The organism is Stieleria mannarensis (genome assembly GCF_014154935.1).
GTDB lineage: Bacteria > Planctomycetota > Planctomycetia > Pirellulales > Pirellulaceae > Stieleria > Stieleria mannarensis.
Genome location: NZ_JACEHH010000039.1, coordinates 1 through 81,284, shown reverse-complemented (window position 1 = coordinate 81,284; position 81,284 = coordinate 1). Strand labels below are relative to the sequence as shown.

The 81,284-nt window shown below is 59.8% G+C and carries 58 protein-coding genes; 23 read left to right on the top strand and 35 right to left on the bottom strand.

The window, feature by feature from the left end:
* The 5 genes from H1B37_RS23440 to H1B37_RS23420 form a co-directional block, all read right to left on the bottom strand.
* A partial coding sequence (locus H1B37_RS23440) for a serine/threonine-protein kinase (RefSeq protein ID WP_182869367.1) occupies positions 1-2,183 on the bottom strand: 2,183 nt, incomplete at its 3' end.
* A 518-nt stretch (positions 2,184-2,701) separates the two neighbouring features.
* Positions 2,702-5,707 carry a WD40 domain-containing protein gene (locus tag H1B37_RS23435; RefSeq protein WP_182869365.1) on the bottom strand — a complete coding sequence of 1,002 codons (3,006 nt, stop codon included), beginning with the start codon at positions 5,705-5,707 and terminating at the stop codon, positions 2,702-2,704.
* A gap of 22 nt (positions 5,708-5,729) precedes the next feature.
* Positions 5,730-7,325, bottom strand: a complete 1,596-nt coding sequence (locus H1B37_RS23430; RefSeq protein ID WP_353620906.1) for a serine protease — start codon at positions 7,323-7,325, stop codon at positions 5,730-5,732.
* A gap of 287 nt (positions 7,326-7,612) precedes the next feature.
* On the bottom strand, positions 7,613-8,953 hold the full coding sequence (locus H1B37_RS23425; protein ID WP_182869363.1) for a DUF1501 domain-containing protein: 1,341 nt from the start codon (positions 8,951-8,953) through the stop codon (positions 7,613-7,615).
* A 12-nt stretch (positions 8,954-8,965) separates the two neighbouring features.
* On the bottom strand, positions 8,966-11,170 hold the full coding sequence (locus tag H1B37_RS23420) for a DUF1549 and DUF1553 domain-containing protein (protein ID WP_182869361.1): 2,205 nt from the start codon (positions 11,168-11,170) through the stop codon (positions 8,966-8,968).
* A 620-nt stretch (positions 11,171-11,790) separates the two neighbouring features.
* On the opposite strand from H1B37_RS23420, the gene H1B37_RS23415 reads away from it, so the two are divergent.
* Positions 11,791-13,278: an arylsulfatase gene (locus tag H1B37_RS23415; RefSeq protein ID WP_182869359.1), complete on the top strand. Its 1,488-nt coding sequence runs from the start codon at positions 11,791-11,793 to the stop codon at positions 13,276-13,278.
* Positions 13,279-13,504: 226 nt separating this feature from the next.
* Here H1B37_RS23415 and H1B37_RS23410 read toward each other — a convergent pair whose 3' ends face one another.
* From H1B37_RS23410 to H1B37_RS23395, 4 genes are all read right to left on the bottom strand, one after another.
* Positions 13,505-15,214, bottom strand: coding sequence for a cation:proton antiporter domain-containing protein (locus H1B37_RS23410; RefSeq protein WP_182869357.1), 1,710 nt, complete (start codon positions 15,212-15,214; stop codon positions 13,505-13,507).
* 219 nt (positions 15,215-15,433) lie between these two features.
* Positions 15,434-16,876: a protein kinase domain-containing protein gene (locus H1B37_RS23405; RefSeq protein ID WP_182869354.1), complete on the bottom strand. Its 1,443-nt coding sequence runs from the start codon at positions 16,874-16,876 to the stop codon at positions 15,434-15,436.
* Positions 16,877-17,453: 577 nt separating this feature from the next.
* Entirely contained in the window at positions 17,454-20,402 is a 2,949-nt protein-coding gene (locus H1B37_RS23400; RefSeq protein ID WP_182869351.1) for a hybrid sensor histidine kinase/response regulator, read from the bottom strand.
* A 27-nt stretch (positions 20,403-20,429) separates the two neighbouring features.
* A complete protein-coding gene (locus tag H1B37_RS23395) occupies positions 20,430-21,326 on the bottom strand; it encodes an ATP-binding response regulator (protein WP_182869348.1) in 897 nt (298 codons plus the stop codon).
* Between the two features lie 707 nt (positions 21,327-22,033).
* Here H1B37_RS23395 and H1B37_RS23390 point away from each other — a divergent pair.
* The 5 genes from H1B37_RS23390 (at position 22,034) to H1B37_RS23370 (ending at position 27,194) form a co-directional block, all read left to right on the top strand.
* Positions 22,034-23,644: an efflux RND transporter periplasmic adaptor subunit gene (locus tag H1B37_RS23390; RefSeq protein ID WP_182869345.1), complete on the top strand. Its 1,611-nt coding sequence runs from the start codon at positions 22,034-22,036 to the stop codon at positions 23,642-23,644.
* Positions 23,644-24,969, top strand: a complete 1,326-nt coding sequence (locus H1B37_RS23385; RefSeq protein WP_182869342.1) for an ABC transporter permease — start codon at positions 23,644-23,646, stop codon at positions 24,967-24,969. Before H1B37_RS23390 ends, H1B37_RS23385 begins: the two co-directional genes overlap by 1 nt.
* A gap of 376 nt (positions 24,970-25,345) precedes the next feature.
* Entirely contained in the window at positions 25,346-25,660 is a 315-nt protein-coding gene (locus H1B37_RS23380; RefSeq protein ID WP_182869340.1) for a PD-(D/E)XK nuclease family transposase, read from the top strand.
* On the top strand, positions 25,657-26,031 hold the full coding sequence (locus H1B37_RS23375; RefSeq protein ID WP_182869381.1) for a hypothetical protein: 375 nt from the start codon (positions 25,657-25,659) through the stop codon (positions 26,029-26,031). The genes H1B37_RS23380 and H1B37_RS23375 overlap by 4 nt, the downstream gene beginning before the upstream one ends.
* Positions 26,032-26,630: 599 nt before the next feature.
* A complete protein-coding gene (locus tag H1B37_RS23370; protein ID WP_182869337.1) occupies positions 26,631-27,194 on the top strand; it encodes a hypothetical protein in 564 nt (187 codons plus the stop codon).
* Positions 27,195-27,334: 140 nt separating this feature from the next.
* Here the strand turns inward: H1B37_RS23370 and H1B37_RS23365 are convergent, their stop codons facing one another.
* Positions 27,335-28,870, bottom strand: a complete 1,536-nt coding sequence (locus H1B37_RS23365; protein ID WP_182869335.1) for an ammonia-forming cytochrome c nitrite reductase subunit c552 — start codon at positions 28,868-28,870, stop codon at positions 27,335-27,337.
* A gap of 57 nt (positions 28,871-28,927) precedes the next feature.
* Positions 28,928-29,455: a cytochrome c nitrite reductase small subunit gene (gene nrfH / locus H1B37_RS23360; protein WP_182869333.1), complete on the bottom strand. Its 528-nt coding sequence runs from the start codon at positions 29,453-29,455 to the stop codon at positions 28,928-28,930.
* Between the two features lie 304 nt (positions 29,456-29,759).
* Between nrfH and H1B37_RS23355 the strand changes: the two genes are divergently transcribed.
* The 4 genes from H1B37_RS23355 to H1B37_RS23340 all read left to right on the top strand — a co-directional run bounded on the left by H1B37_RS23355 (position 29,760) and on the right by H1B37_RS23340 (position 38,579).
* Entirely contained in the window at positions 29,760-30,503 is a 744-nt protein-coding gene (locus H1B37_RS23355) for an alpha/beta hydrolase (RefSeq protein WP_220498336.1), read from the top strand.
* A gap of 162 nt (positions 30,504-30,665) precedes the next feature.
* Positions 30,666-33,851, top strand: a complete 3,186-nt coding sequence (locus tag H1B37_RS23350; protein WP_182869331.1) for a TolC family protein — start codon at positions 30,666-30,668, stop codon at positions 33,849-33,851.
* Positions 33,852-34,037: 186 nt separating this feature from the next.
* The gene (locus H1B37_RS23345) at positions 34,038-37,046 is read left to right on the top strand and encodes an ASPIC/UnbV domain-containing protein (RefSeq protein WP_182869329.1); all 3,009 of its coding nucleotides are present in this window, start codon (positions 34,038-34,040) and stop codon (positions 37,044-37,046) included.
* A gap of 246 nt (positions 37,047-37,292) precedes the next feature.
* Entirely contained in the window at positions 37,293-38,579 is a 1,287-nt protein-coding gene (locus H1B37_RS23340; protein WP_182869327.1) for a DUF1559 domain-containing protein, read from the top strand.
* Between the two features lie 160 nt (positions 38,580-38,739).
* Here H1B37_RS23340 and H1B37_RS23335 read toward each other — a convergent pair whose 3' ends face one another.
* Complete coding sequence (locus H1B37_RS23335; RefSeq protein WP_182869325.1) at positions 38,740-38,919, bottom strand: hypothetical protein; 180 nt, start codon at positions 38,917-38,919, stop codon at positions 38,740-38,742.
* Between the two features lie 386 nt (positions 38,920-39,305).
* On the opposite strand from H1B37_RS23335, the gene H1B37_RS23330 reads away from it, so the two are divergent.
* Positions 39,306-40,631 carry a PQQ-binding-like beta-propeller repeat protein gene (locus tag H1B37_RS23330; protein WP_286178074.1) on the top strand — a complete coding sequence of 442 codons (1,326 nt, stop codon included), beginning with the start codon at positions 39,306-39,308 and terminating at the stop codon, positions 40,629-40,631.
* Between the two features lie 221 nt (positions 40,632-40,852).
* Here the strand turns inward: H1B37_RS23330 and H1B37_RS23325 are convergent, their stop codons facing one another.
* The 6 genes from H1B37_RS23325 to H1B37_RS23300 form a co-directional block, all read right to left on the bottom strand.
* Positions 40,853-42,091, bottom strand: coding sequence for a S1C family serine protease (locus H1B37_RS23325; RefSeq protein WP_182869323.1), 1,239 nt, complete (start codon positions 42,089-42,091; stop codon positions 40,853-40,855).
* A gap of 516 nt (positions 42,092-42,607) precedes the next feature.
* Complete coding sequence (locus H1B37_RS23320; protein ID WP_353620905.1) at positions 42,608-43,855, bottom strand: tetratricopeptide repeat protein; 1,248 nt, start codon at positions 43,853-43,855, stop codon at positions 42,608-42,610.
* A 258-nt stretch (positions 43,856-44,113) separates the two neighbouring features.
* Entirely contained in the window at positions 44,114-44,692 is a 579-nt protein-coding gene (locus H1B37_RS23315; RefSeq protein ID WP_182869321.1) for a hypothetical protein, read from the bottom strand.
* A 346-nt stretch (positions 44,693-45,038) separates the two neighbouring features.
* Complete coding sequence (locus H1B37_RS23310; RefSeq protein WP_182869319.1) at positions 45,039-45,998, bottom strand: DMT family transporter; 960 nt, start codon at positions 45,996-45,998, stop codon at positions 45,039-45,041.
* Between the two features lie 118 nt (positions 45,999-46,116).
* Positions 46,117-47,058, bottom strand: coding sequence for a PP2C family protein-serine/threonine phosphatase (locus H1B37_RS23305; RefSeq protein ID WP_182869317.1), 942 nt, complete (start codon positions 47,056-47,058; stop codon positions 46,117-46,119).
* A gap of 119 nt (positions 47,059-47,177) precedes the next feature.
* On the bottom strand, positions 47,178-47,924 hold the full coding sequence (locus H1B37_RS23300; RefSeq protein ID WP_182869314.1) for an SDR family oxidoreductase: 747 nt from the start codon (positions 47,922-47,924) through the stop codon (positions 47,178-47,180).
* A gap of 474 nt (positions 47,925-48,398) precedes the next feature.
* Between H1B37_RS23300 and H1B37_RS23295 the strand changes: the two genes are divergently transcribed.
* Positions 48,399-48,908, top strand: coding sequence for an SET domain-containing protein (locus tag H1B37_RS23295; protein WP_182869310.1), 510 nt, complete (start codon positions 48,399-48,401; stop codon positions 48,906-48,908).
* Between the two features lie 7 nt (positions 48,909-48,915).
* Here H1B37_RS23295 and priA read toward each other — a convergent pair whose 3' ends face one another.
* Complete coding sequence (gene priA / locus H1B37_RS23290) at positions 48,916-51,393, bottom strand: replication restart helicase PriA (protein WP_182869308.1); 2,478 nt, start codon at positions 51,391-51,393, stop codon at positions 48,916-48,918.
* A 230-nt stretch (positions 51,394-51,623) separates the two neighbouring features.
* On the opposite strand from priA, the gene nadD reads away from it, so the two are divergent.
* Positions 51,624-52,238 carry a nicotinate (nicotinamide) nucleotide adenylyltransferase gene (nadD, locus tag H1B37_RS23285; RefSeq protein ID WP_182869305.1) on the top strand — a complete coding sequence of 205 codons (615 nt, stop codon included), beginning with the start codon at positions 51,624-51,626 and terminating at the stop codon, positions 52,236-52,238.
* Positions 52,239-52,333: 95 nt separating this feature from the next.
* Here the strand turns inward: nadD and H1B37_RS23280 are convergent, their stop codons facing one another.
* The 3 genes from H1B37_RS23280 to H1B37_RS23270 all read right to left on the bottom strand — a co-directional run bounded on the left by H1B37_RS23280 (position 52,334) and on the right by H1B37_RS23270 (position 54,037).
* Positions 52,334-52,861, bottom strand: a complete 528-nt coding sequence (locus tag H1B37_RS23280) for an NADPH-dependent FMN reductase (protein WP_182869304.1) — start codon at positions 52,859-52,861, stop codon at positions 52,334-52,336.
* Positions 52,862-52,948: 87 nt separating this feature from the next.
* Positions 52,949-53,653, bottom strand: a complete 705-nt coding sequence (locus H1B37_RS23275) for a hypothetical protein (protein ID WP_182869302.1) — start codon at positions 53,651-53,653, stop codon at positions 52,949-52,951.
* A gap of 222 nt (positions 53,654-53,875) precedes the next feature.
* Positions 53,876-54,037 carry a hypothetical protein gene (locus H1B37_RS23270; protein ID WP_182869300.1) on the bottom strand — a complete coding sequence of 54 codons (162 nt, stop codon included), beginning with the start codon at positions 54,035-54,037 and terminating at the stop codon, positions 53,876-53,878.
* Here H1B37_RS23270 and H1B37_RS23265 point away from each other — a divergent pair.
* Positions 54,036-55,772 carry a transglutaminase domain-containing protein gene (locus tag H1B37_RS23265; protein ID WP_182869298.1) on the top strand — a complete coding sequence of 579 codons (1,737 nt, stop codon included), beginning with the start codon at positions 54,036-54,038 and terminating at the stop codon, positions 55,770-55,772. The genes H1B37_RS23270 and H1B37_RS23265 overlap by 2 nt on opposite strands.
* Here H1B37_RS23265 and H1B37_RS23260 read toward each other — a convergent pair.
* Positions 55,757-56,215 (bottom strand): bis(5'-nucleosyl)-tetraphosphatase, encoded by a 459-nt coding sequence (locus tag H1B37_RS23260; RefSeq protein ID WP_182869296.1) that lies wholly within the window; start codon positions 56,213-56,215, stop codon positions 55,757-55,759. The genes H1B37_RS23265 and H1B37_RS23260 overlap by 16 nt on opposite strands.
* A 136-nt stretch (positions 56,216-56,351) precedes the next feature.
* On the opposite strand from H1B37_RS23260, the gene H1B37_RS23255 reads away from it, so the two are divergent.
* The 7 genes from H1B37_RS23255 (at position 56,352) to H1B37_RS23225 (ending at position 63,690) form a co-directional block, all read left to right on the top strand.
* Complete coding sequence (locus H1B37_RS23255) at positions 56,352-56,906, top strand: cob(I)yrinic acid a,c-diamide adenosyltransferase (protein ID WP_182869294.1); 555 nt, start codon at positions 56,352-56,354, stop codon at positions 56,904-56,906.
* Between the two features lie 217 nt (positions 56,907-57,123).
* Positions 57,124-57,462, top strand: coding sequence for a P-II family nitrogen regulator (locus H1B37_RS23250; RefSeq protein ID WP_145391120.1), 339 nt, complete (start codon positions 57,124-57,126; stop codon positions 57,460-57,462).
* 298 nt (positions 57,463-57,760) lie between these two features.
* Entirely contained in the window at positions 57,761-60,403 is a 2,643-nt protein-coding gene (gene glnD / locus H1B37_RS23245; RefSeq protein WP_182869292.1) for a [protein-PII] uridylyltransferase, read from the top strand.
* Between the two features lie 470 nt (positions 60,404-60,873).
* Complete coding sequence (locus H1B37_RS23240) at positions 60,874-61,587, top strand: hypothetical protein (RefSeq protein WP_182869290.1); 714 nt, start codon at positions 60,874-60,876, stop codon at positions 61,585-61,587.
* Between the two features lie 532 nt (positions 61,588-62,119).
* The gene (locus H1B37_RS23235) at positions 62,120-62,770 is read left to right on the top strand and encodes an iron-containing alcohol dehydrogenase (protein WP_182869287.1); all 651 of its coding nucleotides are present in this window, start codon (positions 62,120-62,122) and stop codon (positions 62,768-62,770) included.
* Positions 62,755-63,273: a hypothetical protein gene (locus tag H1B37_RS23230; protein ID WP_182869285.1), complete on the top strand. Its 519-nt coding sequence runs from the start codon at positions 62,755-62,757 to the stop codon at positions 63,271-63,273. Before H1B37_RS23235 ends, H1B37_RS23230 begins: the two co-directional genes overlap by 16 nt.
* 51 nt (positions 63,274-63,324) lie before the next feature.
* On the top strand, positions 63,325-63,690 hold the full coding sequence (locus H1B37_RS23225; protein ID WP_182869283.1) for a hypothetical protein: 366 nt from the start codon (positions 63,325-63,327) through the stop codon (positions 63,688-63,690).
* Positions 63,691-64,052: 362 nt separating this feature from the next.
* Here H1B37_RS23225 and H1B37_RS23220 read toward each other — a convergent pair whose 3' ends face one another.
* The 6 genes from H1B37_RS23220 to H1B37_RS23195 form a co-directional block, all read right to left on the bottom strand.
* On the bottom strand, positions 64,053-64,784 hold the full coding sequence (locus tag H1B37_RS23220; protein ID WP_182869281.1) for a hypothetical protein: 732 nt from the start codon (positions 64,782-64,784) through the stop codon (positions 64,053-64,055).
* Between the two features lie 148 nt (positions 64,785-64,932).
* On the bottom strand, positions 64,933-66,711 hold the full coding sequence (locus H1B37_RS23215; RefSeq protein WP_182869279.1) for a HEAT repeat domain-containing protein: 1,779 nt from the start codon (positions 66,709-66,711) through the stop codon (positions 64,933-64,935).
* Positions 66,708-67,118 carry a hypothetical protein gene (locus H1B37_RS23210; RefSeq protein WP_182869276.1) on the bottom strand — a complete coding sequence of 137 codons (411 nt, stop codon included), beginning with the start codon at positions 67,116-67,118 and terminating at the stop codon, positions 66,708-66,710. The genes H1B37_RS23215 and H1B37_RS23210 overlap by 4 nt, the downstream gene beginning before the upstream one ends.
* An 84-nt stretch (positions 67,119-67,202) precedes the next feature.
* Complete coding sequence (locus H1B37_RS23205) at positions 67,203-67,718, bottom strand: hypothetical protein (protein WP_182869274.1); 516 nt, start codon at positions 67,716-67,718, stop codon at positions 67,203-67,205.
* A gap of 211 nt (positions 67,719-67,929) precedes the next feature.
* The gene (locus H1B37_RS23200; protein WP_182869272.1) at positions 67,930-70,119 is read right to left on the bottom strand and encodes a protein kinase domain-containing protein; all 2,190 of its coding nucleotides are present in this window, start codon (positions 70,117-70,119) and stop codon (positions 67,930-67,932) included.
* 70 nt (positions 70,120-70,189) lie between these two features.
* A complete protein-coding gene (locus H1B37_RS23195) occupies positions 70,190-70,990 on the bottom strand; it encodes an RNA polymerase sigma factor (RefSeq protein WP_220498335.1) in 801 nt (266 codons plus the stop codon).
* 168 nt (positions 70,991-71,158) lie between these two features.
* Between H1B37_RS23195 and H1B37_RS23190 the strand changes: the two genes are divergently transcribed.
* Entirely contained in the window at positions 71,159-71,572 is a 414-nt protein-coding gene (locus tag H1B37_RS23190) for an MgtC/SapB family protein (RefSeq protein ID WP_436298744.1), read from the top strand.
* 844 nt (positions 71,573-72,416) lie between these two features.
* Here H1B37_RS23190 and H1B37_RS23185 read toward each other — a convergent pair.
* The 5 genes from H1B37_RS23185 to H1B37_RS23165 all read right to left on the bottom strand — a co-directional run bounded on the left by H1B37_RS23185 (position 72,417) and on the right by H1B37_RS23165 (position 78,594).
* Entirely contained in the window at positions 72,417-73,721 is a 1,305-nt protein-coding gene (locus tag H1B37_RS23185) for a DUF1501 domain-containing protein (RefSeq protein ID WP_182869270.1), read from the bottom strand.
* Positions 73,722-73,782: 61 nt separating this feature from the next.
* Positions 73,783-76,656 (bottom strand): DUF1549 and DUF1553 domain-containing protein, encoded by a 2,874-nt coding sequence (locus H1B37_RS23180; protein WP_182869268.1) that lies wholly within the window; start codon positions 76,654-76,656, stop codon positions 73,783-73,785.
* Between the two features lie 48 nt (positions 76,657-76,704).
* Positions 76,705-77,331, bottom strand: a complete 627-nt coding sequence (locus H1B37_RS23175; RefSeq protein ID WP_182869266.1) for a hypothetical protein — start codon at positions 77,329-77,331, stop codon at positions 76,705-76,707.
* The gene (locus H1B37_RS23170) at positions 77,321-77,926 is read right to left on the bottom strand and encodes a hypothetical protein (RefSeq protein WP_182869263.1); all 606 of its coding nucleotides are present in this window, start codon (positions 77,924-77,926) and stop codon (positions 77,321-77,323) included. Before H1B37_RS23170 ends, H1B37_RS23175 begins: the two co-directional genes overlap by 11 nt.
* Before the next feature lie 53 nt (positions 77,927-77,979).
* On the bottom strand, positions 77,980-78,594 hold the full coding sequence (locus tag H1B37_RS23165; RefSeq protein WP_182869262.1) for an RNA polymerase sigma factor: 615 nt from the start codon (positions 78,592-78,594) through the stop codon (positions 77,980-77,982).
* A 170-nt stretch (positions 78,595-78,764) separates the two neighbouring features.
* On the opposite strand from H1B37_RS23165, the gene H1B37_RS23160 reads away from it, so the two are divergent.
* Positions 78,765-79,745 (top strand): ROK family protein, encoded by a 981-nt coding sequence (locus tag H1B37_RS23160; RefSeq protein ID WP_182869260.1) that lies wholly within the window; start codon positions 78,765-78,767, stop codon positions 79,743-79,745.
* Here the strand turns inward: H1B37_RS23160 and xylA are convergent, their stop codons facing one another.
* Positions 79,746-81,065, bottom strand: coding sequence for a xylose isomerase (gene xylA, locus H1B37_RS23155; protein WP_182869257.1), 1,320 nt, complete (start codon positions 81,063-81,065; stop codon positions 79,746-79,748).
* Positions 81,066-81,284: the final 219 nt, after the last annotated feature.

Genomic DNA, 81,284 nt, shown 5'->3' with positions numbered 1-81,284 from the left:
CGGTCATCGTGCGCCCGCAGAGTCATCTCCTTGGTCCCGGTTTCGATGTTCCAAATCTTGATCGCGCGATCCATGCTCACCGTCGCGATCTTCCCATCCGTCGACACATCGAGGGAGTAAATCTTTTGATCATGAATTTCAGAAATCTGATTGTGGATTTTTCCTTCGCTCAAATCATGGATGGTCATATTCCTCTTCGCCTCACAGACGACCAAGAACCGATTGTCGGGAGATAGACCGATCACAGATCCCTTGTCGGTCGACAGAATTTTGGGTTCACCCATCGGGCTCGACTGGTCATTGATTTGCCAGAGGACCGTGGCCTCGTTACCGGTCGCTGCAACAATCGATCCATCTTGGGAAACACAGATATCCCCGATATCGATGAGAGATGGGTGGGACAGATGTGTCGAGTCACCCGTTTTCCAATCCGTGAGAACCGCAGCCTGCCTGTCCTCGCTCATGTGGAGCACGACAAAATCGGAATTGCAGAATAGGATCCGATTGGTCCACGCCTGATAGGAATTCGGAAGTTCGTCGAATTGACGTGTTACCAGGTCGACAATCTTCGCCGGGGCGCCGCGAAACGACAATGCAACATACCGTCCGCTGGGCGACACGCTTGCTGCAGTGACATAGTCATCGCAAGGGATCGTTTCGGCTTCCCTCATCGGTCGGCCGAGGTTCCACGTCAAGTACCATTCAACTCCTCGATAATCATGTTCCTTCGCCCCGTCTGGTGGAATATTTCGCAGCAGCAGCTGATCGGCGATGAGCGTGCTGTTCTCTTCAAGTGCCGCCGCTGCGGCGAACGTATCTGATGCACATCTTTCTGCAGCCCGCTGCTCCGCTAATTGTTCCGCGGCAATCGCGTTGTTTTCGGCGACGACTCGATAATGATTCGCCACGACGGCTGCAATGACGGCGCCGACGGAAGCAAACGCCACGAGACAAAAAACACAGATGACGGTGACAAGCGTGGCCTTGTGTCGGACCGCAAATTTTCTAAACAGATATCCGCGCGAAGGGGGGCGCGCGTTGACCGGCAGTAGCTGCAAAAAGTTTGTAACGTCTGCTGATAGTTCATTCGCAGTGGCGTAGCGTCGGCTACGGTCCTTGTCGAGCGTCTTCATCACGATCCAATCGAGCTCTCCGGAGATGTTTTTGCAAAGTGAAATTGCATCGGTGCCGCGATGTTTCGCAACGATAGTCAAGCTCGCCCCCATCGTGCTCAACCGGAGGCTCGGTTTGGGCGGTTCTTCTTCGCGAAGAATGCGTTGAATCTCTGCATAAGCAGTCGCCCGTAAACGTTCTCCCGGAATGGGTGTCTCACCGGTCAGTAATTCGTACAGCACAACGCCCAGCGAGTAGATGTCACTTCTCGTATCGATATCAATTGCGCTCATCTCGGCCTGCTCCGGGCTCATATACTGAAGTGTGCCGATCATTTGTCCGAATTGAGTGAAGCAGGTTTTCTCTGTCAACTCATGATTCAAGGCCTTGGCGACACCGAAATCGATGACTTTGGGTAACGGCTTGCCGTCATGGAGTGTCACCAAGATGTTCGAGGGCTTGAGATCTCGGTGAATGATTCCTTTCTGATGAGCATGGTTTACCGCGTGACAAACGGAAATAAAGAGCTCAAGGCGTTGTTCGGTCGTCAATCTGTTTGCATTGCAGAATTCGGTGATTGGAACACCTTTGACTAAGTCCATCACAAAATAGGGTCGTCCGGAATCGGTCACCCCGCCGTCCAAGATTCGCGCGATGTTCGGGTGATCCATCATGGCCAACGCTTGTCGTTCCGCCTCGAATCGGGCGACGACCGCTTTCGAATCCATTCCGGGCTTAATGACCTTCAGCGCCACTCTTTGACGCATGGGCTGCTTCCGTTCGGCCATGTAGACGAGGCCAAACCCACCTTCGCCGATCTTCTGCAGAATCCTGTACGGGCCGATTTGACGCTCGGCCTCTTTCGATTCGAAAGTGAGTTCCTCGGTGAGATCACCATCGAAGCTGATGGACTGGTCGAGCAGACTGTCCGGTTCTTTTCTGGCCGAAAGCAGCGCTTCCAATCGGTGACGAAGTTTGCGATCACCCTTACAGGCATCATTCAAAAACCGTTGACGCTCGTCCGCGTCTTCGATCTCGATTGCTTTCGCAAAAATTGATTCTTCCGTCATAAGCCCGTTCCAGAGTTTTGCCGTAATCTCGCTATACTAACGTGCGTGAAATCGGCAGCCTTTTTCTCACGAAATTTGAAACTTCGCACTGAATCGGCATGCACGGACAAGCCAACGAGTCGATAGACCGCCAAAAGAGGACGTGACGTTTCTCATTTGTCGAGGCCAACATCGATCGGAAAATGATGTATCCACCAGCCTCGGTCTGCTCCGCCGAGCCCGAATAGGGCTCAACACCGCGTTTTTCGGAGATCGGCGGATGGATTTTCGTCGGACACGACGACGCCGTTCGAGCACTGGATATTAACGGTAGAGAAGTCGCCGTAAAACAAACCCACTCGGTCGCTCTCTACACGCAGCGGTTGGACCCACCGCCGGCTCGAAGCAACTTTCCTCCGGCGCAGCGGTGGCGGACACCGCCGCGGCTTGAGCGTTGGGGGCGATGGGTTTCTGACACCGGTGATCCAATCTTCTCTCACACAGGCTGCGCCACTTCGCCGCCTAGGGATCTGCGTGATTCACCGCATCGGTTGACCCGCGACAAGTTCCTGCAACTGCTTTCCGGACTTGTCGACTCGGGTGGCGACGCCTTCGGCGCCGCCGACGATGAACTGCGTTCCGTCGCGGTTGCTGTCCAGGGCGTACAGGTATCCGCCGGGCAGTTTGGCGTTGGTTTCGCGCCCACCGTTGTCGGTCCGGTAGACACGGAAGTAGCCGTCGCCGCAGGTGATGCCGATGCGGTCGTCGCGGCCCACATAGACCAACCGAGTGACCTCGGATTTCAGTCCGCTGATCGTCCGAGTTGCTTTCCCCGATTCGATGTTCCAAATCTTGACCGTTTCGTCGGCCGAACCGCTTGCCAACTCGCTGCGGTTCACGTTCCACGCTAGCGCGCTGACGTGATGCGTGTGGCCTTCGAGCGTCTTGATCAGCGTTCCCGTCTCCACGTCCCACAGTTTGATCATCCGATCGGCGCCTCCGCTGGCCAACGTTTTCCCGTCAGGCGAAAAACGAACGCACAACACCGTGTCGCTGTGCGGCGACTCGATGCGACGCACTAGTGAACCATCGGATGTGTTCCAGATCATCAACTCTCCGCTGCGAGACGGTTCGCCTCCGCCGGTGGCAAGAAATCGCCCCGATGGATCGACATCCACACTCAACACGCGGTCGGCAAAGGGGCTTTCCCCGGTGGCCGAACCGATCGATTGCTGAAGTTGCCAAAGGTGCTGGGAGGGTTCAAGTGCGTGCAGTTGTCCGTCGGCATCTTGGATCAAGACACAGTCGTCGCCCGCGGCGACCCATTGACCACCGACCGGCATTTGGGGGAATCCGCCCAACCAGTCGCCCGCGGCGGACCAGAGATTCCATTGGCCGCTCGGCTTTGAACGTGTCAGAAACCGAGATCCGCCGGCGATCAGGGCGATGGGCAGGTCAGTCGCTTGTGATTGCTCGGCGGCCGTCTTTGACTTCGCGACTTGAGCCTTTCGAGCTTCCTGTTCCGCCTTGGTCTTTTCCAACCGTTGTTGACGACGTTGCACTTCCGCCTCCAGTCCCTCAAGCCGTCGCTTACCACGGGCCTCGGTTTCTTCGGCCGACTTCAATTCGGCTCGTTCGCTGGTGAGTTGTTTGTCTTTTGCTTCGAGATCTTTCGCCGCTTTCTGCGAGGTTTCGGTCAGCGACTTGACCGTCTCGGCAAGTTTCTTCGGATCAGGAACGGCGGCGAGCTTTTGTTCGGCGTCCGTCTTTTGCTTTTTCAGTGCATCGAGTTGTTCGGCGAGTTCCGTGATCTTCTTGTCCAGTTGCGTCACGGTTGCGGTCAATTCCGTTCGCATCTTGGTTGCCGATGCTTCGTCGGTTTTGGCTTGGGCCAGTTTGGTTTTGGCGTCGTCGGCGGCTTTCTTTGCGGCGGCGACCTGCGTTTCTTTTTCGCTGATCGCGGTCTTTTTGGCGGTGATGTCGCCGGCGATCTTTTCCAGACTTTTCTTTTCTGCGTCCACGTTGGTTTGGGCCTGCTTGACCGCTTTGTCATCGGCGGCGATCAGTTTTTCGCCCACCGACGACTCCCATTCGTCCGAGGCATGTGTCGCAGCGGCCTGGGGATCGGATTTGGCGACCTCGGTGTATTTCTTGTCCGCCAGATCAAAGGTCCCGACCGCTCCGGAAGGCGTTGTTACCCACAGCTTTTTTTGATTCGCGGCCAACGCGACCGAGGCCGCGGGCGAGGGCAGTTTGCCGAATTCGACGAACTTGTTTTGAGAAACATCCAGTCGTGCGACCTTGCCTGCGGCGTCCACTGCGACCAACGCCGCGTCGTCGCCGGACGCGGAGGCCAGGAACGTGATCGGCTGATCCGAAACGGACCACGGATTGCTCGACCAAGTCTCGTTTTCGCGGCGATGGCGGCTGACGTTGCCCGACGTCTGGCCGGTGACCAGGTTGTTTTGGTCCAGCCAAATCATGGATGTGGTTGGAGCGGACGTACGGATCGTTTCCGGTTCGATTCCGTCGATGCGGACCGTTTTGTCCCAAGCGATCGCGACGCGCTGGCCGTCGGGCCCGACGGCGATGCGAACATGCTGGGGCGATGCGGAGGACGCCGCGGATTGAATTTCCGTTGGCAGGTCGAAACCCTTCATCCACTGCCATCGATTCTTGCCGACTTCGCCCACACTCAATTCACCCCGCCGAGACAGCGCCGCGACGTGGCGTCCGCTTTCGCTGATCGCGATTGCCAAGGTGTCGTCGCGATCGATCGTGGGGATCGTCGTGGAGTCGAACGGGGCCAAATACCAGAGTTTGACGTTCCGATATCCCGTGGAGATGATTCGCCCACCAGCGGAATCGAATCGCAGGTCTTGAACAAAGTCGTCATGGGGAGGTCGGCCTTGGCCGTCCTGGACACGCTGCAATGAATCGATCGGCTGGGACGATATTGATCCGAACACTTGGATCTGGTTTCCGAATCCGACCGCGGCCAGTCGCCCATCGGATGTGATGGCGGATCCGAAAACGGTTTGCAGGGAATTCGGCAGCGGTTGCCACTGGCGCGGCGTCGGGCTGCTTGCCGCCTGGTCGACCGCGGCGCCGGAGTCGATCCAGCGGCGCAGCAGGGCGAGTTCGATGGGGTTAAGTGCTGCGGCCGAGACGTCGTTGTCCTCCGGCGGCATCAGCGGATCTTCGGCGTGAGATGCCAAAAGAAACAAACGGCTTTTCGACGCATCGCCGGGCACCAAAACGTCGTCCACGTCGGACGCTTTCATCTTGGCGACGGATTCCAGGTTGACGCCGCCTTCTTCGCTGCTGGCGTTGTGACACGCGACACAATTCTTCTTCAGCACCGGCGCGACGTCACGGCTGAACACGACCTCACGGTCTTCGGGCAACTCTGCGATCTCGCGGGGATTGGCCGACACCGACGACATCCACACCGGCGAGAGCGACAGCAGGAACAGCGACGACAGGAACGTGGCTGAAACACCAAGGCGCAAATTCAGACGGGAGTAAGTAGCAGGATGGATCATGGCGTAGCCGGTGGGGCGAAACTTAATCGGATGATTTGCCGTCGGTCGGTGCCGGCGGGATCGTCAACCAGACTTCGGAGGGCGCGGTGGAGGGACGCAGCGGGAACGTTGCGGTGACGGTTCGGTCGGTCGGTTTGCCGTCGGAATCCAGCGACGTGCCGATGATTTGGATCCTGGCGTTTCCGGCGGCACCTTCCCCAACGGTCAACTTTAATTTGACCGACTTCGACGTGTCGCCTTTGGGCTGCGAAATCACGTTTTCGACGACCACTCCGGGTGGCAGTCCCGATGCCGTGATTTGCAGTTTGTCGCTAAAACCCGATGACCGCTCGACCGTGACAGGGATCTCCAGCGGTTTGTCGCGGGGCAGCACGAAGTGGTCTTCGGCGAGTGTGAGTCGACATTCGGGCCGGCTTTCACGAATGGTCAATTGATAGAAATGCCGCGGTCCGTATCCGTCGATCATGTCGGACACCGTCACGTCGATGATGCCGTCTTCTTTGGCGGTGAAGTCGGCGCCGGAATCGACGTTGCCCCGCGAAAGGTCATCGTTGCTGGCCAACACGCTGCCGGACTTTTGCTCCGTGACGGTCAGCTTTGCATCCAGCAGGTACCCGTCCGCTTTCGAACGCACTTCGGCACGGTATTTGGTTCCTTTGACGCCTGGAAATGACACCGTGTGTGATTGCTTCGGCTCGGCGATGTGCCCGGTCAGGACGGCAGGGAGTGTTCCATCAAAATCGTCGTGATGGAGTTGAATCTCTGTCTCAGCAGGACGCGAATCCCAGGCCCAGCCGAGTCCACCGGGGATCGATCCGCTGGCCGGTGCGATTCGCGTGGCCGGTAAGACGTCGACGGTACACGGTTCGGGCAGGTTGTAGCCGAAGGGCAGGGTGCTCGCGCCGCTGATGACCAGATGATCCAGGAACGGCCCCGTGGTGAGTTCGCACAGGTAAACATAGCTGCTCGATCCGCTAAATCCGATCGTGCTGTTGGGTGTTTCGGGAAAGGCAAAGATGCGGACCAGGGCGTCTTGATCGGTCTCGCTGCGGTAGACCAGTTGTGGGTCAAGACCGCGGACATCGTCGACCTGCGCCAGCACGTTGCCGCGCAGGTCCGTCAGTTGCAGCACCGCATCCATCGGGGACGCAAGCAGCTGGTTGGCGGTGACCGAAGCGACCAGTTGCTGGCCGGCCTTGAGCGAGACGCGATAGGCATCGCTATCGCCGCCCTTGGCCAATCGCCCGACGACGACGGCCGGCATCGACACCGCATTGGCCGCATCACGATTGTCGTTCGGTTCGGTTTCGGTAGTGACCGGGACCGTCGCGATGACCAGCGGGTAGAGCTGGCTGGCCGATTGGTCATCGTAGAAACGGACCCAGGCGACGCCCGGCGGAGACGTTTCGGGGATCTTGACGGTGAACTTGCCGGAATCCTTTGCCGCCGTGATTTCAACGTCCGCTCGATCGCAGTCGACCGATGCAGGCCACTTCGGGAATTTTCCCTCCGCGCTGATTTCGGATTCGCCTCCCGCCGCAACCGTCGGCGGGAACAGTCGATCGAGCTTGAGTTGTGCTTGAGCGTTTTGCGATGCCCCGACGCAAAACACAGCCACCACCCCTGCCAGCGGGACGCGTAAGCGAGCGGCCCGAGTCACCACCGCCGGCGGGACGCGTAATGGCCTGTCGATGCAAGCTCGCACACGCACGCACGTGGCAACGCAATGCCCCTCGCTCACGCTTCGGGCTGGCAGGTTCGCAGCGATCTTGAAACACTGATTAAATCGACGGGCCGGTAAGCGAGCAGCCCGCACAGCCTTTGACCTCGCGACGCGCCACCCCGCTTTGGCCAACGTCGCTACGCCAACGCTTGCCCATAGGTCTTGAAACAATCCAACCATCACTACCCCATCAGTTCAGCGATCGGCGTGGCATCGCTGACCAAGTGGGTCGGGCGGCCTTCGGGTGTGTACATCATCTGTCCCGGATCGATTCCCAGTTTCTGATAGATCGTCGAAACAAAGTTCTCCGGTGACAGCACCCGCTCGATCGCCGCATAGCCTTGTCGGTCCGTGGCACCGACGACTTGACCGCCGGGCGTCTTCCCGCCGGCGAACATCACGCTCATCGCGTTGGACCAGTGGTCGCGGCCGCCGCGGGTGTTGATTTTCGGCGTGCGACCGAATTCGCCCAACACGACGACCAGCGTTCGCTCCAACATGCCTTGTTGTTTCAAGTCGGAGATCAGCGCGGCGATCGTCGCTTCGAACGGCGGCAGTTTGGAATCCAACGCTTTGAAGATATCGGTGTGATGGTCCCAGCCGCCGTGGTAAAGCGTCACAAAGGGCACGCCCGCACCGACCAGCCGGCGGGCCAACAGGGCTTGCTGGCCGAACGTGTTGCGGCCATAGGCATCACGGACCTCGTCGGCTTCCTGGTGAATGTCGAACGCGTCTTGAGCCTCCTTGCTGCTGATGATCTGCATCCCCTGGCCATAGAATTCGTCGACCGCCAGTGTCGGGTCGGCGACCGAGGCGTCGTTGAAACGCAGCATCGTGTCGATGTGTTTGCGGATCTGTTGTCGCGACGCGAAACGATCATCGGTCAATCCGCTGGGGATGGTGACGTCGCGGACGCGAAAGCTGGAACTGTTGGGGCTGTCGGGGACGACGAACGGCGCGTACTTGCTGCCCAAAAAATTGGGGCCGCCGGAGCGCGACATGCGGGGCAGGGAAAAGTAGGCGGGAATGCCGTGAGGCGCGCCGATTTCTTTGGCCACCACGCTTCCCAAACTGGGATGGAAACTGACAAAGGCGCCACAACCGACGGGGATCCGCGGCGGGGCGCCGGTCATCATGTAGTGATTGCCCGCGCCATGGTTGCCCTGGTCATGGCGGATGGAACGCACGATCGCCAGATCGTTGCTGATCGCGGCCAGCTTTTTCATCGGCTGGGCAAACTGCACGCCGGGGGTTTGCGTGGCGATCGGCTGGTAGGACCCGCGGATTTCGACCGGCGCATCGGGCTTGGGGTCGAACGTCTCGTAGTGACTCGGCCCGCCGTCCTGCCAAACCAAAATGCAGGCATCGGCTTCGGCCGGTCGCCGCTTGGCATCCGTCGCCGCGGCGCCTCGGGCGCGCGAGGCTAATGCGCCGGTCAGGCCGCCGGCAATCAGTCCTCCCAATCCCAGCTTCAATCCGTCGCGTCGGGTCAGGCCTTCGCAGTTCGTCCAAGATCTAGCCATCGTGATTCCAACCTAGTTTTGAATAACGAATTCGGGTGCATTCATCATCGCCCACATCAAATCTTCGATCGCACCGCGGCGGTTCTCACCGGCCGATGTGATCTGTGTTTCGCAGTACTGTTGTTCTTGCGCGGTCGGCCGCCGAGAAAACACGGCCTGGTACAACTCGGTCACGACCTCTGCGGCCGACTGCTTGCCGGCGGCCAATCGTGCGGCGCGACCGTCATCGCTTCGAACGCGCCGGTCCAGTTCGCGTGAGTTCATCAGGTGCAAGGTCTGGGTAACCGACGAATCGGCGACCCGTTCGCAGGGCGGATCCTGGTTCGGGTCCGGCCGGCCAAAGGTGTCCAGGAACACGGACCCGATCCGATGCGTCCACACCTGATTGGAACGGGATTCCGGTGCGAGTGCGGAGAACGATTCGGTCGTCTCGGTCACGCCGGCCACCGCTTCGGCCAACACCTCGGCACGCAGACGATGCCGATAGTGACGCGAATAGTTCAATCGATCGCCCGTGTTGGTTTCGTTCGGTGTGGAACTGGTCGAGTAAACGTTTGACAGCACGATCGTTTTGATCAGGTCCTTTTGATCGTAGCCGGATTGTTGAAAATGGTTTGCCAACGCGTCCAGCAATGCGGGATTGCTGGGTGGGTTCGTGCTGCGCAAATCATCGACCGGATCGACGATGCCGCGTCCCATCAATTGCGCCCAGACGCGGTTCACATGAACTTTCGCAAAGTAGTCGTTTTCCGGCGAGACCATCCAATCGACCAATGCCTCGCGTGGGTCGTCGTCTGCGGACAGGTCGACGTCGCCGAACAAGGGGGCCGGTGCCAGGACCTCTTCGGTCACCGGATGCCGCACGTCGCCTTTGGTGGAAACGTAAACGATCTCTTCGCCGCCGGAGATGGGAGGCGACAGCCCGGTGCCCTTGCGGCCGACTTTGCCGAAGAAAGCTGCGAAGGAATAGAAGTCGTGTTGGCTCCACTTTTCGAACGGGTGATGATGGCACTTGGCGCAGTCTAACCGCACACCCAGAAACAATTGGCTGACCAACGTCGCGACTTCATCCGGGCTGCGGCGGTCGCGAAACAACGTCGTCGCGCCGTTGTGCCACGTGCTGCCTTTGGCGGTGATCAATCGACGCGCAAACTCGTCGTGCGAGACGTTTTCGCGAAATTGTTGGCGGATCCAGTTGTCATAGTTCAACACCGCCTTGATGCCGACCCGATACGGGTTCGGCCGCAACAGGTCCGCCCACTGGTTGGCCCAGTGATCGATGTATTCGGGTTGGTCGAGCAGTCGGTCGACCAGTGCGGCGCGCTTTTCACTGTCTTGACTGTCAAGGAACTGCATTGCCTCCTCGGGCGTCGGCAATCGACCAATGACGTCGGTGTAGACGCGTCGCAGAAAGACCGCGTCGCCCGCCGGATCGGAAACGCGGATCCGCAATTGATTCAATTTGTCGTACACCAAGTCGTCGATGAAGTTCGCCCGAGGTAGGTCGTCGTAGAAGCCTTCCGGTAACGCTTCGGTCCGGGGGATGCTGACGTTGGCGACACAGATGTGATTCATGTACCGCGCCATCACCGCGGTCTCGCCGGGGACCGGGCCGGCCGTCAAGCGTCCCGCCGAATCGACTTGCACGATCGCCGCCTCGTTGGACAGATAGCTGGTCATGCCGGTGACGTCGCGGGTGGTTCCATCGCTGTAGTGGGCGATGGTGGTCAGGGCTGCCGATTCCGACGGGGCCAGTGCAAACTCGGTCTGCTGTAACTGCACCGACTCCAGAACGGGTTCGTCGGCTAGGCGACGTGGGGCGCCTTGGCGGATCCATGTGACCAGGGTCTGGTAGGCGTCCGAACCGACGACGATTTTTCGGCCGCCGCCGTGTGGTACTTCGGCCGTCGCCTTCTGGACCAGCAAACTCGACTCGGGCGCCGCGATGCTCAGCCGACGGCCACGCGCTTGACGGGCGATCGCGTCGTGGTCGAAGTCGGAATCAAAGCCCAGCAAGGAGAGCTGGAATCCGTTTTGTCCACGCTGCTTGCCGTGACACGCTCCCGCATTGCAGCCGTGGGCGGCCAAAATCGGTTGCACGTCCAATTCAAAACTGACGGCATCGCCGGCAGACGTGACCGACTGCAGTGCAATCGTCAACAGCACCGACACAACGACGTGGCGGATCGACAACCTCGGATCAAGGCGATCGGGCATGGCAACAAGGCGGGCAGGGTAGGGGAGGGAAGGGCAGGGGAGGGCCCCTCAGTATAACCGCTGGCCAACTGTTGATGGGGTGGGAAAGCGGGAAAGAGGGACGCGGGGGAAGAGGAGTGGTCAAAAAATGGGGGCAAAACGATGGGGGCAAAACGATGCGGTAAATATGCCAGCGGGAAGCGTCACGGCCTGTTGATTGAATCGAAATGAACAAGCTAACGATCAGCCGATGGGCGTTGGCCCCGGTTTTGTGGCGGCGAAAACCGAGGCTAGTGCCGTGCGGCTGATGAAATCAACAGGTCGGTCAGCGAGCGGCCCGTGCTGGGATGAGGTGCAGCGAAAAGATGGCAGAATGATGGGGGCGGGGGCACTGGGATACGACGAAAACTCCTCCGAGAATGGTAGTGCCTTCAAAAACTTACGATGGCTCCCTTCTCCCCCGGCGTTGTGGGGCTCCGGCCAGTAGATGCTGCGGATCTGCGTTCACAAGCTGGGCGGACGTGAGGACCCTTTCTGTTGGTAAATCTGCCGGTGTGGGGCGAGCGCTGCGAGGGAGAAGCCGCCGGCCGCATGTAGAATGAGCTCAACTCACATCACGACCACTCCTTTTGGGATCGAAAATGCCACGAATCGAACGCCATAAACTCTGGACCTCCTTGAAACTGTTGCTGCTGGTGACGTTGGGGTTCGGCTTGGACGCGCCACACTCCTTTGCTCAAACTTCCGATTCGCCGCCGCCGAATTTCATCTTTGTGCTCAGCGATGACATCGCCCAGGGCGATTTGGGGTGTTACGGTCAGAAACTGATCCAGACGCCGCGGTTGGACCAGATGGCTGCCGAGGGCACGCGTTACATGCAAGCGTATTGTGGGACCAGCGTTTGCGCTCCCAGCCGATCGTCGTTCTTTACGGGGCTGCACACCGGTCACTGCCCGGTGCGAGGCAACTATGAAGTGGCACCGGAAGGGCAATTGCCGTTGCCGGATGAGACGGTGACGATCGCGGAGGTGGCCAAGTCGGCCGGGTATGCGACGGCGACGTTTGGAAAATGGGGCATGGGGTTTTTTGACACCACCGGCAGCCCCTTCAATCAGGGCGTCGACCACTTTTTCGGCTACAACTGCCAGCGACACGCCCACTCGTATTTTCCGACCTACCTGTATGACGATGCACAGGCATTCCTGTTGCCGGGCAACAACGGCCGGACGGTCGGTAAGACCTATGCACAAACGCTGATCCAGAACGACATGATCGCGTGGTTGCGTGACAATGCCGACAAACCATTTTTCATGTTCTATGCGATCACGTTGCCGCACGGCCGTCATGAAATCGATGACTTGGGGATCTATGCCGACAAGCCGTGGACCCAAAAACAGAAATCGTACGCTGCCCAGGTCACACGGGTCGATTCGGACATGGGCGAGTTGATGGACACGCTCCGTGAATTGGGCATCGCCGAAAACACATTGATCGTCTTCAGCGGTGACAACGGGTCGTCGTTCGACCCGCAGTCCGACATCGGAAGTCTGTTCAACCAGGCGAGCAATGGATTGCGTGGCTACAAGCGGGGGATGTACGAAGGCGCGTTGCGACAGGCGGCACTGGCTTGGTGGCCCGGCACGGTTCCGGCCGGACGTGTCGACGACCAACCGTGGGCGTTTTGGGACTTGATGCCCACCTTTGCCGAACTTGCCGGTACCGAGCCGCCGGCCGGCTACGAAACCGATGGGATGTCATTGGTCGACTATCTCAAGGGCGGAACGGCGCCCGAACGTGACTATTTCTATTGGGAATTGCATCCCGGCAAGCCGATCCAGGCGGCCCGATTCGGGAACTGGAAAGCGGTCCGCAACGGGATCGACAAGCCGATCGAACTCTATGACTTGAGCACCGACGCCGGCGAAAGCAATGACGTCGCGTCGAGCCATCCGCAAGTGGTGGCGCGAGCCGAAGCGATTTTGGCCGAGGCACACCGACCGGATCCGAATTGGCCGCTGCAGGGGCGCAGCGAAGCCCAGGCGAAGAGTGCCAAAGAAGCCTGGGCGGTTAAACGGGCGCGGGACAAGGCAGGGTGGGCTCCCGAGGATGCGGTCGAGCGCGAGTATTGAGCCGCGCAGGTGGGACGTCGTTAAGGGGGGGATCCATCAGTCGATACAATCGACGTCCCTACTGCGGCGGTCGTCGCGCTGGACGGCGTCGTGTCGTTTCAGGATCATGAAGATTCGCGGTTCAAACGTAGCTACCTTCGCCAGAAGGTGGATCCCCGGCGCCTTCCACGCTCGCATCGGGCGTGGCTACGTCAACGTGGCGCTGTTCGGAGAGACATGGACCGGGTCACTTGTTCTTTCGCCGCTGGGTGATCAGCGCGTGCATGACGTCGCTGCGGCGAACCACTCCCACCAATTCGTGGGGGCTGGCGCGCTGGACGACCGGGATGCAGTCGTCGGTCTCGCCCTGAAACAACTCGAATGCCCGCGCCGCCGGTTCGTCTTCGTGCAGACAGGATTCGATCTCGGTCACCAAGTCCTCGGCACGCACCAGTTTGGCGGCGCTGTGGTCGAACAGGACGTCGCTGAGCAGCGGGTAGCGGATCACACCGACGACACTCATCCGGTCATCGACGACCGGGTAGGTGTTGTCGTGGCTGTGTTCGATGTGGGCGACGACTTGGTCGAAATCGGCCGATTGATGGATGCCCTTGGTCTTGCGCAGCAAATCGCTGACTTTCACTTTACCGATCGCGGACGCCGCCGGCGCGGTGCCGTTGAGGGCGGCGCGAAAGCGGTCGACGACTTCCCGCATCTGTTCCAGTGGCGTTCGGCTGGTGTGATGGATCGCCTGGGCCAGCGGGACTTCGCCGGTTCGAATCAGTGAGTGGCGAATGAACAGTGGGCCGATGATTTCGAACAAGACGACCGAACCCAGGATGATGTCTTGAATCGGTTTGCCCAGCTCCGGATTTCGATTGACCGCGATGGTCGACAAGGCGATCGCCGCCCCGGCTTGGGCGAACAGACAGGCGCCGCCCCAATTCCGCACCTCCGGCGGTTGACGGGTCGCTTTGGCCGCGACGTAAACGCCCAGCCATTTGCCGACGATGCGAAACGCGATGTAAACCAATCCCAGTTTTCCCGCCGCGATGAACGCCCCGGCATCGAGCTCGGTTCCGTGGGCGACAAAGAACAGCACCGCCAACAGGCCCGACAAGTGGTCCAGTTCGTCGACGATTTTCTGTTTGTAGTCGGACGTGTTGGCGACTGTGACGCCCATCATCAGGAAGGACAGCATGTACGGGATCTCGAACGATTCATCGACACCCAGCAGGAACGTGACTGCGGCGACCAATAGCACCAGCCAACGTTTCATGTTCAAAAAACCACAGCCGTAGCTGACCACCAGTCCGCCCAGGATGCCAAGGACGATCGATCCGCCGACGTTGAGCAACACGCCTAACATCTGGCGGCTGAAGGAAATTTGCAAACTGCCCTGGAACCACTCGATCACCAAAAACGCGAACTCGAACAGGATGATGCAAGCAAAGTTGTTTATTGCGACCAAAAACCCCGTGCTTTCGGTCACCGGTCCTTCGGATCGAAACTCCTTTAGCACCAGGATGGTCGTCGCCGGCGCGGTCGCCACCGCCAGGCACCCCAACAGCAACGCCATGCTGCCCGAACAACCGAACAGGGCCAATCCGATCGAGACCAGCACGGCGGTGAAGCTGATCTCGGCGACCGAAAGCGTCAGGCAATGTGCGGCGACCCGTCGAACCTTGGAAAACGTGAATTCACAGCCCAAGTTGAACAGGACCAATGCCATCGCCAGTTTCAGCAACGGTTCGAACAATTCGACATGCTCGGTCGGCACCCAGTCCAAGACGCTCGGGCCGACCAGCAATCCGACCAACAAGAACGCCGTCACCTTGGGCAAGTGAACCAAGTCGGCCAGCACTCCGGCGGCCAGGCAAACGCCCAGCAGCAGCCCGATGGTGCTGGTGATGTGCAGATGAAACTCACCCATGGAGATCGCAACTGGAGGTGGCATCGAGATAAACCACGGCCGCATTTGAACGATGCACAAAGAGTGTCAAATGCGGGCACGACGTGGATTTGCCGCGCACCCTTTGCTTGCCGCGGCCCAAGTCTAGCTGGACAGCGGCATTTGGCACAAGAATCATCGCTAATCGTTGGTCGGACGCCACTGCCTTCGCCAGACGGTGGTTCCCCGTCGCCCTCCACGCTCGCATCGAGCGTGGCTACAACATCAAGCGGAAAAGGGGGCCTCAATCACGCGAGCGACTGCGAACACGATGTTGTCTTCGGGGATGGATTTGGCGTTCCACTGCAGCCAACGGTAATGGCCGTCACAATCACGGTATCGGTTGCGGAATTCTGCGATCGATTCGCCATCGGCCAGGGCGCGGATCGCTCGTCGCGTTTGCGTGATGTCGTCGGGGTGAACGAATCGGAGGAATGGTTTGGAAACCAATTCATGGTCGCTGTATCCCAGCACACGCGAAAAGTTTGAATTGACGCGTTTGAAATAGCCGTCCAAGCTGGCGATGCAAAACAGATCCATGCTGATTTCGAAGAACCGACACAGATCGCGTTGGGCACGTTCCATCGACGATTCTCTGAAAGCGGTGATCTGATCGGCGATGGCCCCTGCATCGGCGGGGCGATCATGTTCGTTTCGGGCCAAACAGCGCTTGGCCAGCGCGATGATCGCCGGATCGGTGTCACAGGCTTCCAGTCGTTGGTACGCCTCTCGCAACGCCCCGCGGGCGGCACGGCGGTAAACACGACGAAAATTGTCGCCTTCGTAGGGAGGCCGGCCGGTCAAGATTTCGCACAGCAACGCACCCAATCCGAACACGTCCGAACGCACACTGATGTGATGGCCGCGGGCCTGTTCGGGCGCCATGTAGCTGGGCGTGCCGATGACCTTGCTGTTGGAAAGGATCATCGACAACTCTTTGTCCGAAATGCAATCCATCGCCGCCGGGCTGATCGGGACCGTTTGTATCGGTGATTTTCCCAATTGACGACTCAATCCCCAGTCCATCACGTGAACTTCGCCATACGCTCCCACCATGACGTTGGACGGTTTGATGTCCAGGTGAACGGTTTGATGTGAATGGGCACACGCAATCGTTTGGCAAACTCTCGCAAAGACGTCCAGTAGCCGCGCCTGGTGTAACGCCCTCTTCGGGGCATCGTCCAGTGAGTCGTCGAGCAGCTCGCTGAGCGTTCTGCCCTCGACCAATTTCATCGCAAAGAACGGTTGCCCGTCGTCGCTGATCCCCATGTCATAGACCGCGACGATCCCCGGATGCTGCAGCCGTGCGGTCGTCCGTGCCTCCTGGAAGAAACGTTCCCGCGATTCTTCCCGCGCTTGGTAGCGTTTGAGCAACACCTTGATCGCGACGTCACGGTCGAAAACGTTGTCGTGGGCGTGATAAACCAACCCCATCCCGCCTTTTCCGATTTGCTCGCCGATCCGGTAACGCGGGATGCGGGCGACGGGCTGGGCCGTGGGGACATCGTGATCAAAATCTTTCCACGACCCGCTGTCCGCTCGGTTGCTGTCCGCTCGTTCTTTGGAGATCGATGCGGTGCGTACCGAAGAATGTTCGATCGGCGGTTGTCCCGAGTCATCTTGACTCGGTGCCGGGCTGATGTTGCGGCTGAGTCGGATCAGTGTCATCGCTCGCAAGCTCTTTCAAAATCGAGAGCTTGTGCAGCGTTGAATGATCTGCCTGCCCCACACCCGCTGTCTCGATGTCGTGACCGATGTCGTGGCGATCGCCGTTGCAGCGGGGCAGTCGCCGGCGGGGGACGTGACCTGACCCTCCGGTGACCGACAATTTCAATGCTGCACAAGCTCTCGGGTGTCGGGCTTTCGCCGTGTGCCCGGTCGGCCGCTGGAGTCCACCGTGAGCTGACCGAGACGTCGAAACCTTGTACAAAATCTACGTTTGTCCGCCTGATCGCATTATACCCGCTAATCCAGGGGGCAGGTGCGGAAATATGGGGCGAAAACGCGTGGAGTCGGCTTCGCTTGCCGCGGGACGTCGAATGGATAAATGACGGATTCGGTCGTAGCGGACGTCGTCAAGACTTTCGTTTTTCCGGAGCGGTCGAAACTCTTGACGAGTTCCGCTACACGATTGATTCAAACGATCCGCTACGTGCTTTATCGCTGACGGCGAAAATTCACTGCGGGCCCTCTCTGGCGTTTGCTTGCTTCGCGAACGCCGTCTCTCCCAAAGGGAGAGAAAATCCTATCCGGATTGGCTCAGCCGGTGTAATTCGGCCAGCATCGCGTCGACTTGGGGATTCAATTGGGCGAGGTCGTCGACGGTTCCGGCCAGGTTTCCGGCCTTGGCGTTGGTCTCGATTCGCAGCGCCAGTTCACGAACCTTTTCGGCGAAGAACAGTCCGGCGGAACCCTTCAGCGTGTGCGCCGTGCGGGCGACCACCACGGGATCGCCGCCCGGGATACCTTCGTTGAGCACTTGCATCAGGTCGGTGCATTCTTTGATGAACACTTCGGCCAACTGGGCAACGCCGCGTGCGCCGCCGGGGATCCGGCGGGTCACCGCTTGGACATCGATCGTTTGAAAGGCTGCGGCGTTCTGGGCTGACGCGGTGGCGTCGTCATGGATGCCGAGGTCACCTTGGGCGTTGTCGCGATCATCGCGGGCAGGGGCAGGCGTCGCTGCGGAGTCGTTGACAGCAGAAACAGCGGCCGCGCCGTCGGGGGTGGCAGGGACAGGCGATGGCGGAACTGACTCGGAGAACTGGTCGAGCACGGAGGTCTCGGGGGCAAACCGGGCCATCATTTCCTGCAGTCGCCGCTGGTGGATGGGCTTGGTCAGGTATTCGTCCATGCCGCAATTCTTGCAGGCCTCGGCGTCTTTTTTCATCGCCGCGGCGGTCAAGGCGATGATCGGGATGTGCCGACCGGTGACCTGTTCGTGGGCACGGATGGCTTTGGTCGCATCGATGCCATCCATGATGGGCATGTGCATGTCCATCAAGATCATGTCAAACGGTTCGCTTTGGTACCGCGCGACCGCTTCGCGTCCGTCGCTGACGACGACCGGTTGGTGTCCCGACGCGCGGAGCATGCCGACGGCGACGTGTTGATTGGCCAATCCGTCTTCGGCGACCAGCACCCGCATCGGCAAACAGGGTGGCAGATCGTTGCGTGGGTCGATCGCACCGATCTGTTTTCGCTGCATGACCTGCAGGACGGTGTCCAGCAGTTCCGACTGCACGGCGGGTTTGGTCAGGTACCTTGCGATGCCGACGTCTTGGCATCGTTGCAGGGCATCGCCGTCGGAGGCCGACGACAACATGATCAGTTTCATTTGCTCGTCGGAGTACTGTTGGCGGAGTTGCGAGGCGAGTTCGAAACCGTCCATGCCGGGCATCATGCAGTCCAGGACCGCCAATTGAAACGGTTGCCCCTGCTCGGCAGCCTGGGCCGCCGCACGCAACGCGCTCGGCCCGCCATCGGCCAGCGTCGGGGTCAATTGCCAATTGGAAAAAATCTCTTGCAGGATGCGCAGGTTGGTCGCGTTGTCGTCGACGACCAGGACGGGCAACTGAGCCAGACTGTCCAGGTCGCCGTCATGGGGAACCGATTGATCCGCGGCCAACGGGAAGTACCCGGTGAAGTGAAACGTCGTGCCTTCTCCCGGAACGCTTTCCAGTTGCAACTCCCCGCGCATCAAATGGACCAACTCCTTCGAAATGGCCAGTCCCAATCCGGTGCCGCCGAAGCGACGCGTGGTTGATTCATCGGCCTGGGTGAACGGGTCCAGAATCGACGCCTGCTGTTCCTTGGCGATTCCGATTCCGGTGTCGGTGACGCTGAATCGCAGCGGCAAGTGGTCCGGCGGCACGTCCTCGCGCCGCTCGCCGGCACAGACTTCGACCAGCACCTCGCCCTGGTCGGTAAACTTGATGGCGTTGCCGATCAGATTGATCATCACTTGACGCAGCCGTCCCGGGTCACCGATCCAGCGATCTGGCAGATCGGGCGCGACGCGGCAGGCCAGTTCGATCGGCTTTTTGGCCGCCCGGATCGACAGCGATTGACTGGTCCGCTGGATCAGATCACGCAGCGAGAAGGGGATCGATTCCAGTTGCAGTTTTCGTGATTCGATCTTGGAGAAATCCAGGATCTCGTTCAGCAACAACAACAGCGACTCGGCCGAATCACGGACCAGGTTGATGTAATCGAGTTGTTCGTTGTTGAGTTTGGTTTGGGCCAACAATTCGGACATGCCGATGATGGCGTTCATCGGAGTGCGAATCTCGTGACTCATGTTGGCCAGGAATTCGCTCTTGGCGCGGTTTGCCGAATCGGCCTCGTCGCGGGCTTTGCGGAGTGCCTCTTCGTACTTGATCAGTTCGGTGATGTCACGCGAGATCCCGAAGGTGCCGATCACTTTGTCGCCGTCTTGGATCAACGGCATTTTGGTGGACATGCACCAGGTGTCGTCGTGGTCGGGCCAGGTTTCGCGTTCGACCAAGTCGACGACCGCTTGACGCGTCTGCATGATCCGCAGTTCGTCTTCGCGGGCCGCGGCGGCGTGTGTTTCGGTAAAGATGTCGGCGTCGGTTTTTCCGATCGCCTCGGCCGAACTGGCCAGGCCGAACTTTTTCGCCATCGCTTCGCTGATCCGAACGAATCGACTGTCCGGGTCTTTGAAATAGATGCTGTCGGGGATGTTTTCCAGCAGCGTCGACAGCAGATAGCGTTCGTACTTGAGCTTGCTTTCGGCCTGATGCCGATCGGTCACATCCCAGAAGATCAGCTGGATGCCGATGACGCGTTGGTGGGCATCCAGCACGGGGCTCTTGATGCGTTCGATCCAGCGCCGCTGGCCGAACTTGTTGACCGACTCTTCGACGCTGTGCAGCGATTCGCCGGTGCGAATGACATGTTGGTCATCCTTGGAGTAGGCGCGGGCGATGTCGATCGGAAACAGATCTTCGTCGCGTTTGCCGAGCACCTCGTCAAGCGTGCAGCCGCGTGTCTTGAGATACGTTTCGTTGGCAAACAGTCGTCGACCGTCGGTGTCCTTGATCAACAGACTCAGCGGAAGCGTGTTGACCAGCGACTCATAGGCGGCCAGCGAGTGATTGGGGGCCAGGGAGTCCATGACGTCACTTCCGGAATCATCGATCGTCGAATCGTCGGGACCTCTGCCGTGCATGTTTGCCATCGTTTCGGTTTTACGCCGTTAACAGCACTTCTTGATCATCGTGACCTCGTTGCCGGTGTCGTTGAACCGCAGTTCGTCGGCAAAGCTTTTCATCAGCACCAGGCCCTTGCCCGATTCGGCGGCAAACAGGTTCGCGTCGACTTTGTCGGGCACTTTGGAGGTGTCGAATCCGTTGCCTTCGTCGCGGATCACGATCTTGATTTCTTGTTTGCTGGCGGTCGCTTCGACGAACACCTGGCGATCCTTGTAAGGCGACTCTAGCTTTCGCCGCTCGATCAAATCTGACGTCGCGTCGTCATAAATGATCGCATGATGGGCCGGCGTCACCGACGGCCCCAGTTGCAAGTTGCCGCGGTACATGGCGTTGACCAAGGCGTGTTCGATCGCCACCCCCAACCGGTTCATCTCCGCACCGCTGATCAGGTCCATCCCCGAGACGACTTGCATCAGCAACCCGACCAGCGGCGAGATCAATTCGCTGTCGTTGGGCAACTGGAATTCAAAGACGTTCTTGGTCAGCTTGGAGATCAATTTGGCAAAGCTGGCGTCGGTCCGGATGACCCCCAACACGTCGATGATCGTATCGTTGAGCAACGACTGTAAGTGATTCTTGGGGACGTAGCCGGCCGCACCCTTCTGCAACGCTTCGGCGGCCAGGTCTTCCGAGCCCCGCGCGGTGACCAGGATGGCGGGGATGTGTGGGTAGTCGGTCCGCATCACCTCGACCAATTCCAAACCATTGACTTCCGGCATTTCCAGGTCCGTCACGACGATGTCCAGCGATTCTCGTGCCAGGACGTCCAAGGCCAATTGTCCGTTGGCCGCATGACGCACCTCATGACTGCCTTCCTCCAGCAGCATCCGCATTTCAACCGCCTGAGTCGGACTGTCTTCAACCAGTAATACCTTCGCCATGATGCCAGAATTCCGAATGGTGTGAGCTTGAACAGTGGTTCAGCGACGGAACCACCCCCCATCCTACACGTTTTTTCGGATCGTCGTCCGAAAGGACCCACATTCTGGAGGTACTTTGAGAAGTTCCGCGTTACGGAGAGTTTTCGGATCCTGCGGTGCAATCCGGCTGCCCCGTCTAAACCGCCGAATGTCTTGCTTTGGACCCGCTAAATCCGGTTTAATTCCCTCCGTTGACCCCGTCAGGATCTCCCCCCATCTTTCGATAGGCTAGGGAGACAACGGCTTGCTGGTCGACTACACTAACCGTGCGTTTTTGATTGATCGCCGCCGGAACACGTCGGTCGGCCGTCATGAACGTCCCGCCAAACACCTACCCAGTGCCCACCACCAAGGCCGTTTGAACCGTCGCCAGACGGATTCAGGCATGTGAATTGCCCCGCAATTCGATGTGACCGCGCCGCACGCCGATCGCCACCAGCCCGACCCGTTTTGCACGAAAACGCGGGCTTCGGCGGCCACCGGCTGGACCGCACATGCGGCGTTCCGCACACCCACCTTCCCACCCCTCCAAGCCCACCTACGACGCCATGTCCAAATTCATCGAACCCCGGCCATTTTCGGCCGATCCAGCGTTTCGATTCGACAACGATCTCGACGTCGCCGCTGCGACCCCAGGGAGCAGCCAACCGAGGGGGGATCGCAACACCGTGAGTCGTCAGGTCCAGGCTCGTGGCAAAGGCCGGCGAAGCGGGGCGAGGGCGGGACGCGAAAACCCGAACTCTCGTCGCCGCGGCGTCGTTCAGTTTTTTCCGCTGCTGGCCGCGTTGGTCGCCGTTCCCGTGCTCGGTTTCTCACTCTCGGCATTCTTCTTCGGCGGCGGCGGCCAAGTCGACGAGGGAGTCCTGCTGCACACCGTCGGTCGCGAACACGTCCAGGTCACGGTGATCGAGCGGGGAAATCTGCAAAGCCAAACCAATCGCGAAATCCATTGCATGGTCGAAGACGTCCAGCGCGACGGAATCAATGGAACCCCGATCCTGTGGATCATCCCCAACGGTAGCAGCGTCAACGAAGGCGACTTGTTGGTCGAATTGGAGTCGGCGCCGATGCGTGAAGCGCTGGACGAACAGATGCTGGAAACCGAAGACGCGCGTTCGACGCAGATCCAAGCCGAGGCCAATTACAACAACCAGATCGTCCAAAACGAAACCAGCAAAGCCGAAGCCGAGTTGCAGGTCCAATTGGCCAAGCTGGAATTGGAGATGTACACCGACGACGAAAGCGGCACCCACAAACTGGCGGTCGAAGAGATCAAACGTTCCATCGACGAAGTGAACAACCAAATCTTGGAAGCCCAGGCAACGTTGGAACTGCGACGCGATGACCGACGCGGCATCGATTCGCTGTACAAACTCGGTTACGCCAACCGCAACGAATTGCGCAAAAGCGAACTCGCGTTTCTGCAAGCCGAAGGCAAGTATGCCGCCCAGCTCAACAAATTGGAAACCTCGCTCGCAACCCTTCGCAAGAAAGAGAACTACGAGCGAGAAATGGAGTTGCTGCGGTTGCGCGGCAAGCTGCAAACCGCCCAACGCGGACTGGAACAAACGCTTCGAAACAACGAAGCCCGGCTGGCCCAGGTCCAAGCAATCCTGCGGGCACGGACCGAATCGCTGAAGAAGGAAGAAGAGCGTTTGGAACGGTACACCGAACAGCTGGCCGCCTGCAAAATTTTTGCCCCCGAAGCCGGGATGGTCGCGTATGCCTCCAGCCGCAACGACGAGATCCGCGAAGGCATGCCGGTGCGGTTTCGCCAGCACCTGATGTCGCTGCCGGCGCTGGACAAGATGCAGGTTCAGACCGCCGTGCACGAGTCGGACTTGGAGCAAATCCGGATCGGCATGAAGGCCCGGATCACGGTCGACGCGTTCCCGGGCAAGGAATACATCGGGACGGTCCAATCGATCGCTGTGTTGCCCGAACAGAATGGATGGCGGGGCAGTGAAACCAAGGTCTATGCGACCACCGTGACGATCGATGGCACCGTCGATCAACTCAAGCCCGGAATGACCGCCGTGACGGAAATCATGATCGATTCGGTCGAAGACGCGTTGACCGTGCCGATCCAAGCCGTCATCGAACGCGACGAACAGACCTGGGTGCTGATCCGCCAAAACGATCAATTGATCGGCCAGCCGGTCGAAACGGGGCGACAAACCGATTCGGTCGTTCAGATCGTCAGCGGGCTTTCCGATGGCGATCAAGTCGCGCTCAACCCACGGCAATTCGTCGACGACGTGTTAGGTGACGATTCCTGATGTGGTGGGCAACACTCAAGCTGGCGATCCGGAACTTGCTGCTGCACAAAATGCGCAGCTCGCTGACGCTGTTGGGCACCATCTTGGGGGTCGCCTCGGTGATCGCGATGCTGTCGATCGGTGAAGGCAGCAAGCAGGACGCGTTGGATCGGATCCGCGGTTTGGGCGCCAACAATGTGATCATCCGCACCGTCCAGCCCTCCGAAGAATCCGGTGGCGGCGGAGGCGGCAGTAGCACGCAGCCGGCGATGGTCACCACCAGCCGGTACAAGGTCAACGCCTACGGGCTGACCTACAGCGATCTGCGTGCCCTGAATGAATTGCCGACCGGAAAGAGCGTCGTTCCGGTGATGATGAAACGGCATGAAGTGTCGCATCACCGCAACCGCATCCCCCAGGCGCGTATCCTGGCCACGACGCCCCAACTGCGCGACGTCCGCAACATCACGGTCGCCCGGGGACGGTTTCTGCAGTCCGGAGATCTCGAAGCGATGTCTAACGTTGCCGTGTTGGCCGATGGTGCCGCAACGGCGCTGTTCGGATTCAAAGACCCGCTCGGCCAACCGATCCTGGTCGGCGGGACCGCGTTCCGAGTGGTCGGAGTGTTGGAGGAACGCGACAGCGGGGTCGCCCGCGCCGGGCAAGCCGAAGGCAGCGATGCCAACCAAGACATCTTTATTCCGTTGGACACCGGCCGTGCGCGGTTCGGTTTTCTCGCCCGCGAAGGATCCGCCGGTAGCCGCGAATACGATCGCGTCGAATTGACCGAAATCACACTGGCCGTGGCCAGCGCCGATGGCGGCCAGGACGCGTCGGGACGCGTCGTGCCGACGGCCAACATGGTTCGCAGTTTGCTGGAAAAGAGTCACGCATCGAAGTCGGATTACCAGGTCTTGGTGCCGCTGGAGTTGATGGCCCAGGCGGAGCACGAGAAACGGATTTGGAATTTGGTGCTCGGCGCGATCGCGGGGATTTCACTGCTGGTTGGCGGGATCGGCATCATGAATATCATGCTGGCGACGGTGACCGAGCGGACACGTGAGATCGGAATTCGCCGCGCGATCGGGGCCAAGAAACGCGACATCATCCGTCAGTTTCTGTTGGAGACGACGGTGCTGTCGGCGATGGGCGGAGTCTTGGGGATCGTGCTGGGCGTGGCCATCCCGATCATCGTGACCGTGTTTGCCGGGATGAACACCGCCACCAGCATCTCCTCGATCGGCCTGGCCTTCGGAATTTCCGTCGGCATCGGAATCGTCTTCGGCGTCTACCCGGCCTACAAAGCCGCCTCGATGAACCCCATCGAAGCCCTGCGTAAGGCATAAAGCAGGACAGGCTTCCAGTTTGCCAGTCATCCCTGGCTCGACCCCTGCCGGCAAACGCTCGACGCAGCTACCAAGCGAGCCGCGCCCGATTGTCGGGCGTCCGCATACGGCGCGCGGTGTGATCAAGCACAGAGGGCACAGAATGACACAAAGCCGTCAGTCTCACTCATCATTGTGCCCCGTACCATTCTGCCATCGCTCCGCTCCATCGTTTTGCCCCCATCGTTTTGCCCCGCTGCGGCAAGCACCAGACCGGTCTTTGGCGTTGCGAAGGCAGGATCAACCCCCGTCTCCTTTTTAACGAGAGTCGACAGTAAATCGACTCAGGCAGTAGACTGGTGGGGCACCAGTCTACTCCACAGTCAGGTCTGCGCTTATGATCCTCGGCATCGACCCGACCGTCGACTTTGTTTTCAAATTGCTTTTGGGGAGCCCCGAGCACCCAGTGATCACGTTGCACTTTCTCAATGCGATTTTGGGGGAGGAAATTGAGATCGTCGATGTCGAGATTCTCAATCCGATCCTGGGCAAAGAAGACGATCTCGATCAAATCAGTGAAGGCGATGACTACACGCAGCTGCGACCGGCAATCAGTATCTGTGTTCTCGACGCATTGTTGTTCCGTCAATCCCAGCAAATCCATAGCGATTCGAAGCTTGGTGTCACTTTTTCCGCCGGGCGGAAACAATGACGTCCGAAGAAATCAAACAGCGATTCAACTCTCCCGCCTTCAGCGAAGCCGCCGAGGTCCTCGAAATGATCCAACGAACACCGCATCAACGTAGCCAATACGAACTTCGTCTCAAAGCTCAGCGAGACGAGAAGGCGAGGATGCAGTTCGCCGTCGAGCAGGCAGCGAAAGAAGGTGAAGCACGAGGTGAAGCACGAGGCGAAGCACGAGGTGAAGCACGAGGTGAAGCACGAGGCAAGCTGCTCGGTCAGATCGAAACACTTAAAGGTTTACTGAATGAGCCATCGACATCCCTGGCGGATTTGAGCATCGATGAGTTGGCCACGATCGCTGATGGCCTCCAGCGTCAACTCCGCAAGCGTGGTGTCTAGCCAGCGGCTGTGTCGCGCTCGCACTGCTCGTCGTGCAGATGCTTCCCGAAGATGCCTACGCCAGCTTCTGAAATTTCCTGCACGCAGTTCATCTCCGTCCCATGACAACCGGCGTCTTGATCTCACGGGGGCTTTTCAAAACGCCACCGCCGCACGACTCCCAAGCAATGGCGCCTGTGCGTTCAACGATATCGGTCTTTTCGAAAAAGAAAGACCGATTCGATCAGACAAGACCGGTCACATGGGAGTCGTGGGGCTGATGACCAATGCGTGGGCCCAACGAGATCAAAACGCAGCCACGGGTTGGTCGCGGATGACCTTCGGCCAGAACATCTCAGAAGCTGGCGTTAGCCTCCGCTGGCCATCCGGCCGATCAGGTCCGCTGCAAATAGGAGCATTCGTTGCGATCATCACATGCTCGCGCCGAGCAAACGCCGGGCCGAACACTATTACCCCCGTCCCCTTTTTACCGAGTGAGTATGGTTTGGCCTTTTAGCCACTGGCGAAAATCGCGAATCGGAGACAAAGTCGGTGCGCGGCAGCTGGATTCATCACCGGACCCTCTGGTTTCGTTTGGCTACAAGACGGTTTGGTGGGCAGTGCGTTCCACGACGCCGGTGGATGTCGCCGAGTTCATCGGTCTTTCGCACCCTCAAGACTGCAACTGGTCTTCCGGTGTTTCTTTTGCGTACGACGGTGGGCTGTTCGTGACTCCGTCGGTCGATGGATGGGTCTTGATCTGCGGCCGCGATCTTCCTCCGTTTTCCGAATCCGCTTTGGCTCAGGTTGAGACTCGCTTGTCACTTTTTAGTGAGCGATTTGCCGAAGCGCAAGTCTTCGCCACTCACCGCGTCGTGGAATACCACGTTTGGGCACGGGCTCGCGACGGTGTCATGACGCGTGGATTTGGTTATGTCGGTGAATCCGGCGTCACGCTTTTCGATCAGGGATTTGACGACAAGGAAGCAAGTTTAGGCTTTGAATTCATTGACATGAATGATGTTCCGACCGAAGAGGAGCTTGACGCAGCCGATTGGCCATCGGAGGAAGCTGTGATGGAGGTTGCCCGCGTTTGGTCAATCTGCCCTGTCGACCTTGCTGAAAGAACGAGTCCTGGAGTCGGGTTGGCGGGTAAACATTCGACCTTCTTCGCTGAGACGTAGATTCGCGAAGGCAGAATCAACCCCCGTCCCCTTTGGCCGCGGGCGTCCCCTTTGGCCGCGGGGACGCTGTGAAGCAGCGACCGGAATCGCTTGAAGGCTAGACACCAACACGTATGCCCGTCACGTTCACGCCAGTTCGGCTAGTTGGCCTCGGTGTCTTGGGGGGCGTTGAGGTCTAGTTTGTAGCACAGGGCGATGGCTTGGCGGCTGTAGTCGACCGATTCGCCGAGGATGCGGGCGGCTTCTTGGCGGGCGTGGAAGCCTTTGCTGTTTTCGCTGGCGATGTAATCGAGTCGCCACATCGCTTTGCGTTGCAGTTTGCGGATCGGGGCGAGTTGCTCTTCGCTCGCCCCGGCCGCTTGGACTTCGATGATCGCATCGAACAACTCGGTCACCGCCGCGGCGGCCCGGTCGATCAACGCCCGCGTGCGATCTTGGATCATGTCGACGCGGTCTTTGATTTCCTGCTCGGGGATGTTGTGACAGGTTTGGCAGGCCTTGTTGATGTTTGTCATCGGGCTGCGGACCCAGTGGCTGCTGACCTTTGTCGCGCCTTTCTTTTCATACGGCATGTGGCAATCGCTGCAACTGACGCCGGAGCGTGCGTGGATCCCCTGGCTCCAAAGTTCAAATTCGGGGTGCTGGGCCTTGTAGACCTTGGTGCCGGTTTCCTTGTGCACGTAGTCGTAGAATTCGCCACCGTCGGGGAAGGTCGTTGCGTCCCATTCGGCTTCCAGATCCTCCATCTTCAGTCCGTTGCCCCAGGGGAACGTCAACGTCATCTTGTTGGCGCAGTAGTACTCGACGTGGCACTGTCCGCAGACGAAGGTCCGCATTTCTTGGCGGGTGGCCATCGTGTTGGGATCGTAGTCGCCTTGGGCGCCACTTTCGCGCCACTGGACGATGCTGGGCAGGTGCGGCACGGGATCGTCGCTCTTGGCCAACTTGTCGATTCCCAAGATGAATCCCGGGCGGGTGACACGGATCTGCATCGTGTCCGGGTCGTGGCAATCGACACAGGAGACCGGGTGGGCGCCGCCCATGTGGGGATCGCCGGTCGCGACGTCGATGCCGTCGGCGGTTTTCTCCAGTTCGGCGTGGACTTCTTCGTAGTTCTTTTGGCTGACCGCTTTGAATCCCGCCATCACGGCGTCCAGGTGGAAGTCACCGCTGAGCGCGGCCGGCGAGGCGTCTTGACCCATCTGTTCGAGCCCGATGCGGCGATAGGTGGGGATGATCGAGGCGTGGCAGTGCAGGCAGGCACCGGATTGTTGGACATCGGTGACCCGTTTGGTGACCTCTTGGTCGGCCAGCATGTGGGCGTGACCGCGCGCTTCGCGGTAATCGATGCTGAACGCGTATCCGGCGAACAGTCGCTTCAACCAGGGATGTTCCTCGAGCTTGCTGGGCGGCAGGGCGTGGTTGCCGCCGAAGTCCGTGTAGTCATCGTTGACGGTCTTGAGGTAGTCTTCGTATTGCTGCGGAAAGTTCAGCCCCCAGGGTTTGGGATCGCTGCTGATTTCCGTCACCTCGACCACCTTGGTAAACGGCGCGCGGGCTTCCTGTTTGTGTTCAAAAATCGTGACCAGCAAGATCAGCACGCCGATGGTGGTCAGCGTGGCGAGGAGGGTCAAAACCGCGATCCATCCGGAACTGCGTTTCGTCTCTGAAGACATGGCGAGGCGTTTTAAAAGAGAAGGGTCGAGAGGTGAACGGGGTACGAGAGGTGGTGGCTAGCGTCCGGCATGGCCGACGTCGGCGTGGCAATGGACGCAATTCAGCATGTCGGCGTCTTCGGTGGCCGGCATCAGGGCGTGCACAAAATCTTTATGGCAATCCACGCAGGTGCTTTGCGTCACCCGACGGTTGCGGGGTTTGATTTGGATCGGGTCGTTGAAGTTGCCCAGCGTGAAGGCGAGCGAATGGAAAAATCCGTTGTCCGCCTTGACCACCCATTTGCCGATCGCATCATGCGGCAGATGGCAATCGTTGCACACCGCGACGTGGTGGTGGCTGCTCTGTTGCCATGAATCCAAGTGGTCCTGCATCACGTGGCAGTTGACGCAGGCTTCGGGCTTGTTGCTCAGATAGCTGCCCCCTTTGCCGTAGCCGAACGTGAAGGTGCCAACGCCGGCCAGGACACCGAGCATCAATGCCAGAACGACCACGCTTTTGGTGTGACGCCGTTTCGGCCCGGCAGCGCTCGTTTCGTCAGCGCTGTCTGCGCGACGCCCCGCTTCCGATGGAGTTTCGCTGGGCATTTCCTTCGTCATAGATCCGTTCCGACCGTTTACGCTTCCCGTGCGGGGGCTTGCTGATTTGCGTCGGCGCACCGCTGATCGGCCTGCCAAGCGATTGGGGGTTGCTGATTCTACCCGTTCGGATTTCGCACGTCACCTCCTGGAGCGAATCTCCAGCGATTCACTAAAAAAACATCAAGTGAATAGCGAAGCGCGGTAGGAAGCCATGCCTCGGTGTGTCAGTCCGGATAGAATCACGAAAGCGGTGCCGTCCAGCTCGCATCGAAGATGAATGATCACTGATAATGCACCCATGAAGAGGATATTGAAACGCTTGCTAGGTCCGGTCTTGATTGTCTTGGTGGGCTACGGCTGTTTGGTGACGATGGCGTTTTGCTTTCAAAGGTCACTGATCTTTCATCCGTCGCATTCCAGTGTGATGACACCGTTGCAGCCGTGGCTGCATGACGGCAGCGTGATCGGGTACTGTCGCCTCACCGAGACGCCCGATTGTGTCTGGTTGATGACTCACGGTAATGCCGGCCAGGCCGCGCACCGCTGGTACGTGCTCGATTGCATGTCAAAGCAGGACTCGGTGTTCGTGCTGGAGTACCCCGGCTATGGAGATCGCAAGGGGCGTCCGAGTCGGGAGACGATGAATGAAGCGGCTCGGCAGGCGTATCGTTACTTGCGCGCGACCCATCCTGGCACGCCTGTCTGTGTGGTGGGCGAATCGATCGGCAGCGGCCCGGCGTGTGTTCTGGCGCAAGAAACGGTCGCTCCGGAAAAGATCGTGCTGGTCGTGCCCTTCAACCGGTTGGCGGACGTCGCGGCGCACCATTTTCCGTTCTTGCCTGTCCGGCCGCTGCTGTTGGACAACTGGGACAACGGAGCGGCGCTTGAGGGCTACGGCGGACAGGTCGAGGTGTACGGCGCGGCGTTGGACGAGATCATTCCGGTTGGACACGCCCGGGCGCTGGTGGAGCGGTTTCCCAACGCGAGGTTGGTTGAGATTCCGGTCGGGCACAATGATTGGGCCGACTCGGGGCGGGTGCGCATCGCCTTGTAGAAGGCGTCCCGCATTGGGAAGCGGGTACCGGTGGGCCCGTTCGCCCGCAGGGTTTACCCAACCGGTACGACAGCGACAGGCTGGGAATCCGTCAAATCGCCGACAACCCGATGACGATGATGCTGCTACAGGTCTTCCATCTACTGTAGGGGTGTGCTCGTTTTGTCTGGCAATCGTTTCGTCTGGTGTTTCACGCTGCTGCTGGTCGGCTTGTTTCCGCTGCTTTCGGGATGTTCGCGCAAGCACTATCGGACGCAGGCGGACCAGGACGTGGCGGCGATCTATGCCGAGACGCGGTGCGAGGAGGCGTACACGTTGCCGCCCTTGGCGGGGATCGACGTCGACCCGCGGTCGCGTTTCTTTGACCCTTCGCCGGAGGACTGTCCCGCACTGCCGCTGCCCGAGCCGCAGTTGTACGGATACCAGCTCCCGCAGCTTGAAACCGGTGACCCCAATCTGCCGCGAAAACAGTCGGATGTCGAGTCAGCGGATGGAGTGGAGGAGTTGCCGCCGCCGGGAGCGGAGGAATTGCCGGTGCCGGAGGGCTTGGATGAGAGTTTGGAGTTGGGGCCGCTGGCGGGGATGGAGGGTGAGTCTGGAACACGAGCGGTAGAGGATTCTGTTCATACGGGCACCCCTCGCCCCGATTCGGGGAGAGGGGCCGGGGGTGAGGGGCCAAGTGCCCAACCGGGACGAAGAGCTGTTTCCGATGCTACGACAGGCCGCCTGCCCCCTCATCCCCAGCCCTTCTCCCCCGCAAAGCCGGGGGACAAGGGAGCCATACAAAAACTTGGAGATGGCGACAAAACCGTTGAGCATGGCGACGAGACCGGGGCGATCTCGCTGGCGTCCGGGGAGATGAAGCTGGAGATGCCGAGGTCCGCCGAGGTGGTGAGGCCGGAGGTCCGACTGGCCGAATTGATTCGTGAAGACGAGCAGGCTGAAGACGCCGAAGGATCCGACCCGCCGGATTGGGATCCGACGGCCGACAACCGCCAGGACACCGAACAGCTGCGAATTGTGCCGATCCCCGACGAGTTTTGGCAGCAGCTTCCCGAGACCTGTGTGCCGCGGATGTTGGAGTTCGAATCGGTTCGCGAGGAGTTTCGACGATCCTATCCCCGCGTCACGGCCGCCGGCATGACCGGCATGCTGAGCGACGCGCCGCGATTGACGTTGCCGATGATCACGGAGCTTGCGTCGCTGAACAACCGGGCGATTCAAACACAAAAGGAGCGGTTGTACCGGGCCGCACTGGTGCTTTCGGGACAACGCTACGAGTATGTGCTGCGGCCGACACGCCGCGGGAACGGATCGGGGGTCACGTACACGCACGTTCGACTGGACAGCACGACGCGGGACGCATTGGTGATTCCGACAGAAACCAGCGTCACAAAGACGACGGCGATCGCCGGCCAGTTCTTGGCCAGTTTCGCCAACAGCGTGGTGCTCACGTTCAACGGGCCACAGGGGTTTGCCGCGGACATCGGGTCCGATTTGGTGTTCGACTTTCAACAGACCATCTTCCAGCGCGACGTCGTCTTTGAAGGGCTGACGCGGGCCGAGCGCAACGTGGTCTACGAGGCGCGTGATCTGATCCGTGCCCAGCGGGCGCTGTTCGTGGATTTGGCCAGCGACTATTACCAATTGCTGTTGACCTATCGTGCGATCGAGATCAGCTCGCAAGACTACTTCAGCAACCTGCGGGCGTTTTTGCAGGGCAGGGCAGAGTACTTGCAAGCCGGCCGGATTCCCCGCGTGCAGGTCGACCAATTCGAACAGAACGCATTGGATAGTCGCAGTTCTTTGGTCCGTTCCTGCAACACGCTCGAAACCGCACTCGATCGGCTGAAGTTGTCGATCGGTTTGCCGCCGGAGATGCCGTTGAATCTGAATCTGGAAGAGTTGGAGTCGTTGACGGCCAGCGATGAGCTGACGGTGACGCGGCAGCTGGTGATGCGAACGCGGCGCACGCTGCTGGACGCCGCCCAGATTCGCTTGGGCGACCGGGATGCGGCCGTCAACGGGGCGACGGTGTTGATCAATCGGCTTCGGGAAACGCTGCGTGTCCGCCGCAAGATCGAAGGGGTGACCGAAGTGACCGACGCGGAGCGAGAAACCGAGACGTTGGGATTGCGGTTGGCGCTGCTGGAAGCCCGATTGCAAAGCGATCAACTGGAATCGATCCGTTCGCGAGAGTTGAATTCGGATTTGCCGCCGCCGGCGTTGATCCAGTTCGCCCGCACGATCGATTTGGTCGAATCGACGTTGTTGCAATCCGAACGCGCGGTCAAGTTGCGAGCCGACCTGGGGCAGGAAAGCGATGTCGCCGATGCGGTGACCGCCGATCAACTGAGCGAGCGGTTTTATGAGTTGCGCCGGCAATGGGACACCGCGATCGAAAAGCGGGACTTGGACCAATTGCCCGATCTGGTTGAAAAAGCGGACGCGTTGCTGCAAGAGACGGACGCGTTGACGGACCGACTGGTCGGCGACTTGTTGCCCGAGGACGGCGTGGAATTTGAGAACGTGATCGTGCAAACGGTTGCCGACACGGTGGCGTTGGTCGACCGCGTGGAGACGAGTGATGTCGGCGGCTTGGACGAGGTGCAGGTCGAGCAGGAGCAGGCGATGTTGTTGGCCCTGTACCAACGTTACGACCTGATGAATCGCCGCGGTGAGCTTGCCGATGATCGTCGCCAGATCAAGTTGGCCGCCGATGATTTGCGAGCGATCTTGGACATCCGCGCGACCCAGACGCTGTCGGCCAACCGCAGCGAAGAAGGACTGTTCGATTTTACGGCCGACGGATCGACGTCGCGGCTGGGGCTGGCGCTCGACACGCCGCTGAACCGTCGTTTGGAACGCAACACGTATCGCGCCGCGCTGATCGATTATCAGGCCGGCCGCCGTGCCTTGATCGATCTGGAGGATCAAATCAAATTTGCCGTCCGTGAAGACCTGCGGCAGTTGCGATTGCAACGCAACCAGTATGAGATTTCGGTGGCGCGAGCGGCCCTGGCGTACGAACGAGTCGTCAGCACGCGGCTGCAATTGCAATTGGCCGTGGGGAATGTCGTCGCGCGGGACTTCTTGGAAGCCCAGCAGGCGTTCACGTCGGCGCTCAACTCGGTCGCCCGGGACCATATCTCGTTCATTCGACGCCGCATCGAGCTGTTCTTTGACACCGAGTCGATTCGTTTGGACGCCAACGGATACTGGTCCGGCGGCCAGGACGATTCGCTGGAATTGCCTCCGCTGCCGGATTTCTATGACGCCAACCCGAATCCCTGGGGCCGTTTGCCCAAGGGCGTGCGGTACAGCGACGAGGTGCGTCAGAATCATTAGTGCCGCGACCGTCTGCTAAACTTGATCGCTCCGATCGATCAAGGTTGCAAGTGCTTCGTCATGTCACGATTTCTCGCGCATTCCCAGACTCTCTCCCCCGAATCCCCCACAAGTTCCAATTGCCCGGGATTCGGGGGAGAGCGGAGCCGGTGGCAAGCGTTGGGGCATCGTGTGACGAGGGTTGGATTGATTCTTTCGGCGTCGATTCTGCTTTTTTGGACGACCGGATGTGGTGGTCCGGATTCGTCGGCGGCGACGGGACCGGAACCAGACCGCAAGCAAGAGCAAGTCGATCCTAACCCGCCTCGCGAGTCTGCGTCACCGCAGAAGAGTCTGGCCAAGATCCGTCGTTTGATCGCGTCGGGTGATGCATCGGCAGCAATGCAGGCGGTCCAGGCACATCTTCTTCGCTATCCTGACGATACCGGTGCGATGGTCTTGGCGTCCGGTGTGTTGAACGGTCAGGGGCAAGTGGACGAGGCGGTTGCGATGCTGGATTCGGCCGCCCGGTTGTCGGCCGAGGAGGGGTGGAAATGGCGACAGCGCGCCGCGGCGATGCTGGCCGATGCCCAGCGCCCGCAGCAGGCGATCGATCGCTTGGAAGCGTTGCTCGACGAGCAAGCCGATTTGGACGACGTTCGCCATCAACTGGTTGCGATCTTGAATCGACGTGGATTCCGATTCGACGCCAATGAACATGTTCGCAAGCTCTGTCGCCGTGGGAAAGCCACCGCGGACGAGCTTCGCGGGCTGATGTTTCCCGTTCGGTCGTTTGTCGGATTGAATGAGAAACCTAGCGTGGAGGATGTAGAACGAAATCGAACCTTGGGCGAGTTGAACGTTGCACGAGCGATGTACGGCGAAGGCGATGTGAAGCAGGCGTCGCAGGTGTTGGAAACGAGTCACTTGGTAGCCCGGCGACACCCCGCGGCGATGGCGTTTTATGGGCAGATGCTGATCGAATCGCAGCGGTACGAGGTGTTCGACGAATGGTTGGGGACGGTACCGCCGGAATCACAACGCTATCCCGGTTATTGGATGGCACTCGGCGGTTGGGCGATGCGGCAGCGCGAGTTCGATTTGGCCACGGGGCAATTTGCCCAGGCGGTGTTGCGGGAACCGGGCGACTTGGCCGCGACCGACCGGATCCGCCAGGCGTTATCGGCCGGCCGACACGGGGCCGAATCCGAACGATTTCGCAACCGCGGCGTGTTGATCGATCGCATGATGACGATCACCCGCGGGCTGTTTTCCGGGGCCGCACTGGACCCTGCCGCGATCGACGAACTGTCACGGTTGCTGACCGACGCGGGGCGGCCGCTGGAAGCCTTGGCCTGGTATCGAATCACGCTGGTAAAGATGGGGGCGCCGGCGGGTCCGCTGCGGCAACTCGATCAAGCCCTTGCGATGGCTGACGAGGACGATTTCCAACGTGACAATCGGCAAAAGGTTTTGTGCGGGATCGACGCCCAGCGTTTCCCCAGTGACGTGTCGCTCGCTGAAATCAAACGTGCACCTGCGGCGGTCAAGGATCGGCCGCCCGAGCACCTTCGTTACCCGGCGGCCCAACCGGTGTTTACCAACATCGCATCGCATGTCGGTTTGGTGTTCACGTACCACAACGCTCCGACGCAACGACGGCGTGAGTTTCGCTTGTATGAACAATTGGGGGCAGGAGTGGCGTGCATCGATTATGACTTGGATGGGCACGTTGATTTTTATTTGGGGCAGGCCTCGGGCGATCCGCCGGAGGGTCTTGGGACGCGTCCGAATCGGTTGGCTCGCTCGTTGGGAAGTCGTTTTATCGACGTGACCGAGGCCGCCAACGGTGACGACCGGGGGTTCACGTTCGGGATCACGGCGGGAGATTGGAACCAAGACGGTTTTCCCGATTTGGTGGTCGGCAATCTGATGCGAAACACATTGTTGATCAACCAGGGCGACGGGACGTTCGACGAGCAACCCGGCGATCCGCTCTGGCAACAACCACGGTTCACGACCAGCCTGGCGATGGGGGACGTCAATGGAGACCACCTGCCGGATCTGGTCGAAATCAACTACGTCGACGATCCGCGCATTTATGATCCGATCCAGTACAACCCCGACGGGACACCGGTTCGGCTGCCGGCGCCTTTGGACTTTCGTCCCGCTCATGACCGCCTGTTCCTGTCCCTCGGTGATGGTTCGCTGGCCGGCCGGTCGATCGATAGTGGCGCCATCGAAAGTGGCGGGCAGGTCGCACCGGCGACGGGGTTGGGTGTCGTGTTGACCGATCTCGATGGCGATCAGAAGAACGAGATCTTTGTCGCCAACGATCGTTTGGCCAATCATCTGTGGCAGCGTGCGGTGGCGGATTCCGATCGCCGAGCGCGATGGCAAAACACAGCGGCGGTGCGTGGGGTGGCGTTCGGTGCCAACGGGACTCCACAGGGATGCATGGGGATCGCCGTCGCAGATTTTGACTTCAACGGACGACCGGATTTGCATGTGACCAATTTCGAAAAGGAATGGAACAACCACTACATGCAGGATCGCGACGGGTTCTTCGACGACATGGTGGTCGCATTTGGTTTGGATCAACCGACCTACCAGCGGCTCGGTTTTGGAACGCAGGCACTGGACTATGACAACAACCGCGCCGAAGACCTGGTGATCGGGAACGGGCACGTCGAAGATTATTCGCGGGAAGGCCGCGCGTTTCGGATGCCGACGATGATGTTTGCGCTGCAGCAGTCGCGATTGGTGGCCAAGGAAGTGGGCGGAGATCCCGAGTACTGGCAATCGGGACACCTGTCGCGGGCGCTGGCAACGTGCGACTGGAACAACGACGGACGCGTGGACTTTGTGGTGACTGATTTATTGGAGCCGGTCGCGCTGTTGGAGAATCAAACGCCGACGTCGTACCACTGGCTGCAACTTCAGCTGGTCGGCACGACCGCCGAACGCGACGCGATCGGTGCGTCCGTCAAAGTGTCCATCGGGGACCGCAGATTGACCAAAGTTGTCCAGGCCGGTGACGGGTACCTGTGCCGCAATCAGCCCCTGGTCTGTTTCGGGCTCGGTGAACACGAGGTCGTGACAACCTTGGAGATCCAGTGGCCCGACGGCGAGGTGCAGCGGTTCAACGAGGTGGCCGCCGACCGTCGCGTGGTGATCGTCCAGTCCCAGGCAGATTGTTTCGAGTTGGCGCGTTAGCGGGGCGGCCTTGCGTGAACCGACTGATGCCGGCAGGGGGGGCTGCAAATGGCATTGGCGGGGGTTTGTGCGCAATAGCCACGCGAATGCGGACAAATGGGGGAGAAAAGTGTGGCACTGCGGAGGCGATTGTTGGACACTGTTTATGGAGCTTGGTATCTTAAAACGAGCTAATCCGCTCCGTTGGGAGCCAGGATTGCCTTTAGGTCTCTTGCCTTTTCCATTCTTTGTTTTGAGAGATTTCGTATGAATCGACGTATTCAGCGACGTCAGGGTTTCACACTCGTGGAACTGTTGGTCGTCATCGCCATCATTGGCATTCTTGTGGGGCTGCTGTTGCCGGCAGTCCAAGCGGCGCGCGAGGCGGCGCGGCGGATGAGTTGCAGCAACAATTTCAAGCAGATCGGGATTGCGGTTCACAACTACCACTCTGCTTACAAACAGTTGCCGGTACAGGGTGCCGGAACGGACAGTCCTGACGGCGGAAACGCGAATCAAGGGACGGCCGGTGCGACGACGAACTGGTGGACCGGTTACGGTGACGCTAACGCATGGCGATTGAGTGCGTTGGTCGGGTTGACTCCGTTCATGGAGCAGCAAGCGATCTGGAACGAGATCAGCCAACCGAACCGCATCAATGCCAATGATCCGACGACGCCGTACACGATCCCGTGGCCGCCGATGGGGCCTGCGCCGCACCTGAATCGTTATCGTCCGTGGGTCACCGAAATCCCAACCCTGCGTTGCCCCAGCGATCCGGGCGTCGGTCTGCCGGCATTGGGACGAACTAACTACGGTGCTTGCATGGGGGATTCGATCCACTGGGCCGTCCGCGGACCGATCGATTTTGATCGCGGCATGAGCCGTGCCGACTTTTGGGTGCCCAAGCAAACCAACGGTCAGGCGCGGAATTCTCTCGCCTGTGACCGTGGTGCGTTTGTGCCGCACAAGGATTCCAAGTTCCGCGACATCCTGGATGGTCTTTCCAACACGATCATGATGGGTGAGATCATCACCGACTTGCAGGACCGAGACATCCGCGGACGGCAAACGCGAAACGCGAACCTTGCCGGTAACAACAACTCGGTCATCTTGCAAAACCCCAAGTGGTGTGAAGATCAAGGACAAATCGATCCAGATCGACCGCGATTCTGGGATCCCGCGGCTCCGGTGGATACCGGCGCAGGCAATGGTCGCGGCTATCGTTGGGCGGACTTCCGGATCATGTTCTCGGGGATGTCAACGATTTTGCCGCCCAACTCGGAGATCTGTGGCATCAATAACACCGGCAACACGCTGATCGGCTCGGCATCGAGTCGTCACCAAGGCGGTGCCCACGTGCTGATGGGTGACGGGGCGGTGATCTTCATGACCGACTCGGTCGAAGCGGGCAATTCCCGAAACCCGATGGTGTATCTCAACGGGACGCCGGCCGACAATAACGTTCCCGGCTCGCAAAGTCCTTACGGGCTGTGGGGTGCCTTAGGGACACGTGCCAGCAGTGAAACGATCGAAGAGCAACTGAACCAGTAGCTCGGAAGTCCTCGTCCGGATCGACAAAAAAAGAAACTCGGCTTCGCTCCGCGAAGCCGAGTTTTTTTGTGTTGTGTCACTGCGGTGACGATCGCTGCGCCGGAGAGGATCGATCTAGCGGAGTTGAATTCGGCACCGGGCAGACGGATTCCGGTGCCGCCTATTTGGTCTCTTCGAAATCCTCATTCATCGCTGCTTCTTCGGCGGCGATGGCGGCTTCATACGCTTCGATGTCCGATTGCTCGGCATTTTCCGTGACGCTGCCGCCTTCGTTTCCACCGCAACCGACCAGACACATCGACACGGCGAATGTGAACACCAAACCCATAGATTTTAACATAATTCAACCTTGCTAAATGATTTGTTTCTGCACCAAACACAAGCCAACAGTATACAAAGTCGGCCGGTGACGATCGAGTCCCGGGGTGGGGGACCGCGATGAATTCCAAACGCCGCTATTTCAAACAGGTCCGCATCGCACAGTTCCGCGCGATGCTCGAACTGGCACGCGGCAAGGGTTTTGCCGCGGCCGCCTGTTGTTGGGAGTTGGGAGTTGGGAGTTGGGAGTTGGGAGTTGGGAGTTGGGAGTTGGGAGTTGGGAGTTGGGAGATTTGAGGGCAGAATGATGGGGCAGGAGGATGGGGGCAGAGTGTCCGTCTGCTGGCCAACTGCTGTTGGTACAATTTTGTGCGTCAGGCAGAAATCGAATGACTTGAGGAAACGGAGATGATGATGCGCTGGGTGGATTTGCGACGTGGGACGGGGTGGTGTTGTGGTCTGGCGATACTGGTGGTTTCCTGTGGATCGGTCGATGCCGAGGACTGGCCGCAGTGGCGTGGGGTGGGACGTGATGCGACGATCGAGGATCCGACGTTGGTGCGGCAGTTGCCTGCCGGACAGATGCCGCTGCGTTGGTCGGTGCCGGTCGGGCCGGGGTACAGCGGGCCGACGGTCAGTGAGGGAGCGGTGTATTTGACCGATCGACAAGGGGAAGCTCCCGAGATTCGCGAACGCGTGCTCTGCTTTGACGCCGAGACCGGAAAACTGATTTGGCAACACAGTGATCCCGTCCGCTACGAGATCGGTTATGAAGCTTCGGGACCGCGCGCGGCGGTGACGGTGCATCAAGGCAAAGCGATCGCCATCGGCGGGATGGGGCGTTTAAATTGTTTGGATGCCGGGACCGGCCAAGTCATCTGGAGTCGCGATCTGCAACAGGACTATCAGATCCGCATGCCGAATTGGGGCATCACGGCGGCACCGCTGGTGCATGATGACATGGTGATCCAGGTGACCGGTGGCCGCGGAGGGGCGTGTTTGGTCGCGTTTGATCTGGGCAGCGGCCAGGAACGTTGGCGTGCCCTGGATGAACGCGCCGGATACAGCGCGCCGATCATGATCCGCCAAGGCGACCAGGATGTGGTCGTTTGCTGGACGGGCGAAAGTGTCAGCGGGCTGGACCCTCGAACCGGCGACGTGTTCTGGTCAATTGAGATGAAGCCGCGGAACATGCCGATCGGCGTCCCCACGCCCGTCGTCAGCGGCGATCGGTTGTTCGTTTCATCGTTCTACGACGGTTCGATGTTGATCGAGTTGGACATCAACACGCCGACGGCGAAAAAGCTGTGGCACCGCATCGGCCAGGACGAGAAGAACACCGACGCGTTGCACGCGATGATCAGTGGCCCGATCATCAAGGGCGATGCGATCTATGGAGCGGATAGCTATGGCGAATTTCGTTGTCTGGACTTGGAGACCGGCGATCGGATCTGGGAAGATCGATCGGTCGTCCCGATCAACCGCTGGGCGACGGTGCACACGATTCGAAACGGTGACGACGAGATCATGTTGAATGATCAAGGCGAATTGCTGTTCACCACGCTCTCGCGAGACGGCATCGAGATCCGATCGCGTTCCAAGTTGATTTCTCCGACGCTACAGCAACTTCGGCGTCGCGGCGGTGTGGTGTGGTCGCATCCGGCAATCGCCAACGGCATGATTTACGCGCGGAATGACAACGAGTTGGTGTGCGCCTCGCTGCGGGCCGAGTGATCGCAACGCTGCACGTCACGCGAGAGCAATCGTAGCTGCCTTCGCCAGAAGGTGGATCGTCGCCGATTTCCCAGCCTCTGGCGAGCGTGGCGACGTCCCGTAAACACGACGGGAGCGATTCAGTTGAATGGTAGGAAGATTTTCTTACCCCCCGAAATCTTCTTACCCAGTCGGTCTCGTCAATTCGGACGAGTGCGAGATCGCGTCGGCCTTCCGCCGGCTCAATTCTTTTCGCTGTCAAGTTGTTGATTCAGCCGTTCCATTTGGCGTTGCAGCTCTTTGAGTGTCTTTTCGACGTCGCTGCGATCCAGGTTGGTTCCGTCATCATCGCCTTTGCCCGGTTGCGGCATTCTCCAAAGCGGTCCGCCGGGCGTTTGGAAATTTCGGAACAGATCTTCCATTTCGAACCGGCGCATCCCCGGTGGGAATGGATCGGCGTTCGGGTCGATTTCCAGGGGGACGAGTTGACCGTCGCGGAGTTCAAAGGCTTGCTGTAACGGCAGTGCGCTGCGGGACGGTTGGCGTTGTGCAATCTGTTGGTTTGGGTGTTCTTGAAGCGTGACGGGCAGCGTCAGGGTTTGATCGCCACGGACAACCGTAATCTCGAGGGATTCTCCGGCTCGCGCGTCGGCAACGGCCGCGACAACATCCTGGGCATCGCGGATGGACGTCGAGCCGACGTGTCGGATCAGATCGCCCGCTGCGATGCCGGCGGCTTGCGCCGCGGAATCCGGGCTGACTTGTTGCACCAGCGGTCCGTCGCCTTCGAATTGGATGCCGATCAAGCCGCGTTTCAGATTTTGTGGCGTGTCGCCGGTGGCGGATTCGATCAGCCGTAAAATGTGTGCCGAACGGACGCACACCAGGCCGCCGGTATTGCTGGGGACAAGGGCACCGACGACGATTCCGGTGGCGTCGATCACGGGTGCGCCGGTCATTTGCCGACCGGTCCCAAAGTCGATCGTCGGTGTGGTCCCCACGCCGGATGCGGTCGCAATGGGGCGCGTTGCAACCATCCCCGAGTCCGTCACCAGCCCACGATCGCTGATCCATGCGGCGATCACGGGTTGCCCGGGTTCGGTTTCGGCGGCGCTGACGACCAGTCCCGATTCGGGGGCAATGTCTGTCTGGATGACGGCCATTCCGGTCACATGATCCATCGCGATGACCTTGCCATCGGCTTGATCCCCCGCCGCGTTTTGCACGGTCACGGAGTCCACGGGGCCAGCCACAAAGGTGACGATCATCGAATCACCGATGGCAAACGCCGCGCTGCTGGTTTCCACGGGGCGACGATCGACAGCACGTCGCGGTATCCGGTCGCGGAATTGATTAAGCGGCCCTCCGTCGGGGCGAAGGATTTCGAGCCGTCGCCCCTGCGGCGGATTCAGCGGTTGCTCGGCATCGGCTGGAACATCACGATCGGCTGGTTGATGTGCCGCGTCGATGATCACGGTCATCAGAGCAGGTTCTGTGCTGCGGACGGCTTCGCGAAAATCGACGAGAGACTGTGCAGCTGCACGTGACGGTGGCGCGGCCAACGGCAGGACGAACGCAACGAACAGGCAAATTGGGACGCGTGGGAAAGTTGGGGCGCACGGGCAAACCTTGGATCGATTCACGATAGGAGTCTCCAGAATGCTTTTCAACAATCGCGCTCACGGCGACCGCCTTGATCACCGAGTGCAGGATTCATCACCCGTCAATTCTTTCGCCACCGGAGAGAACGATCAAGCGGTTTTGTGGCGAGCAAGGAGGGCGTCGGAGAGCGACGCCGCCGGGGATGACGCGGCAGGAGGAAGGGGGTGCGGAGGAGTGTGCGCTCGGAGCAGGGGAGGGTTTGCTGTGGCATTGATTCACTCAAACACCACGAATCGACCCTTCCCTCGCTGCGCTCGACCCTCCCTGCCAGGGAGGGTTGATTGTTAACAAGCCGCACGACCTCTGCCAGGCAGGGTGAACGCTGTACTTGAAGCCTATTGGGGCATCGAGAAGTTCGGCGGCAAGGCGAACGTTTCGGGGCTGTTGGGGCCGATGGCCGCGGGCGTGGTGGCCTGTGGGGTGGCTGGTCCGGCGTTTGGATTGACGCCTGCGGTCGCCGCGGGTGTTTTGTAGGACGCGTTGCCGAAGTTGGTGTTCGTGTTGTCGGTCGATGCCGGACGAACGGCGTTTTGGAAGCCCGGCACCTGCGTTCCCGGGTTGAATCCCTGGGCGGCCTGTTGGACGGCGGCCGCGGCGGCTTGGTTGTTTTTCGTTGATTGTGCGGCACCGGCCATTGCGATCGCCGACGCGTTTGAGGGGGTGTTGCCGATTTGGGCCAGCAGTTCGCGGGACCGTTCGACGGCGCGTTTGGTTGCCGCGTCGGATGCGGCTTGGGGCGCGTAGGTCAGGGCCTGGTTCAGGTGACGTGTCGATTCGGAGTGTTGGCCACGTTTGTAGTGCAGGTAGGCCATGTTGAAGTGTGCGACGGCCGGTTGGTTGTTTTTCACCAGCACTTCCAGTGCGCCGGCGGGGTCACCGGCTTGGAACTTCACGCTGGCCAGGTTGTTGGCGTAGCGTGAGGATCCGGGCGAGAGCCGCAGTGCTTGTTCGATGGTGGTTGCGGCCGCGTTATGGTTGCCGAGTTTGCTGAGCGTCAGTCCGAGGTCGTTGTAAAGTCCGGCGTCGTCGGGTTTTTGTTGGATCGCTTTGCCGAAGTACTCGGCCGCTTTTTCGTTGTTCTCTTGTCGGAAATGCAGCCGCGCGATGTTGGCCAGGGCGTCGGGATCATTGGGCCGTTTTTCGAGTGCCTTGGCGTAGCTTTCCATGGCTTTTTCATAGTTGCCGGTGGATTCCCAGAGCCGTCCGTTGGCGACGAAGACTTCGGGGGTCACTTCGGCCTTGTGCGCCAAACTGGTCGGGTCGGTCGCATCGCCTTCTTTCACGTCGGTGTCTTCCTGGTCGGAGCGTCCGAACCAACCGGCGACCATGTCACGCGACTTCGATGCCGTGCCGGCGATCGATGTGCCGACGTTCTTAGGCCCGCTCAACCAACTCGAACCGCCAGATTCACCGCTGGGGGTCGCCGGGGCACTGGAGAACGGGTTCAACGAAGCGACTCGGGGGCCGATGGAGCTAGAGCATCCGGTGGTGGATCCGACGCAACCGATCACCAATGAAGCCGCGAGCGCGGAGGCAAGTCGGTTTCGTCGTCGATTTCGAATCGTCTTGGTTGGGTCAGTCACGACAAAGTTTCTCCCGTGACAATCGCAGTCAACGAGTAGGGCGAAGCGGTTCGGTGCCCATGTGAGTCCGATGGCACCGATTGTAGGGATCGGCCGATTGTCAAACTGACTTCAACTCGCTCTGGATTTCGACCCCGATTCCATGAAAAAAGGCGGTTTCCCTGAAGGGGGAAACCGCCATCTGGAGCGGAGAAGTAAGGTCGCGTCGCTAGCATTCCAGGCTGTTGCCGGCTGCCGTGGGCGATTGCGATGTGCCGCTTATTGTTGCGTGACCGCCGAGGTGCCTGCGGCACTGCTGGACGGCAACTTGGGCGGTGCCAACTCTTCCAGCCAGGTACGGTTGACCTTGGTCGCCCAGGCACCCGAGGCGGTCGGGGGGACGCGGTCGGTGATGGCGACGGTGGTTTGCGGGCCGGGGCCGTCGAGTTGTGCGAGCAGTTCGCGCACCGAGGCGATCCGGGCTTCGGTTTCTTCGGGCGTTGCGGCACGCACGACATAAACCTGACGTCGCGACGACGGGGCTTGTCGGGCGATCCAGGCCACGGTTTCTTGGCCGGAGGTCTTCAGGGCGCCGTCACCGTCTCGGAATTGATGCGGCCCGATCGTGTTGTGCAGGATCCAGCCGTTCTGTTTCATCGCTTCGAACGGGGTGATCACCGCCATGGCGTCCATTTCGTTGAAGGGGTCGGGCCACGCGTTGTTGCGCTCGTATCCGACTCCGACCTTGTGCCAGAAATGATTCCAGTGATCGTTCCATTTCGCGCTGACCGAAGTCGTGGTGACCGACATCAGAGCAGCAGCGATCAGCAAACGTCCATAAAAGCTAGTGCATCGCATGATAAGGCAGTTCCTTCCGCCGGTTGGGGAGATTGCAAAAGACGGCTGAGGGTGCTTCGTCAGCCGCAGGGGGTTTCGAATGAGGGCTCGCAATCGTTCGGGACACCGGTTCTTGAATATTCCGAGACGACAAACCGTTCGCTCGCCTGGGTCTCATCGGCATCCGGACCGGTCCGTCTTTGCCTGCCGCCGGGACGACCGCATAATCGGTACAGTTCGCTTCAACGCCCCGTCATCTATCCTTCGGCTCGATGGTCGTGGACGACGCGAGGAGTCCTCGCGGCTGGTAATCCGAATGGACTCGTCGATTCGTCCACTACCCCGAAAATCAAGCCGCCGCGGAGCCCTAGTCCGTGATCACGATTGGGGCCCGCGTGCGGCGGGCCAGGATGATCAAGCCGATGAAGGTCAAACTGATGCCGAGGGCAAGCTGAGTCGTGATCGGTTCGTTGAACAGGATCACGCCGGCCACCCCGGCCATCGCCACCTGAGACGCATTGATTAGGTTCACGGCGACCACCGGCAGCAGTCGGAGCGCGGTGGTGATGGCAACAAAGGCGGAAAAGTTCAAGAACCCTGCGGTGAACATCAGCATCCACTGTGACGGGCTGGTCGAGGTGATCGTTTCGGTCCCCAAGGTGGCGAAACAGAACGCCCACAGCGCGACGCTGCCGGTCAGCCCACTGACGAGCATCAGGTTTCGGGCCGGGATTCTGGTTTGCAGCGTCTGCCGCATCGTCACACCGAAAAACGCATAGGCCAGTCCCGAGACCGCCGCCCACAGCGATCCGACCACCACGTCGATCGCCTCGGGCAGTGTCTTCTCGGGCAGTGTCTTCTCGGGCAGTGTTTTCTCGGGCAGTGTTTTCTCGGGCAGTGTTGCAGCTGCGTTGGAGGATGTGTCGGTTTCGATCACGCGAGGTTTTGAAAGGGCGTCGTCGGGTAACGACAGCACGACGACGGCGGTGATCAACGTAACCATCGCGACGACTTTGCGGCGGCTGACGGGTTCGTTCAACAGGACGGCGCCCAAGATCGCTCCGCCGACGATCAGCACCCCCAGCGTGATCGGGACCGAGGCGGCCAATCCGATCCGCTCGAGCGCCTTTTGAAAGGCGGCATTACCGAAGAACTGTGCCAGAAAGGACGCCAGGATGAACTGCGGGAATCGCCGCAACGCTCCTTCGGCAAGGGGTGCGTTAGGCGAGAGCGTCGGCGATGGACGCACCGACAGCCAGCCGACGATCGGTCCCATCACGAGGACGGTCGGTGCGGCTTTGACGGCCGAGACGAGGTAGGCGTCCACGTCGACGCAATTTCGTAGCGCGATATTGGTCAGGGTGTACAGGACGGCCGAGGCGATGCCGCAGAGGGGGCCGAACCATGCAATCCGACCGGGGGAAGACGAGACGGCGGACAGTGGATCAGGCCTCGGTTTCGTCTTGGATGTCGGGAAACGTTTCTTTGCATGCCGGATCGCTTTCGATCATCGAACCGTTCGCGGCCAGACGTTTGCGTGGCGTCGGGTGAGAAACGATCACGGTGACGTTGTCTTCTCCGCCTCGCTCGTTGGCAAAGTCGACCAGTTGTCGGCAGACCACCGATGCGTCGGGTTCTTCGGCCAGCACGACCGGCAATTGGTCGGCGTCCAGGTAGCGATACAGGCCATCGCTGCACAGCACGATGGAATCATTTTTCTCGAGATCGACGCGATGGACTTCCGCCAACAGACTGCGTTGGTTGTTTCCGCCGACGACATTCCACAGAATGTTGCTCCAGCGGCTACCGGCTTCGTCTTCGGGTTTCATCCCGCCGGCTTCGACCATCTGTCGGGCCAGGGTGTGGTCGGTCGTGATCTGCCGCGCCGCACCGTCGCGGATCAGGTAGCATCGGCTGTCGCCGGCATGGACGACGTACATGGTCGGCCAGTGGATGTAGGCCATCGTCAGCGTGGTCCCCATCCCGGCCGCCGCCCGGTCTTCGCGTGATTCGGCCAGCAGTCGGCTGTGCGCGTCGCGCAACAGATTACGCAACCCGTTGATGAATTCTTCCTCCGATCCCGTGTCGGATTGGAAGAACCAGTGGACACTGTTAAGCAGTCGCCCGATCAGGTGTTGCAGCACGATGCTGCTGGCTTTTTCACCGGCCGCGTGACCGCCCATCCCATCGGCGACCAACAGGACTTGGCCCTGAATGCCGCCGAAGAAACGCCCGGTGTTGATCTCTGCCAAACTGGACGCAGAAACGAGCATCGATTTGCTCAGTTCCGCGATCAAGAACTGATCCTGGTTGACCGATCGTTTCATTCCGACATCGGTCAATCCGAAGGTTTCCGATCGGGTGAATTCGAATTCAGAATCAGGCATCTGCAGAACCTTCGCCGCGGACGAAACTGTGGGGCAGTCCAAATTGTAGCGGCGGACGCACCGTCGGTAAGCGTCTCGGCGTCCAAGAATCCGATTTGCAGAACCACGCGGAATTCCGCTCAGGCCGGCTCGGTGACCTCGGCTTCGACAACGGATTGGGCATAGCTCTGGTAGGCCGATTCGAATTCTTTTGCCATCGCGTCGGGGAACACGTGGAATCGGCCTTCGCGGAGGGCCGCAAAGATGGCTTCGGCGACCACCGTGGGCGAATCCGCTGACGCTTCCAATCCGGCGTTATGGGCCATGTCGGTCTTGATCGGCCCCGGATGAACGCTGACGACCGCCGTGTGTTGGTCGGACAGCCTGTCTCGCAGCGCCTGGGTCAGCGAATAGCTGGCTGCTTTGGAAGCGGAGTACGAGGCAAAGTCGGAAAACGACTTGATCGAAACGACGGAATTGAGTTGCACCAGCGCGCCGCCTCCGTTGGCCTTCAACACCGGTGCGAATGCCTGTGCGACATGCAACCACCCCAGCACGTTGGTTTGGTGCTCCGCTTCATAATCGGCGAAGACCTCGGGTGACAGCACATCATTGGTTCTCAGAATTCCGGCGTTGTTGATGACGATGTTAACGTCGGTCGCAACGGCCGCAGCGTCATGAATCGTTTCAGGGGCTTGCAGGTCGACGGTGACGGGGACGATTTTATCGCCATGCTCGGCCACCAGACCGGCCACGGAGTCGGGATCCCGTACGGCGGCGTAAACCTTTTTGGCCCCCTGGGCGATCGCGGTTTCCAAAATGGCTTTTCCGATGCCGCGGTTTGCACCGGTGATCAAGACGGTTTGATTTTGAACGTCGATCGACATGGAGATGCTCCTGTCTGTGGTGGATGGAATCTGGCGTCGGCCACAGCCCACACCTGGATCGCAAACATGCGTCGCGATGACGGTCATTTCGGCTGCGGGCGACAACATGGAGTACCGCGTGATGGCTGACGTCTTACACCCAAGCGAGAATTCTTGCCCGCAGCCCGGTTTGGACCGCGCAAACGTCCACCAAACATTCTGCCGCGTGAGCCCAACGTAGCTACCTTCGCCAGAAGGTGGTGTTCCACGCTCTGGCAAGCGTCGCGACCTTGGATACGCCACGATTCGGAACGAAACCCATTGGCGTCTCGTTTCGCTTTACCGTACGGCAAGGGTGGCGGGGCATAAGGTCGCTTTCAATGACTCAACATGCGGCTAGCAAAAAGGTATCTTTATGCGATCGGCGATTGATGTGTCGCAAGCATCGGGTATGTTTTCGTGGTGCAAGAGAGTTACGTTGAAGTTGGGCAAGAGATGGAACTGTCAAAGAAACGACGGAAGAAGTTACAGTCGGCGGTCGACCAGGACTACGGGTATCGCCAGTACGAAGACCGCGATGTGTACGTGTATGATCACGGCGGAAAGCTGGGCTGTGGTGTGTTCGCATCGCGTCAGTTTCTTCCCGGCGAACTGGTGATCGAAATCAAGGGCCAGTTGATCCCGGCGGCCGAATACGACGGATCGACCTACGCGATGCATTTAGAGGACGATTGGTATTTGGAACCGGCCATCCCCGGTGCCTTTATCAACCATTCCTGCAGCCCGAATTGTGATCTGATCCAGGTCACGTCGACGACCAACGGCCTGATCGCCCGCTGCAACATCGAACCGGGTACGGAACTGTGTTTCGATTACCAGTGGGAAGCCCAGTGGTGGATCCCCCGCTGTCGCTGTGGCGCGCGGGATTGTCGCGGCTGGGTGGTCGGTGAGGATCAGGTCAAGAAGATGAAAAAGATCGCCGGGCGGAAGAAGAAGGCGAAGTAGCCGGGCCTTACAGCATGTCCATCGGGTCGATGTCGATCACGTACTGGACATCGTCTTTTTCCGGGATCTTGAACGTCTTGGTCGCCATGCGAATCGTCGCCCCGAGTTGCAACGGGTCCAGTGATTGAAGCAGCAGGTGGAACCGGTACTTGCCGCGGAGCTTGGCGATCGGTGGCGGGGCGGGACCGAGCAGACGGACTTCCGCACCGAGTCGTTCGCGCGCCGATTCCAGTCGCAACAACAGCGAGTTGGCGGTCGCCTCGGTGACGTCTTCGACGGTGCCGCGAATGATGATCCGGGCCACGCTGCCCAGTGGCGGGTAGTTGAATTTTCGTCGATTGGCGATTTCCGCCTCGGCGAATTGCAGGTAATCGTGCCGCGAGGCGGCTTGGATGGCCATGTGTTCGGGCGAAAACGTCTGCACGATGACGCGTCCGCCGCGGTTGCCCCGGCCGGTGCGTCCGGCGACTTGGGTGACCAGTTGAAAGGTGCGTTCGCCGGCGCGGAAATCGGGAAAGTGCAATGCCGCATCGGCATTGATCACGCCGACCAGCAGCACGTTAGGGAAATCCAGACCTTTGGCGATCATCTGGGTTCCGAGCAACAGGTCCAGCTCGCCGCTGCGAAACGCCGACAGCACTTTTTGGTGGCTGCCCGGGCGACGCATCGTGTCGCTGTCCATCCGTGCGACGCGCGCGTCGGGGAACCGAGCTTTGACTTCGACCTCCAACTTTTGCGTCCCCAGTCCGCCATAGCGGATCCCGTCGAAGCGGCATTCCGGGCACCAGGGCGGCGTGGCGATGGTGTAGTCGCAGTAATGGCAGACCGCTTTGCCGCCGTCGCGGTGGTGGGTCAGCGGCATTTCACAGTCCGGGCAAGCGACGACGTGACCGCAAGCGGGGCATTGGATGGTGGTGGCAAAACCGCGACGGTTAAGCAGCAGGATGACTTGCCCCTTTTCACGCAAGGTTTCGTTGACGGCCAGGTGCAATTGACGGCTGATCGCGCCGCCTCGTGATCGTTCGTCTTTGATTCTCAGGTCGACCAGTTGCACATCGGGCATCGGGCGGTTGCCGACGCGATTGGGCATCGAGATCAATTCGGCGTGGCCGGATTGGGTGGCGTACCAGGATTCCAGCGAGGGCGTCGCGCTGCCGAGCAACAACGGGATCTTGAGGGATTGGGCGCGAGCGTAGGCGACTTTGCGTGCGTGGTAACGCGGTTGGCTGTCTTGTTTGAACGAGCCGTCGTGTTCTTCGTCCAGGATGATCAGCCCCAGTCGTGGCAGCGGTGCAAAGACGGCGCTGCGGGGGCCGACGACGACTTGGACTTCGCCGCGTCGGATGCGTTGCCATTGGAAGTGGCGTTCGGCCGGGGTCATTTGGCTGTGCAGCACGGCGACCGAGGCGAAGCGTCGTTCGAATCGTCCTCGGGTCTGCGGGGTCAGGCTGATCTCGGGCACCAGCACGATCGCGGCGCGGCCGAATTTGACGACATGTTCGATCGCGCGGATGTAGACCTCCGTTTTTCCGCTGCCGGTCACCCCGTGCAGCAACAGCGTCTTGGCGGCCGCCGAATCCAGGGCCGCGGTGATCCGCTGCAAGGCGTGGGATTGATCGTCGGTCAGTTCATGGGCCTCGGTCTTTTCCCCGTCACTGGTCTGCCAGCGGACCGGCATCGAAGTCGCCATTTCGCGGCGTGTGTCTTCGTTAAGGAGTCCCTTTTTTCGCAGCGCGTTGATCGGCGCGGCGGTGCATTCGGCGTGAACCATCAATTGGGAGGCCGTCATCGGTTTGCCGGCGGCGATCAACAATCGCAGCGCCCGCTGTTGTTTCTTGGGCAACGCGTCGACGACGGTTTCATCGGCCGTTGACGGCGCGGGGGTCAGGTAGGTCCGCTGGCGCGTTCCCGCGCTGGAGCGAACGCTGGACGGAATCAACGCGTCAAACACCTGTCCGGCCGGCGACTGATAGTAATGGCTCATCCATGTCACCAGCCGCACCAACGGGCGGTCGCAAAGCGGGGCGTCGTCCAGAACTTCGGCGACGTCGCTGAGCGATTTGCCGCTTTGGCTGCCGATCTTGGTTTCGATGCACCAGCCGACGGTCGGGCGTTTGCTTCGGCCCAGCGGCACGTGCACCCGCATGCCGGGATGAAGCTGGTCCCGCATCTCCGCGGGGATGCGGTAGTCGTAGGGGCCGTAGGGCGCGTCGCGAAATACGACACTCGCCACCGCCACGTCTTCCTGGGCCGCCAGTTCCCAGGGCGGGGGATCGGTTTCGAACAGTTGTCCCTGGGTGGCCTGGTGTTGATCGCCGCGATTTTGGGCGGTGTCCTCCGCAACAGGCTCGGCAGCGTCCGCATCGTCGCCGGAGCCAAAGAACCCGGGGGCGGAGAGGCCGCCGGAGACTTCACCGGGATCATCACCGAGGTCATCACCGGGGCGGGTGTTGTGGGGGCGTTGCGGGGGAACGGCGGACGGCATGGGGATTGGGCCGGCGGAGGTTGCAGCGGGTGGTGCGTCGCCTGTCAGCATAAAGCATTCCTGGAGAATTGGGACCGTCGGATCAGTCGTCCCAATCGTTCCGACCGGGTTGACACGGGTGGTCAAATCCGCAGCCGAAGGTGACAACATGGACTTGAGTGAGTGGTTGATCGCAGCGGTCGGCAGCCGAGACAGCCCGCGAAAAAATTGCCAGCGAGAGGAAAGCGACCATGCAGAAGCGCATCGGAGTCTTTGGCGGTTCGTTCGATCCGGTTCATGTGGGACACTTGTGGATCGCCGAGGCCGCGACGGAAACCCTGGATTTGGATCGGTTGCTGTGGATCCCGACGGCGACGCAGCCGCTCAAACCGGGCGGGGCGGTCGCCGGCGACGACCAACGCGTGGAGATGTTGCGGCTGGCCATCGCCGGGCGTCCCGGGCACGAGGTGGACACCCGCGAGCTTCATCGTGCGGGCGTCAGCTACACCGTCGACACGATCGCGGAATTGCAGCAGGAGCACGCCGGAGCCGAGTTCTATCTGATCATCGGCAGCGATTCGTTGGCATCGATGCGGCGTTGGCATCAACCCGAGCAGTTGCTTTCGCGGGTGACGTTGGCGGTGGTTCAGCGCGGCGGCGAACAGGCGATCGATTTTTCGGTGCTCAAGGGGCTTGTCAGCGAAGACCGAATCGAACGCTTTCGCGGTTGCGTGATCGAGATGCCGGTGATCGAGATTTCCAGCAGCGAGATTCGCCGCAGGGCAGGGCAGGGGAGTAGCATTCGCCACCGTGTGCCCCGATCGGTCGAGGCGTATATCGAGGCCAACGGAGTGTATCGCGGTTAGCGGCAGCAAGTACGACGGCCCTTGCGGGCGGTCGCGGGCACGCTGCGAAGCAGCGAGGCGAAATCGCCTAAAGGCGAGACACCAACATGCGCTGTTCAGGCGCCGGGTGCGAGGGCGTCGGCCAGTCGCAGGGTTTCGGTGACCAGCAGGTCGACGCGCGACTGGATGTCTTCGTCGGCCAGCTTGTCGCCTTCGAAGGATTCACCGGTGGCGTAGACGAATCGGGGGACGATGTGGCAGCGAAAATCCAGCATCAGGCTGTTGGCCAATCCCATCGCGCTCATGTAGCTGCCCGCCCCGCCGGCGGCCAGCATCATCGCAACGACTTTGCCGGTCCATTTCTTTCCGGTCAGTTCGACGGCGTTTTTGATCGCCGCATTGACGTCAAAGTTGTACACCGGGGACGCGATGAAGATGGCGTCGGCCGATTCGATCAGATTGCCCAGGTCGATGACTTTGGGGTGTCCGTAGGCGGCCGCACCGTCGCAGAACGGCAGCGGGGTCGCGGCGAGATCGAACCAGACGACGTCGCGATGGGCGGCTTCGAGTTTCTCTCGGCACGCGCTGGCGAGAATACGGCTACGGCTGCCAGGGTTCAAACTGGCGCTTAGAACCAGGATCATGATGGCGAAGTCCTGCGAGGCGGGCGATGCGGATAACTTCGCGAATCCTAGTTCACCGGACCGGCAAACGGCAACCCAACGGGGCCACTAGCAGCACCCCGACAGGTCGTCGCTGTCCATGCCCAGGCGGTGTTTGAGCGTGTTGAATTTGTCGAAATACGCTTCACTGCTGCTGTGGACATGTTCCGCTTCGGTGATGAACTTGATCTTTTCATCGGGGTAGACGTCCGACGCGATCAGCGTTTGTTCGAACTGTTCCAGCGGGCGACCGTAGATGATCATCAACTTGTGTTCGTCCAGTTGGACTTCCTGGCGTCGTCCCGGATTGATCACCGCGATGCCGGTGCAGCCGTCGTTGAGCAACAGGTCTTCGTGGTCCAGCAAGATGCTCTTCAGGACCGGCACGTCGATGTGCTCGCGATAAAGGTCTTGTTGGTTGGGGGCGAAGTGGTGGCTGGTTTCCAGCACGACATCGACGACGGGGCCCAGTTTGTCGATCAGGTCCAGAAACAGGTCCATGATCCGATGTCGCGTCGCGGCGGCCATGATGACCGGCGTGCGGACTTGGCTGTTGTCGTCGACGTATTCGTCGAATCGGAATCCCTGGCGCGGCACGACTTGCAAGTCATACGACGGCCGGATCGCATCGGTCAGGTCGAACGCACCGTAGGTGTCGATACCCATATGCGTTTGCAGCTCCTCCTCTGACAACGCTTCAAAGCTACCCGGTGTGAAGATCGACCCTGTGTCTTCGACGGTATTGTTGCGGAGGATGCGTTTCAAAAAGCCCATGTCAGGCGGTCCGGTTCTTATCGCGGGGGGGATGGTCACGGGAACTATGAAGATCGGGCGAAGTCAACCTCCGCCTCGGTCTACAGCCAACGCTAGGTCATGTGGTGGCCGGGGCGCATCGTTTCGCCAAGCCGGATCTGCCGCCCCAAGAAATCGTTCAGGCATGTTCGGATCAGGCGAATTGACCGGATCGATCCCTGCAATCGGACTCCTTCGGTTGAGTTAAACGTGTTGTCCAAAGGCAACATTTCGTACCGCCGGGCGCCATGCCGAGGCGATTGATGTTGCGTCGATGCCATAGGGCGTCCCGGCGTGATAGATTGCAAGTGCGGCGATCAGGGCGTCGCGTTCACTTTTTTCGAGAGGTCGGATGGCCAGCGTCATGAATTCGTCGTTGTCGATGAGGTTATGGATGGGAGGCGACCGTGCGTGGCAAAGGCCTTGCCCGCGGTGGTTGGTCGGCGCGCTGACGTCGATCGTCGTTGTGTTGGCTCTGCTGGCGACGTCGGGTTGCAAGGACTTGATTCCGCCGCGACCGCCGATCGGGCCGCCGGCGGCAGAGGTGGGACAAACCGAGTCCAACGAAACAGCGGAAAGCGAACAGAACGCGGCCGCGGATCCAGCCTCGCGAGAAGCGTTCGAAGGGGATTGGAGTGCCTGGTACGTGCACCGGTTCGGCAGCCAAGTCGTGGGGGTGACGGAAATCAAAGCCGATGCGGTGATCGACGGCATCGAGTTTGCCGCCGCGACCGAAGCCCGATACCGTCGTCGCGAGCGGATGATCTTTCGGACCGGCAACGCCTCGTTCGTCCGTCGCACCATGCTTGCCAGCGTCGAGTCGGTCGACGGGACGCTTGAGAGTTTCACCAGCGACGTGCACGCCGGACCGATCTCCTCCTCGGCGCGTGGGACGCGCAACCAACAGAAACTGACGGTCACCACGACCGGCCGAGGCGGTCCAAAGACCAACCGGTTGGATTGGCCGGCGGAGACACGCGGGTTGTTCGCGCTGGAGCAGACGTTGCGACGGCGGAAAATCGAAACCGGCCAGACACGACGGTTGTCCGTCTTGATGCCTTCGCTCGAATCGATCGGAGTGATCGAGTTGCGTTGTATCGGGGAGGCGTCGGTGCCGATGCTGAGCGGCAACTACCGAACCCTCCGCGAAGTCGAGGTGTCGACCTTTCAGGACGGCCGGCAAGTCGATTCGTTGGTCGTTTGGATCGACGACCAGGGCGTGATCGAAAAATCGTTGCACATCGGTTTGCGGCTGGAATCGTTTCGGACCGACCGCGCGACGGCAGGCGATTTGTTCGATCAACCGGACGACCGGAAAGTCGTTTTTAGCGTGGCGGGGACCCTGCGCCGGGATGCCGATCCGACGGAGGTCGCGTATGTGGTCGTCGACACGTCGCGATCGCAAGACCGGCCGGAACCCGAAGCGGGCACCAAGGCCGATCCGGCCGCGATCGCCGGTGAAGTCATTCCGGCCGTCGCGGGGCAATCCGTGCGCGAGCGCGACGACGGAGTGCACGTGTTGGTGTCGACTCAGGCAAAGGCACCGGCGGGGTTTCAGCAGGATCGGTCGGTCGCCCTGCCGATCGATACCGAGGCGACGGAACTTATCGACACTGCTGATGCGTCGGTGATCCGGATGGCCGGCGCGATCGGCGAGCTGGCTGACGGTGATTTGGCCCGGGAACTGGCGCGGCTGGTTCAGAACGACCTGGCGTTGATCCCCCAAGGCGATTTGCGTCCGGCTTCGGCGATCGTCCGTTCCGGTCAGGGCGGTGTGATCGACCACGCCGTTTTGATCACCGCCTTGTTACGCGTCCGTCAAATTCCGGCCCGTGTCGTGTTCGGGCTTTCGCCATCCCGGTCGGATGATCGATCTGCTGGAGACCGCTTGAGGATGAATCTAGACGCCTGGGTGGTGGCATCGATCGATGGCGAGTGGATTTCGATCGATCCGATGACGTCTCGAATCAATCGTGCCGATCAAATTTGTTTAAGCCGGCCGGACGGAGATGCGGATCTAAGCGGCGAGCTGGCCCGGGTCTTTCGGCGTCTGGCGGAAATCGAGATTGAAATCCGCGGGGCGAGTTACGAAGCGGATTGACGTTCGGATCGTTCCAAATGCTCGGCGACGGCCTGCAGCAGCGGGTCGATCGTTTGGGTTTGGATCTGATGCGGCGGATTCCAGGGGAACCAGCGGAATCCCGGATGCTCGGTCAGCGTGGGGGTGAAGGCCGATTCGACGCTGCCGAGCAGGTAGACGACGGTTTTGAGGAACGTTTGCTCGCCGTGGCGTTTGTATCGCACGGGGTAACTCAATTCGAATCGAAAGTCGGAGTCGATTTGGATGTTGTCGGAGGCCAATCCGGTTTCTTCCTCCGTTTCCCGCAACGCGGTTTGCAGATCCGATTCGTCCCGATCGCAATGTCCTTTGGGCAAATCCCAGCGGTCGTGGTGCCGCATCAGCAGGAATTGGCGGGGCTTCGATCGTGTGATCAGCAGGATGCCGGCGGCGCGTTTGGTCGGCGGTTGGTTGGGCTGGGGCATCAATCCGGGTTAATCAAAACAGGGGCAAAACAGGGGCGGGAAAATCGAATTCAGCTTTCTCGGCGCGGCGGACTTGTCGTGGAAGCGAATCGCCCTAAAAAGAATCTTCACAGATTCCATTCCAGCCGGGTGCATCATGAAAATTTATACGCGAACCGGGGACGCCGGGAGCACGGGACTGTTCGGGGGGCCTCGGGTCTCCAAGGACGACGCCAGGATCGAGGCTTATGGGACGGTCGACGAGCTTAACGCGGCGCTGGGTTGCGTGCGTTCGGCCGGCGGTGTGGGCGACGGCTTGGACCGGCAATTGGAACAGATCCAACGCGAGCTGTTTTCGATCGGGGCGGAATTGGCGACCCCCGATCCCGACCAGCACGACCTGCGGGTGATCGGAACCTCCCACGTCGCCCGGATGGAGACATGGATCGACGAGCACGAGAGCGGGCTGAGTCCGTTGAAACAATTCATTTTACCCGCTGGGACGCACGCCGCATCGCTGTTGCACCTGGCCCGTGCGATTTGTCGCCGCGCCGAGCGGCGCGTGGTGACGTTGGGCGACCAAGCGGGGGTCGAGATCTCCGACGCCGTGATCGTCTACCTGAATCGGTTGAGCGATTACCTGTTTGTGTTGTCCCGCCAAGTGAATGCCCAGGCGGGGATCGCCGACGTGCCCTGGCGGCGGCCCGACTGATTGCCCCCAGCGGGGCAACCTCGCCGGGATACCCGCTGGATGGACTTCGGCAGGCGAGTGTACAATAACGACGAGACCAATTGACGCAGAGAAAAAATTCGACCCAAGTACAATTGGACTGACGCGGTGCGGCCCGCCAATCCGATGGCCGCCCGACGCACGATCTGAGTTCACCCTATGGGACTGGAAATCCAGCCGCATCCTCCGAGGCATAAACGTGAAAAAAGTTGAAGGCATCGTTCGGCACTTCAAATTGGAAGATGTCAAGAACGCGTTGACGGACCAGGGCATCCACGGGATGACGGTCAGCGAGGTGCGAGGTTTTGGGCGTCAGAAGGGACACACCGAGATTTATCGGGGAACAGAATACGCGATTGATTTTGTCCCCAAGGTTAAAATCGAAGTGATTTGCACCGACGAAAACCTGCAAACGGTGGTCGACACGATTTTGCAAACGGCCCAGACCGGGCAAATCGGCGACGGAAAAATCTTCGTCACCAACCTGGAAGATTCGATCCGGATCCGCACCGGCGAGCGCGGCGAAGAGGCGCTTTAACGCGGCAAAGAAACGCTCGACAGGGCCCCGTCGAACGGGTTTGTTGCGCGGTTTCGCGGCGCGGGGTGAGGACACGTCGCAACGGCGCGGTGCCTTTGGGGGTTCAAACTCTGTCGTCGGGGGCGCCGGCGCTGGTGGGGGAACTGATTTCGCGAACCACGGGGAAGCAGTCGTGGACGATGCGAGGGGGACTCGCAGTTCGCCATCCGAATGGACTCGTCGCCTCGTCCACTACCCAAAACCAATCTGCCGCGCCCTAGGTTTCAAAGTTGACGCACCACGAGGCGGCGTATTCTTGATGGCTGGTTCCTCGCTCTCGGAGGTTGTCTTACGCGGCCGCAAGATGCTGCGCGAGGGACGCGAGCGGTGTCGCCGTCAACATGATGCCGGGTCGCGGGGGACGCAGGTTTCCACCCTGGTCAGCGATCTGTACGACGACTTGGTGTTGGAGGTCTGGAACCAGGCCTGCGCCGATTACTTCGACTCGGTCACGCCGGCCGGTGTCGCCCTGGTGGCCCACGGCGGGTTCGGGCGTCGCGACCTGGCGCCGTATTCGGACGCCGACCTGATGTTGATCGTCCGCGGGCGATCCACCGCGGTCGCCGAAAAACTGGCCCAGGCGTTGACCCGCGATCTGGTCGACATCGGTTTGGAGGTCGGATTCGCACTGCGGACCCCACGCGAAGCGTGTTCGCTGTCCTGGTCCGATCCGGTCATCTTTACTTCGCTGACCGAATCGCGTTTTTTGGCCGGCAGTTTGAAGGTGTTTAAGAGTTTCTTTCAATCGTTGCGGCACGGCGCGGTCCGCCGCGGCGGTCGGCTGGTCCGGGATTTGACCCAAGCCCGCCAGGAGGAACGCAACAAGTGGGGCGAGACCAACTATCTGTTGACGCCCAATGTCAAGAAGTCCCGCGGCGGATTGCGTGACATCCAAATGATTCGCTGGATCGGATTCGCCCGCTACGGCGAGGTCGATTTGGAGCGGTTGTTGAAACTCGGAACGTTGACCGATGAAGACTATCGCATGTTGCGGCGGGCCTATGATTTTCTGATCCGGTTGCGAAACGAGTTGCATTTTCGCGAAAACCGGGCTCAGGATGTGCTGGACCGGGCGACGCAGGTGGTGATCGCCAAGGCCTGGGGATACAAGGGCCGCGAAGGCGTGTTGCCGGTCGAAGCGTTCATGCAGCAGTACTTTGATGTCACGCGGGACGTCCGCTATGCCGCCCGGTTCTTTGCCGACGACAACCGCAGCCGGCCGCTGATCGGTCAGTTCATCGAACGGATCCGGGCCCGGCGGATCGGGACCGATGTTCTGATGGGCCCGACACACATCTGGGTCGAAGCGTCGAAGCAGGATGAGTTCGCGCTAAGTCTGCCGCGGATCCTGCGGTTCATGAGTCTGGCCAATCATCACAATCGACGGATCGGGCATCACACCTGGCAAACGATTCGCAAGGCCATGCAGGAACGGCAACCGTCGCGGCCGGACGCCGAATCGGTCGGCGCGTTCTTGTCGCTGCTCAGCCGCGGCGGTCGGCTGGCGCCCTTGTTGCGGCGGTTGCACGAACTGCGGATCATCGACCAGCTGATCCCCGATTTCAAACGCACCCGCGGGTTGTTGCAGTTCAACGCCTATCACAAATACACCGTCGATGCCCACTGCATTCGAGCCGTCGAAGTGGCGACCGATTTTGCCGATGATCCGACGGCGATGGGACGTCGCTATCGCCGGTTGAAAGACAAAACCTTGTTGCACCTGGCGCTCCTGATCCACGACATCGGCAAAGGGTACGAGGAGGATCACTCGATCGTCGGCGCCAGGATCGCCCGCAAGACCGGCGAGCGGTTGGATTTGGATGCCAGCAGCATCGAAATTTTGGAATGGTTGGTGTTGAAGCATTTGTCGGTCAACACGGTCGCCTTTCGCCATGATTTGAACGATCCCGAAATCGTCATCTCGTTCGCCAAAGAAGTCGGATCGATCCGTCGATTGGAGTTGTTGATCATCCATTCGGTCGCGGATCTGGCGGCGGTCGGTCCCGACGTGCTGACCGATTGGAAGATGAAATTGATCGAGGACCTGTATCTGAGGACGCGGCGGTATTTCGAAACCGGTGACCTGGATGCCGACCAGGCCGAACTGGCCGACGAAATCCGCTACCAGGTTCGAGAGTGCTTGGGGGACGAAACCACCGCGGCGACCAGTTTGGACCTGCTCCGCCAGATCCCGTTGTCGATGTTGCGGCGGGAGAAACCGGAAGATCTGGCGACGCAGTTGATCCACGTTGCGGCCGCGCTGGATGCCGGCCAACGGACGCTTTGTTTTTCCCACTACGATCCGATCCCCTCGGCGATGCGATTCGTCGTCATCTTTCGCCAAGGCGACACCCGGGTCGGCATCTTTGCCCGGCTCGCCGGTGCCTTCATGTCGTGCGGGATCGATATCCTGCGGGCGGAAATCGTCACGCTCGAAGACATCGTCTGGGACGAGTTCTGGGTCTCCGATCCCGACTACCCCGATCAGCCCCCGCCGGAGCGACTCGATGCCGTTTCGGAACGCGTGAAACAACTGCTCGATTCGCCGGATTCGCCACTGCCGCCGCGCAAACGCAAGTGGTCGGTCGGCAAGAAAAAGGACGAGTCCGAAACCCTGAACGTGTTGCCGACCAAGGTGGATTTGGACAACGAGACGCTGGAACGGTTCACGATCTTGTCGCTGTTCGCCTATGACCAAACCGGGTTGCTGTACCGCGTCGCCACCGCGCTGTCGGAGCTGAACCTGGTGCTGCATTTTGCCAAGATCGACACGCACCTGGATCAGGTCGCCGACGTGTTTTATCTGACCGAAGCCGACGGCCGGCAAGTGGAATCGAAAGAGCGTCAATCGCAGGTCCGCCAAGCGGTCCTGGGCGTGATCTCGCCAGACGATCAGGATTGAAACGCGGGCACGATCGCAGCGGGGGACAGTTTTGCAGTGGGGGACAGCCGCCGTCCCCTCCGAGGTCGGCGCGGGGGAACGCTTCGCTTTTGGGGCGCCGAGTTCGGAGAACACGGCGACAGTCCAGCCCAAGTTGAATACTTGGACCAGGGGATGGAGTCCATTGACTCGCGACTTTCTCAACAAACCGCGGTCGAGTGCGCGGTCCCCGAGTCCGGTTGTTCCGTTCCGGTAATCCCCAGGGACGAGGGGCGGTTTGCCGGCTGCAAAAGGACGCCGCGTCGATTCGAATGCACGCTCACCCAGCGGTCGGATTTGCAAAGTTTTCTCGGCTGCGATTTGCGTCGGCGGCCTTGCGCGGGAAGGCTTACAGTGAAAGAACCGATACAGGCATGGATGCTGCGCCGGCAATGGCGGCGGGCGGCATGCCGATCTCCCTCTCCCCCTCCACCAAGCACATGGATGTTCTCATGCGTACTCGCAACCCCTTCGCGCGATTGGTCCTCGCAGCATTGTTTGCCGGGGCCATCGTGACGGCCGGACAGGCCCAAGCTAAAAGCGATTTTGACGCGCTGTTGGCCGACGTCACGTTTGACAGTGTTCCCGAAGCCACCCCGCCGGCCCCGCTGCGAGATGTCGCCCCGCCGCGGGCGACCACTCTGGTGGACCAGACCGTCCAGGCCATCGGTGAACCGACCCAAGCGACGGAATTGACGACCACTCCGGCCGCCGAAGCCGTGACGGTGCCCCCGGCCGCGGAAAAACTGCCCACTCCGCCCGCCCCGATCGCGGACAGCCAGGCACAGCACCACGCGGCGGCGGCCGCACCGGTCGCCTCGGTCGCCAGCTGCCAATCCTGCAACTCGGGCTGTGGCAACCATTGCGGTGCCGGGCACAACTGTGGGCATCGGATCCAACACGGTTCGTGCCAGCCCTACACGCCGCCCCAGTTGCCGACGTCGACGTTCTATCAATACTGGCGATCCAACGCCTGCAACGTCCACGTCTGGGACGGATTCCAAAACCGCTGCCGAACGCACATCGATCTGTCGATCCACGGCAAATCGCATGGCTGCAAGAACGGCTGCTGCAACGGAAACTGCGACAACGGTGGCTGTGCCGCAGCCCCGGTCGATTGCGGCCCCGCACCGGCCGAATGGTCTGCCGGCAGCAACGCACAGTGATCGCTCCGCTGGGAAGCCGTGATCGCTCCGCTGGGAAGCCGTGATCGCTCCGCTGGGAAGCCGTGATCGCTTCGCTGGGAAGCGGTAAACGCGTTTGCTAGCAAATTGCCTCACCTGGACGAAGAAAAAAATCGGCCGACGCCGCGAAACCGCTACAGGAATCGCGGTGCGGGTGCCGATACTCCAGGTACCATGGATTGGGAGGGTGGAACGATCGGTGCCATCGTTCCAGCACTGATGGGCCATGGTGAGGCAGGGAGGGCTTCACCATGGCCCTTCTCCTTATGCAAAAGAGGGATCTTTTGCGGAGGAGCATTGCAGCCCAACGAACCCAACCAACAAGCTCGACGTGTCCGCACGTCGGGCTTGTTTTTTTGGGTGCCTTGCCAGAACGACTCGATTTGAAAAGCAGAGCGAATCGAGTGAACTACCGCGAAGTGTTTTGCGTGAAGGGGCTTTTTCAATAGGGGCACGTTCAATGATTGCTCCATTGTTGCGTACAACCAGGCCCTTTCCTGCTCCCGGCTGATCGTTGCATTTCGGTTTTCACGTACCGACGAAGCTTTTCTTTGGTGCTGGTACATTCCAGCGGGCCGGCGAGGTGACCGCGTCACTTGGCAAACGCGTGTTCGTTGTGACGGGTTGTTCTGCGATGGACCGGCTTGGCCTGTCCGAGCGGTTGTTGGACGATTTGAATCAGCATTCATTGAGTGTCCGACGCTGTTGTGGTCTGGAGTTAAGTCCAACGACGACAGACATTGATCGGGGGGCCGCCGAGGCACGTAACTACCGCGCCGAGGTCATTGTCGCTCTCGGAGGTGGTTCCGTACTCGATTGCGCCAAAGCGATCGCTGGCGTCGCTGCATCACGCCGCCCGGCCGCCGATTTTCTCTACAAACGGACGGAGGTCGACTCGAAAGCGTTGCCATCGGTTTGTATTCCTACAACCGCCGGAACCGGTAGCGAGCTGAATCGCTCGGCAATCATACGAGACCCCGAGAAATCTCTTAAAGATGGGATTCGAAGTGATTACTTGTTTCCCCGCGTCGCGTTGGTTGATCCAGAGCTGACTTGGACTGTTCCGAAGCTCGTTACGGCGCAGACCGGCTTTGACATTCTCGCTCACGCGATTGAATCATACGTGTCGCCAAAACGCACGACATCTACGTGTCGTCAACGATAGGTCTCCGCGATGTGGCGGCGAGGCTTCCAACCATTCACGGCGAGTTTGCTGATCTGCTCGTCAAGATCGACGTGCTTCTCGATTGCACACCGAGTGGTGTTCCGCAACAGCATCGCGAATTGCTGGAATCGGTGCCGAATCTGGTGACGATCGTCCAAGGCGGTGAAACGAGCGAAGCCTGTGAAGCGTCATTTCATTCGATGACCAGTTTCAATGAAGTTGCCGGGCAAAAACGCATTCGTGTGATCAGTTGCAGTTCGACCGGTACGACCAGATTCCTGTACGCCTTGGACCGAGCTTTCGGAGTCCAGCAGGCCTTTGTGACCCTCACGCGGCGATCGGCGGATCCGGGGAAGTTGAGCAAGGTCCCCATGAACTCGCTTGTTCCAAACATGGGGCCATCACATCATGCTCGCGACGTCAATTCCGTCTTTCGTAATCTGCGACTGGCATCGGTTTCGGTCAACTGTCCCACGACGTTCGGTCACGTCTTACATTTTTAGGTCGACCTTCAGGGTAGTGCAACTCGAAAGCAGATCATCGAGGCTTTGCAGATGATCCCTCGTGTCGTCGTCGGGCGGGGCATCCGATCGACGGCCGAACTGGCCAAGCACTACGTCGAACTCGGACGCCGTCGCGGTGACCGGCCAGAGATCTATGTCTTTGAGGAGTCGTTGGCCGTGAACGGATCGACCGTGATGGCAGCGATCAGTGTGCACATGGAATCGATCACGATTCCCGAAACCGACGATTGCATTCGCGCCGCTCTCAGGCGAACAGACGATCCCCGGGAATCGATCGAGAAGACCGATCGATTCGATAGTCTGGTCTTGGTGCCGCCGGCGGTTTACCGCTTTGTGTCGTTGAACCTCGGTCCGCTGGGCGGAGATCAACCGATCCGAATCCTAACCGGTGGCTAGCAATGAAAGATTGGGAATTGAAACCTGCGGTGGGAATGGATCTGCCACCGGTCCAGCAACATCGGAGCATCGCACGCGAGGGTGGGCTACTGGAGAGTGTTGTGCGGGGTGCGTGGTGGTCGTTTGTGCGGTGTTCGCTGAAGCTCTTTCACCGTATCGATTACCCAGGGCCGCGAACATCTTCCGAAAGAGCCTTCCCCGAGTATCCAAGAGCAGCCACTAAGTTCCCGGAAGAACCAAAAAACGCAGCAATGGTGTCAGGAAGACCAACAACACGCCAATGAGTAGATGAATCGCTATTAGAAAGATGGCATGTTTCGAGGCTCTGGCGTTCTCGATAATCTTCGGTATTTCCGTTATTCCTAAATCCACACCCCGCCGTGAAGAGCGAGCAGGTACACGAGCGTTGCAACGAAGCCGGCCGTTGTTGCTGCGCCGGTGCGAAAATGGTTTGGGTACGCAGAAAGCAGATGAAGGCTGGCCAACAGACCACAGGTTGTCATCCCGGCGATCAACCCGGCGAGACCTGCGGAAGTTTGGCCCATTTCCATCACCAGGATGAAGGCGACAATCGAGAACGCAACGTTCAGCATTGCTGCGGGCGTTCCTGGTTTCGCAGTGGCATCCACTTGAAGTGTTCGAATAACCGCTTGACGCCTACGCACGATGGAGTTGACAAGCAAATGGCATCCAACGGTACTGGCGACCACGCAAACAAACAGCGTGGCGGCAAAGAAACTGACTTCCAACAAATCCCGACTAAAGTAAACACCGGACAGGAGGAACAGCAGCGGAATGACCAACGCAAGCGAGAGAGCGGCGCCCAGGCGGCGGCCCTGTGTCGCTCCGCAGATCAATCCGCCCAGGATGCCCGATGGCAACGCCAGGATCGGAAGATAAACGATCGCTATTTCTGGATATGGGCCACCGATGTTCAGCCAATCGAGAACCCCGACCTCGATCGCGGAAGCCAGTAAAACGAATGCAAGGAATGCAACAGAACAGCCGCCGTAAATCGATCCGATCAACGCACCGAGTCCACGGTGCAGCAGAGCGGGATCTCGATCGCGAACCAACTCAAGTTGTTCGTTCACTTCTCCCGCAGGCTGGTACGGGTTCGGTCCAGTCGTCAAAAGATGACTCCTATGGTTGAGGAACTCTACGACCAATCCGACGAGTGTTCACTCGGTCAGTGATTGTTCTGAGCTGGTTCCACAGGTGTTATGTTGCCATTCTCATTCATCATGGCAGCTTCGCTTTGGGGTCGATTGACCAAAGAATATCGATCAGCTGTTGATTGGGATTCTTGCGAATCAGTTCTTGCAGGGCGGGTACGGCTTCAGCCGCAGCGGGACCGATTTTGCCCAGGGCCCGCGCCGATGCCGATCGGACACGCGGGTTTTCATGTTGCAGCAATGCGATCAACTCGCCGACCGCGGGCTTTGCCGATGACCCCATCTCTCCGAGTAACTTGGCTGCCCGGATTGACAAGGGATCGCGATAGTGGTGTCGTTGCTCAATCCGTTTACCGTCGACATTTCGGTAGCTCACCCAGTAGCCACCGGTCGTAACGCCCTGGTCATTTCGGGCGATGGCTTGTGCAATCGGCAAGACATCGTCGACGTCCCGACTGATTTGCCAAAGCGTGTCGGCCGCCTGCAACCGTACTCGCAAGTCGTCTGATTTCAGTTGCTCTCGAAGTGCAGGGGACGCGTCGGCGGCCAAGGTCCCCATTTTTCCGAGCGCCCGAGTTGCCCAGTCTTTTGTTTTCGAGTCATTGGTGGCGGCAACAACGGTCGCCACGATTCGAGGGTCATCGACTTCCGATTCGCCGAGCGCATAGACAGCGTAGCGACGCACGTCTGCGAGCGGATCTTCGGCCAACTGCAGCAGCAATTGCACATCATCCGATGACAGCGGCTTGACATCACTGAGTGCGGAACAGGCAGCCACGCGTGCACTCGGATTCTCACTGTGGGCTGCAGCGCGGATTGCCGGCAAACCCGATTCACCGAATGCGACCAAGGCTTTAGCCGCCGCGTTCCGGGACTGATTTTCGTCACTGTTGAGGCGATCGGCCAGTAGCGGGATTGCTTTCTCCGCTCCCGGTTGTGAAGCAAGCTCTTTGACCGCTGACAACGCATATCGCAACACATGCGGATCGGGGTCTTTCAATCTCGCGATTGTCGGTTCGACCAGCATTTGATGAAACTTGGCACAATCCTCTTGATCGGCAACTCGGTTAATTATCATGGTTGCCACACGACGGTGTCCCGGATCTTGATGGTCGCTGGCTTCGATGAGGTTGACGACGGCCGGGCGATTCAGCACTTTGACGAAGTGATACAGGTACCTCTCAAAGTCATCGTTTTGTAAACTCAACTCAATAATCGCTGAAACTCCGTCGGGGCCAGCGCGGCCCAACAGGATCATCAAATCCCAGCGAACGAATGTCTGCTGTTTTGTGCTCGGCCACAGCTCGCTGACCAATTTGATTGCACCGTCAGGGGGCGGACTCATTTCTGCCAGAGCACTGATTGCCGCTCCCACCAGTGCTTTCGTTGCTGCGTCTTCGCTATTCTGCCAATGCCGGATCTTGTCCATCAGTCTCGTAGCGACCTCGCGACATGCGGCGTGATTTCCAGCGAGACTCTGTAAGGCGGATTGCTTCTCGTGAGATTGGGGAACGTCCAGCATCGCAAGGTAGACGGGACCGACCCAGGCCTGATCATCGAAATGAAACATGAACGAATGGCGAACCCACGTCACCGCCTTGGCGTCCTTTGCGGCAGCTTTCCAAACAGGCAATGCGGCCTCACCTGCTTCGGTCAACTCCTTGACCGGGCCACGACGAAGTTGCGAGACCCAATCGGCAATCGAACGCCCGCGAAACGTGTTCGGATCGGCGTTGGTCGCTTGTTCGGTTGGTTCCTGAGCCGTGGATGACACACGGCTGGCCTCTTCTTGGCAGCCCAGCAGGTTGAGTGAGATTAGCAGCAAGGCCAGACCGTTCTGATTCATTTGATATCCTTCTGTCCTTGCAGAGTGGGAGTCGTCGACCGAATCGATGCATTTTCGACAAGTCCGACGGGCGATAGGAGTGCCGCGACTGGCAAACCGAAACAGGCGCCGTACAAACCGCCTTTCCACATCCACTCGATGCTGCCGGGCGGCAGTAATTCTGCTGTTGATGCCGCGAAGAAGCAGGCGGCCATCGCCCCAAAGCTACTGGCGACGACTGAGGCGGTCCAATGCCAACGAACCGCAAGCAGACGCGCCGACGTGCCCGCTGTCACCAGCCCGATGCCGATCAGCGTGAGGCCGGCACCGGGCGGCCACCACAGTACGCCGACCAGCAACGCAGCGAATAATCCGATCAGCGTCGTAACGATTGACGCGACACAACTTTGACCAAGACGTCTTACCATATTCGATTTCCTTGCCTTGTCGGAGCCTGTTCAGGACACTGTCATGCGCAACGAACAAGAACTCTGTGAACTGGCTCTCTCGACCTATTCCGGCGGTGCGGTTGAATTGGTGTCATTGTTTCGGCTACGGTGATGGTTTCGTGTGGGCAGCAGAATCAAGACGATGAGCCCGGCGATGTTCAGCAATCCGAACGCGGCATACGCCTTGGAATATCCCTTGGCCTGGGAATAACGCATGCAAGCCCAGACGATAAATAATGTTGCGGCCACCAACCAGCCGGCGGTCATGACGGGGTCATTCTCCGCGAACGCACAGATTTGGAATGTGACTCCGCCGCCGATTCCGAGATTGATGTCACGTCGCGCCTTGGGCGCAATCGTGACGGCGGTTTGATTGATCGCCGCGACGAACGCAGTCAAACCGACGGATGTCACCAGGACCCCTGCTGCGAACAGCCACAGGATTCTACTGTCGTCGCGAACATTGATCGAAAATCGGGACGGATTGCTGTGGTACGCAAGCACCAGTCCGATGGTAGTGAGCGTCAGGCCAATGCTTGCGACGATCAATACGCTGCGGTATCGCCAGGGTTTGCTCATTTTGCGTTTCGGCTCCAAACGAGTCCGCCGACTACCGCTGCGGGAATCGTTAAAAAAATGCCATCGATTGAGGTTGCTTCTCGACCGAGGCAGGACGGTTGTCAGGTTGGTTCGTTGGACGTTGGATAGGGTCGCGCCAATGATCTAGACATTGCGGCTAATACAGTCAGGCGCGAAAACTGGAAATTGATCGGGGTTTTGCGAATGTGTGTCATTTTTGATCACGGATGACGATGGTTCCGGCGGCCAAATCGTGCAGCGTTTTCCGGTCAGGTCGCATCCACATCATCACAATCGAAGCGAGCATCGCGACGATTTGGATCACCAGTAAACCGCCGTACAAAGACTGTTCAACTGGCCATCCGGGTGCCCGCGCGATGATGTAGTAGCAGATTCGAGGAACGTAGAGAACAAAAAGAGGGTAGGCGACCGCGAACCGCAAGACCGCACGCCATCGCCCCACCTGTTGGCCGTTCTCCCGAACCACGCGAAGTCCGAGTATCTGTTTCCCCGGCGTCACTCCACCTCGGGCAATGCCGATGATGTAGATTCCACAGGAACCGATGAACAGAATCAGCATGAAAAAACCAAACAGCGTCGTGCCGTCGTAGGAGTTCAATCCGCCCTGCAATCTCACGAAAAACGAGACGAAAATGACCAGTGTGAAGAACAGGTATCCGATGGCCCAATGGCACAGCTCCGCCGCGATTCGTTTGACCGGTCGCGCCAGACGATCGACACCTGGTGCGCAGCGGTTCAAATCATCGAGCAATTCGTCGTAGCCGCTGTATCGTTCTGCGGGTTGCTTCGCGATCATGCGGTCAAGGACTTCGGCTTGATCTTGCGTCATCCCGGCGACTCTGCCGATCAGTGACGGCGGCGTTTCTGACATCTGCTGTGCCAACATTTCCACGGCACTGTTTGCTTTGAACGGAGCGTGTCCGGAAAGCATGTGATAGAGCGTCATGCCCAGCGCGTAGATGTCGCTGCGGCAGTCAACCTCTTTGCCCATCGCTTGTTCGGGTGCCATGTAGGCGGGCGTGCCGACGATGGTGCCGCTTCCGGTCATCGTCAAATTGCTGCTATCAATGTTGACGCTGCGTGAGACGCCGAAGTCCGTCACCTTCAGTTTTCCGTCATCGGTGATCATCAAGTTGGCCGGTTTCACGTCGCGATGCACGACGCCACTGCGGTCCGCAGCGCGGAGAGCGATGGCGGCTTGAGTAACGAAGTCCCAGGCGGTGGCGATCGGCAGTGCCCCATGCTCTTTAATATGCTGTTGCAGGTTGCTACCAGTAACTAATTCCATCGCGATGTAAGGCGTGTGATTCCAAACGCCGTTGCGGTGGACTCCGTGTTGTAGCGATCGGTTCAGTTCATCGACCAGATCATTCGCGCTCAGGTATCCCTCCGCACCGTTCGGGTCCGTCGCCTCGTACGGGTTTTCCGTAGGTCGATCGCGATGTGGGTGCCCGGCATCGTCTGCGCTGCGACCTGATACGCATCCCGAGATCAATTGACAAACGTCCGTCCGCAATCCGGGATTGGATTTCTTCAGTCCCCGAGTTAGCGAGCGTTGGTTCAATTCCGGATCAATCTCTTGCGGCAGTTTACCCGTCGTTAAGAAGCAAAAGGTCGCACCGAAGCGATACAGGTCCGCGGCAACCGATCGTTCCGCCGACGCTTCCCCACCTGTCTGATCGGGTTCTGCGAATCGGTCATCCGTTGCTTCGGCGGATTCTCCCAATCCGACCAAACGCACTATGCCGCCGGAGTCCACGACGATGGCGTCTGGATTGATGCGGTCGTGGGTCAATCCAGCCCCATGAATGGCCGACAGGGCCGCGGCGACATCACGCATCACACGCATCAATTCATTGTTCGGATAAAACCCCTCGGCCCACCGCTCGCGCTTGGTGCGTGGCAGGAATCCGTCAATCGGTTGACCGTCGATGCACTCTTCGGCGACAAAGGCCGCGTCGTGGTCGATGCCTGCTTCCAGCGTCGCGGGTAGATTTGGGTGGTTCAAGTGGGAAAGTTTTTCGGCCCGCGTGAGAAAATTGCGACGCGCGTCGTCGTCAGCGGATGATTCCAGCACCCGCAACAACACGAATCGCTGAAGGCCCTCGTGAAAGGCGCGATACACCGTGCCACCGGACCAGTCATGCACTGCGTGCAACTCTTGATAGCTGCTCAACCCCGTTCGGCTTCTGGGTCCCGCTAAGGGACTTGCGTCGTTGGTCGCTGAGTTGGGTGGGTCACGATGGGGCAGCGTTTCGGCCAATTCGCCGATACTGAAATCGGTACCACTGGCCAACCCGATCTGCAACAGACATTTCTGGCAGTCGTCGTCGGAGGTTCTGACGGGCAACTCCGTCCCGCAGCGTGGGCATTCGTTCATCGCATCGCCTTTTCTTGGTGGAGGTCGTTACCTCGGAATTAAGCAGGCGGCGGAGAGTGTTACAAGAAAATCACCCGAACGCGGAGAACAAGCTGCGAATTTCGTCGTCGATGTCCTCAGGATCATCGACCGTCGCGGCCACCTGCTCGCGCAGGACCTGTCGATAGCGCCGCCGCAGGCGGTGAACCGCGACGCGAACGGCACCCACGGAGATGCCGAGTCGCTCGGCCACCGTCGACGTGGGGACGGCAGCATCTGTCGCGGTGATGAAAACCTTCAAATGCGAAAACTCTTGGGCCTTTCCGGCCATCTCGAACTCCTGTCGCAGTTGTTCAAAGACGCGATCGAGCAGCGTTCGTACCCAGCCTCGCATGAAAATTTGCTCCGCCGTCAGCGAATCGTTGCTTGATTCGAGGAACCGACAATCCGCGATGTCAAAGTCCAAGCTCAGCGGCACCATTCCGCCACCGCGTTTGAGAGCGGATCGCTTATCCCATTCATTGGCCATCAAGCGTTTCATCGCGGTCAACAAGAAAGCACGAAATCGTCCCTTTGCCGGATCGGCGGCAAGCAAGTAGTCCTTCTCCAGCAATTTGGCAAAAAACGTTTGGGTCAAATCCTGAGCTCGATGGGAATCGCCAATGCGACATCTGGCGTAGGCGTACAGCGGCATCCAGTAAGCTTGGCATAGCGCCGCCAACGCCTGTTCGCCTTCGGTCGATTTTCGACCCGCAGCCAACAACACGACGCTCCAATGAGTCGTCTCAAAGCAGCTCGTGGGCCGCGGCGATGTTGTATCGGAATCAGTTTCGCTGGGCATGTACTCCAGCATAGCAAGTGCCCCACTGCCGGTGGAATCTGAACGCAACATGACGGTTGCCCGATGGCACATGGTTTGCTCGTTTGACCTGAAAAATCATCCCTGGAGGTCTTGGATAGATTGGGCGGCTGAGCGAACGTGAACGAGATGACTGCGATGTGGGACACGATTGATTTTGCGAATTTGCAAACGATTGCGATCGCAGCGGCTTGCGGAGGTGTGTTGGGGGGCGAGCGTGAGATTGCCGGAAAGCCGGCGGGTATCCGCACGCACATCTTCGTCTGTACCGGGGCCGCATTGATGATGATCTTGGGCCAGGAGATCGTCGATCAGTTCCAGCAGAAAGAATCGAATTCGCTTTTGAGCGTCGATCCGATACGTACGCTGCAAGCCATTGTCGTTGGCATCAGCTTTCTCGGTGCCGGCACGATCATGCATCAGGAGGAAGGGGGCGTTGAGGGCCTGACAACCGCAGCGACCATTTATTTGACCGCGGGAATCGGTGTCGCCACCGCGGTCGATCAGATCGGCCTTGCAATTTGTGTTACTGCTTTCGCCGTGGTTGTCTTGGTTCTGGTCGGCGCTATCGAACGACGGTTTGAAAGCCGGAAGAGTCAAAAGGACTCGTCTTGACCATCCGTTCGGTTCTCCCATGCGTCGCGAAGCATGCGCGGTCGTTTCGGTGCCAATTTTTCAACCGAGATTGAAGTGTCAGCGTCCGTTCTGGTCAGCCAGCTTTCAGCGGTGTCTGTCGACAGCCATTGTCTCTGGGCACTGGAAAAACGTATTCCACCTTTGGTGCAAGCATGCGGTCATCGTCCTTCGATAACGACACCACCCCCGAACCGACCAACGTATCTTCGTCGCAGGGGTTATCCAGGAACTTAGCGGCTGCGCTCGAATATTCGTGGAAGGTTTTTTGAGGGATGACTGCGATGTCCGAAGGTCCTTTTCGGTATGATGGCGAAGCCAGGTGAAGCGGAGGCGGGCTCTGCTGAGGAGCAACCCGCCAAGGAATAGCCTGGACTGCGATGCGCCGAAGGTGCTTCGTGCCCTCCGCCTCCCCCGTGTCGGCGGAGGGTCATTTGAACCGACCTTTCGTCGTCGCTCTCCCCATTCGGACATCGCAGAAATGCCTCAAAAAACCTCGGTCCTGAGCAATTTGCCCCTAAATTCCTGGAAGAATCCTGCGGCTATTGGAAACCCGTTTAGATTCTCTCCCTCTGGGAGAGACGGCGTTTGCGCAGCAAGCAAACGCCAGAGAGGGGCCGCGCCGCAATCGTCTGGCGACTTTCGCTGCGATCTAATCAGGGATGGATGCGACCGGCGGTCGAAAGGCTGTTCGGTCATTCACGGTTCGACCCTCCCCTCGCTACGCTCGACCCTCCCTTCCAGGGAGGGTTTCTTCTTAACTTGATGCGGATGGGGTTTTCCACGCTCGCACCGTGGGTAGCGACGTCAAAGTGGCGCTGTTCAGTTACGCAAACAGGTCCTTGATGATCGAGCCGTCTCGGACCAGGGTGATCGGGCGTCCGGTCGTGCTGTCGTACTCCAGCGTCGGATCGATGCCCAGATTGTGGTAGAAGCTGGCCGCGACGTCGTCGGGCGAGATGCCTTCGTGGCGCGGACCCGACGCGGTGTCATCACTTTCGCCGATCACCTGGCCGCCACGCACGCCGCCGCCGGCCATCAGCATGAACATGCAGCGGGGGTAGTGGTCGCGTCCGCCTTCGGCCGATCGGGTGTTGATCTTGGGCGTGCGTCCGAATTCACCGGTGACGTAGACGGCCGTCGAACCGAGCAAGCCGCGTTGTTCCAGGCCGTTCAGCAGACCACTCAAACCCGCGTCCAGCTTGGGTAGGTTCTGGGTTTTCAGTTTGGTGAAGTTGTCGGTGTGCGTGTCCCAACCGCCCAGTTGAACGGTGACAAAACGCACGCCGGATTCGACCAGTCGCAGGGCCAACATGCAGCTTTGGCCGAACGAGTCTTCGCCGAATTGGCGGGCAAAGCTTTCCGGTTCCTGGCTGATGTCGAACGCCGATCGCGCCCGCGACGAAGTGATCATCGAGTACGCTTGGTCGCCGAACTGATCCAGACCGTCGAGCAATTGGTCGTTCTTTTCCAGATCGGCAAAACGTCGATCGAGTTTTTGTAGCAGTGATTGCCGGCGATTGATTTCGTCCACGCCGATGCCGCCGGGCAGCGAGATGCCGCGGACGTTGAAGGGCCGTCCGAAGCTGGGCGAGGAATTGGTTTCCAGCGGCGAGTAGCGGATGCCCAGGAACCCGGGCCCCTGGCTGGCCTTGGGGACGGCGACGGCGCTGGGGATGTCCGGATCGGCGGGTTGTTCCTTGCTCATCACGGCGGCAAAGCTGGGGTATTCCAACGCCGGGATCGGCTTGCTGCCGGTGTTGACGTACTCGCGCCCCAGCCGGTGTGCGGCCAAGGTGTGGCTGACGCCGCGGAGGATCGCGAACTTGTCCATGCACTGGGCCAGTTTCGGCAAGTGCTCGGAGATCTGAATGCCGGGAACATTGGTTGAGATCGGATTGAAAGAACCGCGATGGGTGTCCGGCGCGTTCGGTTTCAGGTCAAACGTGTCCATGTGGGATGGGCCACCGGGCAGCTCGATAAAGATCGCCCGATCGGCGTGTCCCGGGGCGACTTGTCCGGCGGCGGCCAAGCGGTTGTAACCGGCCAGGGTCAGGCCGCCGACCGACAGGGTGCCGATCTTCAAAACGTCACGTCGTCGAACGCCATCGCAGGTTTGATGAAATTTCATAGTGAATGTCCGGGAGAACGATTAGAAGGATGAAAGACGGGGAAGGGGAGGGCAGGGCGGTTTAGTGGCTGATGATGAATTCTTTGGTGTTCACGAGCGCCCACATCAGGCCCTCGATCCCATTGGTTTTGTTTTCCGATTCGTTGATGTAGTCAACGGCGATCTGGCGTTCTTCGTCATCGGGGTAACGACTGAGCGTCCGCAGGTAGGCTTCGGCGACGACCTTATCGAGCGTCTGGTCAGAACCGCTTGACGCATCGGTGTTGTCGCTGGCGTTCGGCGGTGTCAGTTCCGACCAGCCATTCGGGTCGGCGACCAATTCATCAAGTGACGGGACGTGATAGTTCTTTCGCAGCTTTTTGGCGTAGCTGTTGTATTGTTGGTTCAGCTTCTTCTTCATCGCCTGGCGACGCGTCTCGGGCAGCTTGGTGAATTGCCGAACGCGTCCGATGATTTGCCGCCGCATCGATTCGGCGGCACGTTCGGCCGCGGCGGCTTTGGGATCCGCACCGGCACCGACACGTGGTGCGGCGAGCCCGAGTTCCTTGCAGGCTTCGGCGACCCAACCGTCGCGGGCGGCGATTCGGTTGTACATTTCCGAATCGTTGCGCAGATAAATCGATTGCAACAAACTCGGTGCGTCGCTGCGGTCACAGTCGCAATTGCTTTCGCGGATCGACTGGCCGAAGACTTCTAGTGCAAAATCTGAACTGTTGCGGCGTCGGGCTTTGCCATCGGCGATGGCCATCTGATCCAGCTCGCCACGCAGTTGAGCGGCTTTTTCGGTCGATCCGGTCGCCAACACCACCATGTCATAGACGACTTCGGCGGGCAGGCGACGGGGGATGTGGTGCGAAAAGTTTTTGCGATCACCGGCGTTGGTGGAGTTCGTTGCCGAGCTGCGCTGGTAGGTGTCGCTGGAAACGATTTGACGGTGCAGCCATTTCAGGTCAAAGCCGTTGGCGATGAATTGGTCAGCCAAGTGATCCAGCAGGGCCGCGTTGCTGGGCGGGTTGGCCAGGTTCATGTCGTCGGTCGGATCGACGATGCCGCTGCCGAAATAGTTGCCCCAAACGCGGTTGACGATCGCTTTGGCAAAGTAGGGGTTGGATTCGTCCCGCAGCCACTGCATCAGGGCCGGTCGCGGGTCTTCGTCCAGCTGGACGGCTTGATCGATGCCGAGGATTTTTCCGGTGGGGACACGGACCGGCGGCAGCTTGCGGCCTTTCTTCTTCGCATTGGCGCGTTGTTTCTTTTGCGCGTCGGTCAGGCCGCGGGCGGTGATGTAGAGTTCGCCGAACGGGACGATTTCACCGGATCGGGCGGCTTGTTGGACCTTGCGACGCAGTTCGCCGCCGCGGAGTTTTTCGCCTCCGGTCAGTTTCTCCATCAGCTCCTCGCGTTCCTTTCGGGACTCCGGCGAGACCTGGTTGGCGTTTCCGGCGCGGACCACGCCGAAGAGTTTTGAAAAGTCGTCAAAGTCTTGCTTGGACCACTGGTCGAAGGGGTGTTTGTGGCACTGGGCGCACTCGATTCGAACGCCCAGGAAGGTGTAGGCGAATCCGATCGCGCGGTCTTCGGGTTTTTGGAAATTCCGCCGCGACCAGTACAGAGGCATGCTTTCGCGATCGGCGTATCGTTCGAAGTCTCCGCCGCAGATCTCGGTCATTTCACGACAGTACTCAAGGTAGCTTTCGTCGTCTTCGAGAGAGTTGGCGTTAACGATGCCCTCGATGATCTGGTCATAGGGCATATTGTCTTGAAGCCGTTTGCGGAGCCAGTGGAACCACAGTTTGGTTCCGATGTTCTGGATCGGCAGCACGTTGTTCAGCTGTTCGGAGTTGTTGCCGGTCCAGTCGCTCAGCCGCGTGGCCCACCAGGCGCCGTAGGCGGGCGATTGCAGCAATTCGTCGATCAGTCGCTGGCGTTTGTCGGGGGTGTCGTCGGCCAGGAAGGCGGCGACGCGTTCTCCGGCGGGCAGCACGCCGGTGATGTCCAGCGACGCGCGGCGGATGAATTCGGCGTCGGTGCAGATGTCGGAGGCGATGATGCCCAGTTTGTCTAGTTTTTGCTGGACCAGCACGTCGATCGGGTGCGTCGGTTCACCTTGGGCGATCGATTCGGCGGCGTCGCTGGCGGCCTCACCGGCGTCCTTACTGGGAGCGGCCGAGATCGGGCGGAGGACGGGGACCGGGACGACGGCGTTGTCATAGTAGACGACGACGTGGGTGTCGCCGGCGTCACCGGACTGGACGTTCCCTTCGGCGTCGATGGCGGCGATCGAATCGTCGTTGCTGCTGAAACGACACAGCGGCGTGACGTCTTCCACGGTGCCGTCGGCCCAGTGGGCGATGGCGGTCAGCGAGACCGTTTCGGCGTCGTCACCGAAGCGAATTTCGGCCGGCTCGATTTGAAGCTTGTCGAGCGACTGAAACGATTCTTTGTCGAACCGCGCCCCGTCGGCGATCCAGTTCCGCAGCACTCGGTATTGCCACTGGCCTTTTTCGAAGCGTTTCCCGCCTTCGTGCATGTCGGCATCGGTGGGCTTGGCCAAGATCAGACTTTCGTCCACGTCATCCACGTCGACCCGGCCGGTGTTTTCGGCCAACAACGCGGCATGGTCGCCGCTGAAGTCGTAACCGAACAACGACAATTGAAAATCACCGCGGCCTTGGAAGGAACCATGGCAGGCACGCCCGTTGCATCCCAGTCGCCCGAGCAGGGGCATCACGTGTTTTTGGAAATCCGGGACTTCATCGACATCCGCATCGGAAAAACGCGACTGGATCGAGGGAGCTGGAATCGTGACGGCGTCGGCGGGTTGGTCCGACCGGGCGGGCGCAATCGGCTCTGCCGGTGCGACGCCGATGCCGACGACGGTAGTCGCGGCGGCCGCCAGGCAGCACGCGAGCAGACGTGATGAAAGCTGTTTCATGGGATTCAGGCAGGTCGGTGGGAAGTGGAAGGGAGGAGGTTTCGTTGGCTATTGTTTTCGTCCGGATTTCCGCAGGTAGGTTTGGAAACCCTTCTGGACGTTCGCATCCAGTTTGGACTGTTTTTCATCGAGTCGCTTTTCGGCGGCTTCCAGTTGTTCTTGGAGCTTGTCGAGTCGTGATCGCATTTGTTTGACGTCGAAGGCGGCACGAGCGATCTGGGCAAGTTCCAAACGCTTGGTCGCTTCACGCAGCGCCGCACGGTCTTTCTTGTTGTCACGGAGTTTCAATTTTGCCACCAACAGATTGATCGCCGATTGGGCTTGGACGACGTGGACTTCCAACTCGAACGCTTCTTCGCCACGGCGTTTCGCGGATTGCAAACGCCGCGACGACTTGGCCAGGTTGTTGATGGCGATGCCGTATTGCTTGGGTTCTTTTTCACGCAGCTGGTCGAGCAAGACCTTCAGTTCGGGCAGGTGGTCGTGGACCATCTCGAGCACCGCTCGCTCGCGTTCGCCGGCCAGCTTTTGTTGCGGCCCCCGCGTTTCAACTTGCGATTCGGGCGGGTGGTCGGCGGCAAGGAGTTGTGCGTGAATCGGCAGTAAGGAGCATCCGAAAACGCCCAGCATGCAAGCCAGAGAAAGGAGCCATGGCGGTCGTCGTCTAACCTTCATTCTGTTCTCCCTGCACCATGGCTGCTTCGACGGCCACCACCATCCAGGAAAAAGAATCGTCGTTGCCGACGTCGCTGATGTCATCGTCCGGTTCATCGTCCGGTTCAGCCGCCTCCCAATCGACGGACTGCCAATCGATGGTTTCCCAGTCGATCGCGGGAACGACCCAGGTCTTGGCCAGTTCATATTCGAACGTCGCCGGGTTGGGGATCGATTCCAGATTCAGTGCGGTGGCGGTGCGGTCGATTTGGTTTTGGGTTGAATTCATCCGCGACAGCGAAAGGACCAGCACACTGGCGGCGAGCGACGTGATCAGCACCATGACGCGTTGTCGCGTTCGCATCGTCGCGATTGACGTTTCGCGTGGCGGTTGCGATCGCGGCGTCGGGGCGATGGCATCGACCGTCGGCAGGGAGCCGGCCGAGACGTTGCAAAGCAGTTCGCTTTCGCGGATCAATGCTTGTGCGACGAGGGGCGAATCAAATTCGGATTCGAATGCCGCGGCGTCGGCGGTGGTCATTTCGCCCAGCAAGTACTCGGAGCAGCGCTGGCGGAGCAGCGGATCGAGGTCGGAGGGAACGTTGTCGGATTTCATGAGGGATCGCCCGTTTGAATCAGGGCCGAGTGTTACAAGCGGAGTGGTCGGTGTCAGGTCGAGTCGTCGATGTCAAGTTGGGTTCGCAGTTGTTGCATTGCGCGACGCATTCGCGTCAGCACGGTCCCCAGCGGTTGATCGAGTCGGTCGGCGATGGCTTGAAAGGTCAAGCCTTCGCCGAGCCGTAGCCGGATCACTTGTTGGGCGTTTTCGGGCAGCGTTGCGATCGCTTGTTCAACGCGTTGCAGCGTCTCTTCGGTTTCCAGGTTGGTGGGGGATTCGGTATCGATTTGAAAGGTCGAACGGGCGTGCTTTTCCAGCACACGGTCGGTCGTGGATTTATTTCTCCACCAGCGAGCCGCTTCGTTGGCGGCGACCCGATAGAGCCAGGCTCGGCGGGCGGCCGGAGGGATCGGTGCATCGTTTTTAAGCATCGCCACGAAAACGGTTTGCAGGCAGTCGTCGACGTCGGCCGTCTGCGGCAGCTTTCCGGACAGGAACCGTCGCAGCCCCATTTCCGCGTCGTCAAACACCCGACGCCAGAGGTCCCGGCCAGCCCCCTCGGTCGGCGCGTCCCCGGGGCGCGGTTCTCGCGACGAATCGCCAGGAATCTCGGCGGCGGGATTCTCGGGGTGGGGGTCGCCATCGTCGGCCGGAAGGTTGCTCATGTTCAGCGCTTGCCGCGACATACATTGCGCGCCGCGGCGGATTTATTTCATTCGTTCAGGCGGATTTCGATTATTTTTTCACGGCGAATCGTCACCCCCTACTGACGCGATCGGTGGCGCGGTGGGAAGATGTAGCTTAGCCGAACGTAGAGAGACACGCTGGAGAGATCATGGCAGAGAAATCAGACGACATCTGGATCGGATTCGACCTTGGCGGGACCAAAATGCTGACGGTCGCCTACGACTCGCAGTACAACGTTCTGGGGCGTCGCCGCCGCAAGACGCGTGGCCGCGAGGGCAGCGACAGCGGGATCGCACGGATCGGTTCGACGATCGAGCGGTTGCTGGGTGAAAACGATTTGGACGCCAAGCGGATCCGCGGCATCGGCATCGGCTGTCCCGGCCCGATCGACTTGGACAACGGACGAATCTTGACGACACCCAATTTGGGCTGGGACGACGTCGACATCCAAAAGTTTCTGGAGAAGAAATTCGACTGCCCCGTCGTCGTGCTCAACGATGTCGACGCCGGTTTGTATGGGGAGTACCAGTTCGGCGCCGCCAAGGGATCGCGTTGTGCCGTGGGGATCTTTCCGGGCACCGGGGTCGGTGGGGCGTGCGTGTATGAAGGGACGATTCTGCAGGGCGCCGGCGTCAGTTGCATGGAGATCGGGCACACCCGGATCAGCAGCGGGTCGCGCAGCAGCGGCATCGAGTTGCCGGGAACCTTGGAAGCCGAAGCGAGTCGATTGTCGATCGCGGCCGAAGCGGCCAAGGCGGCGTTCCGTGGCGACGCGCCGGCTCTGGCCAAAGACGCAGGAACCGACTTGGCCGATATCCGCAGCGGGGCCTTGGCCGACTCGATCAACGCAGGCGACAAGGTCGTCCGGCGATTGGTCGAAGAGGCCAGTGAATCGATCGGGATTTCCGTCGTCAACATCATCCACCTGCTGTGCCCCGACACGATCGTCTTGGGCGGCGGATTGGTCGAGGCGATGGAAGAGTTGATCATCGGCACCGTCACCAAGACGGCGCGCAAGAACGTGATGAGCGTTTACAAGGATCGCTTCAAAGTCGTCGCGGCAAAGCTGGGCGACGACGCCGGGGTGAAAGGCGCCGCCGCCTGGGCACGGCGAAAGATTGAAGCGTAGTTAGACTCGATCGATGTAGCGATTGACGACGCTTTCGAGCAACTCTTGGCGGCCGCTGACGTTGGGTGCCGCGTCGCCTTTTTCCAACATGTAGGTTTCCAGGTCGGCAAAGTTGACTTCACCCGCTTCGATCTTGGCGCCGATGCCGCTGTCGAAACTATTGTACCGCTCGCTGATGAAGCCTTCCAGGGCGTTGTCGGCACGGATGGCCGCGGCGATTTTCAGTCCCTTGGCGTAGGCGTCCATCGATCCGACGTGGGCGTAGAACAGATCGATCGGTTCGAAGGATTCGCGGCGGACCTTGGCGTCAAAGTTCACTCCGCCGCTGCCCAGACCGCCGTGCTTGAGGATGTAGTACATCATCTGGGTCGTCAGGTAGTAGTCGGTCGCGAACTGGTCGGTGTCCCAACCCAACAGCAGGTCGCCGGTGTTGGCATCGATGCTGCCCAAGGCGCCTTGGGCGCCGGCGTAATCGATTTCGTGCATCATGGTGTGACCGGCCAACGTCGCGTGGTTGGTTTCCAAGTTCAGCTTGAAGTGGTCGGTCAGGTCATAGGCCCGCAGGAAGTTCATGCAGGCGGCCGCGTCGCTGTCGTATTGGTGCTTGGTCGGCTCCTTCGGTTTCGGCTCGATCAGGAATTGGCCCTTGAAGCCGATTTCTTTGGCGTAGTCGACGGCCATGTGAAAGAACTTGGCCAAGTGGTCCAGTTCTCGCTTCATGTCGGTGTTGTAAAGGTTCTGATAACCTTCACGCCCGCCCCAGAACACGTAGTTTTCGCCGCCCAGTCGCAAGGTGACTTCGAGGGCTTTTTTGACCTGTGCCGCGGCGTAGGCGAACACATCAGCGTTGCAGGTCGTTGCCGCCCCGTGCATGAAGCGGGGGTTGGAGAACATGTTGGCGGTGCCCCACAACAGTTTGACGCCGCTGCGCTTTTGTTCTTCTTCCAGCACGTCGGCGACGGCGTCAAAATTGGCGTTGGTTTCACGCAGCGAGCTGCCTTCCGGGGCGACGTCGCGGTCGTGAAACGCGTAGTAGGGGGCCTGCAGTTTTTCGAACAACTCGAACGCCACCCGGGCGCGGTTTTGGGCGTTTTCCACCGACTCGCTGCCATCATCCCAGGGACGAACCGCTGTGCCCGGGCCGAAGGGGTCGCTGCCGGTGCCGCGGAAGGTGTGCCAGTACACGATCGAGAACCGGAAGTGGTCCTTCATCGTCTTGCCTTCGACGACCTCGTCGGGGTTGTACCAGCGAAACGCCAGTGGGTTATCGCTCTGGGGGCCTTCGTACTGGACGGTCGAAATGTCGGGAAACGCTGACATGAAAAGATCTGGGGGGAGTATGGTGGTATGGAAGAATCGCTAGGGAGGGATCGCGAAACAACAGCGCCCAGTTTTGAAACCTTGACGCTCCTCAACAAGCCGATAAGTCCCGAAGATGATACTCAGGCTCATTTCGCCAGGAAAGGATCTCAATGCCGGGGCGGTGTTTTGGGGCCGGCCGATGGGGATCGGGAGAGGGATGGCGGAATGATGCGGGGA

Bases quoted from the DNA above. Each gene is read 5' to 3' on its own strand.
- H1B37_RS23260 (WP_182869296.1), bottom strand. From the start codon at position 56,215: ATGCCCCAGCCCAACCAACCGCCGACCAAACGCGCCGCCGGCATCCTG.
- H1B37_RS23255 (WP_182869294.1), top strand. From the start codon at position 56,352: ATGAAAATTTATACGCGAACCGGGGACGCCGGGAGCACGGGACTGTTC.
- H1B37_RS23425 (WP_182869363.1), bottom strand. From the start codon at position 8,953: ATGGCTAGATCTTGGACGAACTGCGAAGGCCTGACCCGACGCGACGGA.
- H1B37_RS23295 (WP_182869310.1), top strand. From the start codon at position 48,399: ATGGAACTGTCAAAGAAACGACGGAAGAAGTTACAGTCGGCGGTCGAC.
- H1B37_RS23270 (WP_182869300.1), bottom strand. From the start codon at position 54,037: ATGACGCTGGCCATCCGACCTCTCGAAAAAAGTGAACGCGACGCCCTG.
- H1B37_RS23415 (WP_182869359.1), top strand. From the start codon at position 11,791: ATGCCACGAATCGAACGCCATAAACTCTGGACCTCCTTGAAACTGTTG.
- H1B37_RS23325 (WP_182869323.1), bottom strand. From the start codon at position 42,091: ATGACCGTGATCATCGACGCGGCACATCAACCAGCCGATCGTGATGTT.
- xylA (WP_182869257.1), bottom strand. From the start codon at position 81,065: ATGTCAGCGTTTCCCGACATTTCGACCGTCCAGTACGAAGGCCCCCAG.
- H1B37_RS23175 (WP_182869266.1), bottom strand. From the start codon at position 77,331: ATGAAGGTTAGACGACGACCGCCATGGCTCCTTTCTCTGGCTTGCATG.
- H1B37_RS23210 (WP_182869276.1), bottom strand. From the start codon at position 67,118: ATGGTAAGACGTCTTGGTCAAAGTTGTGTCGCGTCAATCGTTACGACG.
- H1B37_RS23395 (WP_182869348.1), bottom strand. From the start codon at position 21,326: ATGGCGAAGGTATTACTGGTTGAAGACAGTCCGACTCAGGCGGTTGAA.
- H1B37_RS23435 (WP_182869365.1), bottom strand. From the start codon at position 5,707: ATGATCCATCCTGCTACTTACTCCCGTCTGAATTTGCGCCTTGGTGTT.
- H1B37_RS23335 (WP_182869325.1), bottom strand. From the start codon at position 38,919: ATGTTAAAATCTATGGGTTTGGTGTTCACATTCGCCGTGTCGATGTGT.
- H1B37_RS23330 (WP_286178074.1), top strand. From the start codon at position 39,306: ATGATGATGCGCTGGGTGGATTTGCGACGTGGGACGGGGTGGTGTTGT.
- nrfH (WP_182869333.1), bottom strand. From the start codon at position 29,455: ATGCCCAGCGAAACTCCATCGGAAGCGGGGCGTCGCGCAGACAGCGCT.
- H1B37_RS23375 (WP_182869381.1), top strand. From the start codon at position 25,657: ATGACGTCCGAAGAAATCAAACAGCGATTCAACTCTCCCGCCTTCAGC.
- H1B37_RS23420 (WP_182869361.1), bottom strand. From the start codon at position 11,170: ATGCCCGATCGCCTTGATCCGAGGTTGTCGATCCGCCACGTCGTTGTG.
- H1B37_RS23315 (WP_182869321.1), bottom strand. From the start codon at position 44,692: ATGCGATGCACTAGCTTTTATGGACGTTTGCTGATCGCTGCTGCTCTG.
- H1B37_RS23165 (WP_182869262.1), bottom strand. From the start codon at position 78,594: ATGAGCAACCTTCCGGCCGACGATGGCGACCCCCACCCCGAGAATCCC.
- H1B37_RS23225 (WP_182869283.1), top strand. From the start codon at position 63,325: ATGATCCCTCGTGTCGTCGTCGGGCGGGGCATCCGATCGACGGCCGAA.
- priA (WP_182869308.1), bottom strand. From the start codon at position 51,393: ATGCCGTCCGCCGTTCCCCCGCAACGCCCCCACAACACCCGCCCCGGT.
- H1B37_RS23385 (WP_182869342.1), top strand. From the start codon at position 23,644: ATGTGGTGGGCAACACTCAAGCTGGCGATCCGGAACTTGCTGCTGCAC.
- H1B37_RS23380 (WP_182869340.1), top strand. From the start codon at position 25,346: ATGATCCTCGGCATCGACCCGACCGTCGACTTTGTTTTCAAATTGCTT.
- H1B37_RS23410 (WP_182869357.1), bottom strand. From the start codon at position 15,214: ATGCCACCTCCAGTTGCGATCTCCATGGGTGAGTTTCATCTGCACATC.
- H1B37_RS23280 (WP_182869304.1), bottom strand. From the start codon at position 52,861: ATGATCCTGGTTCTAAGCGCCAGTTTGAACCCTGGCAGCCGTAGCCGT.
- H1B37_RS23240 (WP_182869290.1), top strand. From the start codon at position 60,874: ATGCGTACTCGCAACCCCTTCGCGCGATTGGTCCTCGCAGCATTGTTT.
- H1B37_RS23200 (WP_182869272.1), bottom strand. From the start codon at position 70,119: ATGAACGAATGCCCACGCTGCGGGACGGAGTTGCCCGTCAGAACCTCC.
- H1B37_RS23215 (WP_182869279.1), bottom strand. From the start codon at position 66,711: ATGAATCAGAACGGTCTGGCCTTGCTGCTAATCTCACTCAACCTGCTG.
- H1B37_RS23305 (WP_182869317.1), bottom strand. From the start codon at position 47,058: ATGCCTGATTCTGAATTCGAATTCACCCGATCGGAAACCTTCGGATTG.
- nadD (WP_182869305.1), top strand. From the start codon at position 51,624: ATGCAGAAGCGCATCGGAGTCTTTGGCGGTTCGTTCGATCCGGTTCAT.
- H1B37_RS23340 (WP_182869327.1), top strand. From the start codon at position 37,293: ATGAATCGACGTATTCAGCGACGTCAGGGTTTCACACTCGTGGAACTG.
- H1B37_RS23300 (WP_182869314.1), bottom strand. From the start codon at position 47,924: ATGTCGATCGACGTTCAAAATCAAACCGTCTTGATCACCGGTGCAAAC.
- H1B37_RS23180 (WP_182869268.1), bottom strand. From the start codon at position 76,656: ATGAAACAGCTTTCATCACGTCTGCTCGCGTGCTGCCTGGCGGCCGCC.
- H1B37_RS23185 (WP_182869270.1), bottom strand. From the start codon at position 73,721: ATGAAATTTCATCAAACCTGCGATGGCGTTCGACGACGTGACGTTTTG.
- H1B37_RS23405 (WP_182869354.1), bottom strand. From the start codon at position 16,876: ATGACACTGATCCGACTCAGCCGCAACATCAGCCCGGCACCGAGTCAA.
- H1B37_RS23160 (WP_182869260.1), top strand. From the start codon at position 78,765: ATGGCAGAGAAATCAGACGACATCTGGATCGGATTCGACCTTGGCGGG.
- H1B37_RS23170 (WP_182869263.1), bottom strand. From the start codon at position 77,926: ATGAAATCCGACAACGTTCCCTCCGACCTCGATCCGCTGCTCCGCCAG.
- H1B37_RS23195 (WP_220498335.1), bottom strand. From the start codon at position 70,990: ATGTTGCGTTCAGATTCCACCGGCAGTGGGGCACTTGCTATGCTGGAG.
- H1B37_RS23275 (WP_182869302.1), bottom strand. From the start codon at position 53,653: ATGGGCTTTTTGAAACGCATCCTCCGCAACAATACCGTCGAAGACACA.
- H1B37_RS23365 (WP_182869335.1), bottom strand. From the start codon at position 28,870: ATGTCTTCAGAGACGAAACGCAGTTCCGGATGGATCGCGGTTTTGACC.
- H1B37_RS23265 (WP_182869298.1), top strand. From the start codon at position 54,036: ATGAATTCGTCGTTGTCGATGAGGTTATGGATGGGAGGCGACCGTGCG.
- H1B37_RS23400 (WP_182869351.1), bottom strand. From the start codon at position 20,402: ATGCACGGCAGAGGTCCCGACGATTCGACGATCGATGATTCCGGAAGT.
- H1B37_RS23205 (WP_182869274.1), bottom strand. From the start codon at position 67,718: ATGAGCAAACCCTGGCGATACCGCAGCGTATTGATCGTCGCAAGCATT.
- glnD (WP_182869292.1), top strand. From the start codon at position 57,761: ATGGCTGGTTCCTCGCTCTCGGAGGTTGTCTTACGCGGCCGCAAGATG.